Annotated in this window: 77 protein-coding genes, 4 tRNA genes and 1 riboswitch (1 of these 82 running past the window's edge); of the genes, 38 read left to right on the top strand and 43 right to left on the bottom strand. The window is 72.0% G+C overall.

What is annotated here, in order from left to right:
• Nucleotides 1-185: 185 nt before the first annotated feature.
• Nucleotides 186-1,577, bottom strand: a complete 1,392-nt coding sequence (locus ABZ404_RS20895) for a HAMP domain-containing sensor histidine kinase (protein ID WP_358990659.1) — start codon at nt 1,575-1,577, stop codon at nt 186-188.
• The gene (locus ABZ404_RS20890; protein ID WP_358835950.1) at nt 1,574-2,275 is read right to left on the bottom strand and encodes a response regulator transcription factor; all 702 of its coding nucleotides are present in this window, start codon (nt 2,273-2,275) and stop codon (nt 1,574-1,576) included. The genes ABZ404_RS20895 and ABZ404_RS20890 overlap by 4 nt, the downstream gene beginning before the upstream one ends.
• Nucleotides 2,276-2,386: 111 nt before the next feature.
• Here ABZ404_RS20890 and ABZ404_RS20885 point away from each other — a divergent pair, with 111 nt between their 5' ends.
• Nucleotides 2,387-2,950 (top strand): hypothetical protein, encoded by a 564-nt coding sequence (locus ABZ404_RS20885; protein ID WP_358835951.1) that lies wholly within the window; start codon nt 2,387-2,389, stop codon nt 2,948-2,950.
• A 30-nt stretch (nt 2,951-2,980) separates the two neighbouring features.
• Here the strand turns inward: ABZ404_RS20885 and ABZ404_RS20880 are convergent, their stop codons facing one another.
• Nucleotides 2,981-3,895, bottom strand: a complete 915-nt coding sequence (locus ABZ404_RS20880; RefSeq protein WP_358835952.1) for a fused MFS/spermidine synthase — start codon at nt 3,893-3,895, stop codon at nt 2,981-2,983.
• Between the two features lie 7 nt (nt 3,896-3,902).
• Nucleotides 3,903-4,352: a hypothetical protein gene (locus tag ABZ404_RS20875; RefSeq protein WP_358835953.1), complete on the bottom strand. Its 450-nt coding sequence runs from the start codon at nt 4,350-4,352 to the stop codon at nt 3,903-3,905.
• Nucleotides 4,353-4,582: 230 nt separating this feature from the next.
• Between ABZ404_RS20875 and ABZ404_RS20870 the strand changes: the two genes are divergently transcribed.
• Complete coding sequence (locus tag ABZ404_RS20870; RefSeq protein ID WP_358835954.1) at nt 4,583-6,043, top strand: tetratricopeptide repeat protein; 1,461 nt, start codon at nt 4,583-4,585, stop codon at nt 6,041-6,043.
• Between the two features lie 96 nt (nt 6,044-6,139).
• On the opposite strand, the gene ABZ404_RS20865 is transcribed toward ABZ404_RS20870, so the two are convergent.
• Nucleotides 6,140-6,745, bottom strand: coding sequence for a histidine phosphatase family protein (locus ABZ404_RS20865; RefSeq protein ID WP_358835955.1), 606 nt, complete (start codon nt 6,743-6,745; stop codon nt 6,140-6,142).
• Between the two features lie 193 nt (nt 6,746-6,938).
• Between ABZ404_RS20865 and ABZ404_RS20860 the strand changes: the two genes are divergently transcribed.
• The 7 genes from ABZ404_RS20860 (at nt 6,939) to ABZ404_RS20830 (ending at nt 13,669) form a co-directional block, all read left to right on the top strand.
• Entirely contained in the window at nt 6,939-7,820 is an 882-nt protein-coding gene (locus tag ABZ404_RS20860) for a phosphatase PAP2 family protein (RefSeq protein WP_358835956.1), read from the top strand.
• Nucleotides 7,741-8,925 carry a hypothetical protein gene (locus ABZ404_RS20855; protein WP_358835957.1) on the top strand — a complete coding sequence of 395 codons (1,185 nt, stop codon included), beginning with the start codon at nt 7,741-7,743 and terminating at the stop codon, nt 8,923-8,925. Before ABZ404_RS20860 ends, ABZ404_RS20855 begins: the two co-directional genes overlap by 80 nt.
• Nucleotides 8,916-10,502 (top strand): hypothetical protein, encoded by a 1,587-nt coding sequence (locus tag ABZ404_RS20850; RefSeq protein ID WP_358835958.1) that lies wholly within the window; start codon nt 8,916-8,918, stop codon nt 10,500-10,502. The genes ABZ404_RS20855 and ABZ404_RS20850 overlap by 10 nt, the downstream gene beginning before the upstream one ends.
• Nucleotides 10,502-11,842 carry an AAA domain-containing protein gene (locus tag ABZ404_RS20845; RefSeq protein WP_358835960.1) on the top strand — a complete coding sequence of 447 codons (1,341 nt, stop codon included), beginning with the start codon at nt 10,502-10,504 and terminating at the stop codon, nt 11,840-11,842. Before ABZ404_RS20850 ends, ABZ404_RS20845 begins: the two co-directional genes overlap by 1 nt.
• Nucleotides 11,843-12,036: 194 nt before the next feature.
• On the top strand, nt 12,037-12,387 hold the full coding sequence (locus ABZ404_RS20840) for a hypothetical protein (protein ID WP_358835959.1): 351 nt from the start codon (nt 12,037-12,039) through the stop codon (nt 12,385-12,387).
• 615 nt (nt 12,388-13,002) lie between these two features.
• Nucleotides 13,003-13,605, top strand: coding sequence for a bifunctional DNA primase/polymerase (locus ABZ404_RS20835; protein WP_358834092.1), 603 nt, complete (start codon nt 13,003-13,005; stop codon nt 13,603-13,605).
• Nucleotides 13,596-13,669: transfer RNA gene (locus ABZ404_RS20830), tRNA-Lys, on the top strand. The genes ABZ404_RS20835 and ABZ404_RS20830 overlap by 10 nt, the downstream gene beginning before the upstream one ends.
• A gap of 114 nt (nt 13,670-13,783) precedes the next feature.
• On the opposite strand, the gene ABZ404_RS20825 is transcribed toward ABZ404_RS20830, so the two are convergent.
• Nucleotides 13,784-15,022 carry a M6 family metalloprotease domain-containing protein gene (locus tag ABZ404_RS20825; RefSeq protein ID WP_358834093.1) on the bottom strand — a complete coding sequence of 413 codons (1,239 nt, stop codon included), beginning with the start codon at nt 15,020-15,022 and terminating at the stop codon, nt 13,784-13,786.
• Between the two features lie 451 nt (nt 15,023-15,473).
• Between ABZ404_RS20825 and ABZ404_RS20820 the strand changes: the two genes are divergently transcribed.
• Complete coding sequence (locus tag ABZ404_RS20820; protein ID WP_358834094.1) at nt 15,474-17,264, top strand: EAL domain-containing protein; 1,791 nt, start codon at nt 15,474-15,476, stop codon at nt 17,262-17,264.
• A 546-nt stretch (nt 17,265-17,810) separates the two neighbouring features.
• Here the strand turns inward: ABZ404_RS20820 and ABZ404_RS20815 are convergent.
• Together ABZ404_RS20815 and ABZ404_RS20810 are read right to left on the bottom strand one after the other, a co-directional pair.
• Nucleotides 17,811-19,526, bottom strand: a complete 1,716-nt coding sequence (locus ABZ404_RS20815; protein ID WP_358834095.1) for a glycosyl hydrolase family 18 protein — start codon at nt 19,524-19,526, stop codon at nt 17,811-17,813.
• A 360-nt stretch (nt 19,527-19,886) separates the two neighbouring features.
• Entirely contained in the window at nt 19,887-21,056 is a 1,170-nt protein-coding gene (locus tag ABZ404_RS20810) for an LLM class flavin-dependent oxidoreductase (RefSeq protein WP_358834107.1), read from the bottom strand.
• A 94-nt stretch (nt 21,057-21,150) separates the two neighbouring features.
• Between ABZ404_RS20810 and ABZ404_RS20805 the strand changes: the two genes are divergently transcribed.
• From ABZ404_RS20805 to ABZ404_RS20760, 10 genes are all read left to right on the top strand, one after another.
• Nucleotides 21,151-22,536: an amidase gene (locus ABZ404_RS20805; RefSeq protein ID WP_358834096.1), complete on the top strand. Its 1,386-nt coding sequence runs from the start codon at nt 21,151-21,153 to the stop codon at nt 22,534-22,536.
• Nucleotides 22,537-22,587: 51 nt separating this feature from the next.
• Nucleotides 22,588-23,442 carry an ectoine/hydroxyectoine ABC transporter substrate-binding protein EhuB gene (gene ehuB / locus ABZ404_RS20800; protein WP_358834097.1) on the top strand — a complete coding sequence of 285 codons (855 nt, stop codon included), beginning with the start codon at nt 22,588-22,590 and terminating at the stop codon, nt 23,440-23,442.
• Nucleotides 23,439-24,098, top strand: a complete 660-nt coding sequence (ehuC, locus tag ABZ404_RS20795; RefSeq protein WP_358834098.1) for an ectoine/hydroxyectoine ABC transporter permease subunit EhuC — start codon at nt 23,439-23,441, stop codon at nt 24,096-24,098. Before ehuB ends, ehuC begins: the two co-directional genes overlap by 4 nt.
• 62 nt (nt 24,099-24,160) lie before the next feature.
• On the top strand, nt 24,161-24,778 hold the full coding sequence (gene ehuD / locus ABZ404_RS20790) for an ectoine/hydroxyectoine ABC transporter permease subunit EhuD (RefSeq protein ID WP_358834108.1): 618 nt from the start codon (nt 24,161-24,163) through the stop codon (nt 24,776-24,778).
• 55 nt (nt 24,779-24,833) lie between these two features.
• Nucleotides 24,834-25,562 (top strand): amino acid ABC transporter ATP-binding protein, encoded by a 729-nt coding sequence (locus tag ABZ404_RS20785; RefSeq protein ID WP_358834109.1) that lies wholly within the window; start codon nt 24,834-24,836, stop codon nt 25,560-25,562.
• A 177-nt stretch (nt 25,563-25,739) separates the two neighbouring features.
• The gene (locus ABZ404_RS20780) at nt 25,740-26,498 is read left to right on the top strand and encodes an IclR family transcriptional regulator C-terminal domain-containing protein (RefSeq protein WP_358834099.1); all 759 of its coding nucleotides are present in this window, start codon (nt 25,740-25,742) and stop codon (nt 26,496-26,498) included.
• A gap of 119 nt (nt 26,499-26,617) precedes the next feature.
• A tRNA-Lys gene (locus ABZ404_RS20775) sits at nt 26,618-26,691 on the top strand.
• Between the two features lie 113 nt (nt 26,692-26,804).
• A complete protein-coding gene (locus ABZ404_RS20770) occupies nt 26,805-27,356 on the top strand; it encodes a hypothetical protein (RefSeq protein ID WP_358834100.1) in 552 nt (183 codons plus the stop codon).
• Nucleotides 27,353-27,835, top strand: coding sequence for a group II truncated hemoglobin (locus ABZ404_RS20765; protein ID WP_358834101.1), 483 nt, complete (start codon nt 27,353-27,355; stop codon nt 27,833-27,835). Before ABZ404_RS20770 ends, ABZ404_RS20765 begins: the two co-directional genes overlap by 4 nt.
• Before the next feature lie 285 nt (nt 27,836-28,120).
• On the top strand, nt 28,121-29,629 hold the full coding sequence (locus ABZ404_RS20760) for an MFS transporter (protein ID WP_358834102.1): 1,509 nt from the start codon (nt 28,121-28,123) through the stop codon (nt 29,627-29,629).
• Nucleotides 29,630-29,809: 180 nt separating this feature from the next.
• Here the strand turns inward: ABZ404_RS20760 and ABZ404_RS20755 are convergent, their stop codons facing one another.
• From ABZ404_RS20755 to ABZ404_RS20745, 3 genes are all read right to left on the bottom strand, one after another.
• Entirely contained in the window at nt 29,810-30,406 is a 597-nt protein-coding gene (locus tag ABZ404_RS20755; RefSeq protein WP_358834103.1) for a lytic polysaccharide monooxygenase, read from the bottom strand.
• 144 nt (nt 30,407-30,550) lie between these two features.
• Nucleotides 30,551-31,729: an SPFH domain-containing protein gene (locus ABZ404_RS20750; protein WP_358834104.1), complete on the bottom strand. Its 1,179-nt coding sequence runs from the start codon at nt 31,727-31,729 to the stop codon at nt 30,551-30,553.
• Between the two features lie 11 nt (nt 31,730-31,740).
• Nucleotides 31,741-33,237, bottom strand: coding sequence for a peptidoglycan-binding protein (locus ABZ404_RS20745; protein ID WP_358834105.1), 1,497 nt, complete (start codon nt 33,235-33,237; stop codon nt 31,741-31,743).
• A 193-nt stretch (nt 33,238-33,430) separates the two neighbouring features.
• Between ABZ404_RS20745 and ABZ404_RS20740 the strand changes: the two genes are divergently transcribed.
• From ABZ404_RS20740 to ABZ404_RS20730, 3 genes are all read left to right on the top strand, one after another.
• Nucleotides 33,431-33,504 (top strand) — tRNA-Lys (locus ABZ404_RS20740).
• Between the two features lie 502 nt (nt 33,505-34,006).
• A complete protein-coding gene (locus ABZ404_RS20735; RefSeq protein ID WP_358990655.1) occupies nt 34,007-35,959 on the top strand; it encodes a glycosyltransferase family 2 protein in 1,953 nt (650 codons plus the stop codon).
• Nucleotides 35,956-37,899: a kelch motif-containing protein gene (locus tag ABZ404_RS20730; RefSeq protein WP_358837475.1), complete on the top strand. Its 1,944-nt coding sequence runs from the start codon at nt 35,956-35,958 to the stop codon at nt 37,897-37,899. The genes ABZ404_RS20735 and ABZ404_RS20730 overlap by 4 nt, the downstream gene beginning before the upstream one ends.
• A gap of 401 nt (nt 37,900-38,300) precedes the next feature.
• On the opposite strand, the gene ABZ404_RS20725 is transcribed toward ABZ404_RS20730, so the two are convergent.
• The 7 genes from ABZ404_RS20725 to ABZ404_RS20695 form a co-directional block, all read right to left on the bottom strand.
• Nucleotides 38,301-39,320: a glycoside hydrolase family 6 protein gene (locus tag ABZ404_RS20725; RefSeq protein ID WP_358837474.1), complete on the bottom strand. Its 1,020-nt coding sequence runs from the start codon at nt 39,318-39,320 to the stop codon at nt 38,301-38,303.
• 362 nt (nt 39,321-39,682) lie between these two features.
• Nucleotides 39,683-40,366, bottom strand: coding sequence for a class F sortase (locus ABZ404_RS20720; RefSeq protein ID WP_358990652.1), 684 nt, complete (start codon nt 40,364-40,366; stop codon nt 39,683-39,685).
• A 13-nt stretch (nt 40,367-40,379) separates the two neighbouring features.
• A complete protein-coding gene (locus ABZ404_RS20715; protein ID WP_358837216.1) occupies nt 40,380-41,021 on the bottom strand; it encodes a hypothetical protein in 642 nt (213 codons plus the stop codon).
• Between the two features lie 102 nt (nt 41,022-41,123).
• Nucleotides 41,124-41,903, bottom strand: a complete 780-nt coding sequence (locus ABZ404_RS20710) for an HAD-IIA family hydrolase (RefSeq protein ID WP_358837217.1) — start codon at nt 41,901-41,903, stop codon at nt 41,124-41,126.
• A 180-nt stretch (nt 41,904-42,083) separates the two neighbouring features.
• Nucleotides 42,084-42,857, bottom strand: coding sequence for a hypothetical protein (locus ABZ404_RS20705; protein WP_358837218.1), 774 nt, complete (start codon nt 42,855-42,857; stop codon nt 42,084-42,086).
• A 127-nt stretch (nt 42,858-42,984) separates the two neighbouring features.
• Entirely contained in the window at nt 42,985-43,155 is a 171-nt protein-coding gene (locus tag ABZ404_RS20700) for a hypothetical protein (RefSeq protein ID WP_358837219.1), read from the bottom strand.
• A gap of 10 nt (nt 43,156-43,165) precedes the next feature.
• Complete coding sequence (locus tag ABZ404_RS20695; RefSeq protein ID WP_358837220.1) at nt 43,166-44,293, bottom strand: ROK family transcriptional regulator; 1,128 nt, start codon at nt 44,291-44,293, stop codon at nt 43,166-43,168.
• A 56-nt stretch (nt 44,294-44,349) separates the two neighbouring features.
• Here ABZ404_RS20695 and ABZ404_RS20690 point away from each other — a divergent pair, with 56 nt between their 5' ends.
• Both ABZ404_RS20690 and ABZ404_RS20685 read left to right on the top strand, forming a co-directional pair.
• The gene (locus ABZ404_RS20690) at nt 44,350-45,462 is read left to right on the top strand and encodes a Gfo/Idh/MocA family oxidoreductase (RefSeq protein ID WP_358990649.1); all 1,113 of its coding nucleotides are present in this window, start codon (nt 44,350-44,352) and stop codon (nt 45,460-45,462) included.
• Nucleotides 45,459-45,953 carry a heme-degrading domain-containing protein gene (locus ABZ404_RS20685; RefSeq protein WP_358837222.1) on the top strand — a complete coding sequence of 165 codons (495 nt, stop codon included), beginning with the start codon at nt 45,459-45,461 and terminating at the stop codon, nt 45,951-45,953. The genes ABZ404_RS20690 and ABZ404_RS20685 overlap by 4 nt, the downstream gene beginning before the upstream one ends.
• A 274-nt stretch (nt 45,954-46,227) precedes the next feature.
• Here the strand turns inward: ABZ404_RS20685 and ABZ404_RS20680 are convergent, their stop codons facing one another.
• The 4 genes from ABZ404_RS20680 to ABZ404_RS20665 form a co-directional block, all read right to left on the bottom strand.
• Nucleotides 46,228-47,085, bottom strand: a complete 858-nt coding sequence (locus tag ABZ404_RS20680) for a fumarylacetoacetate hydrolase family protein (protein ID WP_358837687.1) — start codon at nt 47,083-47,085, stop codon at nt 46,228-46,230.
• Between the two features lie 151 nt (nt 47,086-47,236).
• Nucleotides 47,237-48,034: a YidC/Oxa1 family membrane protein insertase gene (locus ABZ404_RS20675; protein ID WP_358837688.1), complete on the bottom strand. Its 798-nt coding sequence runs from the start codon at nt 48,032-48,034 to the stop codon at nt 47,237-47,239.
• A gap of 164 nt (nt 48,035-48,198) precedes the next feature.
• A complete protein-coding gene (locus ABZ404_RS20670; protein WP_358837689.1) occupies nt 48,199-48,516 on the bottom strand; it encodes a DUF6412 domain-containing protein in 318 nt (105 codons plus the stop codon).
• A gap of 143 nt (nt 48,517-48,659) precedes the next feature.
• Nucleotides 48,660-49,442, bottom strand: a complete 783-nt coding sequence (locus ABZ404_RS20665; protein ID WP_358990665.1) for a class E sortase — start codon at nt 49,440-49,442, stop codon at nt 48,660-48,662.
• A 200-nt stretch (nt 49,443-49,642) separates the two neighbouring features.
• On the opposite strand from ABZ404_RS20665, the gene ABZ404_RS20660 reads away from it, so the two are divergent.
• Together ABZ404_RS20660 and ABZ404_RS20655 are read left to right on the top strand one after the other, a co-directional pair.
• Nucleotides 49,643-50,659, top strand: a complete 1,017-nt coding sequence (locus ABZ404_RS20660) for an SEC-C domain-containing protein (RefSeq protein WP_358834048.1) — start codon at nt 49,643-49,645, stop codon at nt 50,657-50,659.
• Between the two features lie 80 nt (nt 50,660-50,739).
• A complete protein-coding gene (locus ABZ404_RS20655) occupies nt 50,740-53,934 on the top strand; it encodes a DUF3427 domain-containing protein (protein WP_358834049.1) in 3,195 nt (1,064 codons plus the stop codon).
• 16 nt (nt 53,935-53,950) lie between these two features.
• On the opposite strand, the gene ABZ404_RS20650 is transcribed toward ABZ404_RS20655, so the two are convergent.
• Nucleotides 53,951-54,601, bottom strand: a complete 651-nt coding sequence (locus ABZ404_RS20650; protein WP_358834050.1) for an ATP-binding protein — start codon at nt 54,599-54,601, stop codon at nt 53,951-53,953.
• A 157-nt stretch (nt 54,602-54,758) separates the two neighbouring features.
• Here ABZ404_RS20650 and ABZ404_RS20645 point away from each other — a divergent pair, with 157 nt between their 5' ends.
• From ABZ404_RS20645 to ABZ404_RS20635, 3 genes are read left to right on the top strand one after another with little or no spacing between them, the layout of a single operon-like run.
• Nucleotides 54,759-55,607, top strand: coding sequence for a helix-turn-helix transcriptional regulator (locus tag ABZ404_RS20645; RefSeq protein ID WP_358834051.1), 849 nt, complete (start codon nt 54,759-54,761; stop codon nt 55,605-55,607).
• Nucleotides 55,604-55,837 (top strand): DUF397 domain-containing protein, encoded by a 234-nt coding sequence (locus ABZ404_RS20640; RefSeq protein ID WP_358834052.1) that lies wholly within the window; start codon nt 55,604-55,606, stop codon nt 55,835-55,837. The genes ABZ404_RS20645 and ABZ404_RS20640 overlap by 4 nt, the downstream gene beginning before the upstream one ends.
• A gap of 53 nt (nt 55,838-55,890) precedes the next feature.
• Entirely contained in the window at nt 55,891-56,193 is a 303-nt protein-coding gene (locus tag ABZ404_RS20635; RefSeq protein ID WP_358834053.1) for a hypothetical protein, read from the top strand.
• Between the two features lie 287 nt (nt 56,194-56,480).
• Here ABZ404_RS20635 and ABZ404_RS20630 read toward each other — a convergent pair whose 3' ends face one another.
• The 5 genes from ABZ404_RS20630 to ABZ404_RS20610 all read right to left on the bottom strand — a co-directional run bounded on the left by ABZ404_RS20630 (nt 56,481) and on the right by ABZ404_RS20610 (nt 61,442).
• On the bottom strand, nt 56,481-57,692 hold the full coding sequence (locus tag ABZ404_RS20630) for a DUF445 domain-containing protein (RefSeq protein WP_358834067.1): 1,212 nt from the start codon (nt 57,690-57,692) through the stop codon (nt 56,481-56,483).
• A gap of 395 nt (nt 57,693-58,087) precedes the next feature.
• A complete protein-coding gene (locus tag ABZ404_RS20625) occupies nt 58,088-58,759 on the bottom strand; it encodes a DUF1707 domain-containing protein (protein WP_358834054.1) in 672 nt (223 codons plus the stop codon).
• Nucleotides 58,760-58,768: 9 nt separating this feature from the next.
• Nucleotides 58,769-59,734, bottom strand: a complete 966-nt coding sequence (locus ABZ404_RS20620) for an ATP-binding cassette domain-containing protein (protein ID WP_358834055.1) — start codon at nt 59,732-59,734, stop codon at nt 58,769-58,771.
• 18 nt (nt 59,735-59,752) lie between these two features.
• Nucleotides 59,753-60,595: an ABC transporter permease gene (locus ABZ404_RS20615; RefSeq protein WP_358834068.1), complete on the bottom strand. Its 843-nt coding sequence runs from the start codon at nt 60,593-60,595 to the stop codon at nt 59,753-59,755.
• Nucleotides 60,596-60,641: 46 nt separating this feature from the next.
• The gene (locus tag ABZ404_RS20610) at nt 60,642-61,442 is read right to left on the bottom strand and encodes an ABC-2 family transporter protein (RefSeq protein WP_358834069.1); all 801 of its coding nucleotides are present in this window, start codon (nt 61,440-61,442) and stop codon (nt 60,642-60,644) included.
• A 194-nt stretch (nt 61,443-61,636) separates the two neighbouring features.
• Here ABZ404_RS20610 and ABZ404_RS20605 point away from each other — a divergent pair, with 194 nt between their 5' ends.
• Nucleotides 61,637-64,192, top strand: coding sequence for a transglycosylase domain-containing protein (locus ABZ404_RS20605; protein ID WP_358834056.1), 2,556 nt, complete (start codon nt 61,637-61,639; stop codon nt 64,190-64,192).
• A 15-nt stretch (nt 64,193-64,207) separates the two neighbouring features.
• Here the strand turns inward: ABZ404_RS20605 and ABZ404_RS20600 are convergent, their stop codons facing one another.
• The 3 genes from ABZ404_RS20600 to ABZ404_RS20590 all read right to left on the bottom strand — a co-directional run bounded on the left by ABZ404_RS20600 (nt 64,208) and on the right by ABZ404_RS20590 (nt 65,584).
• Nucleotides 64,208-64,528: a multidrug efflux SMR transporter gene (locus tag ABZ404_RS20600; protein ID WP_358834057.1), complete on the bottom strand. Its 321-nt coding sequence runs from the start codon at nt 64,526-64,528 to the stop codon at nt 64,208-64,210.
• 49 nt (nt 64,529-64,577) lie between these two features.
• Nucleotides 64,578-64,642: riboswitch (guanidine-III (ykkC-III) riboswitch) on the bottom strand.
• A 152-nt stretch (nt 64,643-64,794) separates the two neighbouring features.
• A complete protein-coding gene (locus ABZ404_RS20595) occupies nt 64,795-65,130 on the bottom strand; it encodes a co-chaperone GroES (RefSeq protein ID WP_358834058.1) in 336 nt (111 codons plus the stop codon).
• A gap of 130 nt (nt 65,131-65,260) precedes the next feature.
• Nucleotides 65,261-65,584, bottom strand: coding sequence for a DUF3618 domain-containing protein (locus tag ABZ404_RS20590; RefSeq protein ID WP_358834059.1), 324 nt, complete (start codon nt 65,582-65,584; stop codon nt 65,261-65,263).
• 164 nt (nt 65,585-65,748) lie between these two features.
• On the opposite strand from ABZ404_RS20590, the gene bcp reads away from it, so the two are divergent.
• The 3 genes from bcp to ABZ404_RS20575 all read left to right on the top strand — a co-directional run bounded on the left by bcp (nt 65,749) and on the right by ABZ404_RS20575 (nt 67,542).
• On the top strand, nt 65,749-66,216 hold the full coding sequence (gene bcp, locus ABZ404_RS20585; RefSeq protein WP_358834060.1) for a thioredoxin-dependent thiol peroxidase: 468 nt from the start codon (nt 65,749-65,751) through the stop codon (nt 66,214-66,216).
• A gap of 136 nt (nt 66,217-66,352) precedes the next feature.
• On the top strand, nt 66,353-67,426 hold the full coding sequence (locus ABZ404_RS20580) for an HNH endonuclease signature motif containing protein (RefSeq protein WP_358834061.1): 1,074 nt from the start codon (nt 66,353-66,355) through the stop codon (nt 67,424-67,426).
• Between the two features lie 33 nt (nt 67,427-67,459).
• A tRNA-Leu gene (locus tag ABZ404_RS20575) sits at nt 67,460-67,542 on the top strand.
• A gap of 77 nt (nt 67,543-67,619) precedes the next feature.
• On the opposite strand, the gene rdgB is transcribed toward ABZ404_RS20575, so the two are convergent.
• The 4 genes from rdgB to ABZ404_RS20555 form a co-directional block, all read right to left on the bottom strand.
• Nucleotides 67,620-68,222, bottom strand: a complete 603-nt coding sequence (rdgB, locus tag ABZ404_RS20570; protein ID WP_358834062.1) for an RdgB/HAM1 family non-canonical purine NTP pyrophosphatase — start codon at nt 68,220-68,222, stop codon at nt 67,620-67,622.
• 37 nt (nt 68,223-68,259) lie between these two features.
• Entirely contained in the window at nt 68,260-68,649 is a 390-nt protein-coding gene (locus ABZ404_RS20565; RefSeq protein WP_358834063.1) for a hypothetical protein, read from the bottom strand.
• Between the two features lie 241 nt (nt 68,650-68,890).
• Nucleotides 68,891-69,628: a ribonuclease PH gene (gene rph, locus ABZ404_RS20560; protein ID WP_358834064.1), complete on the bottom strand. Its 738-nt coding sequence runs from the start codon at nt 69,626-69,628 to the stop codon at nt 68,891-68,893.
• 382 nt (nt 69,629-70,010) lie between these two features.
• Nucleotides 70,011-70,244 carry a PTS glucose/sucrose transporter subunit IIB gene (locus ABZ404_RS20555; RefSeq protein WP_018517946.1) on the bottom strand — a complete coding sequence of 78 codons (234 nt, stop codon included), beginning with the start codon at nt 70,242-70,244 and terminating at the stop codon, nt 70,011-70,013.
• Between the two features lie 258 nt (nt 70,245-70,502).
• Here ABZ404_RS20555 and ABZ404_RS20550 point away from each other — a divergent pair, with 258 nt between their 5' ends.
• Nucleotides 70,503-71,825, top strand: a complete 1,323-nt coding sequence (locus tag ABZ404_RS20550) for a PTS transporter subunit EIIC (protein ID WP_358834065.1) — start codon at nt 70,503-70,505, stop codon at nt 71,823-71,825.
• Nucleotides 71,826-72,084: 259 nt separating this feature from the next.
• Nucleotides 72,085-73,347 (top strand): PTS transporter subunit EIIC, encoded by a 1,263-nt coding sequence (locus ABZ404_RS20545; RefSeq protein ID WP_358834066.1) that lies wholly within the window; start codon nt 72,085-72,087, stop codon nt 73,345-73,347.
• Nucleotides 73,348-73,418: 71 nt separating this feature from the next.
• Here ABZ404_RS20545 and ABZ404_RS20540 read toward each other — a convergent pair whose 3' ends face one another.
• Nucleotides 73,419-74,171, bottom strand: a complete 753-nt coding sequence (locus tag ABZ404_RS20540) for an MBL fold metallo-hydrolase (protein WP_358837883.1) — start codon at nt 74,169-74,171, stop codon at nt 73,419-73,421.
• A gap of 201 nt (nt 74,172-74,372) precedes the next feature.
• Here ABZ404_RS20540 and ABZ404_RS20535 point away from each other — a divergent pair, with 201 nt between their 5' ends.
• On the top strand, nt 74,373-74,840 hold the full coding sequence (locus ABZ404_RS20535; protein ID WP_358837882.1) for a type II toxin-antitoxin system PemK/MazF family toxin: 468 nt from the start codon (nt 74,373-74,375) through the stop codon (nt 74,838-74,840).
• Between the two features lie 771 nt (nt 74,841-75,611).
• Here the strand turns inward: ABZ404_RS20535 and ABZ404_RS20530 are convergent.
• The 7 genes from ABZ404_RS20530 to clpS all read right to left on the bottom strand — a co-directional run bounded on the left by ABZ404_RS20530 (nt 75,612) and on the right by clpS (nt 80,460).
• Nucleotides 75,612-76,562 carry a cysteine synthase gene (locus tag ABZ404_RS20530; protein WP_358835865.1) on the bottom strand — a complete coding sequence of 317 codons (951 nt, stop codon included), beginning with the start codon at nt 76,560-76,562 and terminating at the stop codon, nt 75,612-75,614.
• A gap of 14 nt (nt 76,563-76,576) precedes the next feature.
• A complete protein-coding gene (locus tag ABZ404_RS20525) occupies nt 76,577-76,864 on the bottom strand; it encodes a MoaD/ThiS family protein (RefSeq protein ID WP_358835864.1) in 288 nt (95 codons plus the stop codon).
• A 155-nt stretch (nt 76,865-77,019) separates the two neighbouring features.
• Nucleotides 77,020-77,136, bottom strand: coding sequence for a putative leader peptide (locus ABZ404_RS20520; RefSeq protein WP_324616203.1), 117 nt, complete (start codon nt 77,134-77,136; stop codon nt 77,020-77,022).
• Between the two features lie 122 nt (nt 77,137-77,258).
• A complete protein-coding gene (locus ABZ404_RS20515; protein ID WP_358835863.1) occupies nt 77,259-77,681 on the bottom strand; it encodes a M67 family metallopeptidase in 423 nt (140 codons plus the stop codon).
• Nucleotides 77,682-77,768: 87 nt separating this feature from the next.
• Complete coding sequence (locus ABZ404_RS20510; RefSeq protein ID WP_358835862.1) at nt 77,769-79,223, bottom strand: amino acid permease; 1,455 nt, start codon at nt 79,221-79,223, stop codon at nt 77,769-77,771.
• 350 nt (nt 79,224-79,573) lie between these two features.
• Nucleotides 79,574-80,155 carry a DUF2017 domain-containing protein gene (locus tag ABZ404_RS20505; RefSeq protein WP_358835861.1) on the bottom strand — a complete coding sequence of 194 codons (582 nt, stop codon included), beginning with the start codon at nt 80,153-80,155 and terminating at the stop codon, nt 79,574-79,576.
• Nucleotides 80,155-80,460, bottom strand: coding sequence for an ATP-dependent Clp protease adapter ClpS (gene clpS, locus ABZ404_RS20500; RefSeq protein ID WP_067159503.1), 306 nt, complete (start codon nt 80,458-80,460; stop codon nt 80,155-80,157). Before clpS ends, ABZ404_RS20505 begins: the two co-directional genes overlap by 1 nt.
• Before the next feature lie 171 nt (nt 80,461-80,631).
• On the opposite strand from clpS, the gene ABZ404_RS20495 reads away from it, so the two are divergent.
• Nucleotides 80,632-81,198, top strand: partial view of a nicotinate phosphoribosyltransferase gene (locus ABZ404_RS20495; RefSeq protein ID WP_358835860.1) — the 5' portion only. The gene runs 762 nt beyond the window's last position; only the first 567 of its 1,329 coding nucleotides appear in the window; its start codon is at nt 80,632-80,634; its stop codon lies beyond the right edge, outside the window.

Raw genomic sequence — 81,198 nt, 5'->3', positions numbered from 1 at the left:
CCTCGCTGCAACTGTCGGCTGCCGCGCAGGTCAACGCCGCTGACAGTGCTCGGTACTTGGGCGACATGATGGACCAATCCTGCCCAGGGGCGCGGGGAACTGCGCGAGCCACCCGGCACGGTCCGTAGCCGGAAATGACGGCCGGCCTACCGCACCGCACCCCGCACGCCCCGGCGGTCGCGGCCCTACCCGACGGGCGGGCCGGCGCGTCGGGGCTCCGGGCGGCGGCGTCTGCCCCGGCGGCGGATGCGTGACGTTCGCGCTCCCGTCCCGCCCAGGCCGATCCACACCCGTACCTCCGTCCCGCCCAGCACCGACCGCCCCAGCCGCACGTCACCCCCCGTCGCCTCCGCCATGCGGCGCACGATGTCCAGGCCGAGGCCCGTCGAGCCGCCGCCGCTCGAACCCCGGGCCAGGGCCGCCCGGGGGTCGGCGATGCCGGGGCCCGCGTCCGAGATCAGGACGATCACCGCGTCCTCGCCGTTGTGGACGTCCACCGCGAACGCCGTGCCCTCGGGGGTGTGGCGGAAGACATTGCCCAGCATCGCGTCGAGCGCGGCGGCCAGTTCGGGCCGGGCGACCGGGATGCGTACGGGACGGTCGACGCCCGCGAGGCGTACCTCCCGGCCCTCGTCCTCCGCCAGCGCCGACCAGAACGCCATCCGGTCCCGGATGACCTCGGAGGCGTCGCACCCGGCGCCCGCCCCAGCCGGCTGGGTCTGCGGCTTGGCCTCCCGGGCCGTACGGATGATCGTGTCGACCTCGCGCTCCAACTGCTCGACCGCCGCCCGCGTCTGCTCGGCGGCCGGCCCGTCGCCCAGCGACGCGGCGTTGAGGCGCAGCACCGTCAGCGGGGTGCGCAGACGGTGGGAGAGGTCGGCCGCCAGCTCCCGCTCGTTCGCGAGGAGCTGGACCACCTGGTCGGCCATGGAGTTGAAGGCGACGGCCGCCGAGCGCAGTTCCGCCGGACCCTCCTCCGGCACCCGCGCCCCCAGCCTCCCCTCGCCCAGGTCGTGCGCCGCGCCCGCGAGCCGCTGGGCCGGGCGGACCATCCGTACGCCCAGCCGGTCCGCCACCGCGACCGAGCCGACGACGAGGGCGACGCCCACGCCCGCGAGGACCAGCCACGCCGTGGCGACGCCATTGGTGACCTCGGCCTCGGGCACGTACACCTCGACGATCGCGATCTCGCCCGAGCTCAGCGCGGTCGGCTGGAGGAGCGTGGAGCCGCCGGGGACGTCGGAGATGTAGGCGCGGACCACCTTGCGGGTCGCGTCGAGGTCCTTGCGGGCCGCCCGCCGCCGGCCGATCTCGGAGGGCGCGCCGCCCGGCGCCGCCGGGATGTGCACGGCCATCCGGCCCGCCGCGCCCGCCTGGGTGGAGGCGACGGCCCGTTCCAGCGCGTCGCGGTCGGTGGTGATCGACAGGGTGGGGCCGATCGCGGCGGCCTGGCGTTCGGCGTTGGAGAAGGCGCGGTCGCGCGCCATCTCCTTGATGACCAGGCCCAGCGGTACGGCGAAGGCGAGCACCACCATGAGGGTGACGGCGACCGCGACCTTCACCAGGGCCCATCTCATCGGCCGGGCTCCGCCCGAGGTGGCTCCAGCTTCACACCCACTCCGCGCAGGGTGTGCAGATAGCGGGGCTGCGCGGCCGTCTCGCCGAGCTTGCGGCGCAGCCAGGACAGATGGACGTCGATGGTCTGGTCGTCGCCGTAGGACTGCTGCCACACCTCGGCCAGCAGCTCCCTGCGCGGCACGACCACGCCGGGCCGCCCGGCGAGGAACGCCAGCAGGTCGAACTCGCGGCGCGTCAGATCGAGGCGCAGCCCGTCGAGTTCGGCCTGCCGGCGCAGCGGGTCGATGGAGAGGCCGCCGACCCGGATCAGCGTGGGCGGCGGCTCGGCCCCGGCGGCTCGCGCCCGGCGCAGCACGGCCGCCATCCGGGCGGACAGGTGCTCCACGGAGAACGGTTTGACCAGGTAGTCGTCGGCGCCGTCGTTGAGCAGCCGGACGATCTCCGCCTCGTCGTCCCGCGCGGTCGCGATGATCACCGGTACGTCGGTGATGCCGCGGAGCATCTTCAGCGCCTCGGCGCCGTCGAGATCGGGCAGTCCGAGGTCCAGGACGACCACGTCGAAGGAGAAATGGGCCACCTCGCGCAGCGCCTCCAGCGCTGTTCCGACGCTCCGTACGGTGTGGGAGGCCTCGGTGAGGTGGCGGATGAGGGCGGAGCGAACGAACTGGTCGTCCTCGACCACGAGCACACTTGCCATGGGCGGCACCGTACGCCATCCGGGGTACAGCGGTCCCGGCCGGGACGAGGCGGGGCGGGGCCCGGTGGGAGGGGACACGCGTGGGGCGCGTGGGGCAGTATGGCCCCCGATATGACCCCGATACACCGAGGAATCGTTCACGTCTGCGCCTGGTCGCTGGCCACCGGGGCGGCCGTCACGCTCTCCTGGTGGGGCGTGCACACGGTGATGGCCGGGACGGCGTACGACCCGCCGCGCGCGGTCCCGCTCACCGGCGACGGGCACACCGCCCAGGGGGTGCGGCCGCTCGCCTCCTCGACGCGGCGGCCGAAGGGTTCGCCGTCCCCGTCCGGCGGCCCTTCCGGCACGCCCTCGCCGCCCGCGGACCATGGGCCGAGCCGCTCCCCCGCCGCGCCGCCACCGCCCAAGTCCCCCGCCGGCCAGCCCTCTTCCAGCACGTCCGGCTCCTCCGGAGACGTGAAGGGCTACAACGTCGACGGCGGCCGGGTCGTCTTCGACATCGGGGCCACCGCGGCGGAGCTGGTGACGGCGACGCCGGACGCGGGCTGGCGGATGCAGGTGTGGAAGCAGCCGACGTGGATCCGGGTGACGTTCAGCAAGGGCACGCGCGAGGTGTCGGTCTTCTGCACCTGGTACAACCACGCGCCGACCGTGGAGCTGGACGACCGGGGCTGAGCCCGCGGGCGCCGGGCCGGCCTCCGCTTCCTAGCGGAACACCGCGGGCGGTGGTACGGGGGACGGCTTGGCGGTCGCGTCCGTCACCGGGGCCGCCCCGCCGGTGAAGTGGGCGAGCGCTCGCCCGTGTTCGACGCGTCCGGGGTGCGGGTCGCCCGCGATGCGGCGGGTGAACTCGGCCACCGGCAGCGGCACGTCCGAGGCGAGCAGGACCGCGTTGCCGAATCGCTTGCCGCGCAGCACGGTCGGGTCGGCGGCGAGCGCCAGTTCGGGGAAGAGCCCGGCGGCGGTGGCTATCTGGCCGCGCAGATGCGCCAGCGGGGGGCCGTCGGCGAGGTTGGCCGCGTAGATCCCGCCGGGCCGCAGCACCCGGCGCACCTCGCCGAGGAACTCGGTGCTGGTCAGATGGGCGGGGGTGCGGGCGCCGCTGAAGACGTCGGCGACGACCAGGTCGGCCCAGCCGTCCGGGAGCTTGGCGAGCCCCTCGCGCGCGTCCAGGGAGCGCACCCGTATCCGGGCCTGCGGATCGAGCGGCAGCTCCCGGCGGACCAGCGCCACCAGCGCCGCGTCGATCTCGACGACCTGCTGGGTGGAGCGGGGACGGGTGGCGGCCGTGTAGCGGGCGAGGGTGAGGGCGCCGCCGCCCAGGTGCAGCACCTGGAGGGGGCGGCCCGGCTCACCGGCCAGGTCGATGACGTGGCCGAGGCGGCGCTGGTACTCGAAGGTGAGCCGCTCCGGCGCGTCCAGGTCGACATGGGACTGGGGGGCGCCGTCGAGCAGCAGGGTCCAGCCGTGCGGGCTGTCCCGGTCGGGTATCAGCTCGGCGAGGCCGCCGTCGACCGGCTCCACGACGGCCTGCGGGGCGGACGGGCGGCCGCGCCGCCCGCCCGGCGCGGCCTTCGCCCCGCCCTTCGCCGTGTTCTTCGTACCGCTTCGTGCCGCCATCCGACCATTATCGGCCGCCGGCCTCGGTGATGCCGTCCGCGGCCTCGATGAGCCGGGCGGCCTCGCCCAGCGCCAGGCGCAGCACGGCCGGGTCGGTGACCGCCACCGCGTCCGGCGGCAGCAGCCAGCCGCTGCCGGGGGCCGGCGGCTCGGGCGGTCCCGGCAGGCGCAGTCCCCGTCCGTTCGTCTCGGTGCAGGCGCTGCCCGGCACGTCCCAGGCGGCGGCGGTGCCGGGCGGCACCAGGAACCCGAGGGTGTCGCAGGCGCCGTCGTGGAGCACGGGGCCGACGGCGGCCGGGGCGACCGCGCGGCGCAGGATGTCCACCGCCTCCAGGCCCTGCCGCGCGGGCACGGTGACCAGGTCGCAGGGCTCCTCGCCGCCCGGCGGTCCACCGGCGTCCCGGGTGGGCCGGTGCCGCACGGTCGTCGTGGTCGTCCCGGTGCCTTCGATGTCCATGCCGGCCTCCAACAAGGCAACCCCCACGTGGTTTCTGCGGGTTGGCGGTATCCGCATGGTTCAACGCCGGTCCCTGTCAACGGCTACGGCGGTATGCCGCCGCAAAGGATGGCAGTTCATAGCAGATCGCAGGTGAGATATCCCTTTTGTAGCCAAACTTCGTTTCTGGAAGCCGATGTTGCCGGTACGTTCTTGCTCCGCACCACCACGCCGGAGAGAGCTGTTGAGCCATGGCGACGCCCACGGATCCCCGCGCCGGAGCGAACTCCGCCGCACGACCTCCCGAACGGAATCCCGCCAAGGCACCCAACACCGCCTTCCGCGAACTGCGGGGCCAGCGCTCGCCCGGCGAGTTCGCCGCGGCGGTCCGCAGGGCGGCCCGCGAGATCGGCGAGCAGGTCGCCTGTGACGCGCGGTACGTCGGACGGGTGGAGGCCGGCGAGATCCGCTGCCCCAACTACGCCTACGAACGCGTGTTCCGCCACATGTTCCCGGGTTTGACGCTGGCCGACATGGGGTTCTCGTCGCGTGAGGCGGTACGGGGCCGGGGGGCCCGTGCGGGGTGTGGTGCGACCCCGCCGCACACCACGCCCCAGGAACACCCCGCACCCCGCCGCGGCACCATCGACCACGAGGAAGACCGTAATGACGAGGAGAGCGACGTGCTGCGTCGCGCGTTCATGACCGGCGGCTCCGCCACCCTGGCGGCCGTCTCCCTGGGGCTGCTGCCCGAGTGCGCCACCGCCGCGCCCCACGACCCCACCGACCCGTCAGCCCCGTCGGCCCCGTCGGTACGACGGGTCGGCGAGGCCGAGGTCGGCGCGGTCGAGGAGGCGGTGCGGCGGATCCGGCTGCTCGACGACCGGCACGGCGCGAACGGGCTCTACCGCAGGGCCGCCCAGCCGCTGCGCACGGCGTACGCGCTGCTCGACGCGGGCACCGCGCGCCGCTCCACGGCCGAGCGGCTGCACGCCGGCGCGGGCGAGCTGGCCATCTCGGTGGGATGGCTCGCCCATGACTCGGGCCACTACGAGGAGGCCCGCTCGCACTACGCGGAGGCGCTGGCGACCGCCCGCCTCGCGGGCGACCCGGCCCTGGAGGCGCACGCCTTCTGCAACATGTCGTTCCTGGCCAGGGACGCGGGACGGCCGCGCGAGGCGCTGCGGGCCGCGCAGGCGGGCGGGCGCGCGGCCCGTCGGCTCGGCTCCTCCCGGCTGCTGGCGCTGCTCGCGCTGCGGGAGGCGGGCGGCTGGGCCGGGCTCGGGGACCGGGGGGCGTGCGAGCAGTCGCTCACCCGGGCGCACGCGCTGTTCGCGCGCGGCCCGTCCGAGCGGGACCCGGAGTGGATGACGTTCTTCGTGGAGGCGGAGCTGGAGATGCTGGAGGCGCAGTGCTGGTCGGCGCTGGGCGACTGGTCCCGCGCGGCCCGCCATGCCCGCCGCGCGGCCTGCCTCCAGGACCCGCACTTCGCCCGCAACCTGGCCCTGTACCGCGCGGAACTCGCCGACGACCTGGCCCGCGCGGGCTTGCCGACGGAGTCGGCGGCGGCGGGGCACCAGGTCCTCGACCTCCTCACCGAGGTCCAGTCCACCCGGATCCAGGCCATGCTGGCCGACACGGCCCGCATCCTGGCGCCCCATGCGGGGTGCCCGGAAGTGGGGGGGTTCTTGGACCGGAGGGCTTCGGGGTAGGGCGCTGGTTTTGTCTGCGGGTGAGTGGTGGGTTGCTCGCGCAGTTCCCCGCGCCCCTTAAGGGTCGGTGCTTGGCTGCGGGCCGGGGTGGGCTGGTCAGACCTCCAGGTGGCCCGTGTCGTTCCACCGCTCCACCGCAGGCTGCCCGTACGCCCACCCCAGCACCGACAGCGAGGTCGGCTCCAGCTTGATGCGCGCCGCGAAACCGATCGGCTCGCCGAGCCAGCGCGCCGCGATCGACCGCAGGATGTGCCCGTGCGCGAAGACCAGCACGTCCCGCCCGGCCGACCGCGCCCACTCCACGACCTCGTCCGCCCGCGCCGACACCTGGGCCAGCGTCTCGCCGCCCTCGACCCCGTCGCGCCAGATGAACCAGTCCGGCCGGCCCGCCTTGATCTGGGGCGGGGTGAGCCCCTCGTACGCCCCGTAGTCGAACTCCATCAGCGCGTCCCAGTCCCGCGCGCGCTCCCCGAAGCCGGCCAGGTCGCACGTCTCGCGCGCCCGCGCCAGCGGGCTCGTCCGCACCTCGACGTCCGCCAGACCGCCCCAGGGCGCGCGGTGCAGGCGCTCGCCGAGCAGCTTCGCGCCCCGGCGGCCCTCCTCAAGGAGCGGGATGTCGGTACGGCCGGTGTGCCTGCCGGCGAGCGACCACTCGGTCTGCCCGTGCCGGGCGAGCAGGAGGCGCGGTTCGGCGGCTGGCATGTCAGGTCACTCCCGTGGCGCGTGGAGAATGCCGAGGGTTCGGCGGAGGTTCACCTCCATCATCGCGCACCCTTGCGGCCCTCCCCCGCGTCCTTCGGGGGTGGGTGCACAAGCGCACCCGCGACCACCGTACGGTTGAACACCTGAACGGGGCCCGAAGAGGCCCTGAAGAAGAGATGGAGAGGGTCCGGAGATGCAGCACCCCGCGCCTCGGCCCCGCTGGTGGACCGAGCTGCCGCTCATCGCCATCGTCTACGCCGCCTACTCGGCGGGCCGCCTGCTGGTGAGCGGTAGCGAGTCGCAGGCCGTCGACCACGGCCTGGCGATCCTGCGCATCGAGAAGTACCTGCACCTGAACGCCGAGCACCCGCTCAACCGGCTCTTCACCCGCACCCCCTCCCTCGGCATACCCGCCGACTTCGCCTACGCGTCGCTGCACTACCTGGTGACGCCCGCGATCCTGGTGTGGCTCTTCCGGCGCCGGCCGCTGCGGTACCGCGCCGCCCGCACCTGGCTGATGCTCTCCACCCTCATGGGACTGATCGGCTTCTCGCTGCTGCCGACCTGTCCGCCGCGCCTGCTCGACCCCTCGTACGGGTTCGTCGACACGATGGCGCAGTACAGCTCGTACGGCTGGTGGGGCGGCGAGGCCAGTGCGCCGCGCGGCATGGGCGGCATGACCAACCAGTACGCGGCGATGCCGAGCCTCCACGTGGGCTGGGCGCTGTGGTGCGGGGTGATGCTGTGGCGCTTCGGCGGGCGCCGCTGGACCCGGGTGCTGGGTGTCGCGTACCCGCTGACCATCACGTTCGTGGTGATGGGCACCGCCAACCACTATCTGCTCGACGCGGTCGCCGGGGTGGTCGTGATGGGGCTCGGACTGCTGCTCTCGCGGCCCGCGATGCGGCTCGCGAACGCGGTGCGCGCCCGTGTCGCACCCGGCTCGTTCGGCACACCGGCCCCGATTGTCAGTGCCGGATGCAAGACTTCCGCGGGTGAGCGAATTCCAGGGCAGCGCACGTCCGACGACTCCACCGCGGGAGCGGGCGACAGCCATTCGTCAGCGGCTCGCTGAGCTGCGCGGTCCCACCGCCGTGCCACGCCCGCTGGACGCCCGGGCGCTGGCGGCCCTCGCCGCCAACCCGGGCTGCCGCCGCCGCGCCCTGCTCGACGGGGCGGGCGTCGACAAGGGCGCGCTGGCCGAGGCGCTGGGCTCCCCGTCGGCGGCGTTCGGCCAGTCCCAGTTCGCCATCGCGCGCGGCAACACCTTCGAGGCCCGCGTGAAGTCCGACGGCGGTACGGAACTGCTGCGGCTGCTCCACGAGCGCACCGGCGGCGAGCCGCCCAAGGACGCGGTCGTCCCCGACCTGGCGGCGGCCGGTCCCGAGGGCCGGGCCGCGCGCACGGCCCTCGCGCTGCGCGAGGCGACGGCGTCCGGCGGATGGACGCTCCTGGAACACCCGATGCTGGCCCTGGAGGTGGCGGGCTCCCCCGCCTACCTGGAGCCGGACGCGGTGGTGATCGCCCCGGACGGCCGGTGGACGGTCGTCGAGATCAAGTCCTTCCCGATGATCGACGCGGCGGCGGATCCGTCCAAGGTGGGCGCCGCGGCCCGCCAGGCGGCGGTGTACGTCCTGGCCCTGGAGCGGGTGGCGGGCCTGGTGGAAGGGCCGCGGGACGCGGACTCCCCGGCCCCCGCCGTCGCGCACTCGGTGCTGCTCGTCTGCCCCAAGGACTTCTCCAACCTGCCGACCGCCTCCCTCGTCGACGTGCGCAAGCAGCTGTCGGTGACCCGGCGCCAGCTGGCCCGGCTCACCCGGATCGAGGAGATCGCCGACGCGCTGCCGCCCGGCGCCAGCTTCGCGCTCGACCGGCCGGCCACCGAGCTGACGGACACGGTCGAGTCCGTCCCGGCGACGTACGCGCCGGAGTGCCTGGCCGCCTGCGAGCTGGCCTTCCACTGCCGCGACCGGGCCCGCTCCCTGGATGCGGTGACGGCGCTCGGCCGCGGCCTGCGGGCCGAGCTGGGCGGGCTGACCAGCGTCGGCGCGGTCCTGGACGCGGCGCGCGGCCACGCGGGCGACGCGGCCGACCCGGCGGTGGCCGCGCTGCGCAGGGCCGCGGCGCTGCGCGCGGAGGCCCTGGAAGGCGCGGCCGCGGGAGGCGCCGTATGTCGCTGATCACCACCCTCGCCCGGCTGGAGGCCGTCGAGGCCGGACGGGCCGCGCCGCTGGCCACCGTGCGCCACCGGCACCTGGCGGACCATCCGCTCGTGCTCGTCCCGCTGACCACCTCCGGAGAGGCCGGGGCGCCGCTCGGGGCGCTGGTGGGGACCGACCGCGAGGCGCCCCGTCTGCTCGTCGTGCCCCAGCCGCGCGACCGCGAGCTGCGGTTCGCCTTCCTCGCCGAGCTCGCCGACGCCGTACTGCCGCATCTGGACGCGTACGCGGACGAGGTGGAGGCCGCCGAGCGCAACGAGACCGACCCGGAGACCGGCAAGAAGGTCAAGGTCGAGGTCGAGCTGTGCGCCGACGCGCCGCAGATCGTGGTGCCGGGCCGGGCCGCCGTCGACTTCGTACGGCTGCTCGGCCGCTCCATGCGCTTTCGCCGGACCGCCGAACAGGACCCGGACACCCCGCACCCCGCGCCCCCGCGCGTCCCGCTGCTCGGCCGCTGGCTGACGCACTACGGGGAGCGCGCCCGCGTCCCCGGCTCCGCGCTGCTGCTGGCCGCCACCGACCTGCTCGCCCGGCACTGGGCGACGGGCCAGTCCAGCCTGGAGGACCAGCACCTGGGGGCGCTGCTCGCCTGGATCGACCCGCCCGAGGGCGCCACGGGCGCGGAGGCGGCGCTGCGGGCCGAGCTCGCCCGGGACGGGGACGGGCAGCTGCTGTGCCCGCCGGCCGGCCCCGCCACCGACCCGGCCTTCGACAACAAGCTGCTCGCCCCCGCGTTCGACCGCTACGACCGGGCCCGCCAGGCGCTGTCCGCGGCGCAGGACGGCGAGGCGGCCGACGCGCGCCTGGCCGGCCTCTCCCGGGCCGAACAGGAGATCCGCCGACTGGTCGAGGGCCAGCTGCGGCCCACCTGGGAGGCGGTGTGGCGCTCCCTCGACCTGCTGCGGGAGCTGCCCGAGGCGCCGCGCGCGGCGGACCGCTGGACCCGCGACCGCTGGTCGTTCACCGCCCACCGGGACCGCGTACGGGCCGGCGAGCCGCCGCAGCCCCGCCGCGACGACGCGGTGACGGCGGCGGCCAAGCTCGCGTCGCGCGAGAGCGCCCAGGCGCAGCTGGAGGCGCAGGAGGCGCTGGACGACCCGCTGGTGATGGCCGGGCGGCGCCTCGCGGGCGAGGCGTTCGCGGGCGAGGTCGTCGACGTGGTGATGGCCTGGTCGGAGTCGAAGCGGCCGAGCCCGCGCCCCCTGGTGACCGTGCGCACGGGCGACGAGCCGCACCTGGCCGAGCGGGCGAAGGTGTTCCGCTCGCTGGACGGCAAGCCCCAGTCGGCGGAGTTCGTGGGGTACGAGCGGGACGGCTCGCTCGTGCTGCGCCTGCTCGACAAGATGGGCCGGAGCAAGGAGCCCGCGCCCGGCTCGGTGCCGGAAAAGGGCGACCGGGTGTGCTGGACGCTCTTCGAGCACGACCAGCGCGGCGGCCCGAAGCTGCCGGACCCGGAGGCCACCCCGTGGACCCACGGCGGCCCGCCGGGCACGGACGCGGAACACCCCGACCCCCTCACCCCGGAGGACCTGCTGTGATCCGTACCGAGCGCGGCTTCGACCCGGGCGCGGCGGCGGCCGAGGCGACCGCGAGGATCCTGCACGACACCCTGCACGCCGAGGCCCGGGGCGTCGTCGTGGACTCGCCGCCGGGCGCCGGGAAGTCGACGCTCGTGGTGCGCGCGGCCCTCGAACTGGCGGCGGCCGGGCGCCCGCTGATGGTGGTGGCGCAGACCAACGCCCAGGTCGACGACCTCGTCCTGCGCCTCGCCGAGCAGGAGCCGGAGCTGCCGGTGGGCCGCCTCCACAGCAGCGACGCCGACCCGTACGACAAGGCCCTGGACGACCTCGGGCACGTACGCAAGTCGTCGAAGGCCGCCGATCTGGCGGGTCTGGACATCGTGCTGTCGACGGCCGCGAAGTGGGCGCACGTCAAGGACGTCGAGCCGTGGGCGCACGCGATCGTGGACGAGGCGTACCAGATGCGCTCGGACGCGCTGCTCGCCGTGGCCGGGCTCTTCGAGCGGGCGCTGTTCGTGGGCGACCCGGGCCAGCTGGACCCCTTCGCGATCGCGGACTCCGAGCAGTGGGCGGGGCTGTCCTACGACCCGTCGGCGAGCGCGGTGACGACGCTGCTCGCGCACAACCCCGAGCTGCCGCAGCACCGGCTGCCGGTCTCCTGGCGGCTGCCCGCGTCGGCGGCGCCGCTGGTCTCCGACGCGTTCTACCCGTACACCCCGTTCCGCAGCGGTACGGACCACGGCGACCGGCGGCTCTCCTTCGGCGTCCCCTCGGACGGCTCGGCGCCGGACCGGGCGCTGGACGAGGCGGCCGCGTCGGGCTGGGCCCTGCTGGAGCTGCCCGCCCGCCACACCCCGCGCACCGACCCGGAGGCGGTACGGGCGGTGGCCCAGGTCGTCCGCAGGCTGCTCGACCGGGGTGGCGCGGCGACCAGCGAGCGCTCCCCGGACCCGGTGCCGCTGACGGCGGCCCGGGTCGCCGTCGGCACGGCCCACCGCGACCAGGCGGCTGCGGTACGGGCCGCGCTCGCGGAGCTGGGGGTGACCGGGGTGGCGGTGGACACGGCGAACCGGCTCCAGGGCCGCGAGTTCGACGTGACGGTCGTCCTGCACCCGCTGTCGGGCCGCCCGGACGCGACGGCGTTCCACCTGGAGACGGGCCGCCTGTGCGTCCTGGCCTCCCGCCACCGGCACGCCTGCGTGGTGGTGTGCCGGGCGGGCGTGACGGACCTGCTGGACGAACACCCCTCGACCGAGCCGGTCCAGCTGGGGGTCACGGTGAAGTTCCCGGACGGCTGGGAGGCGAACCACGCGGTCCTGACACACCTGGCCGAGCACCGGGTGCGGTGGCGGCCGTAGGGGGCGCGCGGGCGGCTGGGCGCACGGTGGCGGCGGTGGGGGGCGCGCGGGCGGTGCGAAGCCCCCTTGCGGGGCGTGCGGTGGCGGCAGTGGGGGGCGTGCGGGCGCTGCGAGGCCCCCTTGCGGGGCGCGGGACAATGGAGGGTGGCCCGGGGCGAACCCCGGGCCGCTGAACTGCGGCAGGAGGAGACCCGATGGCGGAGCCCGAGCGGAAAGAGCAGCGGCAGCGGCTGAGGCCGGCGCCGTTGCTGTTCGAGCCGGCCGAGGCCGCCGCCGACCCGGAGCACTTCTTCGCCCTGGAGTCGATCGAGGACCCCCGGGAGCTGCTGTCTCGCTCCACGGAGCTGGCACTGGCGTTCCGCGCGGCGGCGGACCGGGCGGTGGAGTTCCAGGCGATCGCGGCGGCCCAGCTGGCCGACCCCCGCCGCTTCGACCGCCTCACCCCGGCGGACATCGCCGAGCGGGCGCGGTGGACCGAGGACTACGCGAAGAAGATGGTGGAGTTCGGGCGGGATTTGCTGTCGCGGGGGGTGGAGCGGGGGTAAGGGGGGTGCCCGGGGGTTGTCTGCGGGCCGGTGGTGGGTTGCCCGCCGGGGCCGGGGTGCGTGGTGTTTGCCTGCGGGTCGCGGTGGGCCGGTCGCGCAGTTCCCCGCGCCCCTGAAGGCCTCGTTCGCCTGCGGGCCGGCGGGGGCCGGTCGCGCAGTTCCTCGCGCCCCTGAGCCGCCATTCGTCAGCGAACCGTGGTCAGCCGCTCGCGCAGTTCCCCGCGCCCCTGAAAGCACTCAGTCGTCTGCGGCCCGGTGAGGGGTTGCTCGCGCAGTTCCCCGCGCCCCTAGGGGGCGTGGCTGAGCCGGGCTTTCCGGGTGCGGGGGACTACCTAGGGGCGCGGGGAACTGCGCGAGCAACCAGCACCGGCCCGCAGACGAACCCCCGGCCGAACAGGGGCGCGGGGAACTGCGCGAGCGACCCCCACGGCCCGCAGACGGACCCCGGGCACCCCGGCCCCGGCGGGCACCCCACCACCGGCCCGCACGCAAACACCCGGCACCCCCACGGGCATATGCCATCGGCCGCGCAAGATACTCCTTCAAGCCCCACCCCGTCCCGGTTTCCGGTAATCCGCCGGGACCGGGGGGCCGGGGCCCGTAGACCTACTACCCATGAGCATCATGCAGCGCGACGAGGCCCTGCTCCCCCGGGGCCGTGGTGGGCGGGTCACCCCCGAGGGCGCCGCCTGGCTGGCGTCGGCGGGACCGTATCCGCGCAGCACCCTCGCCCTGTGGGAGGACCGCCCGGACGCCCCCGTCGTGCTCCCGTGCGGCTCGGTCTTCGACGTGGTCGGGGTGCCCGCCGTCTTCGGGCGCCGGATGCTCGACCGGCTGTGGGGCGAGGGCGCCGGCTCCGGGCCGGTCGCCCGGCACCGGGGCAGGATGCTGCTCTTCGCCACCCCCGGCACCGCCCACCGCCTGCCCGCCCTCCTCGAATGGGAGGAGTGGACCAAGGTGCCGCCGCTGCTCTGCCACGGCACGGGCGACGCGGTCACCGTGCCCGGCCTCGCCCCCACCGAGCACGCCCCGCACCCCGGCGCCGCCCGCTGGCTGGTCGCCCCCGACACCCGCCACCCCTGGCTCCCGGGCCCCGACGTCCTGCTGTGGGCATGCGTCCGCGCCGCCCGGGACAGCGCCCCCGCCGACCGGCGCTTATCGATTTTTCCTCCCGCCGATCAGGGTGCTAAGGTCTACGACGTCAGCAGGCGCCGCTAGCTCAGTTGGTTAGAGCAGCTGACTCTTAATCAGCGGGTCCGGGGTTCGAGTCCCTGGCGGCGCACAGACGGAAAAGGCCCCTCGCGCGAGCGGGGGGCCTTTTCGTATGCCCGGCAGGTGCCTGGAAGGTGTCCGCACCGGCCTCCGCCGGTCCGCACCGGTCCGCACCAACCCATATCTACGGCGTGACCTTCACCGTCCACCCCCCCGACCGCGTCCGCCCCGTCGCCTCGATCCGGATCCCCTCCCCCGGCACGGTGAACGTCTCGCCCACATTCAGCGGCGCGTCCGCCAGCGCCGGGTACACCGAGCGCTCCCAGCACGCCCCCGTGTCGGGGTGGGTGTCGAGGACCTCGACCGGCCCGGTGCCCGACGCCGTCTCGCCGCGGACGCGGTAGACCAGCAGCCCGGACGTACAGGTCGTACGGTCGTTGCCCGCCGAGTCGCGGGCCTCGATGGCGACCGCGCTGTCCCGCGAGGTCCGGACGACCGCGAGCCGGACGCCACCGTGGCCGACCCGCGCGGGCGACTCCGAGAGCGGCGCCAGGGTCAGCCGCGAGGACCCGCGCGGCGCCACGCACGCCACCTGGCGCCGGTCCAGCCACCCCAGCTTCCACTTCTGCCAGCCGAACAGATCCGGCGCCATCCCGAACTGGCTGCCCATCACGTCCCAGTCGCCGACGTACGTGTCCCAGTCGCCCTTGCCGTCGACCGGCCGGTGGTAGAGGTCGGGCAGGTCGAAGACGTGACCGGTCTCGTGCGCCAGTACGTTGCGGTCCGGCGGGTGCTGTTCGAAGACCGTGACGACCCGCTTGAGGTCCGTGCCGTCGACCCGCAGCGGCTGGTCGAAGTTGACGACCTTGGTGGCGTCGGAGTCGACGCCCGGCGCGTCCGGGTCCGCGACCAGGTAGACGATGTCGTACGCCGAGAAGTCCACCCCCGGGTCGGCGGCCGCGACGGCGTCGCGCAGGTACTCAGTGCGCCGGTCGGGGTCCCAGTCGCGCTGTATCCGGTAGGACGTGGACGGCTTCGGCATGCGCACCCACTCCGGGCGCGCATCGGCCTGGAGCCGGAACTTCCCGTACGAGGCGCGGGCGAAGAAGTCGCTGGTCGCGGGGAAGTAGTCGGTGGCGATGTCCTTCGGGGCGGCCACCGGCACCGAGTCCGGGAACGAGAGGAAGACCATCACCGCCCGGAGCGTGCGCACCGGGCGCGGATAGGCGGTGTTCCAGGTGTCCACTCCGAGCGAGTGGTGGGCCGCGGTGCGGGGCAGTGCGCAGGGCATCGCGGATCTGGCGGCCACGGCGGGGCCCGCCACGAGGGTGGTGGCGGCGACCGCGGTCAGGGAGGTGAGCGCGGCGGCGGCACTGCGCAGCCGGGCACGCTCCACTCCCCCGGGTGTCAGCTGACGCTCCACGTCGACCTCCGGGTACGGAAATGCGGGACACCTCACCCACCTTGTGGTGGTTTGTGTGATGACGCCCTGTTCCGCTGCCCCAGGTGGGTGAGGAGCCCGACACCTGCCCGACACCCCGATGCCTTACAGAAAGTCACAATCGGTCACTTGCGAATCGCCGCTGGCCAGGCGTGTGCAGAAACGATCTGCCTCGGCTCCCGGGTGCGCATGATCACGACCACGGAGCTGGATCGGCCATTGCGCCTGCCTCTATGATCGGCACACTTTCCTGCGTGGATTCAGCCCCGGGCGGCTGTCCTCCACCCGGCCGACGGCCCCGACCACATCTCTGTACGACTCGAATGCACAGCGGGAGCGAGCGGTGAGCGGAACCCCCGAAGGACCGGGAGCAGCACCCGGGACCATGCGGCCGCCGGTCACAGAGCGTCATCCAGAGGGGCCTCTGGGGCCCATGGGACGGCCGCCCGAACGTCACGCGGTCGGGCGCACCACCGCCGAGCCGCGTGACTACCGCGCGGCCTTCGACGCGGCCCACCTGGCGATGGCCGTCGTCGACCGGCACGGCACGGTGACCGCCGTCAACCACGCGCTGGCCGAACTCCTCGGCTCCCCGCCCGCCGAACTGTGCGGCCTGCCCGCCGCCGACCTCGTCGACCTCGCCGCCGACGCCCGCACCTGGCACATCTACCAGGACGTCCTCCAGGGCAGCCGCTCCCGGTTCCGCTGCACCCGCCGCCTCAAGCACCCCGACGGGCACTCGCTGTGGGCCGAGGTCACCGTCTCGCCGGTACGCGACGGCAGCGGCGCGCTGCTCTCGATCACCGACATCAGCGACCGGCGCGAGCTCCAGGCGCGGCTGCGCCACCTCCAGATGCACGACCCGGTGACCCGGCTGCCCAACCGCACGCTCTTCTTCGAGCGGCTCGCGGGGGCGATGGAGGCGTCCACGTACGGACGCGGCGGCACCGGCCGGATCGGGATCTGCTACCTCGACCTCGACGGCTTCAAGGCCGTCAACGACACCCTCGGCCACCGCATCGGCGACCGGCTCCTGTCGGCGGTCGCGGCCCGCCTCACCCACTGCGCCGACCAGAGCGGCTACGCCCGCAGCGGCGGCCACCTGGTGGCGCGCCTGGGCGGCGACGAGTTCGCGGTCCTGGTCGAGGACTCCACCGGGACCGAGCAGCTGGCCGAGCTGGCGAAGTCCGTACTGGCCGTGCTCCAGCAGCCGTTCGACCTGGCCGGACAGCGACTGTCGGTCTCGGCGTCCATCGGCGTGGTGGAGCGGGCGGTCGCGGGGACGACGGCGACGGGTCTGATGCAGGACGCGGACACGACCCTGTACTGGGCCAAGGCCGACGGCAAGGCCCGCTGGACCCTCTTCGACCCCGAGCGCAACGCGCACCGGATGACCCGTCAGGCGCTCTCCTCCACGCTGCGTCCGGCCGTGGACCGGGGGGAGTTCGCGCTGGAGTACCAGCCGCTGGTGGGGATGGCGGACGGGGCCGTGGAGGGCGTCGAGGCGCTTGTCCGATGGAACCATCCGCAGTTCGGCACACTTGCGCCGAATCGGTTCATCGGAATTGCCGAAGAGGACGGCTCGATCGTCCAGCTCGGCCGCTGGGTCCTGCGGACGGCCTGCCGGCAGGCGCGCCGCTGGCAGATCGAGCACCCCGGGGTGCCGCCGATCTTCGTGAGCGTGAACGTGGCCGTGCGCCAGGTCTGGGACTCCGACCTGGTCGCGGACGTGGCGGAGATCCTGGCGGAGACGGGTCTGGCGCCGCACCTGCTGCAACTGGAGCTCACCGAGTCCGCCGTGATGGGCTCGGCGGGCCGTCCGCTGCAAGCCCTCCAGGCGCTGTCCGACATGGGTGTACGGATCGCCATCGACGACTTCGGCACGGGCTACTCGAACCTGGCGTACCTCTCCCGGCTGCCGGTCTCCGTCCTGAAGCTGGACGGCTCCTTCGTCCGGGGCTTCCAGTACGACGAGGGCGGCACGCACCCCAACCCCGCCGACGAGACGATCGTCGAGGCACTGGTCCAACTGGCGCACCGGCTGGGTCTGAAGGTGACGGCGGAGTGCGTGGAGACGTCGCACCAGGCGGGGCGGTTGCGGCGGATCGGGTGCGATACGGGGCAGGGGTGGTTGTATTCGCGGGCGGTGGGGCCGGGGTTGATCGGGACGATGCTGTCGGGGGGTTGCGGGGCGACGACTTCGCGCAGTTCCCCGCGCCCCTGAAGGGGCCGGTGTTCGTCTGACCGTGCGGTCGGGGTTGCTCGCGCAGTTCCCCGCGCCCCTTTTGTGCCCGGGGTTCGTCTGCGGGCCGGTGGGTGGCCGGTCGCGCAGTTCCCCGCGCCCCTAAAAGGGCCGGTGTTCGTCTGACCGTGCGGTCGGGGTTGCTCGCGCCGCTCCCCGCGCCCCCGAAAACGTCGGTCGTCTGCCGGTCGTGGTCGGTTGCTCGCGCAGTTCCCCGCGCCCCTAAAAGGGCCGGTGTTCGTCTGACCGTGCGGTGGGGGTTGCTCGCGCCGTTCCCCGCGCCCCTTCAGGGGCGCGTGTTCGTCTGCTGGGCGGGGCGGAGCCCCGTTCTTCAGGGGCGCGGGGAACTGCGCGACCAGCCCCCACTCAGCCGCGGACAAAATCGAGGAGCGGGGTACAGGGGCCGCAGGCCCCGTACGGGGGGCGGGGGGCGTAGCCCCCGGAGGGGTGGGGTGGGGCAAGAGAAAGCCGTCCCATCCCCGGCACGGGATGGGACGGCTTCCCCCCGAAGGGGGCTCTCGGCTCACATCAGCATGCGCCCAGGTCCTGCCAGACCCCCCACTCCCCGGTCGTCCCGGGCTCCTCCCCCTGCGTCCACCACTTGGCCTTCCAGGTGTGGCCCTTGTGGGAGACCTGCGTCCCGCCCGTGTACGTACCGCCCTTGTCCCAGGCCGCGGCCGTGCAGCCCGTCGTCGGCGGAGTGGTGGGCGGAGTCGTGGGAGGCGTGGTGGGCGGGGTCGTCGGCGGGGTGGTGGGCGGCGTCGTCGGGTCCGGCGTCGAGGACGGGGACGAGCCGACCGCCGTGACGATCTGGTTCAGGAGCGTCGTCCGGTCGTCCAGGCCGAGGAGGGAGTACATCATCGCCCCCGCCAGCCCCCGGCTGTGCGCGTAGTCGGCGCGCGCCTGGACCGACTTCTGGTTCAGGCCGGTGAAGAACTCGCCGTCCTTGTAGAAGTAGGACGCCTTCGCCTGGTCGTCCCAGTACGTCGTCGCCGCGTTGTCGACGATCCCGCCGAGCTCCTTGTAGTGGGCGATGCCCGGCTGCTGGCTCAGCGGCCGTGCGCCCGAGGGGCCGGTCGCGGCCTGGGCGAGGCCGCCCGCACTGCCCGCCGGGACGCCCTTCCAGCCGCGGTAGTAGAACTCGTACCCGAGGGTGAGCTTGTTCGCCGGGAAGCCGCCCGCGATGCCGTACGCCGCGTTCCCGTCCAGCCAGGAGTCCACCGCGTTGGCGATCGAGTACTTCTGGGTGCCCGGCTTGATCACGTCGGTCGGGTCGTTGGCGCCGGAGTACAGCGGCGACTGGTGGTACGTCGGCCCGTCGCCGTCCCAGGCGCCGTGCATGTCGTACGTCATGACGTTGGCGTAGTCGAGGTACTGCCCGACCTTGTCGGTCTCGATGTTCTTGATCTTGTCCTGGCCGGCCGGCATCGCCGCCGTCAGCAGGTACTTCTTGCCGCCGTGCGCGGCCCCGTACGCGTCGAGCTGCTTGCGGAACTCGGCGAGCAGCAGCGTGAAGTTCTGCTTGTCCTCGGGGGCGTAGTGGTTGCCGAGGTGGCCGTCGGGCGAGCCGGGGTACTCCCAGTCGATGTCGATGCCGTCGAAGATCCCGGCGGCGGTCCCGGGGCCGCCGAAACCTCCGTCGACCGGCAGGTCGCCCTGGATGTACTGCTTGATACAGGACGCCACCAGCTTCTTGCGGCTCGCGTCGGTCTTCGCCGCGTCCGAGAAGTACTTGGAGTAACTCCAGCCGCCGATCGATATGTTGATCTTCAGCTTGGGGTACTTCGCCTTGAGCTGCTTGAACTGGTTGAAGACGCCGACGATGGGCTGGTTCCAGGTGTCGGCGGTCCCGCTGACGCTGTCGGCCGCGCCGAACGACTTCTGGTAGTCGGCGTAGGAGTCGCCCGCGCCGTCACCGGCGCTCGCGTTGCTGTCGTCGCCCGCCGCCTTGTTGGCCTCGAAACAGGTGAGGTCGGTGGGGTGGATGTTGGCGAACGAGTAGTTGATGACGTCCAGTTTGCCCGCGATGCCCCGGGTGTCGAGGTGCTTGGGGTAGAAGGCGTTCCCGTACACGCTCCACTGGTCGTAGTACGCGATCTTCACGCCGCCCGTGGAGGCGGCGACCGTCCGGGTCTGGGCGGCGGAGGCGGCGCCGGCCGGGCCGAGGCCCGCGAAGGCGGCCAGCGCGCCGGCGGCGAGCGTCGCGGTCGTCAGGGCTGCGGTGAGAGGTCTGCGGACGGGCACGGTCGGCCTCCGGGGGAGCTGAGCGGAACGGCGGTTGGAGCAGTGATAGCGATCACGCCGGGGGTGAGTCAATGGTCTGAACCAAATTGAGGACTAGACCAATTTGGGAACGAAACGGCTTGTCAGGGAGGTGGACCCCACGCACGAACCGCCCGCCACCATCGGTGACGAGCGGTTTAAGGGTGTCTTATGGATCTTGCGGAAGGCGGGGGACGCGTTGGACCACCGGCCGTGCGGAATCCAGGATTTACCGACGAGAGATCGTCGCGCGCGGCTCCCGACGGCCGCCGCGAGGGCGCCGACGGACCGCCCGGAGCACCCGGACCACGCGGACCACCCGGACCACGCGGACCACCCGGACTACGCGGACCGCACGGATTGCGCGGACTCCGCCGTCGGCGCCCCGTACACGTCCGCGATCAGTTCGTACGAGCGCAGCCGCGCCTCGGGCCCGTGCGCGTTCGCCGTCAGCATCAGCTCGTCCGCGCCCGTCCGCTTCTGGAGCGCGTCGAGGCCGGCGCGCACTTCCTCGGCCGTCCCGGAGACCACGTTGGCGAGCCAGCCGTCGACGAACTCCCGCTCCAGCGCGCTGAAGGAGTGCGCCGCCGCCTCCTCGGGCGTCGGCACCAGACCCGGGCGGCCGGTGCGCAGCCGCACCATCGACAGGGCGTTGGTGAGGGTCTGGCGGCGGGCCTCCTCCTCGGTGTCGGCGGCCAGCGCGGAGACGCCGATCAGCGCGTACGGCGCGGCCAGCACCGCCGAGGGCCGGAACGACTCGCGGTACAGATCGAGCGCGGGCACCGTGTTCGCGGCCGAGAAGTGGTGGGCGAACGCGAACGGCAGGCCCAGCGTCCCCGCGAGCCGGGCGCTGAAGCCGGAGGAGCCGAGCAGCCAGATCGGCGGGCGGCCGGTGGGGCCCTGCACGGGGCCGGGCACGGCGTGGATACGGGCGTAGGGATGCCCGTCGGGGAAGTCGTCGTCAAGAAAACGGGTCAGCTCGGCCAGCTGCTGCGGGAACTCTTCCCCAAGCTCTCGGCTTCGCTCGAGCAGGGGAGACCCCATTGCCCCTTCGTTCAGCCGGTCGGTGCGGCGCAGGGCCGCCGCCGTCGCGCCGTCCGTGCCGGGCGCGCGCCCCAGGCCCAGGTCGATGCGCCCGGGTGCCAGCGCCTCCAACGTGCCGAACTGCTCCGCGATCACCAGCGGCGCATGGTTGGGCAGCATCACCCCGCCCGAGCCGAGCCGGATGCGCTCGGTGTGGGCGGCGAGGTGGGCGAGGATGACGGCCGGGGACGAGGAGGCGACGCCGGGCATGGAGTGGTGCTCGGCGACCCAGTGGCGGGTGTAGCCGCGCCGCTCGGCGAGCCGGGCGATCTCCACACTGGTGCGCAGGGCCGTGCTCGCGGTGTAGCCGCTGCCGACCGTCACCAGGTCCAGCACGGACAGGGGCACGGGCGCGCCGCCGAACGCCGTCCCTCGAATGTCGTCCACGTCCACCGGTGCGCTCCTCCAGTTCGTGCCGTACGGATACACCGACGCCAACAGGAGGCGGTCTCCGTTTTATTCCCCGGCCACCGGGCACCCGCCCGGCCACTGTGGATCAGCAAACCCGGGTACGAACCCGGGCATGACCGAGCCGACGACAGGCCGCACCTCCCTCGCCGATCTGACTGCCCGTCAACTCCTGGCCGGATACGGCAGGGGCGACTTCTCCCCCCTCGACGCGGTCCGCGACGTACTGGAGCGGATCTCCGCCGTAGAGCCCCGGATCAACGCCTTCGTCCGGGTCGACGCCGAGGCGGCGCTGGTCCGGGCCGGGGAGTCCACCGCCCGCTGGCGCGCCGGGGAGCCGCTGGGGCTGCTCGACGGGGTGCCGGTGTCCGTGAAGGACGCGCTGCCGGTGGCCGGCGGCCCGACCCTGCGCGGCTCGACGCTCCCGGCGGGCCCGGGGCCCTGGGACGTGGACGCGCCCCCCGTGGCGCGGCTGCGCGAGCACGGGGCGGTGTTCGTGGGCAAGACCACGATGCCCGAGTTCGGGTGGAAGGCGGTCACCGACTCGGCGCTCTCGGGGATCACCCGCAACCCGCACGACCCCTCCCGTACGGCGGGCGGCTCCAGCGGCGGCAGCGCGGCGGCGGTCGCGGCCGGGGCGGCGCCGCTCTCGCTCGGCACCGACGGCGGCGGCTCGGTGCGCGTCCCGGCCTCGTTCTGCGGGGTGGTCGGGCTGAAGCCGACGTACGGGCGGGTGCCGCTGTTCCCGCCGAGCCCCTTCGGCTCGCTCGCCCACATCGGACCGCTGGCGCGCGACGCGGCCGACACGGCGCTGCTGCTCGACGTGATCAGCGGGGCCGACTGGCGCGACTGGTCGGCGGGCGAGGCCGCCCGGCCCGTCTCCCCGAGCCTCGACGAGGGGGTGAAGGGCGTGCGCGTGGCGTACTCGCCGTCCCTCGGCGGCCAGGTGGCCGTGCGCCCCGAGGTCGCGGCGGCGGTACGGGCCGGGGTGACCCGGCTCGCCGGGCTCGGCGCCTACGTCGAGGAGGCCGACCCGGACTTCGCGGACCCGGTCGCCGCCTTCCACACCCTGTGGTTCACGGGCGCCGCGCGCGTCGCCGCCCGCGTCCCCTCCGAGCGGCGGGCGGCCCTGGAGCCGGGGCTGCGGGACATCGCCGAGCGGGGCGCGCGGTACTCGGCGCTCGACTACCTGGCCGCGCTCGACGTCCGCGCCGAGCTCGGCCACCGGATGGCGCGTTTCCACCGCGCCTACGACCTGCTGGTCACCCCGACCCTGCCGATCACCGCCTTCGAGGCGGGCGCGGAGGTCCCCGAGGGGTCGGGGCTGCGCCGGTGGACGGGCTGGACCCCGTTCACGTACCCCTTCAACCTGACCTGCCAGCCGGCGCTCACCGTCCCGGTCGGCACGGACGCGGCGGGGCTGCCGATCGGCCTCCAGCTGGTCGCCGCACGTCACCGCGACGATCTGGTGCTGCGGGCGGCGCGAGCGCTGGAGAGCTGAGGGAGCCGGCCGGGACGCATGGGGGCGTCGATCCCGGGTAGCGGCGCCGCCATGGTTCGAGCAACTGGACGACGAACGTTTCTCGCCGGGGGTGTCGGCGTGGCCCTGGCCGCCGCCGGCTGCTCCCGGGTGCCCGAAGGCGACGCGCTCGGGCGCCTCAGATCGCAGGGCACGGTACGGCTGGGGATCGCCGGAGAGGTCCCGTACGGCTATGTCGACGAGGACGGCCGGTTCACCGGTGAGGCGCCGGAACTGGCCAAAGTGATCTTCAAGCGGCTCGGCATCGACCGGGTCCAGCCGGTGGCCACCGACTTCTCCTCGCTCATCCCGGGCCTGAACTCCCAGCAGTTCGACGTCGTCTCGGCCGGGATGTACATCAACAAGGAGCGCTGCGCGCAGGTCCTCTTCGCCGACCCCGAGTACCAGATGCTCGACGCGTTCATCGTGCGCAAGGGCAATCCCAAAGGGCTGCACACGTACGAGGACGTGGTGCGCACCCGCGCCCGCTTCGCCACCGGCACCGGCTACGCGGAGATCCAGTACGCGGTCGCCGCCGGAATCCCCGAGAAGGACATCGTCATCCTCCAGGACCAGGTCGCCGGGCTGAACGCGGTGGAGTCCGGCCGCGTCGACGTCTTCGCCGGGACCGCGCTGACCACCCGCGCCGTGGTGCGCAAGAGCAGTCGCGCCGAGGCCACCGCGCCCTTCGCCGCCGTCGTCGACGGCAGGAAGAAGGTCGACGGCGGCGGCTTCGCCTTCCGGCCCACCGACACCACGCTGCGCGACGCCTTCAACACCGAGCTGCGCAAGATGCGCGCCAGCGGCGAACTCTTCCGCATCCTGCGGCCGTTCGGCTTCACCCGCGCGGAGATGACCACCCTCACCGCCAAGGAGCTGTGCCGATGACGGCGGGACTGTGGCAGCACTGGGTGCTGCCGGGAATCTGGATCACCGTCCAGCTGACGGTGTACAGCGCGGCGCTGGCCGCCGCCGTCGCCTTCGGGGTCGGCATGGCGCGTACGCACCGCTCGGTGTTCGTCAGGTTCCTGGCCGGCTTCTACACCGAGATCTTCCGGGGCACCTCCGCCCTGGTCCTGATGTTCTGGCTGTTCTTCGTGCTGCCGCCGCTGGTCGGCTGGCAGCTGGTGCCGATGTGGGCGGCCGTCCTGGCGCTCGGCCTGTCCTACGGGGCGTACGGCGCGGAGATCGTCCGGGGCGCGCTGAACTCCGTCCCGGCCGCGCAGCGCGAGGCGGGCATAGCCCTGAGCCTCACGCCCTGGCAGCGGATGCGGCTGGTGCTGCTGCCGCAGGCGGTGCCGGAGATGATCCCGCCGTTCTGCAACCTGCTGGTCGAGCTGCTCAAGGGCACCGCGCTGGTCTCGCTGCTCGGCGTCGGCGACGTGTCGTTCGCCGCGTACCTGGTCCGCCTCGCCACCCAGGACAGCGCCCGGATCTACGGCGTCACCCTCGTCATCTACTTCGTCCTCGCCTTCGGGATCACCCGGGGCATGAAGGCGCTGGAGCGCCGCACCAAGGCCAATCTGGGGGTGACGGTCAAGTGACGCACTCGGTCTCGGCCCAGGCGGCGCAGTCCTCCTGGGACTGGTCCGCCGTCGGCGACTTCATGCCGCGTTTCTGGGACGGGGTGCTGGTCACCCTGGAAGTCCTCGCGCTCGGCTCGCTCATCTCGTTCTCGCTGGGGCTGGTGTGGGCGTTCGGCCTGCGCGCCTCGTCCCGGGCGGTGCGGTGGCCGGTGACGGCCGTCACCGAGTTCATCCGCACCACCCCGCTGCTGGTGCAGCTGTTCTTCCTGTTCTTCGTGCTGCCCGAGTGGGGCGTGCAGTTCTCCGCCCTGACCACCGGCGTCCTCGCCATCGGGCTGCACTACTCGACGTACACCGCGCAGGTCTACCGGGCCGGCATCGACGCCGTGCCCCGGGGCCAGTGGGAGGCGGCCACCGCGCTCAGCCTGCCGACGCACCGGACCTGGCTGGCGGTGATCCTGCCGCAGGCGGTCCGCCGCATCGTCCCGGCGCTCGGCAACTACGTCATCTCGATGCTGAAGGACACCCCGCTGCTCGCCGGGATCAGCGTCCTGGAACTCCTCCAGCAGTCCCGTCTGGAGGGTGCGTCGACCTTCCAGTACACCGAACCGCTGACCGTCGTCGGCGTCGCCTTCGTCCTCATCGCCTACCCGGCTTCCCTTCTCGTACGAGCCCTGGAGCGCCGCCTTGCCCGCTGACCTCTCCCCCGCGTCCGCCCCCGACTCCTCCCCCTCCGCCTCGCCCGGGTCGCCCCTGATCACCTTCGACAACGTCACCAAGCGCTTCGGGTCCACCACGGTCCTGGACGACCTCTGCTTCTCGGTGCGGCCGGGGCGGCACGTCACGCTGATCGGTCCGTCCGGCTCCGGCAAGACCACCATCCTGCGGCTGCTGATGACCCTGGAAACCCCCGACTCCGGGACGATCCAGGTCAATGGGGACCGGCTGTTTCCGGCCGCCGAGAGAGAACGCCGGGAGGCCCGCAAGAAGATCGGGATGGTCTTCCAGCAGTTCAACCTCTTCCCCAACATGACCGTCCTGCGGAACCTCACCGAGGCGCCGGTGCGGGTGCTCGGGCTCTCGCCCGACGAGGCCGAGGCACGGGCGAAGGAACTGCTCGACCTGGTGGGACTCGCCGACCGCACGGACGCCAGGCCCTCCCAGCTCTCCGGCGGCCAGCAGCAGCGGGTGGCGATCGCCCGGGCCCTGGCCATGCGCCCCCAGGTGCTGCTTCTCGACGAGGTGACCTCCGCCCTCGACCCGGAGCTGGTGGCGGGGGTCCTCGACGTCCTGCGGGACATCGCGACGACGACGGACATCACCATGCTCTGTGTCACCCACGAGATGAACTTCGCGCGCGACATCTCGGACGAGGTCATGATGTTCGATTCCGGGAAGGTCATCGAGTCCGGTCCGCCGGAGAAAATCTTCACCGCGGCCGAACACGAACGCACGCGCGAGTTCCTCGGCTCGGTGCTCTGACCTCACCTTCCGGCCAGAGACCTTTCCTCTGGCATATGCCATACGGATGCGCCCCAGCGTGCGGGCCGGGGCGCATCATCAATCTCGTCAACACCCCCACCGGAATGGGGTCTTGGCGGTTATCGTGGAACGGTGAAGCTGTCCACCTTCGCAGCCTCGACCTGCTAGGGGGAAACCGTGGCGCTGAAGCCCGAGCCGACCGCGCCGTTCCACTCGGTGCAGTACGCCTTCCGCGTCCTGGAGACGATCTCCAAGCACGCGAGCGGAGTGACGGACGTCCAGATCGCACGAGAGACCGGTCTGCCGACCGCCCACCTCGCCTCGCTGCTGCTCATGCTGCGCTGCGAGGGCTATGTGGAACAGGTGACCGACGGGGCGTACGTCATCGGCGACTCCACCGTCCTGCTGGGCTCCGGCGTGGTGCGCCAGCAGGCCCTGGAGGCCAAACTCCAGAGCACACTGACCGAACTGCGCGACTCGGTCGGCGCGGCGGTCTACATCAGCCGGTACATCGACGGCGAAGTGAAGATCACGCAGTACGCCGACGGCCCGCGCGCCCCGAAAGTCAACGAGTGGGTGGACTTCCGCTCGGCGGCGCACGCCAGCGCGGTCGGCAAGTGCCTGCTCACCCAGCTCGACCAGAACGGCCGGCGCGACCACCTCTCGCGCCACAAGATCGCCCGGCTCACCTCGCGGACCATCACCAACGAGCGCGTGCTCTTCAGCAAGCTGGACAGCCAGCCCGCCACGGTCCCGGTCCTCGACCTCCAGGAGTACGCGGTGGGCACGGTCTGCGCGGCCGTCCCGCTCACGGCGGGCGCGGCGGTCGGCTGCCTGGCCCTCTCGCTCCCGATCGAGCACGCCCACCGCCTGCGCTCGGCGGCGGACACCCTGAACCGCCGGGCGGCTCCCGTGGTGCTGTCACTGGCGATCTAGCACCGACCGATACCGCGCCGACCGGTACCGACACGCCCGCTCCGTGGCGTGTCGTTTCCGTGATCCGCCGGGTGTCCGGAGCACCCCGGCGGACCAGGTAGTATTTTCTCTGTCAGCAGGCGCCGCTAGCTCAGTTGGTTAGAGCAGCTGACTCTTAATCAGCGGGTCCGGGGTTCGAGTCCCTGGCGGCGCACCGACAGCAGAAGCCCTTCGCGAAAGCGGAGGGCTTCTTGCGTTGTGTCTACATGTTTCCGGCCCACGGCGAACACCCTTGGCACATCCGCCTGCCCGCGTAATGCTGATTACATGATTACAGCCGAACAGTACGAGCAGCTTCGCGGCTGGTTCACCGGCCGCATCCCCGAGGGGCTCTACGAGCGCCTCGTCGAGGTGACCGTCGACCGTGAGGAGATCACCGTCGTCGGACGCGTCCCCGAGCCGGCGCTCGCGGACGACGTCTCCCCCGCCGAGCGCGCCGCCGCCCTCGACGGCCGCATCCAGGAGTTCCGCGAGCGCACCCGCGAGGAGCGGATCGCCGTCGCCCGTGAGGCCGAGCACCGGTACGGGCGCAAGGTGTCCTGGGGCGCCGAGTGCGGCGGGCACCGGGCGATGTTCACCCAGGTCGCGGCCCCGGTCATGACCCGGCTCCGGCAGAGCGAGCGCCAGGTCCTGGACACGCTGGTGGCGGGCGGGGTGGTCCGCAGTCGCAGCGAGGCCCTTGCCTGGTGTGTACGGCTCGTACAGAGTCACACCGACGACTGGCTCGGGGAGCTGCGCGACTCCCTGGAGCGGGTACGCGAAGTCCGCGCCCAGGGCCCCGACCGCGCGCCGGGGCCGGCCGAGGAGGAACACGTATGAGCGACGCTCCGGGGATCCCCAGCGTCTACGAGTGGATGGGCGGCCAGGAGGCACTGGACCACCTGACCGAGGTCTTCTACGGGCACGTGCACAAGGACCCGGTCCTGGCGCCGGTGTTCGCGGCGGCCCCGCCCGAGCACGCCCACCACGTGGCTCTCTGGCTCGCCGAGGTCTTCGGCGGTCCCGCCGACTACACCGCGGCCCACGGCGGCCACGACCGGATGGCCGGGCGCCATCTGGGCCGCGGCATCACCGAGGAGCAGCGGCGGCGCTGGGTCTCACTGCTGATGGACACGGCGGACGAGGTGCGCCTGCCGGACGACCCGGAGTTCCGGGCGGTGTTCGCGTACTACATCGAGTGGGGCACCCGGATGGCGCTCGTCTACTCCGGCCCGAACCCGCCGCCGGTGGAGGGCACGGGCGCGAAGGTGCCGAGGTGGGGCTGGAACCAGACCCCGCCCTGGCAGCCGAAGGCCTAGCGGCCCGGAGTTCATCCGCGGGCCGGCGGGGGCTGGTCGCGCGGTTCCCCCAGCCCCCCCCACGGCAGAACATCTGGCCCGGTACCGCGATGACCGCGCGTACCGGGCCAGACCTGTAGGGGCGCGGGGAACCGCGCGAACGAGCAAGCCCCACCGGCCCGCCGACGAACCACCGCCCCTCGCGACGGCATGTGTACGGCCCCTCCGGACCTTCCGGAGGAGCCGTACACATGTCCTATACATTCGTTCTAGACAGACGTATTAAACGGCCGTACAGTTCCTGTCATGACCCACACACCGAGCACCAACCTCCGCGCGGGCCGCAAGGAATGGACCGCCTTCGTCGTCCTGCTGCTGCCGCTCCTGCTGGTCTCGATGGACGTCTCCGTCCTCTACTTCGCGATCCCCTCCCTCACCCGCGAGCTGGATCCGAGCGCCACGCAGCAGCTGTGGATCTTCGACATCTACGCCTTCGCGCTCGCCGGGCTGCTGATCACGATGGGCTCGCTCGGTGACCGGATCGGCCGCCGCAAGCTGCTGCTGATCGGCGCGGCGGCCTTCGGCGTCGCCTCGGTGGCGGCGGCGTACGCGACCAGCGCCGAGATGCTGATCGCCGCCCGCGCCCTGCTCGGTGTCGGCGGCGCCACCCTGATGCCGTCCACCATGGGGCTGGTCCGCACCCTGTTCCGCGACGACCGCCAGCGCGGCCAGGCGATCGGCATCTGGTCCGGCGCCATGGCGGGCGGGATCGCGCTCGGCTCGGTGATGAGCGGCGTGATGCTGGAGCACTTCTGGTGGGGCTCGGTGTTCCTGATCAACGTGCCCGCGATGCTGCTCCTGCTGGTCCTCGTCCCGGTCCTGGTCCCCGAGTCCAAGGACCCGGCGCCGGGGAGGTTCGACCTGCTGAGCGTGCCGCTGTCGATGGGTGCGGTGCTGCCGGTTGTCTACGGGCTGAAGGAGTTCGCCGCCGAGGGCTTCAGCACCGCGCGGCTGCTGTCGGTGGCCGTGGGCCTGCTGATCGGCTGGGTCTTCGTCCGCCGCCAGCGCACCCGGCAGGACGCGATGATCAGCCGTGAACTCTTCCGCGACCGGGTCTTCGGGGCCGGGATCTCCCTCAACGCCGTCGCCGCCTTCGCGATGATGGGCTCGGCGTACTTCACCACCCAGTACCTCCAGTCGGTGCTCGGCATGGGCACCATGGAGGCGGCCCTGTGGTCCATGGCCCCCTCGCTCGCGGTGGGCGTCGCCGCCCCGACGGCCACGGCGATCGCCGCCAGGGCGGGCAAGGCCCCGGTCATGACGGCCGGATTCGTGATCGGCGCGGCGGGCTACGGCATCCTCGCCCTCACTGGCACCGACTCCCTGTGGCTGCTGCTGACCGGCGCCGCGGTCCTCGCCAGCGGCATCGTCGCGGTGATGGCGCTCGTCTCCGACATGGCGCTGGCCTCGGCCCCCGCCGAGAAGGCCAGCTCGGCGGCCTCGCTCCTGGAGACCGGGCAGGAGTTCGGCGGGGCGATGGGCATGGCCGTCCTGGGCTCGATCGGCACCGCGGTCTACCGCTCGGACATGCCCGGCTCGGCCCCGGCGACGGCCCGCGAGACCCTGGGCGCGGCGGTCGCGAGCACCGACCACACCCTGGTGGCGACGGCCCGCGAGGCCTTCGTCCACGGGATGCAGTACGCGGCGGTCGGCGGGACGGTACTGCTGCTGGTGGCGGCCGGGGTGACGGCGGCCCTGCTGCGGAACACCAGCGCCGGGGCGCCGGTGGCGCCGGAGAACGAACTGGTGGCGTAGGCCGCGGACGCGAATGACCGCCGGGCGGGCTCCCTTCGAGCCCGCCCGGCGGTCGTCGCTGTTTCGTCCGGGGCCGGTGGGACGCGGCTGATCCGATCCCTCCGGGAGCGGCCGATCCCCGAGGGGCGCGGGGAATGGCGCGAGCCACCCACCACCACCCGCGGACGAACCCCGGGCTCGCTAGAACTGCACGTCCGAGCACGCGTAGAACGCGTTGCCCGTGTCCGCGATCGTCCACACCGCGAGGATCATGTGGTGACCGGTCCTGCCCGTGGGGACGGTCCCCTCGTGGGAGAGCGTGGGCGGCGGCTGCTTCCCGTAGAAGGGGACGGTCAGGAACGGCTGGGGATCGAGGGCCGCCCGGGTCAGCTTCTGGGCCGGGTTCCAGCCCTGCCTGGTGAGGTAGTACCGGAAGTCGGTGGTGGCGTGCCGGGCGGTGAACTGCCAGCGGAACGTGTACGACTGACCGCCCGTCAGCCTTGTCGTGGGCCAGCCCGTGCCGCCGCGCGGGTCGTCCAGCTCGGCGAACCGGCTGTTGCCGCCCGCGCAGAGCGTGCCGTCGGCGGGGCCTCCGGCCGGGAAGCCCTTGGGGCCCTCGACCGACTGGGGCTCCCACTGGATGTCGCCGCAGTTGGTCACCGTGCGGTTGGCGCAGAGCTTCTGGCGGCTGAGCGGCTGGTCGGTGTAGCCGTGGCTGCCGGCGCTGGAGGTGGCGAACAGGGAGACACCCGCGGCCGCGAGCGCGACCACGGCCGCGCCCAGCTTCTTCTTGCGCATGCTGACGCTCCTGGAGAACGTGGGGGAGTTCTGGGGCCGTGGCACGCGTGCAATCTGGTCTGGACCAACTCACAGGCTATTCCCGCCAGTTGAGCATGTCCAGACCAGTCGCACCGCGGCTTCGGCCCCGCCGCTCCCCCGCGCTCAGCCGTCCAGCGCGGCGCCCCCGCCCGTGCAGAACGCCACCGTCAGGTCCTTGACCAGCACCCGGCGCTCGTAGTCGTCCAGCTCGACGAGACCGCGCGAGGTGAGCCGGGCGACCGTGTCGTCGACCGCGTCCACCACCGAACTCAGCACGGCGTCCCGGTGCCGGGCGTCGAGCGCCGCCACCCGCCGGCGCCGCATCGCCGCCGCCACCTCCGGCGCGTACTCGATCCGGACCGGCTGGGCCGCGTACACCTCGATCCCCACCGGCTCCGCCTCCGCCTTCAGCAGCCGGGTCAGCGCGTCCCCGACGGCCTCCGCGTCGCGCAGGGTCGGGGCGTCCTCGTGGAAGGCGTCGGCCGGGAGCCGGGAGAGCACCCGGGCCGTCGCCGCCTCCACCTGGTCGCGCAGGTAGACCACGTGGTCCTCGACGGCCAGCGCCGCCCGCGCGGTGTCCTTGACCCGCCACACCACGAGCACCACGGCCAGGAGCGCGGTGCCGTCCGCGTCGACCGCGGGCATCGGTTCGCTGCGCCAGTGCCGCAGCCGTACGTCGACCCGCCGGCGCAGCAGCATCGGGTTCATCCACACCAGCCCCGTGCGCCGCACGCTCCCCCGGTAGTCGCCGCAGAGCGAGAGCACCCAGGCGGACCCGACCCGGCCGCGTCCGAGCCCGCCGAAGCAGACGGCCGCGAACGCCGCGCCCAGCACCAGGAGCGCCCAGTGCGCCGGGTCCATGGCGGCGTGGCCGCCTCCGTGCGCGGACGGGGGAAGCCGCAGCGCCCGGGTCAGGGCCGCCGGGAGCAGCCCGGCCGACCAGACCAGCGCCGCGCAACCCGCCAGCGCGGCCAGCCCCGCGACGACCGCCACCGCCCCCGGCACCACGGGCCCGGCCCCTTCGACGAGGTCCGGATCGCCGGGCGGGGCGGGCCGCGAGGGCGGCGGCAGGGGCCGCGCCGCGCGCCGGGCCGCGGGCGCCACCGACTTCGGCCCCGGTTTCGGTCCCGGTTTCGGTCCCGGCTGCGGCACCACGGGGGTGGGCACGGTGTCGTCCCGGAACAGCAGGTGCACCGGGATCTCGGCCGTGGACCCGCCCCGGATCACCGCGACTCGGCGGGCGCCGGGGCCGGGCCCGGGGGCACCCTCCCCGGGGGTGGGGGTGTCCGTCGTCTCGCGCATCGATGCCTCCGTCATGCGAACAGCCGCCGCCAGGTCTCGGGGCCGGGGTAGCCGTCGGCCGCGCCGCCGCGCCAGCCCTGGGCGCGCTGGAAGGCCTCGACGTTGCGCCGGTCGGCCTCGCTCCAGCGCGGGCCGGGGCCCGAGGTGTAGTACCGCCCGAACCCCTTGCGCAGCAGCTGCCGCCCGAGCTCGGTCACGTACGGGCTGGTCCGGCCCGGCCGGAAGTGCGCCCGGCCGGGGAAGGCGGGCACCCGCGTCCAGCCCGCCTGGACCGCGCCGGTCGGCGCGGCGGGCGCGCCCGCGGCTGGCGGCGGGGCGGGGGACGTCTGGGCGGCGGGCGTCTGCGCCGGCGGCTCGGGCTGGGGGGTCGTGGTGGCCGGCGGCTCGGGCTGGGGGGTCGCGGTGGCCGCCGTCTGGGCGCCGGTGGTGCCGGTCGCGGGCGGGATGTCCTTGCCCTCGCCCCGCACCAGCAGGCTCCAGGTCCGGGGGCCGGGCAGCCCGTCGGCGCCGCTGCCGGTCCAGCCCTGGGCGCGCTGGAACGCCTGGGTCGCCAGGCGGTCGGCCGGGCCCCAGACGGGACCGGGGCCCCGGGTGTAGAAGCGCTTGCCGCCGCGCGCGACCAGCATCTCGCCGAGGCGGGTGACATGGGCGTTGTCGGCGCCCGGCCCGAACGCCGCCGCCCCGGGGTAGTCCGTCGCGAGCGACGCGGGAACGGGCTGCTCGGCGACGATGGCCCCGCTGTTGCCGGTGCTGACCCCCTTGTACCGGTAGGGCACGTAACGGGAGGAGTTGGTCGAGTACGCGTACGGGGTGGGCTGTCTGCGGGCGAGCGGGGGCGTCTGCTCGTACGCGACGTAGGAGGTGTGCGTGTAGTCCGTCCAGCCGCCGAAGATCACCACGTGCGAACCCTTGGTGGGGTTCTGCGGGTTGTGGAAGAGCAGGATGTCGCCGGGCTGGAGCTCCTCCTTGGTAATGCGCACCGAGAACTTGCCCAGGCTGCCGGTCCACTCGTTGGTGCCGAGGTTCCAGGCCATCGAGACGAACCCGGAGCAGTCCTGCCGGTACCCGTCCGTCCAGTACTTCTCCATGCTGTACGGGACCTGCGCCGCCACCCACTTCTTGGCGCGGTTGATGATGTCGGCCCGGGTGATCGGCTGGAGCCGGTGCGGCGCCGCCGCCTCGGGCCGCGCCGCGGCGCTCCCGTGCAGCGCGCCCGCCACCCCCTGCTCGGTCGCGGGTCCGGTGTCGGGGTCGGCGGCGTCGCCGTCCGAGACGGCCCGGTCGTGACCGGCGCCCGGGACCGGCGGTCCCACGGGGGCGGCGGCCGCGGTCTGGGCGCCGAGGACCACCCCCGCCGCGGTCGCGAGGACCAGCGCGCGGCGGGCGCCGCGGGCGGCCGGGTGGCCTCCCGCGCGCAGCGGCAGCGCGGCCGACCGCCGCCGGTCCGCGCACCCGGGGCAGCCGCACGCGCCCGCCGGCTCGTACTCCTCGAACACCGGCACCGTCATGGGCGTCACCTGCCGCTCTCGGCGATCTCGTGGTCGTTGGCGATCTTCTCTGCGCTTCTGCACGGGCGACAGCTTTCCCACCGTTCGCCTGAACCGCACTATGACGGATCAAAACGGATGAAACGAACATCTCACCGCGTGGCGCCGGTCAGAACCACCCTTCCGAGTCCGGTAGAGTTCTCGGTGTCAGCAGGCGCCGCTAGCTCAGTTGGTTAGAGCAGCTGACTCTTAATCAGCGGGTCCGGGGTTCGAGTCCCTGGCGGCGCACAGACAGCCACAGCCCCCTCACCATCGGTGAGGGGGCTGTGGTCGTTCCGGAGTGCGCCCGCGCCTCCCGCGCCACGCGGCGCATGACGCTCCCACGGGCGCTCCACCCGAAATCCGCACGCCCTGCACAAGCGCCCCGTAAAGCCCGTGTTTGACCGGTAAACACCTCGTTTCACCCTTGCGATCAAGCCGCCGACCGTAGAAACCTGGCTGGGGGCCATCGGCTCCCAAGGGGGTGCGCGCCTCCACGACTTGGAGGGCGCGCGAGGGTTTCGGAGGGGAATGTCCCGGTTGCACCGGCTGCGGGGTGGGGGCCCCGTTCAGGAAGCGGTGCCGTTGAAGGCATCATGCAACCGGAAGGGCCTCCTCCTCTATCTTGGATCAAGGGATGCGACCCGCCCCTTGACCGACCATCACCACGTCCGCGGGGTCGAGGGGGACCGACGCGGACGACGGAACAACGACACACGCAACCTGACCCTTGCGTGCGGGGGGATGACTCATGACGTCGACGCCGACCGGCGCCCGGCACCACGACGACCCGTCCCAGACCACTCAGCTCCGGCTTCCGCCGCATCTGCGGCCCGGGGCCGGGCAGCGCCTGAAGAAGTCGCTGCCCCGCTACGACTACGAGCACTACAGCAGACTGGCCGGCCCGCTCACCGAGCCCGACCCGTCCAAGCCGTACCGCGTGCGCTACCGCTCGCTGCTCTCGCAGGAGCCGCACCGGATACGCGCGGCCCTGCTCCTCGGCGCCGCCCCGCTGGTCTCGCTAGGCCTGTTCGCCTGGCTGATGCAGCCCCGGCACTGGACCGAGCGCGACCACGCCTCGCGGTCCCTGCTGGTGCTGGACATCGTCATGCTGGTCTCGATCGGCCTGATCGAGCTGTTCCGGACGATGAACGTGCTCTCCAACGCGCACGCCACGCTGGTCGCGCGCGACCCGGTCCCCGTGGTGCCCGAGACCGGCACCAAGGTCGCCTTCCTCACCTCCTTCGTGCCCGGCAAGGAGCCGCTGGAGATGGTGACCAGGACCCTGGAGGCGGCGGTCCGCATCCGCCACCGCGGCCTGATGCACGTCTGGCTCCTCGACGAGGGCGACGACCCGGCGGTCAAGGAAGTCTGCGCGCGCCTGGGCGTGCACCACTTCTCCCGCAAGGGCGTCGCCCGCTGGAACCAGCCCAAGGGCCCGCACCGCGCCAGGACCAAGCACGGCAACTACAACGCCTGGCTGGAGGCGCACGGCGGCGACTACGACTTCTTCGCCTCCGTCGACACCGACCACGTGCCGCTGCCCAACTACCTGGAGCGGATGCTCGGCTACTTCCGCGACCCCGACGTCGGCTTCGTCATCGGCCCGCAGGTCTACGGCAACTACGACACCTTCGTCACCAAGGCCGCCGAGTCCCAGCAGTTCCTCTTCCACGCGCTGATCCAGCGGGCCGGCAACAAGTACGGCGCGCCCATGTTCGTCGGCACCAGCAACGCCGTGCGCATCAGCGCGCTGAAGCAGATCGGCGGGCTGTACGACTCGATCACCGAGGACATGGCGACCGGCTTCGAGATGCACCGCGCCACCAACCCGGCCACCGGAAGGAAGTGGCGCTCGGTCTACACCCCCGACGTGCTGGCCGTCGGCGAGGGCCCCAGCGCCTGGACCGACTTCTTCACCCAGCAGCTGCGCTGGTCCAGAGGGACGTACGAGACGATCCTCAAGCAGTACTGGAAGGGCTTCGGCACCCTGCCGGCCGGCAAGCTCTTCAACTACACCATGATGATCATCTTCTACCCGATGTCGGCCCTGAACTGGATCCTGGTGGCCCTCAGTTGCGCCCTGTTCCTCGGGCTCGGCGCCTCGGGCGTGCAGATCGACCCGGTCATCTGGATGATGCTGTACGGCAACGCCTCGGCGCTCCAGATCGGCCTCTACATCTGGAACCGCCGCCACAACGTCTCGCCGCACGAGCCGGAGGGCTCCGGCGGGATCGCCGGCATGGTGATGTCCGCGCTCTCCGCGCCCATCTACGCCCGCTCGCTGATGGACGCCGTGCTGCGCCGCAAGAGCTCCTTCGTGGTGACCCCCAAGGGCGACTCGTCCAGCCCGGACACCCTCTTCGGCACCTTCCGCATCCACCTCTTCTTCATCGCCCTGTTCGGCGGCTCGCTCATATCCTCGTTCTTCAACGGGCACAGCCACCCCGCGATGATCACCTGGGCCACCCTGGCCATGCTGATCACGGCCGCGCCGATCATCGGCTGGCGCTGGACCGTACGGGCGGAGAAGAAGAAGCGCGGCCGGCGCCGCCGCTCCGGCCCGCCGGCCGCCCCGCACCCGCAGGAACGCCCGCAGTGGGCCCCGGGGACAGCCGCCGCGCCCGGCGCGCCGGGCGCGCACGCGACACCGCCGCCCGCCGACCAGACCGAGCAGATCGCCCTTGGGGGACGTAAGCCATGAGATTCCGTCCGACCCGCCGCGCCCGCCGCTGGGCCATCGGTACGACGGTGGTCCTCGCGCTCGCGGGCGCCAACGGGCCCTGGCTCTACCGGTTCTCCTCGGACCAGTACCACGAGTACAAGATCAACCAGGCGGGGTACAAGGCGGAGAACGGCCACTGGGACCTGGTCGAGATACCCAAGGAGTTCCGCCTCAACACGATCCACGCGGCGCTGCTGCACACCGGAAAGGTCCTGCTCGTCGCGGGTTCCGGCAACAACGCCAAGAACTTCGACGCGAAGAAGTTCGACACGGTGCTGTGGGACCCCGACAAGAACACCTTCAAGAAGATCCCCACGCCCAACGACCTGTTCTGCACCGGCCACACCCAGCTGGCCGACGGCCGCCTGCTGATCGCGGGCGGCACCAAGCGGTACGAGAAGCTCCAGGGCGACGTCACCAAGGCCGGCGGCCTGATGATCGTCCACAACGAGGACCCGGACAAGCCGATCACGCTGCCGGCCGGCAGCCGGTTCACCGGCAAGTCCAACGGCAAGACCTTCGTCTCCAAGGATCCCGTCCTCGTCCAGCGCGCCAAGAAGGTCTTCGACAAGAAGACCGGGAAGTTCCTGCGCACCGAGGCCGGGCTCGGGCGGATCTACGTGGAGGCCGAGGAGTCCGGCACCGAGCACGAGACCGGCACCGAGGACAACTACCGCGTCCAGGGCCTCAAGGGCTCCGACACCCGCAACGTCTACGGCATCGCGCAGAAGCTCGCCCTGGACAAGAAGGACTTCCAGGGGATCAGGGACGCGTACGAGTTCGACCCGGTGGCCGAGCGGTACATCACCGTCGACCCGATGAACGAGGCGCGCTGGTACCCCACCCTGACGACGCTCCCCGACGGCAAGGTGCTGGCCCTGTCGGGCCTGGACGACATCGGGCAGCTGGTGCCGGGCAAGAACGAGGTGTACGACCCGAAGACGAAGAAGTGGACGTACACCAAGGGGATCCGGCAGTTCCCGACCTACCCGGCGGTCTTCCTGCTCCAGAGCGGCAAGCTGTTCTACTCGGGCTCCAACGCGGGGTACGGGCCGGACGACGTCGGCCGCGACCCCGGCATCTGGGACTTCAGGAGCAACAAGTTCACCAAGATCCCCGGGCTGAGCGACCCGCTGGAGATGGAGACGTCTGGGACGGTGCTGCTGCCGCCGGCGCAGGACGAGAAGTACATGGTGATCGGCGGGGGCGGGGTCGGGGAGTCGGCCAAGGCGTCGAAGAAGACCCGCGTCGTGGACCTCAAGGACCCCCACCCGTCCTTCAAGGACGGCCCCTCCCTCTCCGACGGCACCCGCTACCCCGAGGCGTCGGTGCTGCCCGACGACACGATGCTCATCAGCGGCGGCTCCCGGGACTACCGGGGCCGGGGCGGCTCCAACCTCCACCAGGCGCGGATCTACGACGCGAAGACGGGCACGATGCGGCGGGTCGCGGACCCCGAGGTCGGCCGCAACTACCACTCCGGCTCGCTCCTGCTGCCGGACGGCCGCGTCGTCACCTTCGGCGGGGACTCGCTCTTCGCGGACAAGGACGACACGAAGCCGGGGGTGTTCGAGCAGCGGATCGAGATCTACACGCCGCCGTACCTGTACAAGGGCGGCGATTCCGCCCGGCCCGCACTCGGGCCCGGCCCCACGTCCCTGGCGCTGGGCGGGAGCGGGGTCTTCCCCACGAAGGACGCGGCCACGGTGAAGACGGCCCGCCTGATCCGCCCGAGCGCGACGACCCACGTCACGGACATCGACCAGCGGTCGGTCGCGCTGGACGTGGCGAAGACGGGGAACGGGGTACGCGTCACGATCCCGAAGAACCGGAACCTGGTGCCGGCGGGCTGGTACATGCTCTTCGTCACGAACGGGGACGGGGTGCCGTCGCGGGGGGTGTGGGTGGAGGTGCGGTAGGGGGCGGTGCGGGGGTTGCCCGGGCTTTGTCTGCGGGGCGGTGGTGGGTTGCCCGCAAGGGGGGCTGCCTGGCCTTTGTCTGCGGGACGGTGGTGGGTTGCTCGCGCAGTTCCCCGCGCCCCTTCAAGGCCCGGACTTCGACTGCCGGACGGTGGTCGGTTGCTCGCGCAGTTCCCCGCGCCCCTTAGGGCCCGGTGGTCGGCTGCGGGTTGTGCGTGGCTTGGCGCGCAGTTCCCCGCGCCCCTGGGTAGTCGGTGGCCGGGGACAGCATTCCGGGTGCGGCGGAGTACCTCAGGGGCGCGGGGAACTGCGCGAGCAACCCGGCACGGTCCGCAGACGAAAGAGGGGTTCGGGGCGCAGCCCCGTGCAGGGGCCCGGGACTCCCGGGGAAGGGGTGTGGGCTACTTCGTGTTGCGGGCCAGGGTCAGGGCGTACTCCGGCCACCACTCCCCCGCCTTGGGCCCCCCCTTGCAGTCCCCGTCCGACTCCCCCGGCCGCTTCGCCCACACATACGCGTCCACCAGCGCGTCCCCCGTCCGCGTCGTGGGCCGCTCGCCCAGGGCCCGGCCGGGCGGGTTGCACCAGGTCTGCTTGGGGTCGCCGCCCCCGTACGGCCCGTTCCCGTTGCGGCTCGTGTCGATCACGAAGTGCTTGCCGGCCAGCTTCGCGGACAGCTGGCGGCCGAAGTCCCGGCTCGCCGCCGTCGTCTGGAAGTTGGAGACGTTGACGGCGAAGCCGTCGGCCGCCGCCACCCCCGCCCGCCGCAGCGGCTCGTCCAGCGCGTCCGGCCGCTGCCACCCCGCGTTGCCCGCGTCCACGTACACCTTCACGCCCGGCTGCCGCTTCAGCCGCTCGACCGCCTTCTTCAGCAGGTCGTACCGCTCCTCCGCGAACCGCGCGGGCGTGCAGCCGTCCACCAGGTGCAGCACCGCGTCCGGCTCCAGGACCACCGTGGCGGACCGGTCGCCGATCCCCGCCGCCACCTTGTCCACCCACGCCCGGTAGGCGTCCCCGTCCGCCGCCCCGCCCTTGGAGAACTGGCCGCAGTCGCGGTGCGGGATGTTGTAGAGGACCAGCAGCGCCGTACGGTCGGCCTTGGCCGCCGCCTCGGTGAAGCCCCGCGCCTCCGACTCGGGGTTCTCCGGGCCGATCCACTCCCCGACCGGCTGCTCCGCGATCTTCGCGATCAGCGCGGCCTTGTCGTCGTCCCCGCTCTTGCGGTACGCGGCGGCCTGCTTCGCGGCGTTGCCGTCCGGATTGACCCAGAACGGATCGGTCGCCTTGGGCTGCTGCGCCACCTCCGGCTTCCCGCTGCCGTCCGGGGACGACGAGGACGACGAGCAGGACGTCAGCAGCAGGGCCGCGCCCACCGCCGCCACCGCGACCCCGGCCGCACCGGTCCGCGCACCACTGAGCACCATCCACTCCCCCTTGACGTACTTTTCCGGACGCTTCCCCCGATCCATCGTGGCACACCGCCGAGTACGCTCACGAGCCCGATCCCACCGAGCGCGCACGGAAGGCGACTTGGCGTTATCCGGCCCTAGGCCGAAAGCGCACACCGGTTCTACAGTGGTCGTATCGGCCCGTTCCCGGCCCCAGGTCGACGCCGGTCCCACCGCACCTCCCGTGGAGGTGCCGGGCTTCTCCCGCAGCCCGCGCGCCCGCGGTCGAGGACCGGCCCGGCCGGCGGCTCCGGGGGGAGCGAACCGTCGGCCGGGCCAGGTACGCAACGGACGCCGCCCGCTCAGGACTTGGCGACGGCTCATGCTCGGGCCCGGGCTCAGGACTTGGGGGACGGCGCCGGCGCGCGTACGTCCGTCAGGTAGGCCGACACCACGACGTTCGCCGTGTACGTCCGCGCCTTGCGGTCGTAGGTGCCCCCGCAGGTGATCAGCCGCAGCTCCGCGCGTCCCGCCCGGCGCGGCCCGTACACCTTGTGCGCGTCGAACCGGGCCCGCCCGAAGACCTGTACGTCGTCGATGGTGAATTCGGCGACCGACCCGTCGGTCCTGGTCACCTCGACCTTCTGGCCGGGGCGGGTGGCGCTCAGGCCGTAGAAGACGGCGGGTTTGCGCTCGGTGTCGACATGGCCGACGAGCAGCGCCGCGCCGGGCCCACCGGGCTGGACCCCGGCGCCGAACCAGCCGACCGTGCCCGGCCGGTCGTACGGCGGCGGATCGACCGCGCCCGAGGTGTCGAGGCCACGCGGCACGACGGGCGCGGTCACCCCTATGGAGGGGATCTCGACGCGCTGCGGCGGCGCCGCGGCGACCGGGTCGTGCGCGGGCGGCAGGGGTACGCCCAGCGGGCGCCCCACGGCGGCCACGTCACCGGTGGTCGGCGCCGAGCTGCCGCCCGGGCCGTCGGTCACCTCGCGGCCCCACAGCCACAGGGCGACCAGCAGGACCGCCCACGCCACGCCGGTCAGCAGCCGCCCGGAGCCGGACGTGTGCTCGCGGGACACGGCCGTGCCCGCCTCAGCCGCCGCCGCGCCGGCGGCGCGTGCTGCGACCCGCCACGGCGACCGCCGCCACAGCCGCGAGAGCCAGGCCGACCACCGCGTGCAGGGTGCCGGGACCCTGCTCGGTGGCCTGGCCCTGCGCGAGCCGCGCGGTGCCGCCGCCGCCCGCGTGGACGGGGGCGTGCGGGGTGGCGTGGTGGTCGGGGCGCTGGTCCGGGTGGTGGTCGCCGTCGTGACGGCCGTCGTGGTTGCCGTCGTGGTTGCCCTCGTGACGGCCGTCGTGGTTGCCGTCGTGGTGTCCGGAGCCGCCGTGGACGACGGTGACGCGGCCGGTGGCCTGCCCCGAACCGTCCTTGCAGTTCACCCAGATGTCGTAGGAGCGCGCCTGCGCGTCCGTGCGGATACGGGCCTGGGCGACGAGGCCCCCGTCCGCCGCCGGCCTGAAGCGCGCCTGCGAGACGAAGGCCTCCGAGGTCCCGATGGCCTGCCCGTCCTTGCACAGGCCGACCCGCAGGTCCACCTCGGCGCCCGGGGCGCTCGTGGACGGTGTCACCGTCAGCGAGCCGTGCGGCGCGGAATCCGCCGCCGCGGCGGACACGGGCATCAGGGCGGTGGCGGCCACCACAGCCGCACAGAGCGTGACCTGTCGAAAACGCATCGTGAACCTCCTGTACGAAGATTCACCCGCCACGCCGCGTTTCGCATCCCGGGCGCACCCGAACGGCTCCGCGCCGCCGGTGGAACAGGGCCCGCCCGGCGCCTAGATCAGCTCCACCAGGTCCGCGATCGAGTCCACGGTGGTGGACGGCCGGAACGGGAAGTTCTCCACGTCCTGCGGCCGGGTGAGCCCGGTCAGCACGAGGAACGTCTGCATCCCCGCCTCCAGCCCCGCCAGGACGTCCGTGTCCATCCGGTCGCCGATCATCGCGCTGGTCTCCGAGTGCGCCCCGATCGCGTTCAGCCCGGTCCGCATCATCAGCGGATTGGGCTTGCCCGCGAAGTACGGCTTCTTGCCGGTCGCCTTGGTGATCAGCGCGGCCACCGCGCCGGTCGCGGGCAGCGGTCCCTCGGCCGAGGGACCGGTCTCGTCGGGGTTGGTGCAGATGAACCGCGCACCGCCGTTGATCAGCCGGATCGCCTTGGTGAGCGCCTCGAAGCTGTACGTACGGGTCTCGCCCAGCACCACGTAGTCCGGCTCGTGGTCGGTCAGGACGTAACCGATGTCGTGCAGCGCGGTGGTGAGCCCGGCCTCGCCGATCACGTACGCCGTGCCGCCGGGCCGCTGGTCGTCCAGGAACTTCGCGGTGGCCAGCGCCGAGGTCCAGATGTTCTCCACCGGCACGTGCAGACCCATGCGGGCGAGGCGGGCCTGGAGGTCGCGGGGGGTGTAGATGGAGTTGTTGGTCAGGACCAGGAAGGGCTTGCCGGAGTCCTTGAGCCCCTTCAGGAAGGCGTCCGCACCTGGGATCGGGATGCCCTCGTGGATGAGGACTCCGTCCATGTCGGTGAGCCAGGATTCGATCGGCTTGCGCTCGGCCATGGGGCGGACTCTCCTGCGGTGTGCGATGGGGTGAGCTGGGCGGGGCCGGGTGCACCGCGCTGTGCCGTCCGACAGCGCCCAGCCTAGTCAGGAACCGGCGGGTTTCACCTGGCCGATCACCGGCGACCCCGCCCGCCCGCCGCGCCGGGCGGCCGGCCGCGGAGCCGGGCCGCCCCCGCGTCAGCGCCGCCGCAGCCGCCACGCCCCCGCGGCCAGCGCCCCACCCCCGAGCAGCAGAGCGGCGGCCGCGCCCCCGGAGGGGAGCCGGAACCCCGTACGTGCCAGCTCCGGCGGCCCCGCGAGCTGCGGCATCTCCGGTTCCGGGTCCGGTTCCGGGTCCGGTTCCGGGTCCACCGGTCCGATGCCGAACCGGTAGCCCCCGGACTCCCCGACCCACTCCCCGTCGTCCCCGCGCCGCTGCACCACCGCCGCGTTCGCGGTGACCTCGTTGGGCCGGGTGTCGGCGGTGAACCCGAGCCGGACCTTCACGGTCACGGTCTCCCCCGCGCCGATCACGAACCCGGGGAACCCGTCGTCGAACACCCCGATGTGCTCGTCCGCGTCCGTCCGCTCGAAGGGGACGGGGTGCGCGCGGCCCGCCGACGTGTCGAAGAACTCCAGCTTCGCCTGGGAGTCCTTGAGCGTCCGGTCCCGGTCGACCAGGACGACCACCGGGTGGATGTTGCGGCAGGTGTGCGCGGTGGTGTTGGTGAGGTCCACGTACCAGAGCTGGGCGCCGCCGCCGGGGACGTACTCCGCCGGCCCTCCGTGGATCCGGGTGTCCACGGGGAAGTCGGCCCCGGCCCGGTCCCCGCAGACGGGCTGGTTGGCGGCGGAGAGCAAGGCGTGCCCCTGCCGCCCCCGCGGTTCGCTCTCCTCGGCCGCCGCAACCGAGGGCGCGGACAGCGCCGTGGCCGCGGTGACGGAGAGGGCGAGGGCGTTGCGCAGTCGCATGGGGGACCTCTGCTGCTCGCGGGCGTACGTGCTCAGGGACCCTGCCACGGCCACCCGGCGGCCCGGCCCAGCCACGCCCGCCGACCCCGCGAAACCGACCCGATCAGCCCAATATCGGACTGTACGATCAGCGGCGCTGTTGGCGATCAGCGGCCCTGTGGATGGCGTGGTCCCGGGCGCTTGCCCGTGCTCCCTGACCGGCGACGGCGACGGCGACGGCGACGGCGACGGCGACGGCGACGGCGACGGCGACGGCGACGGCGACGGCGACGGCCGGGAACGCCTGGTGCCGCCACACCGTTGCGGTACTAGGGCTGGTCGTGCCGTTCCCCGCGCCCCTTCACGGACACGGGCGCCCCCGCCCCGTGCCCGAACACCGGCCCCAGGATCAGCCGCGCCGCGCCCTCCGCCACCGCGTGGGGGCCGCCGGGGGCCACCGACACCGGGACCGCGCGCGCGTCGCCGCCCCGGCGGGCCCGCTCCTCCAGGACCGCCTTCACCCCCCGGACGAAGCCGTCCCGCGCGCCCATGACCGTACGGCCGCCGAGCAGGACGCGGTCGATGTCCAGCAGGCCGACGAGGTTCGCGGCGCCGACGCCCAGGAAGCGGGCGGCGGCGGCGATGTCGCCGCGGGCCACCGACGACAGGCACAGCGCCTCGATGCAGCCGCGCGCGCCGCAGTCGCAGGCGGGGCCGCCGAGCAGGATCGTCTGGTGGCCGAACTCGCCCGCGCCGGTCCGTGCGCCGCGCAGCAGGGTGCCGCCCAGGACGAGGCCCGCGCCCAGGCCCGTACCGAGGTGGAGGTAGGCGAAGGAGTCGGCGGGGCCGCGCAGGGCGACGCCGAGGGCGGCGGCGTTGGTGTCCTTGTCGAGGACGACCGGCAGGCCCAGGCGCGCGGCGAGCGCGTCGCGCAGCGGGAAGCCGTTCCACTGGGGGAAGCCGGTGACGCGGTGGAGCACCCCGGTGTGGTGGTCGAGGGGGCCGGGGCTGGCCACGCCGACGCCGAGTATCGGGCGGCCCCCGATCAACGCGGCGGCCTCGTCCGCCGCGGCCCCGACCACGGTGTCGTGGCCCGCGCCGAGGTCCAGCGGCACGGTCCGCGCGCCGACCAGGGTGCCGGCCAGGTCGACCAGGACCGCGGTGAGTTCGTCGCGGTCCAGGTGCAGCCCTATCGCGTGCCCGGCGGAGGGCACCAGCTTGAGCACCGTGCGCGGCTTGCCGCCGGTGGAGGCGCGGCGGCCCGCCTCGGTCGCCGTCCCCTCCGCCCGCAGCCGCGCGGTGATCTTGCTGACGGCCTGCGGGGTGAGGCCGGTCCGCTCGGCGAGCTCCAGTCTGCTGATGCCGGCCTCCCCGGCCGTCCGCAGCAGATCGAGCACCAGCGCGGCGTTGTGGCTGCGCAGGGCCGGCAGGTTGGCTCCCGAGTTGCTCCTGTTCACGCCTCCATTGTCTCCTGCGCTTGCACTTTGGCAACAGCGTTGCTTAAGTGGGTCCCATGAACGCTCGTACGGACACTGACCTCCGCGTCGGACTCGTCGGCTACGGCCTGGCGGGCTCCGTCTTCCACGCCCCGCTGATCGCCGCGACCGAGGGGCTGGCCCTCGACACGGTCGTCACGTCCAGCCCGGAGCGCCGGGCGCAGGCCCGCGCCGAACACGGCGACGGGCTGCGGTTCGCGGCGTCCCCGGACGAGCTGCTCGACGCCGGTCTCGATCTGATCGTGATCGCCTCCCCCAACAAGACGCACGTGCCGATCGCCACCGCCGCCCTCAAGGCCGGCCTCCCGGTCGTCGTCGACAAGCCCCTCGCGGGCACGGCCGCCGAGGCGCGGGAACTCGCGGCGCTCGCCGAGGAGCGCGGCCTGCTGCTCTCGGTCTTCCAGAACCGCCGCTGGGACAACGACTTCCTGACCCTGCGCGCCCTGCTCGCCGCCGGTGAACTCGGCGAGGTCCAGCGCTTCGAGTCCCGCTTCGAGCGCTGGCGCCCGCAGCCCAAGGGCGGCTGGCGCGAGTCGGGCGACCCGGCGGAGATCGGCGGCCTGCTGTACGACCTGGGCAGCCACCTCGTCGACCAGGCCCTGGTCCTGTTCGGCCCGGCGCTGCGGGTGTACGCCGAGGCCGACGTCCGCCGTCCGGGCGCCCAGGCCGACGACGACACCTTCATCGCGATCACCCACGCGGGCGGGGTGCGCTCGCACCTCTATGTGAGCGCCACGACCGCCCAGCTCGGCCCCCGCTTCCGGGTGCTCGGCTCCGCCGCGGGGTACGTCAAGTACGGCCTCGACCCCCAGGAGTCGGCCCTGCGCGAGGGCCTGCGGCCCTGCACCGGCGAGCCGTGGGGCCTGGAGCCCGAGGAGATGTGGGGCCGCGTCGGCTCCGGTGGCCCCGCCCGGGCTTTCGGCGCCGAGTCCCGGCAGGGTGGGGACGGCGAGCGTGCCGTCCCCACCCTGCCGGGCGACTACCCCGCGTACTACACGGCGATCGCCACCGCCCTGCGCGAGGGCGGCGAACCGCCGGTCACCGCGCAGGAGGCGGCGGCGGCCCTGGACGTCCTGGAGGCGGCGCGCCGCTCGGCGCGCGAGGGCGTGACGGTGGAGGTGGCGCTGTGACGGCCCCGGCGACCTCCCCGTCCTTCACGGTCCCCGAACTGGAGGCGCAGGAGGCCGAACTGGAGCTCCCGCGGTTCACGTACGAGGACGCGTGGGCGCTCGGCTCGCTGCTGCGGGAGCTGGCGGTGGCCCGCCGTGCTCCGGTGACGATCGACATCCACCGGGGCGCCCAGCAGCTCTTCCGCTGCGCCCTGCCGGGCTCGACCCCGGACAACGACGCCTGGGTCGACCGCAAGCGCCGCGTCACCGAGCGGTACGCGGCCGCCTCGTACCTGGTCGGCGCCCGCTTCCGCGCCAAGGACACGACGTTCGAGGCGTCCTCGCGCCTGGACCCCGACACGTACGCGGCCCACGGCGGCTCGTTCCCGCTGCGGGTCACGGGCACGGGCGTCATCGGCACGGTGACGGTCTCGGGCCTGCCGCAGGTGGAGGACCACGCGCTGGTGGTGGAGGGGTTGCGGCGGTTCAAGGACGAGCGGGGCCGGGGCTGACCGGGGGTTCGGGGGGCGGGGGTGTGGTGTCGCGCGTTCGCCCGGTGAGCGGGTGACCAGGTGACCGGGGCGCGGTGTCGCGCGTTCGCCCGGTGGCCAGGTGACCGGGTGGGGCGCCGCCTGGCTTGGGCGCCCCGCACCCCCGACTCGCTGCGAGGCGGGGGTGCGGGGACCTGGCACCGAGCGGGCGGGCACGGTCCGCCGCCGCGAGCGGAGGGGGCCCCGCCGGGCCCCCTCCGCCCTCCCGGCCGCGGGCCGCGTCCGCGCGCCGCGCCTACGCGTCCTTCAGCTCCTGGCGCTGCCGCCCCAGCCCCTCGACTTCCAGTTCCACGACGTCCCCTGCCCGCAGATACGGCTTGGGCTCCGGCTGCCCCATGGCGACGCCCGCCGGGGTCCCGGTGTTGATGATGTCGCCGGGGTACAGGGTCATGAACCGGCTCACGTACCGCACGACCTCCGCGACCGGGAAGATCTGGTCCGCGGTGGAGCCGTTCTGCCTGAGCTCTCCGTTGACCCACAGCCGCAGCGACAGCGCCTGCGGGTCCGGCACCTCGTCCCGGGTGACCAGCCAGGGCCCCAGCGGGTTGAACGTCTCGCAGTTCTTGCCCTTGTCCCAGGTGCCGCCGCGCTCGTTCTGGAACTCGCGCTCGGACACGTCGTGCGACACCGCGTACCCCGCGACGTACGCCAGCGGGTCCTCGTCGTCGGCCACATAGCGGGCCGTGCGCCCGATGACGATCGCGAGCTCGACCTCCCAGTCGGTCTTCACCGACCGGCGCGGCACCAGGACCGTGTCGTACGCCCCGATCACCGTGTCCGCCGCCTTCAGGAAGACGACCGGCTCGGCCGGGATCGCCGCCCCGGTCTCGGCCGCGTGGTCGTGGTAGTTCAGCCCGATGCACACGACCTTGCCGATCCGGGCGACCGGCGGGCCGACGCGCTGCCCGGCCGCGTCGAGCGCGGGCAGCACACCGGTGTCGGCCGCGGCCCGTATCCGGTCCAGGGCGAACTCGTCGGCGAGCAGGTCGCCGTCGATGTCCGCCACGAGCCCGGACAGGTCCCGCAGGGTCCCGTCGGCGGCGAGCAGCGCGGGGCGCTCACTGCCCGACGTGCCTACGCGCAGCAGCTTCATGGTCTGTCTCCCTAGGTCGAGCCTGGCCCGGCCGATGGGTGGCGGCCATCGGAAGGATCGTTCGATCCTCCAAGGTCGAGGTCCACTCGGCAAGACCCCGTTCACACACTGGACCGTTACGCGCCGGTAACCGCAGGATGCCCCTCCGGCGCTAGGGGGCTTCTGATGCCTCGGTCGTCTTCGGTGCCTCCGACGCCTTCAGTGCCTTCGGTGCCTGCGCCATATCCCGGTACAGATACGCCCGCTCAAGCGCCGACCAGGTCGTACTGGTCACCACGTACAGCGCGGCGGCCAGCGGCACGACCGCCACCGTGATCAGCGTGCCGAACGACATCAGCGGCATGAGCTTCGTCATCACTCCCAGCCCCGGCAGGCCCTCCTGCTGGTCGGCCGGGACCAGCGGCTGGGTGGCGAGCTGCCGCTTCGTACGGCTGTAGGTGAAGGTGGCGACCCCGGCGACGAAGACGAACAGAGCGAGGTAGACGAGCCCCTGGCCGCCCAGGGGTCCGCCGTGCCCGAGGGCGTCCGCCCAGTGGCCGCGCAGCGGGGCGGACAGCAGGGTGTGGTCGAGCAGCGCGGTGTGGCCGGAGTGGGAGAAGAGCTGGTAGAGGAGGAAGAACGCGGGCAGTTGGAGCAGGCTCGGCAGACACCCGGAGAACGGCGACACCTTCTCCGCCGCGTGCAGCTCCGCGACCGCCTTGCGCAGCCGCTCGGGGTCCTTGCCGTGCTTCTTGCGCAGCTCGGCCAGGCGCGGCTGGAGCTTGGCGCGGGCCTGCTGGCCCCGGGCGGCCTGCCGGGACAGGGGATGCACGGCGAGCCGGACGAGCAGGGTGAACAGCACGATCGCGGCGGCGGCCGCGGAGCCGTGGAAGGCCGGCTGGACGAGGTCGGCGAGGCGCTCGACCAGACTGGCGAACACGTCGAACACGGACATGCCGAACATGGACATGGGGAAAGCCTCCGGAGTCACGTCTGGGGGCGCGCGGACGCGAGGTGTGCGTAGGCGCGCGGGACAGAACGGCGCGACGGCCGGGCGGAGGGCGTAAGGAAAAGAGGGAACGCACCCCGAGGAACCCCGGAAAGGGGAGGACACAGGGGGAAAGGAGCGCAGCCCTACGCGGCGGCCGTCAGGGCGAGGCCGCCGGGAGCCCGGGGCCGAGGCCGCCCGGAGGCGTCCGGATCGCGCTGCGGCAGGAAGGCGGTGCGCCGCTCCCGGTCCCGTATCGCGGTACGTATGCGCGTACGCGGCACGGTGGGAACGGCTCGGGAGGCGAGCAGTGCGCAGACGGCGAGGGCGGAGCCGGCCGCGGCGGTGGCGGCGAGGGCGACGGCGCCGGAGAGCATGGCGCCGTTGGCGAGGAGCAGCTCGGCGAGAAGGAAGAGGAGCAGGGCGAGGGCGCAGCGCACGGACGCCATGCGGTTGCCGCTCATGCTTCCCCCCACCCGTACACACCCGCGTACACGCGCTCGCACGCACGCATCCCTACGCGTCCGAAAGTTCAGAACGCACCCTCATGCCAGAACGCCTGTCCGACTCCTGGCTCTTCTCACGTTATACACGACGGCTCGGACAATCAGCGCGGTCGCGTGGAGGCGAGCCTGCCCCACACGACGAGCCGGTACCGGGAGGTGAACTCCGGGGTGCAGGTGGTGAGGGTGACGTAGTACCCGCGCTCGCCGTACCCGTAGGCGGTACGGACGGCACTGCGCGGCACGGGCGCGATCACTCCGCCGTCCCGCGCGGAGGTCTCGGGGAGGATCTTGTCCACCAGGTAGGTGAAGACGGCCTCCCGGGTCTCGACGACGATCCGGTCCCCGGCCCGCAGCCGGTCGAGGTGGCGGAAGGGTTCGCCATGGGTGTTGCGGTGCCCGGCGAGCGCGAGGTTCCCGGCCCGGCCAGGCTGCGCGGTCCCGGCGTAGTGCCCGACGTACCCCTTGTCGAGGACGCCGTGCTTGCTGATCCCCTCGGCGATGGGGGCGGTGACGCGGAGGGAGGGGAGGCGGAGGACGGCGTAGGGGCGGTCGGGGCGGGGGCGGGCCGAGGGGGCGGGCCCGGGGGCGGGGGCGGAGGGCTCCGAGGAGCCCGGGGCCGGGGGAACGGCGGACGCGACGGCTCCGGCGGGCGCGGCCCCGACGCGCGCCCCCTCCCCCGCCCCGGGGTCCGGCCCCTCCCACTGCTGTTCCAGGGACCGCACGGTCTGCCGGGCCTCGTGCCGGGCCGCGCGGTTGGTCCACCACAGCTGGTGGGCGACGAGCAGGAGGAGGACGAGCCCGAGCGTGACGACGGCTTCCGCACCGCCCCAGAGGACGCGCCCGAGGGGGCGGAGGCGGGACGGGGTACGGGTACGAACACGGATGCGCGTACGAGTATGGGGGGAGGACGCTCGCACACGGCGTACGAACCGGCGGGTGGCGCGCACGGGGGCGGCCCGCCACCGCGAGCGCCCCTGAACGACCACGGGTATCCGCACGCGCGCACCATAAGGGCTGCCCCGTCAACTCACCAGGGCCGGAACACCCCTCCGCTTGGACCCCGCACAGCAGTACGGTGTCCCTCATGCGCCCCGACACTCCTGCCGATCACACGGATCACACCGCCGAAGCCGAGCGTCTGCTGCGCACCGCAGCGCAGTACCCCGAGGACCACGAGCCCCTCCTGCTCCAGGCCGCAGCCCATCTGGAGCTGTCCGGCAACCGCGAGCGGGCCACGACGCTCTACGACCGCCTGCTGGCCGCCGACCCCGAGCAACCGGCGTTGATCAAGGCCTTCAAGGCGGCGAACCTCTGGGAGTACGGCCACGAGGCCGAGGCGCGGGCGATCATCGAGGGCGTGCGCGGTTCGGCGCCCCGGGACCCGGCCGCGTGGGAGATCGTGGCGGAGACGCTGGAGACGCACGACGAGCTGGACGCGGCGCACGCGACCCTGACGACGGCGCTCACGCTCCTGCTCCCCGCCGACGACCCGACGGCGGACATCCCGTACCCCACCCAGTCCCTGCTGACGGCCCGCCACCGCGTACGCCGGCTGCTCGCCCTGGACCACGACGCCTGGGACGAGCTGGCGGACCGCCTGCACCGCGCCGAGATCACCCTGGACGAACTCCACGACCCCAAGCGCCTGTGGTCGCTGGGCTCGGACGACCCGGCCGAGCTGAAGGCGGAACTGGCCCGGCTGCGTACGGAGTTGGGCACGGCACGGGCGGCCCTGTCGCGCCCGTTCCCGGTGGCGGTCCTGCACTGGCCGGCCCCCGAGCTGGACGAACTGCTGGCGGCCTACCCCGACTTGGCGACGGAATACCCGACGTACGACGCCCACCTCCTGGACATCGAGGCGTCCTTGCGCGAACTGTCGGCGACGGGCACGGCGAACCTGGGCATCGTCAAGGGCACAGTCCCGTCCTACGAAGCCTTCGCAGCATCGGAATCCTCCTCCCCCTCCAACGCGGACCTCCTCCCCCAGTACGCCACAACCCTGGCGGCCCGAGGCCGAGCGGTGGAGTGGCCGCCGCGGCGGGGGGAAGGGTGCTGGTGCGGGTCTGGGCGGGGGTATGGGGAGTGCCACGGGGAGGCGTGACGGCGCTGTCGGGGATGTCAGTGGCCTTTGTTACAACTGAGTCGCACGAAGCCGATTGACCAGCGACCCAGGGAGAGACCGTGACGGACTCGGGGGATGTCACACAGCCGATCACCGGCGTGTACGAAAAGCTGATCACGCAGCAGGTCCAGGAACAGATCGATGACCTGACCACCATCGGGTGGAAGGTCGTCGACGCCGAGGTCAGTCCCGAGTCTTCGCCCCATGTGCTCGCGCGGTTCGTGGCCGCGGCCGTGCAGCGGAAGTTGCGGGAGCTTCCGCAGGACAAGCAGGTGGCCGCGGCCAACCGCATCATGGCGTCCTTCTCCTCGTTGGCCGCCGATACCGAAACCCCGGCGCCATCAGGCGCTGTCCCCTCTGGGTCTGCGGTGGCGGAGCCAAGCCCGGCCCCCGAGGATCTCATCGTCGACGGGCCGCGCCAGCTGCTTGCCCTCGCCGAGCAGGAGGCGCCAGGCGTGTATGCGATGCGCCCGCTAACGCCTCTTTCCGAGACGGCCCTCCTCACCAATGCGCCCGAAGACCCCAGCTTGGGCAGCGAATTGCGAGCCGAGCTGGCCACCGCTGACCGTGTCGATCTGCTCTGCGCCTTCGTGAAGTGGTACGGCCTCCGTGTGCTGGAAGGCTCGCTGCGCGCAGCCAAGGATCGCGGCGTGCCCATCCGAGTCATCACAACGACCTACATGGGGGCCACCGACCGGCACGCGCTCGACCGACTGGTGCGGGAGTTTGGTGCCGAGGTTCGAATCAACTACGAGATCCGCTCCACCCGACTGCACGCCAAGGCTTGGCTATTTCGACGCAACACCGGCTTCGACACCGCGTACGTCGGCAGCTCCAACCTGTCCAAGGCGGCGCTGCTCGACGGCCTGGAATGGAACGTGCGGCTGTCCTCGGTCGCGACCCGCGATGTCCTTAACAAGTTCGAGTCCACCTTCGATGCGTACTGGAACAGCAGCGCGTTCGAGTTGTACGACCCGGATACGGACGCGGAGCGCTTGGATGAGGCGCTCGGCATGGCGGGCGGCACCACTAGCTCTGCTGAGACGCCCATCAGCTTGTCCGGGCTCGAAGTGCGCCCCTTCGCGCATCAGCGGGACATGCTGGAGCGGCTCACTATCGAACGGGAGGTCCACGGCCGCCACCGCAACCTGCTGGTGGCGGCTACCGGCACCGGCAAGACAGTCATGGCCGCGCTGGACTACCGGGATCTACTCCGCAGTATGGGCAGGGACCTACGGCTGCTTTTCGTGGCACACCGCAAGGAGATCCTCAAGCAGTCCCGGCGCACCTACCGCGAGGTTCTCGACGACGCCTCTTTCGGGGAGCTCCTCCACAACGGTGAGCAGCCGCGCGAGTGGAAGCACGTCTTCGCGAGTGTCCAGTCCCTTAACCAGCAGCGCTTGGCAGCGCTGGACCCGACCCATTTCGATGTCATCGTCATAGATGAATTCCACCATGCGACGGCGAATACCTATCGGCAGGTGATCGATCACTTCGCACCAGCCGAACTGCTTGGTCTGACGGCGACGCCCGAGCGCATGGACGGGCTGAACGTCCAGGACGAGTTCTTCGATGGTCGCATCGCAGCCGAAATGCGCCTGTGGGAAGCGCTGGACAACGATCTACTGTGCCCGTTCCACTACTTCGGCATCGCGGACGGCACCGACCACAAGGCGCTGACCTGGAAGGGGGGATCATACGACGTTGCCGAGTTGGGTAGTCTCTACACCGGCAACGAAGCACGCGTGCGACTGGTCATCAAGGCGATACAGCAGAAGATCGCTCACCCCGAGTCCATGCGCGCGCTCGGTTTCTGCGTGACCAAGGCGCATGCGCACTTCATGGCCAGTTGCTTCCATAAGGCCGGTATCAAGGCCGTCGCCCTCGACAGCGATTCAACTCCTGCCGACCGGGATGACGCACTGGCCGCACTGCGCACGGGCTCGCTCCAAGTGATTTTCTCTGTCGACCTTTTCAACGAAGGACTGGACATCCCGGAGGTCGACACCCTGCTGCTCCTGCGACCGACGAACAGTGCGACGGTCTTCCTTCAGCAGTTGGGTCGCGGTCTACGTCGCACTCCTGATAAACCGGTGCTGACTGTCCTTGACTTCATCGGTGAGCACCGCGCCGAATTCCGCTTCGAAGAGCAGTTCCGCGCCCTGACGGGCCTGTCCCGCAACCGTCTGGTTGAGAACCTGGAACGGGACTTCCCTCAGCTCCCTTCCGGCTGTCAAATCATGCTCGAACGCGTCGCCAAGGACATCGTCCTGAACAATGTCCGCACGCAGCTCAAGGCAGGCATCAAGGTCCTGGCATCTGAAGTGAAGCACTTCGCCCAGGTAGGCCTGTCGGGCTATCTCACCGAGAGCCGCCGGGAGATCAAGGAACTCTACAAGGGCTCCAACTCTTGGACGGGGACATTGCGATACGCGAAGCTCCTCCCGGAAGACGCACCGCCCGGCGAGGAGCAGCTCCTCAAGCGCGTGTACGCCTTTCTGCACGCCGACGACCGCGAGCGTGTAGAGGCATACACACGAATGCTGGAAGACGATGCGCCCGCATACGCCGAGCTGGACACCAAACAACAGGGCTATGCCCGCATGCTCTTCTTCAACCTCTGGGACAAGGCGGGCGGCTTCTCCAGTTACCAGGAGGGACTCGATTCCCTGCGCGAACAAGCCGCCCTTCGCAGTGAGATCCGCCAGGTTCTGGCTCACATCCACGACCGCACGGACCACCTCCCGCTCGACCTGCCAGCGCCCCACCACGAGCTCCCGCTGAAAATCCATAGCTCGTACAACCGCTCGGAAATCCTTGCCGCTCTCGGCGTGGCCCGACTCGGTGGGCAAATGCCTGGGTCCTTCTCTCAAGGCGTTACCTGGGTGGACGCCCTCAAAACGGACGCGCTGTTGATCACGCTGGAGAAGAACGAGAAGGACTTCGCCCCCTCCATCCGCTACAAGGACTTCGCCCTCAGCCCCACACAGTTCCACTGGGAGTCACAGAGCACCACATCGGCGGACTCCCCCACAGGGCGGCGGTACCAGCACCACGTCGAAAAGGGCAGCCACGTGATGCTTTTCATGCGCCGCTACAAGGAAACCGACATCCGCAAGTCCCAGCCGTGGATGCTGCTGGGGCCGGCGACTTACGTGGGTCACGAGGGCAGCAAGCCCATGGCTATAACGTGGCGGCTTCACAACGAGCTACCGGCCGACGTCTGGACGTACGCCCACATCGCGGCGAGCTGAGTCAGCACTCCTGACGTCATGAAGCTGCCACTTCGCAGCGCGTTAACGCCTGGTCCAGTGTGTCGCTCAGGTCGCAGCCGTGTGCTCGCAACCAGTCGAGGAGGTCCGCGATGATCTGGATCGCGGTCTCCTCCGCGAGGGCCACGCTGAACGACGTGGCATCTCCCCCGGCTGCGTGGTGGTCGAGGTAGCAGTACAGCGATAGCAGAGCTTCGGCCGTGTCAACGCCGGGCTCTGCGATGTGACCGTCTGCGGAGGGGAGCCCGGTGGCGAGCTCACACCACGTCACCTTGGACTCCGCGCGCAGGACGACACCCCATCGCGTCGCCACCGCAGCCACCAGCGCCATGCCTCTCCCCGACTCGTCGCCCTCCGTGGCCGCGAGAAGGGTTGGCAGCGCCCGGGCGTCCGGGTCCGTGACTTCGAGGCGCAGGGACCCGCCGCGCATCGAGACGGCGAGGGTCGTCGGCGTCCCCCGCCCGACATGCGTGATGACGTTCGTGACCAGCTCCGTCACACACAGCTGAGCAGCGTCGATCATGTGCGGCAGGCCCCAGACGCCCAGATGTAACCGCATCACGTTCCGCAGTCCCCGCAGTTCCTCGGGCTCCGCCAGGAACGGCAGATGCCACGGCTTCCTGGGGACCTTGAACCGGCATTCAGTCACACCATCACCCTCTCAGTGCCGCTCGACGATGGTTCGAGCATGGCAGCGCAACCATCCCGTCATGCAATTTGCACGGAGGGATTCCCACGATCGAGCGATTGTCAGCACCCCTCTCTTCCACAGAGACTGAACGCCCGCTACAGGACATGGAGTTGCCGTGGCCGAATCCCCTACGGCTCGTCGCCGCCGCCTAGCCATCGAGCTCAAGAAGTTGCGCGAGCTCAGTCGGTTGACCTGCAACCAGGTAGGAGAGGCACTCAGCTGGAGTGGCTCGAAGGTGAACCGGTTGGAAACGGGAAGCGGCCGTGTCCAGCCTTCCGACGTCGACGTTCTGTGCCGCTACTACGGCACCAGTGACGAACTACGCGAACTCCTCATGACGCTGGCCAAGGATTCAAAGCAGCGGGGCTGGTGGCAGGCACACGGAACCGGAGTCCCGCGTTGGTTCGCCGGATACGTGGGCTTCGAGCAGGCGGCATCCAGCCTGCGGCAGTACCAATGCGAGTTCGTCCCGGGCCTGATGCAGACCCCCGAGTACGCAGCGGAGTTGCACCTCGCCACGAACCAGTTGTCGACGGAGGATCTCGCACGGGCAGTGAAGGTCCGCACGGAACGGCAGAGCCTCCTCACCAAGGCATCAGCTCCTGACGCTTGGTTCATCGTGCACGAGAGCGTGCTGCGCCATGTCATCGGAGACAGGAAGCTCATGCGGGATCAGCTCGAACGGATGCTAGCGGTTGGCGAGTTGGGCAACGTGACGTTGCAAGTGCTGCCGTTCACCGCAGGCAGCTACCCTGCGACCGGCGCCTTCACCATCCTCGGGTTCCCCGAGCAGGAAGACCCCGACCTCGTCTACCGAGATGGTCTGACCGATGCCACCTATCTGGAGACGCAGCATGATGTAGGGCAGTACACCAAGGCCTTCGATCATCTTCGGGCTCTCGCATCAAGCCCGTCTCGTTCAACCGCTCTGATCAGGGGCGTAATGGAGGAGCACTCGCGATGACCACCACACACTCTTCGAGCGACATGCGGTGCACGCGCACCAGTGGCCCATGGTTCAAGAGCAGCTACAGCAACGGCTCCGGCGGCGAGTGCGTCGAGGCCGCCTTCCTCGCCCCCGGTGCAGCCATACGCGACTCCAAGCGCCCCCAGGGCCCCCGCCTCGCCTTCAGCGGCCCCGCCTGGCAAACCTTCACCACCGCCCTTCGCCAAGACCGCCTCCCCGTTGACTGAGGCCCCCCGTTAGCCTCGGAGGGGACAGACCACAGAGGCGCAGGAGGCACAACATGGCCAAGGTTCCGGCAGCAGTGATCGCCGCGGGTGGGCTTGTGGGTGGGTATGCCACCGCTCGGTTCACCAAGAAGCGGCCCCTCGGTGGGGTGGCGCTCGCCGCCGCGGGGGCCCTCGCCGCGCGGGAGTGGAAGCAGGCCGCCGGGACCAAGGCCGCCGTCGGGCTCACCACGGCCTACGTCGCCGCGTTCGCCGGGTCGCACCCGCTCGCCAAGAAGGTCGGCGCCTGGCCGTCCGTGTTCGCCGTGGCCGGTGGGGTTGCTGCCGCATCCTGGGCCGTGACCCGCAAGGCCGGATAGCGCCGCCCGGGAAAATGTCCCGCCGCATCCGGGAACCGTATGAACGCCCCGGACGACTCGTACGTACGTAAAGGTGCACACTGCGACTCCCCGCAGGATGAACCCCTCGGGCGCGTGGCCACGCAGAGCAGGGACAGGACTGCGGTCACGCGTCCGGCAGGGGAGCCCTCGGCACGGGAGTCGGACCGTGCCGGACAGGGTGCCGGATTCCCGGGGTGCCGGATTCCCAGGTGTTGGATTCCGGGGCCGCCCGGGCACCCGCCCCGCACCCCGAAGACCGCTAACCCCTACCCCCCGACCCCCCGCGCCACCGCAAAGATCACCACTCCCGCCAGTGCCCCCACCACGGTCCCGTTGATCCGGATGAACTGGAGGTCGCGGCCGATGTGGGCCTCGATCTTCTTTGAGGTGTCCGCCGCGTCCCAGGAGCGGACCGTGTCCGTGATCAGGGACGTGATCTCCGTGCGGTACGTGGAGACCACGTACGCCGCCGCGTCCTGGACCCAGCCGTCCACCTTCGCCTGGAGGCGGGTGTCCGTGGAGAGGCGGGCGCCCAGGGACAGCAGGGACGCCCTCGCCCGCAGGCGCAGCTCGCTGCGTTCGTCCTCCGCCGCCGCGATGATCATCGAGCGGACCGAGGACCACGCCGAGGCGATCACGTCCTGGACCTCGGGGCGGGCCAGGACGTCGGACTTCAGGCGCTCCACCTTCGCGCGCGTGTCCGTGTCCGACTGGAGGTCGGAGGCGAAGTCCGCCAGGAAGCGGTCCAGGGCCCCGCGCGCCGGATGGCCCGGCATGTCGCGCATCTCGGTGACGAAGCGGAGCAGCTCCTTGTAGACGCGCTCGCCGACCTTCTTGTCCACGAAGCGGGGGGTCCAGCCGGGAGCGCCGCCCTGGACCGCCTCCATCACCGAGTCCCCGTGCAGCACCAGCCAGTCGTGCGCCCGCGCGCACACCAGGTCCACCACCCGGCGGTGGCCCCCGTCCGCGACCACCTTCTCCAGGGTCTTGCCGATGCCCGGCGCGATCTCCGCCGCGTCCGCCCGGCGCGTGATCGCCTCGCCCACCACCGCCTGGACGTCCGAGTCCCGCAGGACCGTGAGCGCGCCGCGCAGGGCCGTAGCCAGCTCGGACGTGACCCGGTCCGCGTGGGAGGGGTCCGCCAGCCAGGTGCCCATCCGGGCGCCTATGCCCAGTGCCCCCAGCCTCGTGCGCACGACCTCCGGGGAGAGGAAGTTCTCCCCCACGAACGCGCCCAGCGACACGCCCAGCTGGTCCTTCTTGTTCGGGATGATCGCCGTGTGCGGGATCGGCACGCCCAGGGGGTGGCGGAACAGCGCCGTCACCGCGAACCAGTCCGCCAGCGCGCCCACCATCCCGGCCTCCGCCGCCGCCGCGACGTACGCCGCCCAGGGGCCCGCGCCCGAGCGGTCCGCCCAGGTCGCCAGGGCGAAGACCACCGCCACCAGAAGCAGCAGGCCCGTCGCCGTGGCCTTCATCCGGCGCACGCCCCGGCGTTTCTCCTCGTCCGCCGCCGTGTACGAGAACGCGGACGTCAGGCCGGCGGCAGGCGGGGGCGACGCGTCCGGTCCCTCCCGGTCGCCCGCCCTGGTCGCTCCACTACGTTCCATCGCTCCGCCCGTCCACACTGACCACCGCCCGCGCACGCGTCTCCCGTACGCCATCGTCCCTACCTGAGTGACTCCCGGGGCACATGTCGAGTTCCCGCACGTCGCGTTCTCATTCGAAGGGGTGATCCGGAGAAGGGGCCCGGAGGAGGGGGGTCCGGCGGGGATCCGGAGGGAGGACCCTTCACCGGGACCGGGACCGGGGCTAGGGCCCGGGCCGGGACCGTGGCTAGGGCCCGGACCGGGACCGTGGGCGGCCGGGTGCGTCAGCGCAGTTCCTTGCGCTGGTCGTCGCCGCGCCCCCGCTTCCCCGCCTTCCGCGGCTTCCGCTTCACGTCGATGCCGCCCATCAGGGCGAACCCCGTCACCGTCACCGTCGGCGAGCCCGGGGTGCCCTCGCCTGTCGCCCTGTCGCCGAAGCCGCCCATCAGGCCGAAGCCGCGCACCCGCACCGTCAGCTCGGGCGGGACCGTCACCCCCATCCCGCCCATCAGCGTGAAGCAGCGGATCACCGTCTGGGCGGACTCGAAGCGGGCCTCGCGCAGGTCGATCTCGCCGCCGCCCCACATCGCGAACGCGGTGAACGTGCGGCCGACCGTCCACGTACCCCGGCGTCCGAACCCGCCCCACAGCGCGAAGGCGCCCCGCGAGGTGGCCGCGCCGCCGATCCGCGCGGGCCAGTCGACGTCCCCGGAGGAGGCGGAGGCGGCCGGAACGGGGGCCGCGGGGCGGACGCCGGGCGCCGGCAGGTCCCGTACCAGCGGCGCCAACTCCCCGTGCGTCCGCGCCTTGTACGCCGCCTCCAGGCGCTCCTCGAACTCCTCCATGTCGAGCCGCCCCTCGGCCACCGCGTCCCGCAGCGCCTCGGCCACCCGCTCGCGCTCCGCGTCCGATGCCCGCATCTCCGGGAGGCCCGCCCCCGACGGTTCACTCGTCATACCGTCAGCCTAATGAAGGCCCCGGTCGGCGTACATGCGGGCGATCACCGACTCGATGTCCGGCTCCCGCACCGACAGGTCCACCAGCGGATACCGCGCCGCGATCCCCGCCACCAGCGGCGCCGCCGACGCCCTGGCCGGGAACGCCAGCCACTGCCGGGGCCCCTCGACCCGCACCACGCGCGCGTCGTCGACCTCGATCGGCGGGAGTTCGCGCGCCAGGTCGACCACCAGGGTCCGCTCGCTGCCCCCGACCTCGTGCAGCCCGGCCGGCGTGCCGTCGTACACCAGACGGCCGTGGTCGATGACCATCACGCGCGCGCAGAGCTGCTCGATGTCGGTCAGGTCGTGGGTCGTGAGGAGGACGGTGGTGCCGCGTTCGGTGTTCAGGTCCTTGAGGAAGGCGCGCACCTTCGCCTTGCTCACCACGTCCAGGCCGATGGTCGGCTCGTCCAGGTAGAGCACCTCGGGGTCGTGCAGCAGGGCCGCCGCGATGTCGCCGCGCATCCGCTGGCCCAGCGACAGCTGGCGTACGGGTACGTCCAGCAGCGGCCCGAGGTCGAGGAGTTCGACGCAGCGGGCCAGGTTCTCGCGGAAGCGGTCGTCGGGGACGCGGTACATACGGTGGGCCAGGCGGTAGGAGTCGATCAGCGGCAGGTCCCACCAGAGGGTGGTGCGCTGGCCGAAGACCACGCCGATGCGGCGGGCGAGGCGGGTGCGTTCGCGGGCGGGGTCCATGCCCGCCACCCGTACCCGGCCGCCGCTCGGCGTCAGGATGCCGGTGAGCATCTTGACGGTGGTGGACTTGCCGGCGCCGTTGGGCCCGATGTAGCCGACCATCGCGCCGCGCGGCACCGAGAAGGTGATGCCGTCGACCGCCCTGACCTGCCCGCGCTCGCGCCGCAGCCGCCGCCCGCTCCTGCGCCGGACCTCGAAGACCTTCTCGATCCCGTCGAGTTCGATCACATCGCTCATCGCCGTTCCCGCTTCCTGTCAGCTTCCCGTGCTCCGGTACGCCCGCAGGCCCGCCCGCCACGCGACCCCCGCCAGCGCGCAGCAGCCCACCGCCACCAGCGGCGGCGCGAACGCCAGCCACCCGGGGAGGTCCAGCGGGTAGGGCCGCCCCAGCACGTACAGCGCGGGCAGCCAGTTCACGAAGGCCAGCGGGACCACGAACGTCACCCCGCGCACCAGGTCCTTGGCGAAGAGCGTCGGCGGGTACTGGAGCAGCTGGTTCCCGCCGTACGTGAAGGAGTTCTGCACCTCGGAGGCGTCCTGCGCGACGAACTGGAACGCCCCGCCCGCCACGAACACCGAGGCGAAGACGGTGGCGCCGCTCAGCAGCATCAGCGGGATCAGCAGGGCCCGCAGCGGCGTCCAGTGGATGTCGAGCGTCAGCAGCGCGTAGCCGAGGACGAGGAGGCCCTGGGTGATCCGGCCCAGGCGGCGCAGCGCGAACCGGTCGGCGGCGACCTGGGCGAGCACCGGCGCCGGCCGGACGAGGAGGGTGTCGAGGGTGCCGTCGCGCACCCGGCGGCCGAGCCGGTCCATCGACCCCATGACGAGGTCCGCGAGCCCGAACGCGGCGCCCGACGCGCCGTACAGGAAGGCCACTTCCGGGAGTGTGTAGCCGCCCAGCGCGTCGATGTGCGAGAACATCAGCAGGATCGCCACGAAGTCGAGCGCCGTCGCCGCGAAGTTGCCGAACGCCGTCATCAGGAAGGACGCCCGGTAGGCGAGGGTGGAGCGGATCCACATGCCCGCGATCAGCCGGTAGGCGCGCACGCCCTCCGCGACGGCGCGCAGCCGCCCGGCGGGCGCGCCCCTCTCCCCGATCGACGCGGTCTCCCCCGCCTCCCCGGACACCGCGTCGATCGCCGTCTCAGCCACCCTGGACCACCACCCTCCTGGTCGCCGCCCCCTGGAGCAGCCGCCCGGCGCCGAGCAGCAGCGCCGCCCAGCCCAGCTGGAACGCGTACGCCCGGACCAGGCCCCAGCCCGTGTGGTGGCCGAGCAGGACGTCGGCCGGGATCTGGAGCAGCGACGACCAGGGCAGCGCGCGCGCCACCTCGCCGAGGGCGCCGGGGAAGACGTTGAGCGGCAGCAGCATCCCGGAGAAGAAGGTGCCGCCCAGCCAGGCGATCTGCGCCACGCCCGCCCCGTCGAGCAGCCAGAACGCCGAGAGCGCCACCAGGTAGCGGATCGAGAAGCTGACGACGACACCGAGCAGGACCGCGACCAGGAACGCCAGCCACGTCCCGGGGCCGGCGGGCAGCGCCAGGTCGAAGGCGAACGCGCCGAACGCCAGCGGCACCGCGCCGCGCCCCAAGAAGTGGAAGGCGGCCCGGCCCAGGTCGCCCGCGAGCCACCACAGTTGGAGGTCGGCGGGGCGGTACAGGTCGATCGCGATGTCACCCGTACGGATGCGTTCGACAAGCTCGTCCTCGAAGCCGCCGCCCATCATGGCGACCGTCATGATGAGGGCCTGTCCGAGCCACACATACGTCAGTGCCTCGGCCTGGTCGTAACCGCCCAGACGAGGGCGGACGTTCCACAGAGCCATATAGGTGTACGCCATGATCACGCCGAAGACGGTGTTGGTGAACACCCCTGCCGCCGTGGCGATCCGGTACGTCGTATGGCGTCGGAACCCACCTGCGGCCACGGCCAGGTAGAGCCGCACCACGCCACCTCCCCGTCCGGTCCGTGTATGAAGGGGCCACGCCCGAGCGCACCCGAAGGCGTCGCGGAAGGGCGGTCCAAAGCGCCCGACCCTAGTGCCGTCCGGTGATCGTGCGCGACGGCTTTTCCGGATGCGGGCGTGCAATATGGGCGTACACCGCGAATCACCCGATACAGCGCAGTGGCGAGAGAGACATGAGCGACGACGAGCAGCCGCCCCGGCCCCCTCACCAGGGCTGGGCCCCCCGGGACCCCAGCGCCACGGGCCCCGGCGCCGCCGAGGGCCCGGACACCGCCACGCCGAGGGACACCGGACCCGGCGAGGGCGCGCGCGGCGGGGAGGGCGGGGACGGCCAGGGGGGCAAGGGCGGCCAGGGCGCCAAGGGCGCCGGAAAACGCCCCCGGCGGACCGGCTGGCGGCGGTTCGTACCCCCCTGGCGCTGGGTCCTCGGCACCCTCCTGTTCATCGCCCTGCTGCTCATCGGCGGCTTCATCGCCGGCTACGAACTCGTCCACATCCCGCCCGCCAACGCCACCGCGACCGCGCAGTCCAACGTCTTCCTGTACGCCGACGGCACCCAGCTCGCCCGGGACGGCGAGATCAACCGCGAGAACGTCCGGCTCGCCCAGATCCCGCTCACCGTCCAGCGCACCGTCCTCGCCGCCGAGGACCGCGACTTCTACTCCGAACGGGCAGTCGACCCCAAGGCCATGGTCCGCGCCGCCTGGAACACCCTCACCGGCAAGGGCAAGCAGTCCGGCTCCACGATCACCCAGCAGTACGTGAAGAACTACTACCTGGGGCAGGAGCAGACGATCAGCCGCAAGGTGAAGGAGTTCTTCATCGCGATCAAGCTGAACCGCGAGGTCAGCAAGGCGGACATCCTGGAGGGCTACCTCAACACCAGCTACTTCGGCCGCAACGCCTACGGCATCCAGGCCGCCGCCCAGGCCTACTACGGCAAGGACATCGAGAAGGTCACCACCGCCGAGGGCGCCTATCTGGCCTCCCTGCTCAACGCCCCCAGCGCCTACGACGTCGTGGCCCACCCGGAGAACAAGGGCAGGGCCGTGGCGCGCTGGAACTACGTCCTGGACGGCATGGTCAAGAAGAAGTGGATGTCACCCGCCGCACGGGCCGCCGCCACCTTCCCCGCACCGGGCAAGGCACGGCCGGCCGCCGGGATGGCCGGGCAGCGCGGCTACGTGGTCGAGGCCGTGAAGGACTATCTGACCAACAACGAGATCATCGACGAGAACACCCTGGCCAAGGGCGGCTACCGGATCACCACCACGCTCCAGAGGGCCAAACAGGACGCGTTCGTCGCCGCCGTCGCCGACAAGGTGATGTCCCAGGTCAGCTCCGAACGCGCGGTGGACCGCAACGTCCGCGTCGGCGGCGCCTCCATCGACCCCGACAGCGGCAAGGTGCTCGCGATGTACGGGGGCGTCGACTACACCAAGCAGTACGTCAACAACGCGACCCGGCGCGACTACCAGGTCGGCTCGACCTTCAAGCCGTTCGTCTTCACCTCGGCCGTCGAGAACGCCTCCAAGACGCAGGACGGGCGCGCGATCACCCCGAACACCGTCTACGACGGCACCAACAAGCGGTTCGTCCAGGGCTGGTCGGGACCCGCGTACAACCCCGCCAACGAGGACGACAAGTCCTACGGACAGCTCACCGTCCGGTCCGCCACCGACCTCTCCGTCAACGCCGTGTACGCGCAGATGGCCGTGGACGTCGGCCCCAAGAGCGTGCGGCAGACCGCCATCGACCTGGGCCTGCCCTCCAGCACCCCCGACATGCCCAACGGGCCCTCCATCGCGCTGGGCACCGCCACCGCCTCCGTCCTGGACATGGCCGAGGCGTACGCGACGCTCGCCAACCACGGCAAGCACGGCGCGTACACGATGGTCGAGTCCGTCACCAAGGACGGCGAGAAGGTGGAGCTGCCCACCCAGGACGCCAAGCAGGCCGTCCCGCGCGAGGCCGCCGACACCACCACCTCGATCCTCCAGAGCGTCGTGGAGGGCGGCACCGGTACGGCCGCGCAGGCCTCCGGCCGTACCGCCGCGGGCAAGACTGGCACCGCCGAGGACGACAAGGCGGCCTGGTTCGCGGGCTACACGCCCGATCTGGCCACCGTGGTCGCCGTGATGGGCCAGGACCCCGACACGGCCGCCCAGAAGCCGCTGTACGGCGCCCTCGGCCTCTCCCGGATGAACGGCGGCGGGCCGCCCGCCGAGGTGTGGGCCCAGTACACGGCACGCGCGCTCAAGGGCACCGAGCCCCAGGACTTCGACCTCCAGCTCCAGGAGGGCGCCTCCGTACCGCCGCCCGCCGAGACCCCGCTGCCCGACCCGAACACCCCCAACCCGCCCGGCCGCAGCGAGGGCCAGGACCAGGGCCGCACGCAGGGGCAGACCGAGGGCGGGACGACCGACGGCGGCACGAACGGCGGCGACACCGCCACGGGCGGCACGACGGGCGGGACGACCGGCGGCACCACCGGGGCCACCACCGACGGCGGCGCCACCACCACGGGCGGCACCACCGGTGGCCCGACCAACGGCGGGACCACCACCGGGGGGACCACCGACGGCGGCACCACCGGCGCCACGGACGGCGGGCCCACCACGGGAGGGACGACCGCGGCCACGGAAGGCGGCGTCACCACGGGCGAGACGACCAACGGGACGACGGCCGGGGGCGCCGACCGTCCACGCCGCCGGCCGCGCGCGCAGTGACCCGCGGGAAGGGCGCTAGTGGCCGGAGGTGGCCTTGAGGCCGACCACGGCCACCAGCAGCAGACAGACGAAGAAGATCCGGGCGGCGGTCGCGGGCTCACCGAGCACCACCATGCCGAGCACCGCCGCACCGGCCGCGCCGATGCCCACCCACACGCCGTAGGCGGTACCGATCGGCAGGGACTTCGCGGCCTGTGCGAGCAGCAGCATCGAGGCGACGATCCCCGCGCCGGTGAGCAGACTGGGCCACAGCCGGGTGAACCCGTCCGTGTACTTCATCCCGATCGACCAGCCCACTTCGAGCAGACCGGCGACGACGAGCAGGACCCAGGCCATGAGGGACACCTCCGAGAGACGTACGCGCGCGTACGGGACGTACACGCGGGGTGCGTCGTCTTGTCCTGACCCGGTACGACGCGTCTCGTCGGGGTGCCTCCACCGTAGCAAAGGGGCGGCTGAGGCGGAGGGCACGGCGAAGGGCACGGCAAAGGGCATGGCGGAGGGCACGGCGGAGGGCATGGCAAAGGGCTGGTGACGGCGGTCACCAGCCCTTCCGTTCCGCGGCCGCACCGCCCCGGACAGGTGCGGGTGCGGCCCCGGCCTCAGAGATACAGCCCGGTCGAGTCCTCGGACACCCGCTCGGAGGCGACGGCGTGCAGATCGCGCTCCCGCATCAGTACGTAGGCGATACCGCGCACCTCGACCTCGGCGCGGTCCTCGGGGTCGTACAGCACCCGGTCGCCCGCCTCGACGGTCCGCACGTTCTGACCGACGGCGACCACCTCGGCCCAGGCCAGCCGCTTGCCGACGGCGGCGGTCGCCGGGATGAGGATGCCGCCGCCGGAGCGCCGTTCGCCCTCGGGTGTGTCGGACCGGACCAGCACGCGGTCGTGGAGCATCCGGATGGGCAGCTTGTCGTCGTGGGTGTTCTCGCTCACGGACCCGAACCTACCTGTCCCCGCCCCCGGCGTACGCCGAAGGGCCACGGAAGACGGACCGGGATCGCGGGGGAACGATCGCGGGGAGGGAGCCGAGAGGGGAGCAGCCGAGAGATGACCCGGGGGGCCGTCAGCCGCGCCGCTTGCGGGTGGACGAGAGGGCGAGCAGTCCCACCAGCCCCACGGCCAGCAGCGCGACCGGCACGATGCGCTCGATGCGGGGCGCGCCGTCCTCGTTCACGAACTGGGCCTTCACGTCCGAGACGGTCCGGTTGACCGCGACGAAGGCCCGGCCGGCCGTCCGGTCCACGGCCGAGGCGACCCGCGCCTTGGCGTCACCGGCGATCGTCGACGGGTGCAGCCGCACGCCGATCTCGTCGAGAGTGACCGCGAGCTGGTCCCGGCGACGCCTGATGTCCGCCTCGATCTGCGCAGGGGTCCTGGCTTCCGACACTGCGCCGCCTCCGTCTGTTCGGTCGGGGTATTCGGGGTATGGGGTTGTCCTTCGTCGACAGTCTGTCAGCTCCACCGCCGATGCACTGTCACAGGCCCCCATTAGGCTCTGCCGGAGTAGGCCTGCCCCGTTCCCTTACCCCGTTCCTTCCGGAGGAAGATCCCATGAGCGAGCGACTCGTCCCCGGCGACACCGCCCCCGCCTTCACCCTGCCCGACGCGGACGGCAACGAGGTCTCGCTCGCGGACCACAAGGGCCGCAAGGTCATCGTGTACTTCTACCCGGCCGCCCTTACCCCCGGCTGCACCAAGCAGGCGTGCGACTTCACGGACAACCTGGAGCTGCTGGCCGGCGCCGGTTACGACGTGATCGGCGTCTCCCCCGACAAGCCGGAGAAGCTGGCGAAGTTCCGCGACCAGGAGTCCCTGAAGGTCACCCTGGTCGGCGACCCGTCGAAGGAGGTCCTGGAGGCGTACGGGGCGTTCGGCGAGAAGAAGCTGTACGGCAAGACGGTGACCGGCGTCATCCGCTCCACGGTGGTCGTGGACGAGGAGGGCAAGGTCGAGCGCGCGCTGTACAACGTGAAGGCGACGGGGCATGTCGCGAAGATCATCAAGGACCTGGGGATCTGAGCTCCCGCCCCCCGGAACGGCCCGCACCGCGCGGTATGCGGTGCGGGCCGTTCCGCATTTCGGGCGTGACTGTCCGATTAGCGGTTCGTTGGTCCGTACGGAGGTACGACACGCGATCGACCAGGAGGGCGAAGGCATGGGGATCACACCGGAGCCGACGGCAAGAGCCGTCCGCAAGGGCGAGGTGCCGCCTTCGGGCGCGTACGACGAGGACCGGCTCACCCGGGCGGTGGCCGAGGCCCGGAACTGGACGGATCTGATGCGACGGCTCGACCTCAAGGTGAGCGGTGGTCAGCGACGCGTGCTCCAGGAGAAGGTCGCCGCGTACGGGCTGGACACGACCCACTTCGTCAAGGTCAGTCCATGGCGCAAGTACCCCGACGCCGCCATAGCCGAGGCCGCCCTCTCGTCCTCTTCACTGCGGGAGGTGGCGCTGAGGCTGGGCGCGACCCCGGCCACTGGGACGCTGTCCCATATCCGGCGCCGTATCGACGCCGCGGCCATCGACATCAGCCACTTCCCCGGCATCAACCGGCAGCAACTGGACCTGCCCTTCACGCCCGAGGAACTGCGAGCGGCGGCCGCCGCCGCGGACAGCGTGCGCGCGATGGCCCGCTCGCTGGGTGTACCGGACGACAGCCGCTCACGCGCCACGCTGGCACGCATGCTGCGCACGCACGGCATCGACGTGCGGCACTTCTCTCATCGACGTGTCGCCGTCCCTGAGGACAGGCTTCGCAGCCTCGTAAAGCACTGCACGAGCTACGCGGACGTCATGCGCGGTCTCGGGCTGGAGGTCAACGACACCAACCACAGGCGAGTCCGGCGCGTGGCGGCCCGTCTCGGCCTCGACACGAGTCACTTCAAGCGTCGCAGCTGGACGCCGCCGGAGCGCACGGCGCCGGCGTCGAAGGCGGACAGAAGACTGGTGGTCCTGCCGGAAGATGCCGGTCGGACCAACAGGACCCAGCTTCATCTGGCCCTGACCGAGATCGGAGTGCCGTACAGATGCGTCGAGTGTGGCAACAGCGGCACATGGCTGGGGCGGCCGATCACCTTGCAGATCGACCACATCAACGGGGACTGGCGGGACAACCGCCGCGAGAACCTGCGCTATTTGTGTCCCAACTGCCACGCGCTGACGGAGACGTGGTGCCGCCGGAAGGAGGCGACGCGCCTCGCCGGACAGGCAGCCCTGCCCGTACACTGAACTCCGTCGATCGAGCAGTGCGACCGGCAGCAGGCGGCCTTGGCGGAACGGCAGACGCCTCGCATTTAGGGTGCGATGGGAGTAATCCCGTGAGGGTTCGAATCCCTCAGGCCGCACAAAGCGTAAGAACGAAGGTCTGGCTCGCAGTTCTCGCGAGCCAGACCGTCGCGCCCTTCGGCATACGGCGGGGCCCTCAGCCCAGCAGTTCCCGTACCGCCGGTACCAGCGCGCGGAACGCCTTGCCGCGGTGGCTGATCGCGTTCTTCTCCTCGGGCGTCAGTTCCGCGCAGGTGCGGGTCTCGCCCTCGGGCTGGAGGATCGGGTCGTAGCCGAAGCCGTTCGTGCCCGAGGGCTCGTGGCGGAGGGTGCCCAGGAGGCGGCCCTCGACCACGCGCTCGGTGCCGTCGGGGAGGGCCAGGGCCGCCGCGCAGGCGAAGTGGGCGCCGCGGTGGGGCTCGGCGATGTCGCCGAGCTGGGCCAGGAGCAGGTCCAGGTTGGCCTTGTCGTCGCCGTGGGTGCCGGACCAGCGGGCGGAGAAGATGCCGGGGGCGCCGTTCAGTACGTCCACGCAGAGGCCCGAGTCGTCGGCTACCGCGGGCAGGCCCGTGGCGCGCGCGAGCGCGTGGGCCTTCAGGAGCGCGTTCTCGGCGAAGGTGACGCCGGTCTCCTTGACGTCGGGGATCTCCGGATACGCGTCGGCGCCGACCAGTTCGTGGGGCAGTCCGGCGTCCGCGAGGATCGCGCGGAGCTCGGTGATTTTGCCGGCGTTGCGGGTGGCGAGGATCAGGCGGGTCATGCCCCCAGTATCGCCGGGCTCTCCCGGCGCCCGGACGTCACGGGGTGCAGACCTTGCCGACTTCCTTGGCCGCGTCCTTGACGGGGCCGATGTCCGGCGTGTTGTCGCCGTTCTTGATCGCCGAACGTACGTTGCCGACCGCCTTGTTGAGGTTGTCGACCGCCTTGGAGAGGTCGGCGTTGTCCGTCTTGTTCTTCAGCGACGACAGGTTGGTGTCGATGTCGTTGAGGGCCTGGTCCGCCCGGGCCGGGTTGTCGGCGGCGTTGGACACCGCGCGGCCCAGGTCGTCGACGCTGGTGGCGATCGCGTCGGCCGTCTGGACGCAGTCCAGCGCCTTGCTGACCGCGCTGCACCCGACGGCGGCGGGCAGGGCGAGGGCCGCGGTGGCGGCGGTGAGTGCGAGGGCGCGGCGGCGGCTTCTGCGCATGGACGGGTCCTCCCCGGGTGTACGGACGGGCGTACGGTTCGGCCCGTACGCCCGTGTGGGTAGGGACGCGGGGAGGGGTCCGCACGGTTGCCTTGGCCCTGTGTGACGGGTGCCTCGGCTTCGTATGCCGGCTGCCTTGGCCCTGTGTGACGGGTGCCTCGGCCCCTTATGACGGTTGCCTTGGCCCTGTGGGAAAGGTTCCTCGGCCCCGTACGCCCGTACCGCCCTCGCGGTCGTCTCGTTACGCGTCGAGCGTGCGGCCCAGTGCCTCCACCTGGAGTGCGGCCAGGTCGGCGCAGCCGCCGGTGGCGAGGTCGAGGAGCGCGTTGAGCTCCTTGCGGTCGAACGGCTCGGCCTCGGCGGTGCCCTGGACCTCGACGAAGCGGCCGTCGCCGGTGCAGACGACGTTCATGTCGGTCTCGGCGCGCACGTCCTCCTCGTAGCAGAGGTCGAGGAGGGGCGTGCCGTCGACGATGCCGACGGAGACGGCGGCGACGGTGCCGGTGAGCGGCTGGCGGTTGGCCTTGACCAGTTTCTTGGTCTGGGCCCAGCCGATGGCGTCGGCGAGTGCCACGTACGCGCCGGTGATGGCGGCGGTGCGGGTGCCGCCGTCGGCCTGGAGGACGTCGCAGTCGAGGACGATGGTGTTCTCGCCGAGCGCCTTGTAGTCGATGACGGCGCGCAGGCTGCGGCCGATGAGGCGGGAGATCTCGTGGGTGCGTCCGCCGATCTTGCCGCGGACGGACTCGCGGTCGCCGCGGGTGTTGGTGGAGCGCGGCAGCATCGAGTACTCCGCGGTCACCCAGCCCTCGCCGCTGCCCTTGCGCCAGCGGGGGACGCCTTCGGTGACGGAGGCGGTGCAGAAGACTTTGGTGTCGCCGAAGGAGATGAGGACGGAGCCCTCGGCGTGCTTGCTCCATCCGCGTTCGATGGTGACGGGGCGGAGCTGGTCGGGGGTGCGGCCGTCGATACGAGACATGCCACGAGCGTAGCCCGTGGGCGTCTCGGTCCTGGGGGCGTGCCCCCCGGCCCCCCTTCCGGGGCTTCGCCCCGCTGGCCCCTTCGGGGCTTCGCCCCCCGGATTTCGTTCGTCTGCGGGTGGTCGACGGCTGGTCGCGCCGTTCCCCGCACCCCTTAGGGGGCGCGTCTTCGTCTGCGGGGTGGTGGGGGTTGCTCGCGCAGTTCCCCGCGCCCCTTGAGAGGTGCGTCTTTGGCTGCGGGGCGGTGGGGCTGGGCGCGCCGTTCCCCGCGCCCCTTTCAGGGGCGCGGCGGGCTGCGCCGGGCGCCCGCCGACGGCTGCGGCGGGCACGGGAAAGGGGCCCCTCCCGTCCAGGAAGGGCCCCCTTTACCGGGTCTTCAGGTCACATCATGTCTTCGATGTCCGCCGCGATCGGGTCGGCGTCCGTGCCGATGACGACCTGGATCGCGGTGCCCATCTTGACGACGCCGTGGGCGCCGGCGGCCTTCAGCGCGGCCTCGTCCACCTTGCTCGGGTCGATGACCTCGGTGCGGAGGCGGGTGATGCAGCCCTCGACCTCTTCGATGTTCTCGATACCGCCGAGCCCGGCGACGATCTTCTCAGCCTTGCTGGCCATGTCTGTCTCCCTGTTCTTTCAAAGAACGCTGTGGCGGCGCACCACAGATCTGTCCGACCGCGGTTCCGCTTTGTCACCGTAACGCACGTTTGGCCCAGTTACGCGAGCGAGCGTCCGCGCGCTGGCCAAGGATGGCGATCACCGGTACCGCGCCCGTGCGGCCAGGATCCGGACGATACCGCAACTGGTCTACACCAGTGTGCAACGCACCCCGGAACTGGCTTGTTCCGACGGGACGGACGGGACGGAGGGCCGCCGATGAGCGCGGACAGCACGGCAGCGGACCGGCCGGACCGGTCGGGCCGGTCGGGCCGGCCGAAGTGGTGGAACGGGGCGTTCCAGAACCTCCAGAAGATGGGGCGCAGCCTCCAGCTCCCGATCGCCGTCCTGCCCGCGGCCGGCATCCTCAACCGGCTCGGCCAGCCGGACGTCTTCGGCAAGGACGGCCTCGGCTGGACCGACGTCGCCAAGGTCATGGCCGGCGCGGGCGGCGCGCTGCTCGACGCCAACATCGGCCTGCCGCTGCTGTTCTGCATCGGCGTCGCCATCGGCATGGCCAAGAAGGCGGACGGCTCCACCGCGCTCGCCGCCGTGGCGGGCTTCCTCGTCTACTACAACGTGCTGCGCCAGTTCCCCAAGGACTGCGCCGCGGGCGCGAAGGTCATCTCGGCGGGATGCCAGGCCAACGACGGGACCGTGGCGGCCTTCACGTACCAGAACCCGGGGGTCTTCGGCGGCATCGTCATGGGCCTGCTCGCCGCCTGGTTCTGGCAGCGCTACCACCGGGTGAAGCTGGTCGACTGGCTCGGCTTCTTCAACGGCCGCCGGCTCGTCCCCATCATCATGTCGTTCGTCGCCATCGCGTTCGCGGCGATCTGCCTGTGGGTCTGGCCGCCGATCGGTGACGGCCTGGAGAACTTCAGCGACTGGCTGGTGGGTCTCGGCGCCTGGGGCGCGGGCATCTTCGGCATCGCCAACCGGGCGCTGCTCGTGATCGGGCTGCACCAGTTCCTCAACGTGCCCATCTGGTTCCAGTTCGGCAGCTTCACCAAGCCGGACGGGACCGTGGTCCACGGTGACATCAGCATGTTCCTGGCGGGCGACAAGGACGCGGGCCAGTTCACCACGGGCTTCTTCCCCATCATGATGTTCGCGCTCCCCGCCGCCGCCCTGGCGATCACCCACTGCGCCAAGCCGCACCGCCGCAAGCAGGTGGGCGGTCTGATGCTGTCGGTCGGCCTGACGTCGTTCGTCACCGGCATCACCGAGCCGATCGAGTACTCGTTCCTCTTCATCGCGCCGCTGCTGTACGTGATCCACGCGGTGCTCACGGGCGTCTCGATGGCGGTGAGCTGGGCGCTGGGCGTCAAGGACGGCTTCAGCTTCTCCGCCGGGCTCATCGACTACGTCATCAACTGGAACCTGGCAACCAAGCCGTGGCTGATCATTCCGATCGGGCTGGTCTTCGCGGCCGTCTATTACGTGATCTTCCGGTTCGCGATCACCAAGTTCGACCTCCCCACCCCCGGGCGCGAACCGGAGGAGCTGGAAGAGGAGATCGAGCGGGAGAACACGAAGTAATAACGGCGGGATAACCAAGCGGTGATACGGCCAAGGCCTCGGACCCCAGGGTCCGGGGCCTTTGTCCGTCATGCCGGAATGTATGGCTCAGCACACAGAAATTGCAGGTTCCTTATCTAACCCTCACCGTGCTACAACTGGTCTACACCACTCAATGGTGTAGACCACGCGGGCTTCACCGCGTTCCCCCCTGAGACGCCGCCGTCCCCCCGTATTTTCCCATGTCCCCGGGCGGCGCCTTGCCAACTGGAGGAAGTTGATGAGTACGGCCACCGCTACGGCGGCGCCCGCGAAGAAGCGGGGTGCCGGCCTGTTCCAGGGTCTGCAGAAGGTCGGTCGCAGCCTGCAGCTGCCGATCGCCGTACTGCCGGCCGCGGGCATTCTGCTCCGCCTCGGCGCACCCGATGTCTTCGGCAAGGAAGGTCTCGGCTGGGGCAAGGTCGCCACGGTCTTCTCGACCGCCGGTGACGCCGTGTTCGGCAACCTGCCGCTGCTGTTCTGCGTCGGCATCGCGATCGGCTTCGCCAAGAAGGCCGACGGCTCGACGGCGCTCGCCGCGCTGGTCGGCTTCCTGGTCTACAAGAACGTGCTCACCGCGTTCCCGGTGACCGACGCCGTGGTCAACACCACCGCCAACAAGGGGGTCGACGTCGCCGCGACGTACAACGACCCCAAGGTCTTCGGCGGCATCATCATGGGTCTGCTGTCCGCCGTCATCTGGCAGCGGTTCCACCGCACCAAGCTGGTGGACTGGCTCGGCTTCTTCAACGGCCGCCGTCTCGTCCCGATCATCATGGCCTTCGTCGGTCTGCTCATGGGCGTCTTCTTCGGCCTGGTCTGGGAGCCCATCGGTGACGTGATCACCAACTTCGGCGAGTGGATGACGGGCCTCGGCGCCGTCGGCGCGGGCATCTTCGGTGTCGTCAACCGCGCGCTGCTGCCGATCGGCATGCACCAGTTCGTGAACACGGTCGCCTGGCAGGAGATCGGCGACTTCAAGGACTCCTCCGGCACCCTGTGGCACGGAGACCTGCCGCGCTTCTTCCACGGCGACCCGACGGCCGGCCAGTTCATGTCCGGCTTCTTCCCGATCATGATGTTCGCGCTGCCCGCCGCCGCCCTGGCGATCACGCACTGCGCCCGCCCCGAGCGCCGCAAGGCCGTCGGCGGCATGATGATCTCGCTCGCGCTGACCTCGTTCGTCACCGGCATCACCGAGCCGATCGAGTTCGCGTTCATGTTCATCGCGCCGGTCCTGTACGTGATCCACGCGGTCCTGACCGCCGTCTCGATGGCCGTCACCTGGGCGCTGGGCGTGCACCACGGCTTCAGCTTCTCGGCCGGTGCGATCGACTACATCCTGAACTGGAACCTCGCGACCAAGCCATGGATGATCATCCCGATCGGCCTGGTCTTCGCGGCGATCTACTACTTCGTCTTCCGCTTCGCGATCGTCAAGTTCAACCTCACCACCCCGGGCCGTGAGCCCGAGGAAGAGGTCGAGGACCTGACGAAGGCGTAAGCCGTACGGCTGGTGCGAGAAGGGCCCCCGGAACCGCTCGGTTCCGGGGGCCCTTCTCGTACGTCCGCCGCTCAGATCTCGTATACCGCACCCGGCACCGCGAGCTCCACCGGTCCCTCGTACGTGTCACGGGCGTCCGCCAGGTTGACTTCGCCGTTCGTCCACGGGGGAATGTGGGTCAGGACCAGGCGGCCCGCCCGGGCGCGGGCGGCGTGCTCGCCGGCCTCGCGGCCGTTGAGGTGGAGGGCGGGGATGTCCTCCTTGCCGTGCGTGAAGGACGCCTCGCACAGGAACAGGTCGGTGCCCTCGGCCAGCTCGTGCAGCGCCTCGCAGACGCCGGTGTCGCCGGAGTACGTGAGGGACGCGCCGCCGTGCTCGATGCGGATGCCGTACGCCTCGACCGGGTGGCAGACCCGCTCCGTACGGATGGCGAAGGGGCCGATGTCGAACGAGCCGGACTTCAGCGTGTGGAAGTCGAAGACCTCGCTCATGGAGGAGCTGGAGGGCGTGTCGGCGTACGCCGTGGTCAGACGCTGCTCGGCGCCCTCCGGCGCGTACACCGGCAGGGGGGCGCAGCGCCCGCCCTCGTGCCGGTAGTAGCGCGCGACGAAGTAGCCGCACATGTCGATGCAGTGGTCGGCGTGGAGGTGGCTGAGGAAGATCGCGTCGAGGTCGTAGAGACCGATGTGGCGCTGCAGCTCGCCCAGGGCGCCGTTGCCCATGTCGAGGAGCAGCCGGAAGCCGTCGGCCTCGACGAGGTAGCTCGAACAGGCCGATTCCGCGGACGGGAACGACCCGGAGCAGCCGACGACGGTGAGCTTCATGGAGCGTGAACCTCCGGGAGCGGCAAGGGATACGGGGAAGGCGGCGGGAGGTCGTGCGGTGCGTCGAGCGTAAGGCGCCACACTGCCGGTCGCTCCTCAGTGGCGGGCCGTTGTGGGGGAACTCACCTGCGCTGTCACCGGTTCGGGCGGAGTGCGGACGGAGCGCGCGCGGGGGGTGGGCCGCCGGGTAACGTCTGCGGTATGGACACGTCCTGGTGGCTCGCGGTGATCGCCGTGGTGGTGGTCGCGCTGGGAGCCGCGGTGGTGGACGGGCGGGGGCGCGCTCGGCCGCCCGCGCGGCCCGGGGGGCGCGTTCGGCCGCCCGGGCGGCCCGCCGGTCCGCGGCGCGCGCCCAAGCGGAGGCCGCGGCCGGGGGAGATCTGGTGGGCGGAGGTGCCCTACGAGGACGGGCCCGGGTCGAAGGACCGGCCCTGCCTGGTGCTGTCGGTACGGGGGGACCGCGTGCTCGTCGCCAAGATCACCAGCAAGTTCCACGAGGAGCGGGCCGGGGTGATTCCGCTGGCGCCGGGGGCGGTGGGGGATGCGCGGGGGCGGCCGAGCTTTCTGGAGACGGATGAGCTTCGGGAGGTGGGGGTGTGGGAGTTTCGGCGGTGGGTGGGGGTGGTGGATCCTGCGGTGTGGGATCAGGTGAGGTATCTGGCGGGCTAGGGGGGTTTGGCCCCACCCCGCCCCTTCCCTAAACCCTCCGGGGGTGGGTGGGGGTGGGGGTGGTTTCCCGGGGGCTGCGCCCCCGGACCCCGGACGCGGGGGCTCCGCCCCCTGCACCCCGTGGGCACGGGGTGGGTGGGTCAGCGGGGCTCCGCCCCCGCACCCCTTCGCGGGGCCTGCGGCGCCCGCGGTTCGCTTTCGTGATGACCTGCGGGCCCGGTGGGGGCTGGTCGCGCAGTTCCCCGCGCCCCTGAAGGAACGGGGCCTTCGGCCCCTGTTCCCCCCCCCGTCTCTGTTGCCGCCGACTCCGTTCCCGCACCGCCGAAGGGACGGGGCCTGCGGGCCCTGTTCCCCCGTCTCTGTTGCCGCCGACTCCGTTCCCGCGCCGCCAAAGGGGCGGGGCCGGCGGGTCCTGTTCCCTTGTCTCGCTGCCCGCGCCGCCGAAGGAACGGGGCATGCGGCCCCTGTCCCCCGCACCTCCGTCCCCCGCACCGCTGAACGCCGGAGGCCCCGGCCCACCAGGGGCGCGGGGAACTGCGCGGGCAACCCACCCCGACCCGCAGCCGACCATCCACCGGCCCCCCACCCCTCAGGGGCGCGGGGAACTGCGCGACCAGCCACCCACCGGCCCGCAGACGAACTCCGAGCCGAAAGGGACCGCAACACCGACCCGCACACCAACACCCTGCCCTTAAGGGGCGCGGGGAACTGCGCGAGCGACCCACCACGACCCGCAGCCGACGACCCGCAGCCGGCCACCCGCCCCCGCCGCTACGCCCAGAGCTGCCCCTGAAGCGTCTCGATCGCTTCTTCCGTCGTCTCCGCCGTGTACACCCCGGTCGACAGGTACTTCCAGCCCCCGTCCGCCACCACGAACACGATGTCCGCCGTCGCGCCCGCCTTGACCGCCTTCCGGCCCACGCCGATCGCCGCGTGCAGCGCCGCCCCGGTGGAGACTCCCGCGAAGATGCCCTCCTCCTTGAGGAGTTCGCGGGTGCGGGTCACCGCGTCCGCCGAGCCGACCGAGAAGCGGCTGGTCAGGACCGAGGCGTCGTACAGCTCGGGGACGAAGCCCTCGTCGAGGTTGCGCAGGCCGTAGACCAGGTCGTCGTAGCGCGGCTCGGCGGCGACGATCTGGACGCCGGGGACGCGCTCGCGCAGATAGCGGCCCACGCCCATCAGCGTGCCCGTCGTCCCCAGGCCCGCCACGAAGTGGGTGATCGAGGGGAGGTCGGCCAGGATCTCCGGGCCGGTCGTGGCGTAGTGCGCGCCCGCGTTGTCGGGGTTGCCGTACTGGTACAGCATCACCCACGACGGGTTCTGGGCCGCCAGCTCCTTGGCGACCCGTACCGCCGTGTTGGAGCCGCCCGCCGCGGGCGACGGGACGATCTCCGCGCCCCACATCTTCAGCAGGTCGCGGCGCTCCTGGGAGGTGTTCTCGGGCATGACGCACACGATGCGGTAGCCCTTGAGCTTCGCCGCCATGGCCAGCGAGATGCCGGTGTTGCCGCTGGTCGGCTCCAGGATGGTGCAGCCGGGCGTCAACCGGCCCGCCTTCTCGGCCTGTTCGATCATGTGGAGCGCGGGGCGGTCCTTGACCGAGCCGGTCGGGTTGCGGTCCTCCAGCTTCGCCCAGACGCGGACGTCGTCCGAGGGCGACAGCCGGGGCAGGCGGACCAGCGGGGTGTTGCCGACCGCGGCGAGTGCGGAGTCGTAGCGCATGACGGCGATCAGCCTCAGACCATGCCGCCGGCCACGGCCGGCAGGATCGTGACGCTGTCGCCGTCCGACAGCTCGGTGGAGATGCCCGAGAGGAAGCGGACGTCCTCGTCGTTGAGGTAGACGTTCACGAAGCGGCGCAGCTCGCCGCCGGTCGTCTCGTCGACGAGGCGCTCGCGGATGCCGGCGTGGCGGGTCTCCAGGTCGGCGAAGAGCTCGCCGATGGTCGCCCCGCTGCCTTCGACCGCCTTCGCGCCGTCGGTGTAGGTGCGGAGGATGGTCGGGATGCGGACCTCGATGGCCATGGCGTGGGGCTCCTGTCAGGAGTCGGGAGGGGGAGGGAGGAACGAAGGGAAGGAAACGAAGGACCAAAGGCACTTGGCAGGGGGCGCGGCTCGGCGCGCCTGCTGCGGGTGGTGCGGAGGGTACGCGCGGGCGTACACGGTGGTGCGGGTGCGGCTCAGACGGCGGTGGGGCGCGGACACATCGCGCTCGCCAGGCGGCACAGATCGACGTGCAGGCGGGCCACCAGCAGCGGGCTGCTCGGCTTCTCTTCGCTCACGTCGTGGGGAACCATGCGGTCATCGTATCGATTCCCGGTCCGCTTTCCGGAGTGTGATCTCAGATGGTGGGCGCCCTCTGCTCAGGATGCGGGCGGCAGGGCGCGGCAGGAGTCCGCCGCGCGCCCCCTCGGCCGGTTCAGTACGCCTGGACGACCTGGACCTCTTCCTCCTCGATGACCCCGTCCACGATCCGGTAGGAGCGGAACTGGAAGTCCCCGAGGCCGTCGGTGTCCGCCGTGGAGACCAGGACGTAGTGGGCGCCGGGCTCGTTGGCGTACGTCACGTCGGTGCGCGAGGGGTAGGCCTCGGTCGCCGTGTGCGAGTGGTAGATGATCACCGGCTCCTCGTCCCGGTCGTCCATCTCGCGGTACAGCTTCAGCAGGTCCTGCGAGTCGAACTCGTAGAACGTGGGCGAGCGCGCCGCGTTGAGCATCGGGACGAACCGCTCGGGGCGGCCGGTGCCGGCCGGGCCGGCGACCACGCCGCACGCCTCGTCGGGGTGGTCGGCGCGGGCGTGCGCGACGATCTGGTCGTGGAGGGCCTGGGTCAGGGTCAGCATGAGCGCAAGGATAAGCAGACGGGCCGTTCCGTACCGGGGAGTGGTACGGAACGGCCCGCATGCTGAGATCTGCCGCCGGGTGGGGCGTCAGGAGCGCTTGGCGAACGCCTTGTTCTCGGGGTTGCGCGCCTTGAGGACCAGGTACGAGACGCCCAGGATCAGACCCCACAGGGGGGCGCAGTACAGGGAGACCCGCGAGTCCTTGTCGATGCCCATCATCACGATGACCATGAGGATGAACAGCAGCGCGAACCAGCTGGTGAAGGGGGCGCCGGGGGCGCGGAAGGTGGACTGCGGGAGCTCGCCGCGGTCGGCCTTGGCGCGGTAGCGGATCTGGCAGACCAGGATCATGATCCAGGCCCACATGCCGGAGATGGTGGCGAAGGAGACGACGTAGTCGAAGGCCTTGCCCGGCGCCTTGTAGTTGATCCAGACGCCCACCAGCATCAGCGCGGCCGAGACCGAGATGCCGATCAGCGGGGTGCCGCTCTTGGTCAGCCGGGTGAAGAGCTTCGGGCCCTGGCCGTTGAGCGCTAGGTCGCGCAGCATGCGGCCGGTGGAGTACATGCCCGAGTTGCAGGAGGACAGGGCGGCCGTCAGGACGACGAAGTTGACGACCGCGGCGCCGACGCCGAGGCCCATCTTCTCGAAGGCCGCGACGAAGGGGCTGACGCCCGGCTGGAACTCGTGCCACGGGACGACCGAGAGGATCATGATGAGGGCGCCGATGTAGAAGACGGCGATGCGCCACGGCACGGTGTTGATGGCCTTGGGCAGGGTCTTCTCGGGGTCCTTGGACTCGCCCGCGGTCACACCGACCAGCTCGACGGCGAGGAAGGCGAACATCACGATCTGGAGGGTCATCAGCGTGCCGCCGATGCCCTTGGGGAAGAAGCCGCGGTCGTTCCAGAGGTTGGCGACGGTGGCGGTGTCGGCGGCGTCGGAGAAGCCGACGGTGAGGATGCCGGCGCAGATGAGGATCATGCCGACGATGGCCGTCACCTTGACCATCGAGAACCAGAACTCCAGCTCGCCGAAGAGCTTCACCGAGATCAGGTTCACCGCGTACAGGATGAGCGTGAAGACCAGTGCGTACAGCCACTGCGGGACGTCGTTGTGCGTCCAGAAGGCCATGTACTGGGCGGCCGCGGTGACCTCGGTGATGCCGGTGACGACCCAGAAGAGCCAGTACGTCCAGCCGGTCACGAAGCCCCAGAACGGGCCGACGAACTCACGGGCGTACTCCGAGAAGGAGCCCGAGACGGGGCGGTACATGAGCAGCTCGCCCAGGGCCCGCATGATGAAGAAGATGACCAGGCCCGCGATGGCATAGGCCAGGATGAGGCTGGGGCCGGCCTTCGAGATGGCCTTGCCCGCGCCGAGGAAGAGGCCGGTGCCGATGGCTCCGCCGATGGCGATCATCTGGATCTGGCGGGCGCCGAGGCCCCGCTGGTATCCCTCGCCCTCGGCCGCGCCGTGGGCGGTTCCCAGGGCCTCATTGCCGGAGCGGTCGTCCTGCTTGTCGACCTGCGCTGAGGTCATGGTGGTGCGCCTTTCTCCATGCTGACCCGCCCGCTTCGGTCGTCGAAGCAGCGGACCAGGTCCTGATCCCCCCGGATGTGGATGGAGTGCCACCGGCGGTCAGCCGGCCGAAGCGCCCCCGGGGACATGGGTGGCGTCCCCGGGTGGTCGTGAAGATTTATCACGTCTTTACGGGTGATCGGCCGGGGTCGCTGTGGCGCACACCACAAGGAGAACCGGACAAAGTGCGCTATCAGCGGCAAACCCTACCGATGTGGTAATCGGATCGTTATGCGGATTTGAGCGTCCGCTGAGCGAACAGAAGGAAAACGGCCGCCCCGGGTACCCGGGCGGCCGCTCACCGGCGGGTCTCAGGCCATCAGCGTCTCGACGAGCGTCTCCTGGAGGCCGCCGAGCCAGAGGTAGGCCATCACCATCGGCTTGCGCGGGTCCTCGTCCGGCAGCCGGTACAGCTCACCGCTCTCGTCCTCGTCGGTGACCTCCAGCCGGGTCCCGATGGTCAGCCGCAGGTCGTTGAGCGCGCCCAGCCAGCGCCGCGAGTCCTCCCCGGACAGCTTCAGGACCGCGCCGCCGTCGCCCCCCGGGGCGAGCGCGTCCAGGGTGCGCACCACCGCGAGGGCGTCCTCGCGCTTGCGGGCGCGCAGGTCGTTCTCGGTGAAGCGCCGGAACTCGGCCGCCGAGGCGCGCAGTTCGTCGCTCTCGCCGCTGTCGTACGCGTCCGGGAAGAGGCGGGCGAGCGCGGGGTCGGCGGGCGGTTCGCTGGGGCCCTCGGCGAAGAGCGCGGCCAGCGGGTCCTCGCCGTCCATCGGCTCGTCACCGGGGCCGATCAGCTCCAGGAGCTGGACGGACAGGGAGCGCAGGATGGCGATCTCGACCTCGTCGAGCGCGACGGCCGCGCCGCCGCCGGGCAGCGCCTCGAAGTAGCCGGCCATCAGCCGCGGTCCTGGGTGAGGGTGGCCCACAGCCCGTACCCGTGCATCGCCTGCACGTCGCGCTCCATCTCCTCGCGGCTGCCGCTGGAGACCACGGCCCGCCCCTTGTGGTGCACGTCGAGCATCAGCTTGCGGGCCTTGTCCTTGGGGTAGCCGAAGTAGCTCTGGAAGACGTACTGGACGTAGCTCATCAGGTTGACGGGGTCGTTGTGGACGAGCGTCACCCACGGCACATCGGGTTCGGGGACGGCGAAGGTCTCTTCCGCCGACTCGGGCCGTTCGATCTCTACAGGAGCCACACTCACTTACCCCATGCTGCCACTGAGGGCCCGCGGTCGCACAAACGGGCCCCCGAAATCGTCAGACTGACGCAAAGAGGGGTAGCATCCGGCCATGGCTGCCACTCACCGGGGAACCGCCCCCGGATCCCGGCCGACCCGGTCGACAGCCGGAACGGAAAGGCGAGGTAACCGGTTGTGAACGCTGCGGACCTTGGGCTGCCGGTGGACGTGCCGTCGACCGCGCTCTTCACGGACCAGTACGAGCTGACCATGCTCCAGGCGGCCCTGCGCGCCGGGACGGCCGAGAGGCGGTCGGTCTTCGAGGTCTTCACCCGCCGACTGCCGGACGGGCGCCGCTACGGCGTGGTGGGCGGCACCGGCCGGGTCCTGGACGCGGTGGAGAACTTCCGCTTCGACGCGGGCGTCCTGGGCTTCCTGCGCGAGCGGGCGATCGTCGACGAGCCGACCCTTCAGTGGCTGGCCTCCTACCGCTTCTCGGGTGACATCTGGGGCTATCCGGAGGGCGAGGTCTACTTCCCGGGCTCCCCCGTCCTGCGGGTGGAGGGCTCCTTCGCGGAGTGCGTGCTCCTGGAGACCGTGATCCTGTCGATCCTGAACCACGACTCGGCGATCGCCGCCGCCGCCTCCCGGATGTCCGCCGCGGCCGCGGGCCGCCCGCTGATCGAGATGGGCGCCCGGCGCACCCACGAGCTGGCCGCGGTCGCCTCGGCGCGGGCCGCGTACGTGGGCGGCTTCGCCACC

Origin of the sequence: Streptomyces sp. NPDC005878, from assembly GCF_040629815.1 — a bacterium.
Taxonomy (GTDB): Bacteria; Actinomycetota; Actinomycetes; order Streptomycetales; family Streptomycetaceae; genus Streptomyces.
This window is presented reverse-complemented; position numbering and strand designations above follow the sequence as displayed.

Bases quoted from the DNA above. Each gene is read 5' to 3' on its own strand.
- ABZ404_RS20730 (WP_358837475.1), top strand. From the start codon at position 35,956: ATGAGATTCCGTCCGACCCGCCGCGCCCGCCGCTGGGCCATCGGTACG.
- ABZ404_RS20865 (WP_358835955.1), bottom strand. From the start codon at position 6,745: ATGCCAGCCGCCGAACCGCGCCTCCTGCTCGCCCGGCACGGGCAGACC.
- ABZ404_RS20875 (WP_358835953.1), bottom strand. From the start codon at position 4,352: ATGGACATCGAAGGCACCGGGACGACCACGACGACCGTGCGGCACCGG.
- ABZ404_RS20550 (WP_358834065.1), top strand. From the start codon at position 70,503: ATGAGCGCGGACAGCACGGCAGCGGACCGGCCGGACCGGTCGGGCCGG.
- ABZ404_RS20525 (WP_358835864.1), bottom strand. From the start codon at position 76,864: ATGGCCATCGAGGTCCGCATCCCGACCATCCTCCGCACCTACACCGAC.
- ABZ404_RS20520 (WP_324616203.1), bottom strand. From the start codon at position 77,136: ATGGTTCCCCACGACGTGAGCGAAGAGAAGCCGAGCAGCCCGCTGCTG.
- ABZ404_RS20640 (WP_358834052.1), top strand. From the start codon at position 55,604: ATGACCACCACACACTCTTCGAGCGACATGCGGTGCACGCGCACCAGT.
- ABZ404_RS20710 (WP_358837217.1), bottom strand. From the start codon at position 41,903: ATGGCCGAGCGCAAGCCGATCGAATCCTGGCTCACCGACATGGACGGA.
- bcp (WP_358834060.1), top strand. From the start codon at position 65,749: ATGAGCGAGCGACTCGTCCCCGGCGACACCGCCCCCGCCTTCACCCTG.
- rdgB (WP_358834062.1), bottom strand. From the start codon at position 68,222: ATGACCCGCCTGATCCTCGCCACCCGCAACGCCGGCAAAATCACCGAG.
- ABZ404_RS20580 (WP_358834061.1), top strand. From the start codon at position 66,353: ATGGGGATCACACCGGAGCCGACGGCAAGAGCCGTCCGCAAGGGCGAG.
- ABZ404_RS20715 (WP_358837216.1), bottom strand. From the start codon at position 41,021: ATGCGTTTTCGACAGGTCACGCTCTGTGCGGCTGTGGTGGCCGCCACC.
- ABZ404_RS20515 (WP_358835863.1), bottom strand. From the start codon at position 77,681: ATGCTGACCCTGACCCAGGCCCTCCACGACCAGATCGTCGCGCACGCC.
- ABZ404_RS20755 (WP_358834103.1), bottom strand. From the start codon at position 30,406: ATGCGCAAGAAGAAGCTGGGCGCGGCCGTGGTCGCGCTCGCGGCCGCG.
- ABZ404_RS20530 (WP_358835865.1), bottom strand. From the start codon at position 76,562: ATGCGCTACGACTCCGCACTCGCCGCGGTCGGCAACACCCCGCTGGTC.
- ABZ404_RS20675 (WP_358837688.1), bottom strand. From the start codon at position 48,034: ATGTCCATGTTCGGCATGTCCGTGTTCGACGTGTTCGCCAGTCTGGTC.
- ABZ404_RS20850 (WP_358835958.1), top strand. From the start codon at position 8,916: ATGTCGCTGATCACCACCCTCGCCCGGCTGGAGGCCGTCGAGGCCGGA.
- ABZ404_RS20705 (WP_358837218.1), bottom strand. From the start codon at position 42,857: ATGCGACTGCGCAACGCCCTCGCCCTCTCCGTCACCGCGGCCACGGCG.
- ABZ404_RS20765 (WP_358834101.1), top strand. From the start codon at position 27,353: ATGAGCGACGCTCCGGGGATCCCCAGCGTCTACGAGTGGATGGGCGGC.
- ABZ404_RS20840 (WP_358835959.1), top strand. From the start codon at position 12,037: ATGGCGGAGCCCGAGCGGAAAGAGCAGCGGCAGCGGCTGAGGCCGGCG.
- ABZ404_RS20630 (WP_358834067.1), bottom strand. From the start codon at position 57,692: ATGAAGGCCACGGCGACGGGCCTGCTGCTTCTGGTGGCGGTGGTCTTC.
- ABZ404_RS20540 (WP_358837883.1), bottom strand. From the start codon at position 74,171: ATGAAGCTCACCGTCGTCGGCTGCTCCGGGTCGTTCCCGTCCGCGGAA.
- ABZ404_RS20735 (WP_358990655.1), top strand. From the start codon at position 34,007: ATGACGTCGACGCCGACCGGCGCCCGGCACCACGACGACCCGTCCCAG.
- ABZ404_RS20820 (WP_358834094.1), top strand. From the start codon at position 15,474: ATGGGACGGCCGCCCGAACGTCACGCGGTCGGGCGCACCACCGCCGAG.
- ABZ404_RS20895 (WP_358990659.1), bottom strand. From the start codon at position 1,577: ATGAGATGGGCCCTGGTGAAGGTCGCGGTCGCCGTCACCCTCATGGTG.
- ehuD (WP_358834108.1), top strand. From the start codon at position 24,161: ATGCCGCGTTTCTGGGACGGGGTGCTGGTCACCCTGGAAGTCCTCGCG.
- ABZ404_RS20880 (WP_358835952.1), bottom strand. From the start codon at position 3,895: ATGGCGGCACGAAGCGGTACGAAGAACACGGCGAAGGGCGGGGCGAAG.
- ehuC (WP_358834098.1), top strand. From the start codon at position 23,439: ATGACGGCGGGACTGTGGCAGCACTGGGTGCTGCCGGGAATCTGGATC.
- ABZ404_RS20600 (WP_358834057.1), bottom strand. From the start codon at position 64,528: ATGGCCTGGGTCCTGCTCGTCGTCGCCGGTCTGCTCGAAGTGGGCTGG.
- ABZ404_RS20860 (WP_358835956.1), top strand. From the start codon at position 6,939: ATGCAGCACCCCGCGCCTCGGCCCCGCTGGTGGACCGAGCTGCCGCTC.
- ABZ404_RS20680 (WP_358837687.1), bottom strand. From the start codon at position 47,085: ATGAAGCTGCTGCGCGTAGGCACGTCGGGCAGTGAGCGCCCCGCGCTG.
- ABZ404_RS20805 (WP_358834096.1), top strand. From the start codon at position 21,151: ATGACCGAGCCGACGACAGGCCGCACCTCCCTCGCCGATCTGACTGCC.
- ABZ404_RS20555 (WP_018517946.1), bottom strand. From the start codon at position 70,244: ATGGCCAGCAAGGCTGAGAAGATCGTCGCCGGGCTCGGCGGTATCGAG.
- ABZ404_RS20625 (WP_358834054.1), bottom strand. From the start codon at position 58,759: ATGACGAGTGAACCGTCGGGGGCGGGCCTCCCGGAGATGCGGGCATCG.
- ABZ404_RS20620 (WP_358834055.1), bottom strand. From the start codon at position 59,734: ATGAGCGATGTGATCGAACTCGACGGGATCGAGAAGGTCTTCGAGGTC.
- ABZ404_RS20890 (WP_358835950.1), bottom strand. From the start codon at position 2,275: ATGGCAAGTGTGCTCGTGGTCGAGGACGACCAGTTCGTTCGCTCCGCC.
- ABZ404_RS20535 (WP_358837882.1), top strand. From the start codon at position 74,373: ATGGACACGTCCTGGTGGCTCGCGGTGATCGCCGTGGTGGTGGTCGCG.
- ABZ404_RS20885 (WP_358835951.1), top strand. From the start codon at position 2,387: ATGACCCCGATACACCGAGGAATCGTTCACGTCTGCGCCTGGTCGCTG.
- ABZ404_RS20605 (WP_358834056.1), top strand. From the start codon at position 61,637: ATGAGCGACGACGAGCAGCCGCCCCGGCCCCCTCACCAGGGCTGGGCC.
- ABZ404_RS20545 (WP_358834066.1), top strand. From the start codon at position 72,085: ATGAGTACGGCCACCGCTACGGCGGCGCCCGCGAAGAAGCGGGGTGCC.
- ABZ404_RS20870 (WP_358835954.1), top strand. From the start codon at position 4,583: ATGGCGACGCCCACGGATCCCCGCGCCGGAGCGAACTCCGCCGCACGA.
- ABZ404_RS20670 (WP_358837689.1), bottom strand. From the start codon at position 48,516: ATGAGCGGCAACCGCATGGCGTCCGTGCGCTGCGCCCTCGCCCTGCTC.
- ABZ404_RS20725 (WP_358837474.1), bottom strand. From the start codon at position 39,320: ATGGTGCTCAGTGGTGCGCGGACCGGTGCGGCCGGGGTCGCGGTGGCG.
- ABZ404_RS20505 (WP_358835861.1), bottom strand. From the start codon at position 80,155: ATGGCCGGCTACTTCGAGGCGCTGCCCGGCGGCGGCGCGGCCGTCGCG.
- ABZ404_RS20510 (WP_358835862.1), bottom strand. From the start codon at position 79,223: ATGACCTCAGCGCAGGTCGACAAGCAGGACGACCGCTCCGGCAATGAG.
- ABZ404_RS20565 (WP_358834063.1), bottom strand. From the start codon at position 68,649: ATGCGCAGAAGCCGCCGCCGCGCCCTCGCACTCACCGCCGCCACCGCG.
- ABZ404_RS20745 (WP_358834105.1), bottom strand. From the start codon at position 33,237: ATGACGGTGCCGGTGTTCGAGGAGTACGAGCCGGCGGGCGCGTGCGGC.
- ehuB (WP_358834097.1), top strand. From the start codon at position 22,588: ATGGTTCGAGCAACTGGACGACGAACGTTTCTCGCCGGGGGTGTCGGC.
- ABZ404_RS20835 (WP_358834092.1), top strand. From the start codon at position 13,003: ATGAGCATCATGCAGCGCGACGAGGCCCTGCTCCCCCGGGGCCGTGGT.
- ABZ404_RS20690 (WP_358990649.1), top strand. From the start codon at position 44,350: ATGAACGCTCGTACGGACACTGACCTCCGCGTCGGACTCGTCGGCTAC.
- ABZ404_RS20770 (WP_358834100.1), top strand. From the start codon at position 26,805: ATGATTACAGCCGAACAGTACGAGCAGCTTCGCGGCTGGTTCACCGGC.
- rph (WP_358834064.1), bottom strand. From the start codon at position 69,628: ATGTCTCGTATCGACGGCCGCACCCCCGACCAGCTCCGCCCCGTCACC.
- ABZ404_RS20660 (WP_358834048.1), top strand. From the start codon at position 49,643: ATGCGCCCCGACACTCCTGCCGATCACACGGATCACACCGCCGAAGCC.
- ABZ404_RS20760 (WP_358834102.1), top strand. From the start codon at position 28,121: ATGACCCACACACCGAGCACCAACCTCCGCGCGGGCCGCAAGGAATGG.
- ABZ404_RS20750 (WP_358834104.1), bottom strand. From the start codon at position 31,729: ATGCGCGAGACGACGGACACCCCCACCCCCGGGGAGGGTGCCCCCGGG.
- ABZ404_RS20635 (WP_358834053.1), top strand. From the start codon at position 55,891: ATGGCCAAGGTTCCGGCAGCAGTGATCGCCGCGGGTGGGCTTGTGGGT.